Genomic DNA, 113,713 nt, shown 5'->3' with positions numbered 1-113,713 from the left:
CAGCACGATGATGCCGTGGTTGCCGTCGTCGCCCATGCCCAGCTCGTCGCTGGAGCAGATCATGCCGTGCGAGACCTTGCCGTAGGTCTTGCGGGCGGCGATGGAGAAGCCGCCGGGCAGCGTGGCGCCGGGCAGGACCACGACGACCTTGTCGCCGACTGCGAAGTTGCGGGCGCCGCAGACGATCTCCTGGGGCTCGCCGGTGCCGTTGGCCTGGCCGACGTCGACGGTGCAGAAGCGGATCGGCTTCTTGAACTCCGTCAGCTCCTCGATGGTCAGCACCCGGCCGACGACCAGCGGGCCCTTGAGGTCGGCGCCGAGCTGCTCGACGGTCTCGACCTCCAGGCCTGCGGAAATGAGCTTGGCCTGGACGTCGCGGCCGGTCTCCGTCGCCGGCAGGTCGACGTACTCCCGCAGCCAAGAAAGCGGGACCCGCATCAGATCTCCATCCCGAACGGCCGGGTGAACCGGACGTCACCCTCGACCATGTCTCGCATGTCTTCGACGTTGTGGCGGAACATCAGCATCCGCTCGATGCCGAACCCGAAGGCGAAGCCGCTGTACTTCTCCGGGTCGACGCCGCAGGCGGTGAGCACTCGCGGGTTGACCATGCCGCAGCCGCCTAGCTCGATCCAGCCCTCGCTGGAGCAGGTGCGGCAGGGCCGGTCCGGATTGCCGACGGACTCGCCCTTGCAGACGTAGCAGAGCATGTCCATCTCGGCGCTCGGCTCCGTGAAGGGGAAGAAGTTCGGCCGCAGCCGGGTCTTCATGCCCTCGCCGAACAGGGACTGGACCATGTGGTCCAGGGTGCCCTTGAGGTCGGCCATGGTCAGGCCCTCGTCCACGGCGAGCAGCTCGACCTGGTGGAAGACCGGGGTGTGCGTGGCGTCCAGCTCGTCGGTGCGGTACACGCGGCCGGGGCAGATCACGTAGACCGGCAGCTCGCGGTCGAGCAGGGAGCGGATCTGCACGGGCGAGGTGTGGGTGCGCAGCACGACACCGGACTCGGTGCCGCCGTTCGGCCCCTGCACGAAGAAGGTGTCGGCCTCGCCGCGGGCCGGGTGGTCCGGGCCGATGTTGAGCGCGTCGAAGTTGAACCACTCCGCCTCGACCTGCGGGCCCTCGGCGACCTCGTAGCCCATGGCCACGAAGACGTCCTCGATCCGCTCGGACAGCGTGGTCAGGGGGTGCCGGGCGCCGGCCGGGACGCGGTCGTAGGGCAGCGTGACGTCGACGTCCTCCTCGACGAGGACACGGGCGTCACGCTCGGCCTCCAGCTCGGTCTGGCGGGCGGCGAGCGCCTTGTTGACGGCGCCGCGGGCCATACCGACGCGCTTGCCCGCCTCGGCCTTGGCGTGCGGGGGCAGGGCGCCGATCTCGCGGTTGGCGAGGGCCAGCGGGGAGGCGGGGCCGGTGTGGGCGACCTTGGCCTCGTGGAGCGCGTCGAGGGAGTCCGCGGCGGCGAAGGCGGCGAGCGCCTCGTCCCGCATGCGCTCGATCTCTTCCGGTTTCAACGTCTCGACCTCGACAGGGTCGTACGACTTATTGGGTGCCGACATCTCTTCCCGTGCTTCCGATTGTCCCCCAGCTAACGCTGGGAGGTGCCCCCAGGCGGATGGTCCCCGTCACCGACTCGCGAGGGCCGCGTGAAGGACACAAAGGTGCCAAAGGCCGAGTCTAACGGGGTGAAGGAACGCGAATGCGCCCGCGGGCTGCCCAGGCGTTCTCAGGCGAGGTACGCCGGGGCCCCCACGGGCAACGTAAATCGGAACTCGGCGCCGCCGCCGGGGGCGCGACCGACCGTGATGGTGCCGCCGTGGGCTTCGACGATGCCCTTGACGATGTACAGCCCGAGGCCGGTGCCGCCGCGCTTGCTGCCCCGCCAGAAGCGGGTGAAGACGCGGTTCATGGATTCCTCCGGGATGCCGGGGCCCTCGTCGCTCACCGTGACCGATGTGCCGGTTTCCTCGCCCTCGCGCGGGGATGCGCAGGGTGTGACGTCCATGGTGACGGTTCCCTCGCCGTGCCGCACGGCATTTTCGATGAGGTTGCTGAGGACCTGGTCGATCTTGTCGGGGTCGGCCCACAGGGCGGGCAGGGGCTGCTCGATGCGCAGCAGGAAGCGGTCGGCGGGCTGGCCGGCGGCGACGTAGGCCTGGATGTGCCGGGAGACGGCGGCCCCGATGTCGACGAGCTGCCGGCGCACCTCCAGCCGTCCGCTGTCGATCCTGGAGATGTCCAGCAGCTCGGCGATGAGGCGGGTGACCCGGTCGGCGTCGGCGTCGACGGTCTCCAGCATCAGCCGCTTCTGGTCGTCGGTGAAGCGTTCCCACTTGGCGAGGAGCGTGGCGGTGAAGCCCTTCACGGAGGTGAGGGGCGAGCGCAGCTCATGGGCGACCGTCGCTATCAGCTCGGCGTGGCTGCGCTCGGTACGGCGGCGGGCCTCGGTGTCCCGCAGACAGACGACGACGCGCTGGACGGCCCCGAGGGGTTCGGCCCGGATGTACCGGGCGGAGACGAGCACCTCCCGCCCTCCCGGCAGCAGCAGATTCCGCTCCGGCTGCCGTACCCGGATCGCGAGCCCCCCATAGGGATCGGTGAGCTGCCACCACCGCCGCCCCTCCAGATCCTCCAGGGGCAGCGCCTTCTCCAGCGGCTGCCCGAGGGCGTCGGCGGCGCGTACGGCGGTGATCCGGCCGGCGGCGGCGTTGAAGCAGACGACCCGGCCGCGCTCGTCGGCGACGACGAGGCCGTCGGGCAGCTGGTCGGGGTCGAGCTCCGCATGATCGCCGCACCGGGACGCGGATACCCACCGCGCGTCCCGTCCCTCCGGTCCCCCCGGCGCGGTGCTCGTGCCGGCCACACTCATCCCCGTACCCCACCTCTCAGACGGCGCAGGGCCCCGAGCTGGTCACCCTACTAGCTCTGGGTGACGGTGCGGCACCCTCCGTTGGCGCGTTGTGCACGGGCCGATGCATAGAGACATACGGCGGCGGCCGTGGCCAGGTTCAGGCTCTCGGCCTTTCCGTGGATGGGCACGCGGACGACGGCGTCGGCGAGGGCGCGGGTCTCCTCCGGCAGCCCCCAGGCCTCGTTGCCGAACACCCAGGCGGTCGGCCCGCCCATGGTCCCCTTGTCGAGTTCGTCGTCGAGATCGTCGGTCCCGGCACCGTCGGCGGCGAGGATCCGCACACCGGCGTCCTTCAGCCCGGCCACGGCCCGCTCGACGGGGACACCGACGGCGACGGGCAGATGGAAGTGGGAGCCGACGGAGGCGCGCACGGCCTTGGGGTTGTACAGATCGACGGAGGCGTCGGTGAGTACGACGGCCTCGGCACCGGCGGCGTCGGCACAGCGCAGCACGGTCCCGGCGTTGCCGGGGTCCCGCACATGGGCGAGTACGGCGACCAGCTTCGGCCGGGCGGCAAGGATCTCCTCGAACGGCGTGTCCAGGAACCGGCACACCCCGACCAGCCCCTGCGGGGTGACGGTGGTGGAGATGTCGGCGATGACGTCCTCGGAGGCGAGATGCACCCGGGCGCCGGCGGTGCGGGCCTCGCCGATGATGTCGGCGTACCGCTCCGCGGCCTCGACCGTGGCGAACAGCTCGACCAGGGTGGGGATGCCGTCGGCCTGATGCCCGGCCGCCTCCCTGACGGCCTGCGGCCCCTCCGCGAGAAACAGCCGGTCCTTACCCCGGAAGTTCCGCTTGGCAAGCCGCCGGGCGGCGGCGACACGTGCGGACCGGGGGGAGATCAGCTCGGGGACGGGCATCCTCTACTTCACCTTCAGGAGAGTCTTCATTTTTCCGGCGTCGGAGGGCAGCGTCCCGAAGCGGACGGCACTGCGGTTCCCCAGGGGCGCGGGGAACTGCGCGAGCAACCACTACGGACCGGCAGCCGAACGCATCGCGCCACACGCCCCCCAACAACAGGACCCGCAAGCCGTAAAGCCTGCGGGTCCTACAGTCACGTCGGCCTAGAGCCAGCGCAGCGTCACGCGGCCTTCGGCGCGTTGACGTCCGACGGCAGCGCCTTCTGCGCGACCTCGACGAGCGCGGCGAACGCGTTCGCGTCGTTCACGGCCAGCTCGGCCAGGATCTTGCGGTCGACCTCGACGTTCGCGGCCTTCAGACCCTGGATGAAGCGGTTGTAGGTGATGCCGTTGGCGCGGGCAGCGGCGTTGATGCGCTGGATCCACAGCTGACGGAAGTCGCCCTTGCGCTTCTTGCGGTCGTTGTAGTTGTAGACCAGCGAGTGGGTGACCTGCTCCTTGGCCTTGCGGTACAGGCGCGAACGCTGACCGCGGTAGCCGGAGGCCTGCTCGAGGATCGCCCGGCGCTTCTTGTGGGCGTTGACTGCCCGCTTGACGCGTGCCACTTGTTAACTCCTTGTAGCGGGGTCGTGGTGGTCCTCACACGACCCGGAAACGACTTCGGTCCCGGTGTTGGCGTACGGCGCTCAGGGGTCGGCGAGCGCCGCGTACGTCACTTGCCGAGAAGCTTCTTGATCTTCGCGGCGTCGCCCGGGGCCATCTCGGCGTTGCCGGTGAGGCGACGCGTGACACGGGACGACTTGTGCTCAAGCAGGTGGCGCTTGCCGGCGCGCTCGCGGAGCACCTTGCCGGAGCCGGTGATCTTGAAGCGCTTGCTGGCACCGCTGTGCGACTTGTTCTTCGGCATAGCGCCGTTATCTCCTCGTCGGTGGCGCTCCGGTGCCCGGTCGCGAAACCGGGCACGGTGGAGCGTCGCTCTTGTATCGATTACATCCTTGGGGACCGTGGTCCCCCGGGATCACGCCTCGGCGGGCTCCTCGGCGGACGCCTCAGCCTCGGCAGCGTTCTGCGAACGACCGGGGTTGGCCTTCGCCTCCGCCTTGCGGGCTTCCTGCGCCTGACGGGCCTCGGCCATGGCCTCGGTCTTCTTCTTGTGCGGACCGAGGACCATGATCATGTTTCGGCCGTCCTGCTTCGGGTTCGACTCGACGAAACCGAGGTCCTGGACGTCCTCCGCGAGGCGCTGCAGCAGTCGGTAGCCCAGCTCGGGCCGGGACTGCTCGCGACCACGGAACATGATCGTGATCTTGACCTTGTCGCCCTGCTTGAGGAACCGTACGACGTGACCCTTCTTGGTGTCATAGTCGTGCGGGTCGATCTTCGGCCGGAGCTTCATCTCCTTGATGACCGTGTGCGCCTGGTTCTTGCGCGCCTCACGGGCCTTCATGGCCGACTCGTACTTGAACTTCCCGTAGTCCATGAGCTTGCACACGGGCGGACGGGCGTTCGCCGCGACCTCGACCAGGTCCAGGTCGTACTCCTGCGCAAGCTCCAGTGCCTTCGCGAGCGGCACAATGCCGACCTGCTCGCCACTGGGACCGACAAGTCGCACCTCGGGAACGCGAATCCGGTCGTTGATGCGGGGCTCGGCGCTGATGGATCCTCCTCGGTAGCACCACACGGTTGTCTGGCGGACAGCCGCGTATGTCTCTTTTCGTTAGACCTAACCGCGCCGAAGCACAAAAAATGCCCCGGACGATCACAGGCGGGGCTCCAGAACACTACCGGAGCACCGCCGCGATGCCGCGGGGCGCGCTTTCGGGCGACTCCATCGTCCGTACGGAACGATGGTGGCCGCCTGACCGGGTGACCCGCCGTCCCGAGGGACGGTCAGGTGGGAGATCGGAGCCTCCACTTGTGGGCCGGACGCTCTGTTGTTCACAGGGCATGTCCAGCCGGTCGTTACACAAGGTTAGCAGCACCGTCCAGGAAGGGCTAATCGGAGGACGTGAACCCGCACCGCTTATCGTGTGGGGCATGAGTCAGACCCCTCCTGAGAACCCCGCTGAGAATCCCGACTTCGACGCGATGACCCGGGACATCGCCGAGGTCCCCGCCGTCGAGGTGATCGTGACGGTCGCCGTCAACCTGATGAGCGCCGCCGCCGTGAAGCTCGGGCTGAGCGAGGAGGGCGAGAAGTACAAGGACCTGGACGAGGCCCGCAAGCTGATCACCGGGCTCGCCGGCCTGATGGACGCGAGCGCGACCGAGATCAGCTCCTTCCACGCGGCCCCGCTGCGCGACGGCCTGAAGTCGCTGCAGCTGGCGTTCCGCGAGGCGTCGATCGTCCCGGACGAGCCGGGCCAGGGGCCGGGCGAGAAGTACACCGGCCCGGTCTACGGCTGAGCTATCCCTTGACGTACAGGGGCTCGCCCGGAGGCGTGGTCCCGGCCGGCAGCAGTGCCAGGTCGAGGCCGCGCACCAGGCGGGCCCTCAGTGTTTCGTCGGCGGCGAGGCGCTCCGCGACCGCGCGGGCGGCCCGGGCAGGCTCCGCGGCCGGGTCGAGGACGAGGGCGAGGGTGCCATCGGCCTGGCCGGGTCCGAGGTGGGCGCGCAGCACGGCGGGCTCCGCCGCCACGGCCGTACGGACGGCCTCGGCCACGGCCGGGTCGGCGAGCGGGTCGGTACTGGTGCGGCCCTCGGCGAGGGCGCGCAGCGCCGGGCCGGTCAGCTCGAACGGCACCGGTCCGGCGAGGTCCAGGACGACCGTGTCGGCCTTCTCGTGGGCGGCGGCCTCCAGCGCCTGATGCAGCGGTACGGCGACCGGGCGGGCCGCGGGGTCCCAGCGGGCGAGGGAGTCGGTGGAGGTGAAGGCGGGCAGGGCGGTGCGCCGGCCGGCCTTCAGGGTGGGTACGGCCATGTCGCTGGTCTTCTCGCGGCGCAGCCCGTTCTCGTCCTCCTCGACCTCACCGAGCACGGCGACGACCGGGACGAGCAGGCGGGCGCCCTGCAGCGCCTCAAGGACCGGCCCGAGGGCGCCGCGGTCCTCGGCCCAGGCGGCGAGCGCGGCGCTCAGCCGGGGGTCGGCGGAGCCGTCGTCGTCGGAGAAGCCGGGGTCGGGAATGTTCTTGTTCGCCACGGTCACCGACCCTATAGGCACGTGACCGGACCTCCGCACGGAGCCTTCACCGGCCTCCGCGCCGAAGCCCTCACCGGAATCTCAGCGTTCCCCGGTCCCCGTCTCATGTCCGTCCGACGCGGCGCACAGTCCCCGCCCGAAGCATCGCGGGCATGGAGTCTTCCAGAGCCCGCCGTGGCCGTCGTGCGCGCCCGTCCCGGCACCGTCCGCTGCTGTACGCCGCGCTCGCGGTGGTCGCCGTGGGCGGGGTGACGGCCGGCGGCACCGCGTATGTGAAGGCGCGGGCGCACCCGGGGACCGCGGCCGTATCGTCGTCGGCGGTGCCCTCGGTCTCCGTCTCGGCCGGGGCGGGTGAGGAGGCCTCCGTGACGGAGCCGGTGGTGGACCGGGACGTGGTGCTGAGCAAGGCGATGACGGCGGTGAGGGTGCCGTCGGGGGCGCGGGTGTCGGCGGCTGTGCTGGCGGTGGACTCCGGGGAGAGCGCCGTGCACGGGGACACGGCGTTCGACACGGCGAGCATCGTCAAGGTCGACATCCTGGCCGCGCTGCTGCTCCAGGCGCAGGACGCGGACCGGTGGTTGACGGCGGCCGAGCAGGCGTATGCCACGAAGATGATCGAGAACAGCGACAACGCGTCCGCGACGGCGCTGTGGCACTCGATCGGCCGGGCGGACGGCCTGGACGCGGCGAACACACGCCTCGGGCTCACCGCGACCTCCGGGGGCGACGGCGAGCTGTGGGGGCTGACACAGACCACGGCCGCGGACCAACTCGTCCTGCTCCAGCAGGTGTTCGGTGCGGATTCCAGGCTGAGCGCGGCCTCCCGGACCTATGTGCAGGGTCTGATGAAGTCGGTCGAGGCGGACCAGCGGTGGGGGGTGTCGGCCGTCGCCGAGGGCAACTCCTGGGCGCTGAAGAACGGTTGGCTGGCGCGCAGCACGACGGGCCTGTGGGACGTGAACAGCATCGGCCGGGTGACGGTGGACGGCACCGGCTATCTGGTGGCGGTGCTCTCGAAGGGCACCGAGAGCCAGGCGCGGGGCATCGCACTGGTGGAGGCGGCGGCGAAGGCAGCGGTGTCGGTGTTCGCCGACGCGTGATCGGTCGTCCCTCAGGCCGATGTCCTGCGGCCCCGCCACAGCACCACGCCCGCCACCAGGAGGACCCCGCCGGTGCCGCCGGCCAGCGGGCCCGCCCAGTCGGCGGTCGAGGAGGTGGCCTTGGGGGCGTCCGGGCCGGCGCCGAAGTACTTCTTGTCGTACGACGAGATGCGCAGGCTCTGTGGCCGGATCCGGTCGGCCGCCTGCAGCGCGGCCGCCGGGTCGATCATGCCGAAGCCGCGGGAGTCGTCCCGGCCGCCGACCGGCGGATCATCGGCGGTGTCCTCCAGCAGTTTCTTGATCTGGACCGGGTTCAGGGTGGGGTGCGCGGCCTTGATCAGGGCCGCCGCGCCGGAGACGAAGGCGGAGGCTGCCGAGGTGCCCCAGCCCGAGTAGTACTTGTGGTCGGGATCGGCGATGACCACGTTGACACCGGGCGCGCTGACCGCCGCGTACCAGCGGCGGGTGGAGAAGGAGGCGCGGGTGTCGTAGCGGTCGACGGCGGTGGCGGCGATGACGCCGGGATAGGCGGCCGGATAGGAGATGTGGTCGCCCTTGTCGCCGCCGTTGCCCGCGGAGGCGACCACCACCACGCCCTTCTTCAGGGCGTACTGCACGGCCTCGTCCTCGCTCGGCTCCGGGTGCGCGGAGTTCGAGTCGTCGCCGAGCGAGAGGTTGATGACGTCGGCGCCGTGGTCGGCGGCCCAGCGGATGCCGTCGGCGAGGGCGTTGCCGCGGATGGTGCGGGCCTTGGTGCGGGCGGGGTCGTCGTCCTCCAGGATCACCCGGACGGGCAGGATCTTCGCCTCGGGGGCGACGCCCATGACCCCGGCGGAGTTGCCGGGGCCATGGCCGTGCCCGGCGATGATGCCGGCCATGGCGGTGCCGTGCCGGGCCCAGGTGCGGTCGCCCTGCGCGGCGCCGAAGCCGATCATGTCCTTGTCGGGCAGGACGTTTCCGGCGAGGTCGGGGTGGTCGGCCTCGACGCCGGTGTCCAGGACGGCGACGGTGACGCCCCGGCCCTTGGTGGTGCGCCAGGCCTCGTCCAGGTGCAGCGCGGACAGGGCCCACTGCTGGGCGCGGATCCCGTCGGCGTGGGCCGCGGTGGCCGGCAGCAGGGCGAGGGCGCCGGCGAGCAGCACGCTCAGCGCGGCTCCGGCGGGGGCCACGCGGCGGCGCCCGGGTATCGATCGCCTCATGAGGACTTCTCCGTGGCCGTTCCGATGCTCTGGCGCAGCCGTCGTTCGATGCGGTCGGCCAGCCCCTGGGCCTCGTTGCCGAGCCCGGCTTGTGCCGGTGCGGTGGTGGCCTCGGCGCTGATGGCGTCGGCGGCGGGCTGGGGCTCGTCGACGCTGCGGCCGTCGGCCCAGCCGGAGACGGCGTAGCCGACGACGGGGGCGTCGGTGAGGACGGAGATGGTCCAGGAGGCGCGCTGCCTGTCGCCGAAGTCGGCCGCGGGGGTGCCCTTGGCCGCGTAGGGACGGGGCATCAGGTCGGCCCGCCGGTCCAGGGCCTCGGTACGGAAGCGGTGGGCGAGCGCGGACATGGCGGCGGGGTCGGCCTTGGTGAACAGCAGCCCGACGGTGGTGACATAGCTCTGGGTGGCGTCGGTGTAGGTGGCGCGCAGCAGCCGCTGGCAGCCGACGGTGGCGAGAACCCTGGACAGCAGCGGGTCGAAGGCGCCGGCGCAGCCGCTGTCCGGGGCGACGGCGATCCGGGTCCAGGTGCGGTCGGCGCCGCCGGGTCCGGCACCCGTGCCCTGGACGGTGGGCGGGAACAGCTGGTCGACGGGCATGTTGTGCCAGAGCGTGCCGGCGGTGGCGAAGTGGTCGCCGGAGACGGCGTCCCCGTCGTCGTCGGTGATCCAACTCCCCGTCACGGCACCGCCGATGAGACCGAGACCGAGCACCAGACAGGCGGCCGCGGCGGCGGTGCGGGGCCCCACCAGGTGCCGGGCCCGCTCGTGGAAGGCCTCGGGCTGCCCCAGCGAGATGACGGGCCGCGCGGCGGCGGTGCTCCAGGACAGCTCGGGGTCCGGCGCGTGCGGGCTGACCGGGTGGGCGGGCGCCAGGGGGCTCCAGGCGGTCGTCTCCCGCGCGGGCACGGAGGAGGGGAGCCTGGGAGGAGCCGTTTTGGGAGAGTCGGACATCGGGCGGAGCCGGGTCGTCGTCTCCACGGCCGTGGGCTCCGCCGGGGGCACCGGGCGCAGCCGGGCGGTCGTTTCCGTCGCGGCCTCGGCAGGGGCTCCCGGCCGACGGCGTCCCGTGCGCGGCGGCGCGTCGGGAAACCGGGCCGATGCGGGCGGCGGAGGCGGACTTTCGGGGGCCGTGCCCTCGGGTACGACGGGCTTGGGCTCGGTACCGCTGCCCTGGCCGGCCCGCCCGGAGTCCGCGGCGGACGGCCGTGCGGCCCGCGGGACGAAGACGGAAGGCTCGTCGTCCGGGTCGTCGGCCGAGGGCGTGTCTGCCGGGCGCGCGGGGGCGGAGCCGGCCGACGTGGCGGCCGGACGCACCGGGGTCTGCGAACGCGCCGGGGCCGACGGCAGGGACGCTCCGGACGGCCCGGACGGACGCGGCGCAGTGGACGGACGCGGTGGGTGGAACTGGACCGGAGGCGCGGACGGTCCCGGCGAAGTCGACGGCCGTGGCGGCACGGACGGAGTCGACCGGCCCGGCTGGACCTGCGCGGGTGACGCGCCCTGCCCGGACGGCGGACCCGGCGGAGTCGATGGCCGTGGTGGGATCGGGGCGTGGCGCGCTTCCGTGCCCATGCACCCCCCGTTTCCTCGTGCCCGGTGCGTCTTCGCGTACGCGGGCCGCTGCGCTGCTCGGCCGCGCCCGGGGCGGAAGCTCCGTCCGGGCACGCATACCCGTACGGCCGGACCGGCATCCCGGTTCAGGCGAAGCGGCCGGGCGCGTTCCGCCGTACGTGCGCGTCACTCTACGGGTTGTCGGGGCCGGAATCAGAACCAGTCCGGGGCGGCGGGGCATCTGCCCGGAACGTCCCCCTACCCTGCGGTAATCCTGTCTGGCAGGCTTCCGTCATGACTGCGCGTGCCGCTGATCGGGCCCGTTACGACCGGGCCACCGCCCATCTCGACGCCCCTCTCGCGATCGTGGACCTGGACGCCTTCGACGCCAACGCGGCCGATCTCGTCCGCCGGGCCGCGGGCAAGCCGGTCCGGGTCGCCAGCAAGTCCGTGCGCTGCCGGGCCCTGCTGGAGCGGGCTCTGGCCAAGGACGGCTTCCGGGGCATCATGTCGTTCACCCTGGCCGAGTCGCTGTGGCTCGCCCGTTCCGGGTTCGACGACATCCTGCTGGCCTATCCGTCCGCCGACCGGAGCGGCTTCGCGGAGCTGGCCGCGGATCCCAAGCTCGCCGGTGCGGTGACCGTGATGGTGGACGATCCGGCGCACCTCGACCTCATCGACTCCGCCCGCGACGGCGGGCGTGAACTCATCCGTGTCTGCCTGGAGTTGGACACCTCGCTGAAGCTGCTGGGCGGCCGGGTCCGGGTCGGGGCCCTGCGCTCTCCGCTGCGCTCCCCCGCCCAACTCGCCGAGCTGGCCCGGTCGGTGGCCCGGCGTCCGGGCTTCCGGCTGGTGGGGATCATGGGGTACGAGGGTCACATCGCGGGTGTCGGGGACTCGCTGGCCGGGCGGCCGCTGCGGTCGCGGGCCATCCGGCTGATGCAGGCGGCCGCCCGCCGTGAACTGGCCGAGCGGCGGGCCGCGGCCGTGCGTGCGGTGCGGGCCGTCGTACCCGGCCTGGAGTTCGTCAACGGCGGTGGCACGGGCAGTGTGCAGCACACCGCCGCCGAGGACGCCGTGACCGAGATAGCGGCCGGTTCGGGGCTGTATGTGCCGCGGCTCTTCGACAACTACACGTCCTTCACCGGCCGCCCGGCGGCCCTGTTCGCCCAGCCCGTCGTACGACGGCCGGGCGTCGGGGTGGTCACCGTGCTCGGCGGCGGGTATCCGGCCTCCGGGGCCGCCGGTCCCGACCGGCTGCCGGTGCCGTATCTGCCCGAGGGCCTGACGTACGACCCGCAGGAAGGCCCCGGCGAGGTGCAGACCCCGCTGCTGGGCTCGCCCGCCGACGACCTCCTCATCGGCGACAAGGTGTGGTTCCGGCACGCCAAGGCGGGCGAACTGTGCGAGCGGTTCGAGAAGCTGCATCTCGTCGAGGGGGACGCGGTGACCGCGACCGTGCCGACCTACCGGGGTGAGGGGCACACCTTCCTCTGACGGGCTCTGGCTCTACAGCGGCGTGACGTACGCGCCCGCGATGCCGCCGTCCACCAGGAAGTCGGTGGCGTTGACGAAGGAGGAGTCGTCGCTGGCCAGGAAGGCGACGGCGGCGGCGATCTCCTCGGCCTCGGCGAACCGGCCGACCGGGATGTGCACGAGGCGGCGGGCGGCCCGCTCGGGGTCCTTGGCGAACAGCTCCTGGAGCAGGGGGGTGTTGACCGGCCCCGGGCACAGGGCGTTCACGCGGATGCCCTCGCGGGCGAACTGCACGCCCAGCTCGCGGGACATGGCCAGCACGCCGCCCTTCGAGGCGGTGTACGAGATCTGGCTCGTGGCCGCGCCCATCCGCGCCACGAAGGACGCGGTGTTGATGATGGAGCCCTTGCCCTGCCGGCGCATGTAGGGGATGGCGGCCTTGCAACACAGGTAGACGGAGGTGAGGTTGACCTCCTGGACGCGCTTCCAGGCCTCCAGGCCGGTCTCCAGGATGGAGTCGTCGTCGGGCGGGGAGATACCGGCGTTGTTGAAGGCGATGTCGACGCTGCCGTAGGTGTCGTACGCCGTCTTGAACAGCGCCTCGACCTGCTCGGGGTCGGTGACGTCGACCTTCACGAAGAGTCCGCCGACCTCGTCGGCGGCGGCCTTGCCGCGGGCCTCGTCCACGTCCGCGCAGACCACGTGGGCGCCCTCGGAGGCGAGCCGGCGGGTGGTGGCGAGGCCGATGCCGCTGCCGGCTCCGGTGACGACGGCGGTACGGCCGACCAGGCGGCGGCAAACAGATTCTGCGGTCACTGTGCGGGGCCCTCCGTGCTGTGGGAGACGTCGCTGATGAAGACGTTCTTGGTTTCGGTGAAGGCGGTCAGGGCGTCGGGGCCCAGTTCGCGGCCGAGGCCGGACTGCTTGAAGCCGCCGAACGGGGTCCAGTAGCGGACGCTGGAGTGGGAGTTGACGGACAGGTTGCCCGCGCGGACGGCCTGGGAGAGGCGCAGGGCGCGGCCGAGGTCCCGGGTCCACAGGGAGCCGGAGAGGCCGTACGGGGTGTCGTTGGCGAGGCGGATCGCGTCCTGCTCGTCGGTGAAGGGGAGGAGGACGGCAACCGGCCCGAAGATCTCCTCGTGGGCCGCCGCGCTGTCGTGGCGCTCCCCCGTGAGGACGGTCGGCGGGAACCAGAAGCCGGGGCCGTCGGGGGCGCTGCCGCGCAGGGCCGGGGCGTCTGCGGGGACGTAGGACCGTACGCGGTCGAGCTGCTGACGGGAGATCAGCGGGCCCATCTGGGTCTTCTCGTCGGCGGGGTCGCCCACGACGACGTCGGCCAGCGCGTCGGCGAGGAACTCGCGGGCCTCGTCGTAGACGGACTCCTGGACCAGGATGCGGGTGCGGGCGCAGCAGTCCTGGCCGGCATTGTCCAGGAAGGAGAACGGGTCGAGGGCTGCGGTGAGGTCGGCGTCGGCGAAGACGATGTTGGGGCTCTTGCCGCCGAGTTCCAGGGTGACCGGCTTGACCAGGCGGGCGCAGCGCTCCATGACCTCGCGGCCGGTGCGGGTGGAGCCGGTGAACACGATCTTGGCAACGTCCGGGTGGTCGACCAGGGCGCGTCCGGCGGTGTGGCCGTGGCCGGGCAGCACCTGGAAGACGTGCTCGGGCAGGCCCGCCTCCAGGGCGAGTTCGGCGAGGCGGAGCGCGGTGAGCGGGGTGGTCTCGGCGGGCTTGAGGACGACCGCGTTGCCGGCCGCGAGCGCCGGGAAGGAGCCCCAGGCGGCGATCGGCATGGGGAAGTTCCAGGGGGCGATCACTCCGACGACACCCAACGGCTCCTGGAAGGTGATGTTCCAGCCGCCGGGCACGGGGATCTGCTTGCCGAGGAGGCGTTCGGTGCCACCGGCCGCGTACAACAGCAGGTCGCGGGCGTTGCCGGCCTCCCAGCGGGCGTTGCCCACGGTGTGCCCGGCCTCGCGGACCTCCAGCTGGGCGAGTTCCTCGGTGTGGGCGTCGACCACGTCCGCGAAACGGCGCAGCAGCCGGGCCCGGTCGGCGGGGGCGAGGGTGGCCCATCCGCTCTGGGCCCGGGCGGCCCGTACGACGGCGGCGGCCACGTCCTCCTCGCTCGCGGCGGGGACGGTGGCGACGACCTCCTCCGTGGCGGGGTTGAGGACCTTCAACGCGTCTGAGTCGGACACGAATCGACCTTTCACGGGCTGGTTCACAGGCGTTCGAAGGAGCGGCGCAGCTCCCAGTCGGTGACCGCGGCGTCGAAGGCCTCCAGCTCGACGCGCGCCATGTTGCGGTAGTGCGCGACCACCTCGTCGCCGAAGGCCGCCTTGGCGATGGGGCTGTTCTCCCACAGCTCGGCGGCTTCGCGCAGGGTGGTCGGGACGTGCGCGAGGCCGGCGGTGTAGGCGTTGCCGGAGCAGGGATCGGGGAGTTCGAGTTTCTGCTCGACGCCGTACAGGCCGGCCGCGACGAGTCCGGCGACGGCGAGATGGGGGTTCACATCACCGCCGGGGAGGCGGTTCTCGAAGCGCAGGGAGCGGCCGTGGCCGACCACGCGCAGGGCGCAGGTGCGGTTGTCGTGGCCCCAGGCGACGGCGGTGGGGGCGAAGGAGCCCGGCTGGAACCGCTTGTAGGAGTTGATGTTCGGGGCGTACAGGAGCGAGAAGTCACGCAGGGCGGCGAGCTGTCCGGCGAGGAAGTGCCGCATGACGTCGGACATGCCGCCGGGGCCGTCCGAGGCCATGGCGTTGTTGCCGTCGGCGTCGGCGAGGGACAGGTGGATGTGACAGGAGTTGCCCTCGCGCTCGTTGTACTTGGCCATGAAGGTGATCGAGACGCCCTCCTGGGCGGCGATCTCCTTGGCGCCGGTCTTGTACAGCGCGTGCTGGTCACAGGTGACGAGGGCCTCGTCGTAGCGGAAGGCGATCTCGTGCTGGCCGGGGTTGCACTCGCCCTTGGCGGACTCGACGGTGAGGCCGGCGCCCGCCATGTCGTTGCGCAGCCGGCGCAGCAGGGGCTCGATGCGGCCGGTGCCGAGGATGGAGTAGTCGATGTTGTACTGGTTGGCGGGCGTGAGCCCCCGGTAGCCCGAATCCCAGGCCGCCTCGTAGCTGTCCTTGAAGACGATGAACTCCAGCTCGGTGCCGACCTGGGCGGTGTAGCCGAGGGCGGCGAGCCGCTCCAGCTGGCGGCGCAGGATCTGGCGGGGCGCGGCGACGACCGGGGAGCCGTCGTTCCAGGCGAGGTCCGCGACGAGCAGGGCGGTGCCGGGGTGCCAGGGGACACGGCGCAGGGTCGACAGGTCGGGACGCATGGCGAAGTCGCCGTAGCCACGGTCCCAGGAGGACATCGCATAGCCGTCGACGGTGTTCATCTCGGTGTCGACGGCGAGGAGGTAGTTGCAGCCCTCGGTGCCGTGGTGCAGGACCTCGTCGAGGAAGAAGCGGGCGGCGAACCGCTTGCCCTGGAGGCGCCCTTGCATATCGGGGAAGGCCAGGACGACAGTGTCGATCTCACCGCTCGCGACGAGGGCGTGCAGTTCCTCGACGCCGAGCGGGGGTGTGCGGTCTGCCACGGGAGAGCCTCCTTCGGCGCCTTCGCGCTTTTTCGGCCGGGCCGGGAGCCTTAAGGTATTGCTCAGAACCATTGTTTGGGAAGGGGGTACGGCGGATGTCGCGCGAGACGGAGTGGCACGGGGCGCATGCGCCGGGAGTCGCCGACGGGCTCGCTCCGGTGCTGCGCCCGGTGCGGGCGGGCAACGGCTTCGAGGAGGCGCTGGAGCAGATCCTCCAGGTCGTACGGCTCGGCCTGGTGCCTGGCGGTGAGCGGCTGCCGGCCGAGCGGGAGCTGGCGGAGCGGCTCGGGATCAGCCGCGTGACACTGCGCGAGGTGCTGAAGGTACTCCAGGACCAGGGGCTGGTGGAGGCGCGGCGCGGGCGCTACGGCGGAACGTTCGTCCTGCCGCGCACGGACGCCGGCGGCGAGGACGAGCTACGGCGACGGATCGCGTCGGTCGACATCGAGGACGTACTCCGGTTCCGCGAGGTCCTGGAGGTGGGCGCGGCCGGGCTGTGCGCGGCGCACGGACTGACGGCCGAGCAGGCGGACCGGCTGCGCGAGGCGCTGGACCGCACCCACGAGGCCCCGCTGGCGGACTACCGGCGGGCGGACACCCTGCTGCATCTGACCCTGGCCGAGCTGTGCGGCTCCCCCTCCCTGACCGCGCAGTACGCGGCGGTCCGGGCCACGGTGAACGACCTGCTGGACTGCATCCCGCTGCTGGTGCGCAACCTGGAGCACTCGCAGCGCCAGCACACCGCGCTGGTGGAGGCGGTGCTGGACGGGGACGCGGACGGCGCGCGGGAGATGATGCGCGAGCACTGCGCGGGCACGGCGGCGCTGCTGCGGGGCTTCCTGGCATAAGCACGCTCTGCAAAGGTGTGAGGGTGAACCTTTGACTGCCGGGGAGGGCAGCATGACGGTACGGCCACTGATCGGTGTGAGCACATATCTGGAGTCCGGCGCGCGCTGGGGCGTGTGGGAGCTGGACGCGGCGCTGCTGCCGGCCGGCTATCCACGGCTGGTGCAGCGGGCCGGCGGGCTGGCCTGCATGCTGCCGCCGGACGCGCCCGAACGCGCGGCGGAGACCGTGGCCCGGCTGGACGGGCTGGTCATCGCGGGCGGCCCGGACGTGGACCCGGCCCGGTACGGCGCCGAGCGCTCCCCGCGCACGGGGCCGCCCGCACGGGAGCGGGACGCGTGGGAGCTGGCGCTGATCGACGCGGCGCTGACGGCGCGGGTGCCGCTGCTCGGGATCTGCCGGGGCATGCAACTGCTGAACGTCGCTCTCGGCGGCGCGCTCGTCCAGCATCTCGACGGACATGCGGAGGTGGTCGGGGCCTTCGGGAGCCATCCGGTCAAGCCGGTGCCGGGGACGCTGTACGCCGGGCTCGTACCCGAGGAGACGGCCGTGCCCACGTACCACCACCAGGCGGTCGAGCGGCTCGGCCGAGGCTTGATCGCCTCGGCGTACGCGCCGGACGGCACGGTGGAGGCGGTGGAGCTGCCGGCGACGGAGGGCTGGGTCCTCGGAGTCCAGTGGCATCCGGAGATGGGCGAGGATCTGCGGGTGATGCGGGGGTTGGTCGCGGCGGCGGGCTGAGCGGTCAACGCCACAGGCGCTTTCTGAGCCAGTGCAGGGCCGTGTCACCCTGGGCGCGCTGGAAGGGGCGCAGGGTGGGCAGGCCCGGGGGTGCCGGGTTGAGGGAGCTGCGCAGGAAGTAACCCGTGAGGGCGGCCAGCGCGGCGGTCACGGCGTCCGGGTCTGCGTCCCGGCCCAGCGGGTGCGCGGCGAAGACCTCCTCGGGGTCGGGTCCGCCCTGCGCCCGTACGCACGGCAGCAGAACGAGCAGGTCGAACCAGGGCGCGGCGCGCAGGGCGTGCGGCCAGTCCACGAAGACGACACCTCCGTCGGCCGTGAGCAGCACGTTGTCCGCGCGCAGGTCGCAGTGGGCCAGGGTGTCCCCCGAGGCGCCCTCGGCCCACCGGGCCTCCAGCGCGGCGAGGTCGGGCAGATGGCCGGCGGCCCAGGCATCGAGCCGCCCCCGCACGTCACCGGCTTCGCCGTCGAGCAGCCGGCGCCAGCCGCTGAAGGCTTCCGCCAGGTCCTCGGCGACGGGCGGGACGTCCAGCGGGCACGGCGTGCCGGTGCGGCCGAGCACGGTCACGGCGTCGAGCACCCGGCCCAACTCGTCCGGCCGCCAGGGCACATACGGCTGGCGCCCGGCCACCTCCTCGAAGACCAGCGCCACCCAGGTGCCGTCGTCGTACGTCCCGAGCAGGCGGGGTGCGGGTACGGCGGGCGGGAGCGCGGCGGCGTTCCGCGCCTCCCGGCGGTGCAGTTCGGGGCTGTGCGGGTTGGCCTCGGCGCTCACCGCCTTGACGAAGCCGGTGCCGCCCGCGGCGGTGCGGACGCGGGCGGCCACGCCGGGTGAGAACCCGCCGTTCTGTGTCACGGCGCGTACGACCGGCGCGCCGAGCGTCTCGCCTACCGCGTGCCGGACGGCGGAGGGGAGGTCTTCCCAGGGGGTGCGGGCGCCTGCGGCGGGCGGGGCGGTGACGGTCATGCGGGCATGGTGCCGTGCCCTGCGGGCGATGGGCCACGGGATTTCGCCGTTGGGCCCGGGGCCGTCTGCCGGGTGGCGGCGCGTGGTGGGCTGGTCGCGCCCACGCGGCGGTAGCCGCATATCGATGCGGGCCCGCGCCCCTCGGGGGGTGCGGTGCGGCCGGTTGCGAGGCGCCGCCGCTGCGGGCAGGCGCCCCGTAGCGGAAGTACCCCTCACCCCCGGGTCAGTGACAGCAACTCCCGCGCGGGCCCCGTAGGCCGATGCCCCGTCGGCCAGACCGCTCGCAGGTCGCGACGCAGCGAGACGCCCTCCACCGGGATGCTGACCAGGCGCCGCATGGCGAGTTCCTCGCCCACCACCAGCTCGCTGAGGACCGAGGGGCCGGCGCCGCTGACCGCTGATGCCTTCACCGCCGTGGTGGAGGACAGCTCGATCAGGGGGCGGGCGAGGCCGCCGAGGGCCGCGTCCAGAACCTGGCGGGTACCGGAGCCGCGCTCACGGAGGATGAGGGGGGTGGAGGCCAGCTCCTCCGCCGTCAGGGGGCGCCGGCGCCGGGCCCAGGGATGGCCGGGCGCGGTGACGACGATCAGGTGGTCGCGGGCGATGACGGCGGAGTCCAGGCCCGTGGGGACCGACAGGCCCTCCACGAACCCCAGGTCCGCCTCGCCGGCCAGCAGGAGTTCCGCGACCTTCGCCGAGTTCCCGGCGAGGAGGGAGACCGCCGTGTCGGGGCGCTCGCCGTGCAGCGCGAGGAGCCAGCCGGGCAGCAGATACTCGGCGATGGTCATGCTCGCCGCCACCCGCAGCCGTGAGTCCCGGCGGTCGCGCAGGGCCCGCGCACCCGCGTCGAAGGCGGCCGCCGCCTCCACCACGCGGCGGGCCCAGTCCGTCACCAGCGCGCCCGCGTCCGTGAGCCGGGAACCGCGCGGCGAACGGTCGACCAGGGCCACCCCCAACTGCCGTTCCATGGACCGGATCCGGCTGCTCGCCGCGGGCTGGGTGATGCCGACCTCGCGCGCCGCCGCACCGAGACTGCCCAGCCGCGCCACCGCCAGCAGCAGCTCCAGTGCGGCCAGATCGGGCACCCGGTGTGCCAGTGGTCCGGTGTGCTCTCGCTGCCCCTCCGCCTCGCTCATAAGACCAGCTTATGCCCTCATAGTCGGGAACTCCCTGGTCAGGGGCGGACAGCGGCGGGACCGTGGAGTCATGGTCACCGTAGCCCACCCCCTGCCCACCGCCTCCGTCCCGCGCGCCTCCCGGGTCCGCCGGCTCGGCCCCAACTGGTACGCCTCCGTCATGGGCACCGCCATCCTCGGCTCCGCCGGTGTCGCGCTCCCCGCGCACCCGGCAGCCCTGCGCGCGGTGTTCGCGGGGGCCTGGGCACTGTCCCTGATCATGCTGGTGGCCCTGCTCGCGGCCCGGACCGTGCACTGGACCCGGCACGGCGACCAGGCCCGCGCCCATCTCCTCGACCCGGCCGTGGCGCCCTTCTACGGCTGCCTGTCGATGGCCCTGCTGGCGGTCGGCGGCGGCGCCCTGACCGCCGGGCGGGATCTGATCGGCACCGGCACGGCGGTCGTACTGGACGCCGTGCTGTTCACCGCCGGTACGGCGGTCGGGCTCGCGGCCGCCATGGCCGTGCCGTACCTGATGGCCGTACGGCACCGGGTCGAGCCCGCGCAGGCGACCCCGGTATGGCTGCTGCCGCTGGTCGCGCCCATGGTGTCGGCCGCGCTCGGCCCGCTGCTCGTGCCGTATCTGCCGGCGGGTCAGCCCCGCGAGACCCTCCTGCTGGCATGCCTGGCGATGTTCGGGCTGAGCCTGCTCGCGACGCTGCTGATGCTGCCGCTGGTCTTCGCCCGACTGATCAGCTCCACCCCGCTGCCGCTCGCGCTCACCCCGACCCTGTTCCTGGTCCTGGGTCCGCTCGGGCAGTCCACCAGCGCGCTCGGCAAGATCGCGGACGTGGCACCCGGAGTCGTACCGGCTCCGTACGACCGTGGCCTCGGCGTCTTCGCCGTGCTCTACGGGGTGCCGGTGATGGGGTTCGCGCTGATGTGGCTGGCGCTGGCGACCGCGCACGTGGTGCGGGCCCACCGGCAGGGCATGGGGTTCGCGATGACCTGGTGGGCCTTCACCTTCCCAGTGGGGACCTGTGTCACCGGCGCCATGGCTCTCGCCCGGCACACCGGTCTGGCGGTGTACGACGGGCTGGCCGTCGGGCTGTACGCCGTCCTCACCGCCGCCTGGCTGGCTGCCGCCGGCGGCACCCTACGCGGCCTGCTCAGCGGCGAGCTGCTCGCAGCGCCTCGGCCAGCACCCGTGGCGCTGTCCGCAGGGACGGGCCGTACCACGTCAGGTGCCGGCCACTGACCAGGGCGCAGGGCAGGCCGGGGAAGGCCTCGGGGCCGTCGTCGGCGGTGAAGCGGTAGGGCTCGTCGGGGAGGACCACCAGGTCCGGAGCGGCCGCGCGCAGCTCCTCCAGCGGGATGCGGGGGTAGCGCTCGGGGTGGCCGGCGTGCAGGTGGTCGACGCCCAGCCGGGCCAGGACGTCACCGGCGAAGGTGTCCCGGCCGAGGACCATCCAGGGGCGCCGCCAGATCGGCACGACCGCCGTCGCACGGCCCTCCGGCCGCGACAGTGCCGCCCAGACCTCCTCCGCCTCCACCAGCCAGCCCGGCCGTTCCCGTGCACCGCACGCACTGAGCACCCGCTCCAGCTCGGCGAACGCCTGCGGCACCCCGCGCACCTCGGTGACCAGCACCGAAAGCCCTGAGGCGCGCAGGGCATCGAGGTCGGGGGCGCGGTTCTCCTCCTCGTTGGCGATCACGAGATCGGGAGCGAGGGCACGGATCCGCCCGGTGTCCGGGTTCTTGGTGCCGCCGATCCGGGTGACGTCCAGGTCCGCCGGGTGCGCGCACCAGTCGGTGGCGCCGACGAGGACTCCGGGGAGCGTCTCGGCGACGGCCTCGGTGAGGGACGGTACGAGGGAGACGACCCGCACTAACGGGACCGGTCCTGGACCGCTTCGATGTGTTCGGCCACCGCCACCACGACGACCCGTGTGTCCGGCACAGTCGCCCGCCACCGGTGCCGGACGCCGCCGGTCAGATACAGGGTGTCGCCTCGGCCGAGGCGGTATGCGCGACCCTCGGCCTCGATCTCCACCGCACCGTCGGCGACGTACATCAGCTCGTCGTTGCGATGCTGGAACTCGCGGCCGGCGTCGTGGTCGCCGGTGAACTCGGAGGCGTGCAGCTGGTGGTGGCCACGCACCAGGGAGCGGGTGCGGGGCGCGAAGTCCTCCTCGGCGGCAGGGTCGGCGCGCACGACGTCGACGCTGGCCGCCGGGTCGGCGGCGGCGAGGAGTTCGACAGCCGTGGTGCGCAGGGCGTCGGCGAGCTTCTCCAGCGAGGTGCGGCTGGGGCGGGCCCGGTCGTTCTCGACCTGGCTGAGGAAGGGCACCGAGAGACCGGTGCGCTCGGCCACGACGGCGAGCGTCAGCTCCAGGGCGCGGCGCCGCCGCCGGACGGCCGCGCCCACCCGCACAGGCTGCTCTTTGTGGTCGCCCATCGCTCCGGCTCCCTCCCTCGCTCGTCGTGCCTCTGTCCGGGTGCCCCGGTCGGGGCAGCCGCCTTCTGATGACTTCTCTGCACCCTACGCATGTTCGGCAAACCGTTTCAGGCGCCTGTCACATCCCCGACATGCCGCCGAGCCCCGGACCTCACGGTTCGCGCCAGCGTGACGGGGGTCCGGGCACTCCCGGGACGCACTCCCGGACAGGGGTGAATATGCCGATCAGCTGGGCCGGGCCCCCAGGCGAGGGCCAACGGTCGTCACGGAACGTGGTTGGCCGGATTCTTGCCGTACAGACACGGACCTGGAGATGCCGCGAGGGGCGGGCGCCGCCGGGCGCTCGGTGGCGTCCGGTGGTGTCCGCCCCTCGGGTGGCGGTCCGGGCAGGTCAGGTCACCCGGCCGCCTGGCTCTGGGCGTCGGCCTTGGCGACCGGCGCCAACTTGTCGACCAGGCCGGGGTGCTTGCGCAGCCAGCCGCGGACGGCGTCCTGCTCCTTGCCCTTACCCGCCTTCTGGATCTGCGACTCCAGGTCCGTGAGCTGCTGCTCGGTCATGGAGAAGCTCTTCAGCCACTTGCCGACCTGCGGGTTGTCGCCGGCAAAGCCCTTGCGGGCGACGGTGTGCACGCCGTCGCCCTTGCCCCAGGCGCCCTTGGGGTCCTTGAGCTTCTTCAGGTCGTAGTCGCTGTAGGCCCAGTGCGGGGACCACAGGGTGACGACGACCGGCTCCTTCTTGGCGTAGGCGCGCTGGAGCTCGGCGAGCATGGCCGGGGTGGAACCGTCGATCACCTGGTACGTGCCGTCCAGGCCGTACGCCTTGAGGACCTTGCTCTTGAGCAGGCCCATCTCACCCGCGCTGGGCTCGATGCCGACGATCTTGCCGCCGAACTCGGAGGCGTGCGTCTGCAGATCCGCCAGGGAGTTGACGTCCTTCACATACGACGGGACGGTCAGCTCCAGGGAGGTGGGCCCGAACCACGAGCCGAGGTCGTCGAGCTGCTTGCCGTACTTCTTCCAGTACTCGGCGTGGGTGGTGGGCAGCCAGGAGTCGGTCTCGAAGTCGATCTGGCCGGTGGCGAGGCCGGTGTAGAGGGGGCCGGCCGCGTACTGGGTGGTGGTGACCTTGAAGCCGCGTTCCTCCAGGATCTCCTTCCAGAGGAAGGTCGAGGCGACGCCCTCGTCCCAGGGGATGTAGCCGATCTTGATCTCCTTGCCCTTGCCGACGTTGGTGCCGGAGGCCTCGGAGGTGCCGTCGGAGGAGCCGAAGATTCCCATTCCGCCCGCGACGAGCGCGAGGACGACCACGCCGATGACGGCGACGGCCGGGCGCGGCCGGTACGTCCACGCGCGCGTGGGCGCCTTGGCGGCGGCCCTGCGGCCCAGCGGGGAGAGCTGGGTGCCGAGCGCGCCGGTGATGCGGTCCAGGTAGATGGCGAGGACGACGATGCCGACGCCCGCCTCGAAGCCGTAGCCGATGTCGAGCTGGCCGATGGCCTCGTTCACGGCGCCGCCGAGGCCTCCGGTGCCGACCATGCCGGCGATGACGACCATGGACAGGCCGAGCATGATCACCTGGTTGACGCCGGCCATGATGGTCGGCAGGGCGAGCGGCAGCTGGACCCGCCACAGGATGTCCCGCGGGCTGGTGCCGAACGCCTCGGCGGCCTCGACCAGTTCGGCGTCGACCTGGCGGATGCCCAGCTCGGTCATGCGGACACCGGGGGCGAGCGCGAAGATCAGGGTGGCGACGACACCGGCGGCGGTGCCGAGGCCGAAGAAGAGCATGGCCGGGATCAGCAGGACCATCGACGGCATCGTCTGGAGCAGGTCCAGGAGAGGTCGTACGGCCGCACTCACGGCCTTGGAGCGGGCCGCCCAGATGCCCAGCGGGAGGGAGATCACCAGCGCGATCACGGTCGCCACCAGGACCAGGGCGAGCGTGGACATGGCCCGGTCCCACAGGGCGAGCGAGTCGACCAGCGCGAATCCGGCGAAGGCGAGGACACCGGCGAGCAGTCCGCGCAGCCACCAGGCGATGACGGCGAGGATGCCGGCCATCAGCAGCGGCGCGGGCGCGCCGAGCACGGCGTCGATGCCGTTGTACATGCCCTCCATGACGGTCTTGATGGCGTCGAAGAGCCAGGAGAGGTGGTCGACCAGCCAGTTGACGCCGGAGTCGACCCAGTCGCCGAGGTGGATCCTAGGCACGGGCGATCACCTTCCCGTCCGGGTTGTCACAGGGCGCGGGACCGGCCGTCTCGTCGCCGAGGAAGCCGATCACCCGCTGCCTGGGAACGACACCGATGACCCTGTTCGCCTCGTCCACGACCGAGACGCGGTGCGACAGCCGGGCGCTGATCGCGCACAGTTCCGTGAACGGTGTGTCGCGGGTCGCGGTCTCACAGCCGCAGAGGGGGGCGTCGCTGGTGACCGAGGTGTCCATGAGGGCGCCGGCCGTCAGCACGCGCGAGCGGTCGACGTCCTGGATGAAGGAGGCGACGTAGTCGTTGGCGGGGCGCAGCAGGATGTCCTCGGCGGTGCCGGTCTGCACGATGCGGCCGTCGCGCATGACGGCGATACGGTCGCCGAGCCGCATGGCCTCGTTGAGGTCGTGGGTGATGAAGACGATGGTCTTCTTCAGGGTCTTCTGCAGCTCCAGCAGCTGGTCCTGCATGTCGCGGCGGATCAGCGGGTCCAGGGCGCTGAAGGACTCGTCCATGAGGAGCAGGTCGGCGTCGGTGGCGAGGGCGCGTGCGAGGCCGACGCGCTGCTGCATGCCGCCGGACAGCTCGTCGGGCCAGGAGTCCTCCCAGCCCGCGAGTCCGCACAGGGCGAGCGCCTCGTCGGCGCGGCGCTCACGCTCGGCGCGGGGCACGCCCTGCACGGAGAGACCGTAGGCGGCGTTGTCGCGGACACTGCGGTGCGGGAACAGCGCGAAGTGCTGGAACACCATGCTGATCTTCCTTGAGCGCAGCTCGCGCAGTTCACGGGCGGTCAGCTCGGTCAGATCCTGGCCGTCGAAGCGGACGCTGCCCGCGGTCGGCTCCAGCAGGCCGTTGAGCGTGCGCAGCAGGGTGGACTTGCCGGAGCCCGACAGGCCCATGACGACGAAGATCTCACCGGCCTCGACGCGGAAGGAGGCGTCGATCACGGCGGCGGTGGTGCCGTCGGCGCGCAGCTCCTCCCGGTCGGCGCCCTGCCGCAGGCGCTGCACCGCTTCGTCCGGTCGTCTGCCGAACACCTTGAACAGGTGCTCGGTCTCAAGCCTCGGTTGCACGCGTGCCTCTCGTCTCGGGAACAGAACAGGAGACGAAGAGTCGCCGACAGTTGAAAAGAGCAACCTCCCTCGCTCCGTGGCGGCGCCTGCCCAGGTCAAACGGAGGCAAACCGCTCAGTGGCCGGGCTCACGGGGATGCGCATCGCGCAACGCGTTCCGGGCGGAAGGGCAGCTGTCAGTGCCGTGCGGCATGATGCGAGCGTGACCGGACGACTCATGCTTCTCGACACCGCATCGCTGTACTTCCGCGCCTATTTCGGCGTGCCGGACTCGGTGAAGGCACCGGACGGCACGCCGGTGAACGCCGTGCGCGGGCTGCTGGACTTCATCGACCGGCTGGTCAAGGACCACCGGCCGGAGCAGCTGGTGGCCTGTATGGACGCCGACTGGCGGCCGCAGTGGCGGGTGGACCTCATCCCCACCTACAAGGCGCACCGGGTCGCCGAGGAGCACGAGGGCGCCCCGGACGAGGAGGAGGTGCCCGACACCCTCTCCCCGCAGGTGCCCGTCATCGAGGCCGTCCTCGACGCACTCGGCATCGCGCGCGTGGGCGTCGAGCCGTACGAGGCGGACGACGTGATCGGCACCTTCACCGCGCGAGCCAAGGGCCCGGTGGACATCGTCACCGGCGACCGCGATCTGTACCAGCTGGTGGACGACGCCCGTGGGATCCGGGTGCTGTACCCGCTCAAGGGCGTCGGCACGCTCCAGCTGACCGACGAGGCGGTGCTGCGCGAGAAGTACGGGGTGGACGGGCGGGGGTACGCGGATCTGGCGCTGCTGCGCGGCGACCCGAGCGACGGTCTTCCGGGCGTGGCCGGGATCGGCGAGAAGACGGCCGCCAAGCTGCTCGCCGAGTTCGGTGACCTGGCCGGGATCATGGCGGCGGTGGACGACCCGACGGCGAAGCTCACGCCGTCACAGCGCAAGCGACTGGACGAGGCCCGGCCGTACGTGGCGGTCGCCCCGAAGGTGGTCCGGGTGGCCGACGACGTACCGCTGCCGGACGTCGACACGGCCCTGCCGCACACCCCGCGCGACGCGGCGGCGCTGGAGAAGCTGGCCGGACGATGGGGGCTCGGCGGCTCCCTGCAGCGGCTGCTGACCACGCTCGCCGCCTGACCTTGACCGGAATCTTCCGGCAAAAGACCTCATCCAGCTCTCAGGAAAGCGGTGTTGCACAGAGATGAGATGCTAACTTAGGTAAACCTAACCAATCTGCAGGAGGTCGTGATGGCAGAGCGTCCGGGACGAAAGCCGCGCCAGGCCCGCACCGCCCAGGTGGTCCGCACCGAGCGGCTGACCCCGCACATGCGGCGGGTGGTGCTCGGCGGCGAGGGCCTGGCCGGCTTCGCGGCGGACACCTGCACCGACCACTACGTGAAACTGCTCTTCGGCCCCGCGGGCGTGACCTACCCGAAGCCCTTCGACCTGGAGCGGATCCGCGCGGAGTTCCCGCGGGAGCAGTGGCCGGTGACCCGGACGTACACCGTGCGCGCCTGGGATCCCGAACAGCTGGAGCTGACCCTGGACTTCGTCGTCCACGGCGACGAGGGCCTGGCAGGCCCGTGGGCCGCCCGTGTGCAGCCGGGGGAGAGCGTGCGCTTCATGGGCCCCGGCGGCGCCTACGCCCCCGACCCGGCGGCCGACTGGCATCTGCTCGCCGGGGACGAGAGCGCGCTGCCCGCGATCGCGCGGTCCCTGGAGGCGCTGCCCGCCGGGGCCCGCGCCCATGTCTTCGTGGAGGTGTCCGGCCCCGAGGAGGAGCAGAAGATCGACTCCGATGCGGAGGTCGTCTGGCTGCACCGCGGGGACCGGCCGGTCGGCGAGGCACTGGTGGAGGCCGTCCGCACACTGGAGTTCCCCGAGGGCCGGGTGCACGCGTTCGTGCACGGCGAGGCGAGCTGGGTGAAGGAGCTGCGCCGGCTGCTGCGGATCGAGCGCGGCATCCCGCGCGAGGACCTGTCGATCTCCGGCTACTGGCGCCTGGGCCACGACGAGGACGGCTGGCAGGCCTCCAAGCGCGACTGGAACGCCCGGATCGAGGCCGAGCAGGAGGGCGGCACGGCGGCCGCGTGAGAGCGGTCCGCGCTCGGGGCGCCGGAGAGCTGTCCGCTCTCAGGGGGCCGTCTCGTTGATCTTGCCGAAGGGGATGTGCACGCTGGGCGTGGTCCGCGACGCACTCTCCAGGTGGGTCACCTGGTCGTCGAAGAAGATGTGCGGTCTGAGCACCCTCAGGACCGCGCCCTTCTCTATGCCGCCGAGGAAGAAGGCGCCGTTGACCCGCACGCCCCACTGCTTGAGGCTGCGCACGGCCCGTTCGTGGGCCGGCGCGTTGCGCGCGGTCACCAGCGAGACGTGCACGCGGCTCGGGTAGTCCGGATCGCTCGCGCGCCGCTCCTCCTCCCGCCGCTGTATCCGGTTCACCCCGGCGAGGAAGTCGCGCAACGGCCCCGGATCGTGCGGAGTCGCCGCGTTACGGGCCTCGTACGCGCGGAACTCCTCCAGACCGTCGGACTGGTACACCTGCTCGGCCTCGTCGCCGGCGAGCACCCCGTCGAAGTCGAACGCGATCCGCAGCTCGCGGTCGGCGGGGTCGTCCGCGTACGACGATCCCAGCACATGCCCGGCCGGCAGACCGGCGGCGACCGCCTCGCGGACGTCGTCGCCGTTCGCGGACAGGAACAGGGACATGTTCAGCGCGGTGATGAACGCGTACGGCGACCTGCCCTGCATGAACACGGCCCGGCTGATGGGCAGTTCATGAGCCTGGATCGACCGCATGACCCTCAGGCCGGTGTCGGGGTCGTTGCGGGAGAGGATGATGACCTCGACGAGCGGATCGCCCGGCTCGCCGAGGTCGTTCAGCGACAGCAGCCTGCGGATGAACGCGAACGCGACTCCGGGCCGGAGCGTGTCGTCCACGTGCTGCTCCTGGTAGGCCCGGTACGCCTCCTCGCCCTGCTCGCGGAAGACGCCGTCCGACTCCCGCAGATCGAACAGGGCACTGGAGGCGACACCGACGACGAGTCGGTTCGCGAGATCGTAGGCCGGCATGGACTACATCTTCACACCGACCGCTGGTAGGAGCGGAAGGTGCGGATCGACAGCCACACCGCCGCGATCGCCAGGGCGAGCAGCGCGCCGCCGCGGCTGAGGACGCCGCCCCAGTCGGGATGCTCGGACAGCGCCGAACGGCCGGACACCATCGCCCAGTCGAGCGGGTTGAAGTCGGCGATGTGCCGCATCCAGCCGGGCATCTGCGCGGGCGCCATGAAGGCGCTGGAGAGGAAGGTCAGCGGCAGCAGCAGGAAGGTGTTGATGCCGATGATCGACTCCCGTTCGCGGACGAGCACCCCGAGCGCGTTGGACAGGGCCCCGAAGACCGTGCCGAGGAGCACGGCGGCCAGCACGAGGATCGCGATGCCGCCGACGCCGCCCGGGTAGTCCGCGCCGCCGAGCAGGCCGAGCAGCACGATGACCACCGACTGGAAGGCGGTGACCAGGCCGTTGTTGACGACATTGCCGTTCATGAGCGCGGCACGGCTGACCGGGGTGGTCAGGAACCGGTCGAGGGTGCCGCGCTGGATCTCCTCCAACGTGCCCATGCCGGCCCACATGTTGGAACCGAGGGCGCTCATCACGACCACACCCGGCACCAGGTAGTCCAGGTAGGAGGTGGTGCCGAAGCCGCCCAGCCCGACGACCTTCTTGAACAGGTTGCCGAACAGGAACAGCCAGATCACCGGCTGGATCAGGGTGATGACCGCGTAGGCGGGCTGCCGGGCGAACACCCGCAGTTGACGCTGCGCCATGTACCAGGTCTGGACGACGGCACTGCTCATCACGCACCTCCCACGAGCACGGTCTCCGCCTCCGCCTCCGCGTACCGGCGGCCGGCGTGGCGGAGGTAGACGTCGTCCAGCGAGGGCCGGGCGACGGTGGCCGAGGCGACGGTGACCCCGGCCCGGTCCAGCGCGGCGAGCAGCGCGGGCACCGCGGCCGCTCCGTCATCGGCGCGGACGCTGATCCGGCGCCCTTCGCACAGCGCCTCGTGCACTCCGGGCAGTGCGGTCAGGGCGCCGGTGAGCAGCGTGCGGCCGGCCTCGCCGACCGGCTCGCGCAGTTCCATGTGCACGGCGTCGCCGCGCAGTTCGCCCTTGAGGGCGTCCGGGGTGCCCTCGACCACGATCCGGCCGCGGTCGACGATCGCGATACGCTCGGCGAGCCGGTCGGCCTCCTCCAGATAATGCGTGGTGAGCAGGATCGTCAGACCCTCCTCGCCGGCCAGCCGGCCGATCTCCTCCCACATCGCGGTGCGCGCCTCCGGGTCCAGTCCGGTGGTCGGCTCGTCCAGGAACAGCACCTCGGGCCGGTGCAGCAGTCCGAGGGCGACGTCGAGCCGGCGCCGCATGCCGCCCGAGTAGCCCTTGACCTGCCGGCGGGCGGCGTCGGCGAGGGTGAACCGCTCCAGCAGCTCGTCCACCCGGCGGTTCAGCGCGGTGCCGCCCAGTCCGTAGAGGCGGCCCTGGAGTTGCAGGTTCTCCCGGCCCGTGGCGACCGGGTCGGCGCCGGAGTGCTGGGCGACCACGCCGATCGCGCGGCGCACCCGGTCGGGGTGGCGCAGCACATCGTGCCCGGCGACGGTGGCGGTGCCGGAGTCGGGGCGGGCCAGGGTGGTGAGGATCTTGACGGTGGTGGACTTGCCGGCGCCGTTGGGGCCGAGGAGTCCGACGACGGTACCCGGTGCCACGGTGATGTCCATGCCGGTCAGGGCGGTGACGTCACCGGGATAGGTCTTGACGAGCTGGCGCGCCTCCACTGCGGGCGCACGGGTGTTCATGACGACTGCTCTCCTGAATGAGCGGATGACGAAAGATCCGCTGTGTGAGCGGATCGGGGAAGATCCGCGTGAAGAGCGCCGGGCTATCCTGGGTGTGCCGCACCTCGATCGCCCGGAGCCGCCGCACGGCGGATCCCTTTCGGGGTTCGCGACCCCGGCGGAGCTGCTGCAACAGCCCTGCCGGGGTCGGTCTTCTCAAGTGAACTCCGCGGGCAGCTCCCCCGTCTCATGGAGGTGCCGCCAGCCCTCGACGCCGGGCAGTGAGCCCTTCCCGATCTCTTCCAGGAAGCCGCGGACCCACTGCGCCTGCGCCAGGATCATGTGCAACTGGTACTCGGTCTCGACGAGGAAGAGCCGCGGTAGCGTCTCGTACAGCTTCTCCAACCCTCCCCGCACGCTCGCGGCCTGGACCTCCAGGGCCCTGAGCCGCTCCTGAAGCAGCCGCACCACCTCGTCCGGGTGCAGCGCGCCCATGAGGGACAGGGCAGTCTCGAAGATCGGGTACTCCTTCGCCGGGACCGCGATGAGGTCCGACAACCACTCGGTCATCTCCTCGCGACCCGCCGCAGTGAGCCCGTACACCGTGCGCTCGGGACGATTGCCCTGCCGCTCCACGTCGGTCACCTCGACGAAGCCGTGCTTTTCGAGGTTCTGCACCACCGTGTAGAGCGAACCATAGTTGATCTTCGTGCTGGTGTCCTTGCCCTGACGGCGCAGGGTCTGAGCGATCTCGTACGGGTGCATCGGCTTCTGCCAGAGGGTCACCAGCACGGCGAGCGCCAGCGGGTTGCTGAGCCTGCGGCGCTTACCCGCCATGACAGTCACCTCGATCTCGAATATCCGCAGCCGAACATATCGTGAGTAGCTCGCGATGGTCCAATACACACGATGTATCGCGTATGGGCGGCGAATCAGTCGCCCCGCACGCGGGCGTGGCGGTGCATGTCGTGCCGGGCGTCCGGATGGAGCAGGGCGCTGCGCTTGGTGCCCTCCGCAGCGAAGCCGGCCTTCTCGGCCACGCGGCAGGAGGCCTCGCTGGCGGTGGCGTGGGAGAGTTCGAGGCGGAGGAGGCCGATCTCGTCGAACGCCCAGCGGGTCAGGGTGGTGGTGGCCCGCACCGCGACACCCCGGCCGCGTGCCCGGGCGACCGTCCAGTACGCGACCTCGGCACAGCCGTCGCCGAGCATGATCTCGCGCAGCGCGACGCGGCCCCGCAGTTCGCCGGTGTCCGCGTCCACGACGGCCCACTGGGCCTGGCGCTCGTCCTTCCAGCCGCTCTGCCACCGGGTGATCCAGCCGGCGGCCTCCTCCTCGGAGCCGGCGGCCATGATGTGCCACTGGTGCATCAACGGGTCCTGGAAGGCGGCGTGCACGGCGGGCACGACCGGGCTGATGAGATACGGCGTGATCCGCATCCTGCCGACGGCCCGACCGGCACCGCAGCCGTTTCGCCCTCGTACCCTTGACCGATGAGACGCCGTACGCCGCCCCCGCCCGCCCCGCTCCCCCAGCGCGACGGTGTGGATCCTGTGCGGGTGCGGCTGCCGTACGGCGGCACGTGGGCCACCGTGCGGGAGCATCTGGTGGAACGGCTGACGGGGGCCGCACCCGGGATGGTCGCGTCGATGTTCGACGCGGGGTTGATCGTCGGCGCGGACGGGAGGTCGGTGGCCCCGGACGCGCCGTACGAGCCGGGGATGTTCGTGTGGTTCCACCGCGAGCTGCCGGCCGAGGTCACGGTGCCGTTCCCGGTGGAGGTCGTGTACCAGGACGCGCACATCGTCGTCGCCGACAAGCCGCACTTCCTCGCCACGACCCCGCGCGGCACGCATGTCACCCAGACCGCGCTGGCCCGGCTGCGGCATGAGCTGGGCATCCCGGCACTGTCCGCCGCGCATCGCCTGGACCGGCTGACGGCGGGGCTGGTGCTGTTCATCGTGCGGCCGCAGGAGCGTGGGGCGTATCAGACGCTGTTCCGGGACCGGCGGGTGCGCAAGGAGTACGAGGCGATCGCGCCGTACGACCCCACGCTGGTGCTCCCCCGGACCGTACGCAGCCGGATCGTGAAGGAGCGCGGGGTGCAGGCGGCCCGGGAGGTCGAGGGCGAGCCGAACGCCGAGACGTATGTGGAGCTTGCCGGGCATCGGGGCGGGCTGGGCCGGTACCGGCTCGTCCCGGCGACCGGGCAGACCCATCAGCTGCGGGTGCATCTGAACGCGCTCGGCGTGCCCATCCTCGGCGATCCGCTGTATCCGGAGGTGACCGGCCCGGTGCCGGCCGGTGACTTCCGGCGTCCGCTGCAACTGCTCGCGCGGAGGCTGGAGTTCACCGATCCGGTCACCGGCACGGAGCACGCGTTCACCGGCACACGCACGCTCCAGGCCTGGACGTCGTACGACACCTGGGCCTGCGGGAGCTAGGGCCTGTCCGGCGGATCCTGCCGCGGACGCCGGGGCCGCCGCGCCCTCCCCCATTGCCTGGAGGGCGTGGGGGCACCCAGCGGCGTTGGACGTACCGGCCCCCGCTCACCTGCGCTGATGAAGCGCCGCCGATGTCTGCGACCGGTCCGCCGGACGGGCTCTAGCCTCCGGTCACTCTCCGCGCCACCAGTGGAGCAGCCGCCGCAGGATGCCCCGTCGGCGGGCCGGCTGCGGTGCCGTGGGGCAGGGCTGCGGGGCGGCGGGGGGTGGGGGCGTGGGGCGGGGCTCGGCGGCCGGGGTCTGCTCAGCGGTCAGCGTGCCGGCCTGCCACGTGGAGCGCTGCGCGGGGACGGCCATGGGCCGCGGCGGGAGGGTGACGTCCTGCTGCGGCTTCGGTTCGAAGCGTACGGGCAGGGCCACCAGGTGCCGGGAGGCGATGGACGAACGCCAGCGCAACTCCTCTTCCAGGCAGTGGAGTTGGACATCGGACAGCCGCATCAGCAGCGCGTCGACGCCGACGTCGGCGATGGCGCGGCCGATGTCCTGTCCGGGGCATTCGTGCGGGCCGCCGCCGAAGGCGAGGTGGGAGCGGTTGCCCTGCATGCTCGCGGACAGGTCCGGGCGGATCCGCGGATCGAGGTTGCCCGGCGCGGGCGCGAAGAGCACGCCGTCGCCCTTGCGGATGCGCTGCCCGCCCAACTCGGTGTCCTGCTTGGCGTAGTAGCCGAGGACGGTGCTGAACGGCGGCTCGTCCCACAGGGACTGCTCGATCGCCTCCGGCACGGTCATCTGGCCGCCGCTGAGCCGGGCACGGAAGCCCGGCTCGGTGAGGACCATGCGCAGCGCGTTGGCGAGGAGGTTCGCGGTGGCCTCGTAAGCCGCGAAGAGGACGAGCCGCAGGTGTTCGCGGACCTCGTCGTCGCTGAGTCCGGCCGGGTGGGTGACGAGGTGGCTGGTGAAGTCCTCCTCGGGCCGGGCGCGGCGTCGGGTGGTGAGCCGGCTCAGCGCGTCCATGACGTAGGTGTGGCTCTGGATGGCGGTCTCGGTGCCCTTCAGGGCATCCCGGGCGGCCTGCACCATCCGGTCGTTGTACTCCTCGGGCATGCCGAGGATCTCGCACATGACGGCCATCGGCAGATGGTCGGCGAACTGGGACACCAGGTCGGCCCGGCCGCGTTCGCAGAACCTGTTGACCAGCGCCTGGGTGTGGAGGCCGATGTGACGGCGCAGGGTGCGGTGGTCGATGGTGGTCATGGCCGCGGTGACGGCCGCGCGCAGCCGCTGGTGCTCGTCGCCCTCGGCGTGCGAGCAGATCGGCTGCCAGGCGATGTGCGGCATGAGCGGGTGGTCGGGCTTGACCGTGCCGTCCGCCAGCGCGCTCCAGATCCGGCTGTCGCGGGTGTACAGGGAGGGGCTCCGCACCAGGTGCTGGTTCTCGGCGTGCCCGAGGACCACCCACATCGGCACGTCCTCGTGCAGCAGCACGGGCGCCACGGTGCCGTGCTGCTCCCGCAGCCGCTCGTAGAGGTCGCCCAGGTCCTGTGCATCGGGGCCGTAGAGCCGGTGCAGACCGCCGGGTCCGAGGTTGTGGGCGGGGCAGCCCGGCGGCGGGCCGGGGGTGGAGTCGGTGTCGGTCAGCGAGGAGGAATCAGACGTCACGGTGTCGCTCCGGAACGGGAAGGTTGTGGGGGTCGTACGACTGCGGTCGAATCAAGTTCGGATCAGGTTCGGATCATTCGGATCGGGTTCTCATCAGGTCCTGATCAGGTTCGGATCAGGTTCGGATCAGATGAGTGCGCGGGACATGGCGATCGAGTGCAGGAAGCGCGTCAGGGTCATCAGCACGTCCCTGCTGGAGGCCCGGCGCCGTACGTCGCACTCCATGATCGGGATCTCCGGGGTCAGGTCGAGCGCGGTACGCAGTTCCTCGACGGGGTAACGGGGCGCGTCGGGAAAGGTGTTGACGGCGACGACGAAGGGCACGCCGCATTCCTCCAGCCGGCCCATGACGTCGAAGCTGACTTCCAGACGCCGGGTGTCGACGAGGACGACGGCGCCGAGCGCGCCTTCGAACAGCCCGTTCCACAGGAACCAGAAGCGCTCCTGGCCGGGGGTGCCGAACAGGTAGAGCACCAGTTTGTCGGTGATGCTGATGCGGCCGAAGTCCATGGCCACGGTGGTGGCCGTCTTGGACTCGGAACCGTAGTTGTCGTCCACGCCGATACCGGCCTGGGTCATGGTCTCCTCGGTCGTCAGCGGTCTGATCTCGCTGACGGAACCGACCATGGTGGTCTTGCCGACGCCGAAACCGCCCACGATCACGATCTTCACCGCGGTCTCGGCCGAGTGCGGCAGATGATCCTCGGTGCGTGGGCCGGGGATGGTGTCAGAGCCTTTGAAGTCCATGCATCACCGCTTCGAGGATGGAACGGTCGGGAACCGCCTGACGGGCGATCGGGGCGCGCGCCTGCACCAGTTCGGCCGTGATCATCTCGGTGATCAGGACGGTCATCGCGCTGAACGGCAGATTCAGATAGGCCGAGAGCTCGGCCACGGACAGCGGGTTGGCACAGAGCCGTAGTACCGACGCCTGCTCCGGTGAGGCGGCCACCTGGGGCGCGTCGCGCGCCACGATCAACGTCACGAGGTCGAGTTCGGCGCGTGCTCCGTCCTCGGATCCGGCGACCGTGTACAGCCGCTCGGGGTTCCTGGGTGCGGGCTCGGCCTCGCCGTCCGCCGCTGTGGGCGCCGGCGGCTGCGGCGGGGGCTTCGGCTCGCGCCGTTTGCGTCGTGGAGGAGTCATACGGTCTGCCCGTTCCGCCGGGGCGGACTGGTGAGATGGGCGCCGATCCGGACGACGAGGTCGCGCATCATGCCGCTCATCCGGCCCGGCTCGCAGGTCACGTCGGCGAGTACGGCGAGATAGGCGTTGTCGCCGGCGTTCATGAGGTAGAAGTAGCCGCCCTCGATCTCGAAGACGACGACCTTCATGTCGCCGGCGCCCGGGAGTTCCTGGATGATGGCGCCGGCCAGGCTCTGCACGCCCGCGCAGGCGGCGGCCACGCGGTCGGCGGCGTCGGGGTCTCCGCCGTAGCGGGCGATGCGCAGTCCGTCCGCGGAGAGGACCACGATCATCTCGATGCCCGGCACGCCGTCGTTCAGCTGCTTGAGCATCCAGTCGATGTTGCCTCGCTGCTGGATCACTTGAGGTCCCCCTCGTCGTCGGCCCCGGTGGCGGCCTCGGTGGCGGTGTCCGAATCGTTGAGCAGGTGCACGTACTTTTCCGGGTGCCGGGTGAAGTCGGTCAGTTCGGGCCCGGTGGCGTCCTCGGGCATGCCCTTGCGCAGGCCGTTCCAGAAGTCCTCGATCCCCTGGCCGATCGGCCGCTCCCTGAGCTTCTTGATCTCGGGGTCCATCTCGGGCTCCGGTTCGGGCTTGGGCTGCGACCAGATGGTCGGCCTGCCCTCGCGCTCGGCCTGCTCGACCTCGGCCTTCTCGGCGAAGCGCTGGCTCAGCGGGGTCTTCATCCGGCTGCGGCGCTGCGGCAGTCCGCCCGCGGTCCACTCGGTGACCGCGGGGACGTCGTCCTCCATGGAGATCCCGGCGGGAATCTTGGGGCTGGTGGGGCGGCGCTTCTTCGGCGGACGCTTGGGGCCCTCCACGGCGCCCAACTGGGGCATCGGGGTGCCGGTGGCACCGATTCCGTGGGCCGCGCCGACTCCGGGCTCGGTGGTGGTCATGACGCGCGGCACGACGAGGATCGCGCGGCAGCCGCCGTAGGCGGAGGCCCGCAGCGAGACCTCCATGTCGAACATCTTGCACAGGCGGCCGACGACGGCCAGACCGAGACTCGGGTTCTCACCGAGGTTGTGGGCGTCGTCGAGGTTCTTGGCGTCCTCGATCATCTTCTCGATGCGGGCGCGGGACTCCTCGGTGAGGCTGACACCGGCGTCCTCGATCTCGATGACGATGCCGGTCTGCACCTCGGTGGCGGTGACATGCACCTTGGCCGTGGGCGGCGAGTAGCGGGTGGCGTTGTCGAGGAGTTCGGCGGCGGCGTGGATGACCGGCTCGACGGAGGTGCCCTTGATGTTGATGTTGACGATGGAGTTCAGCTGGATGCGGCGGTACTCCAGGATGCGCGACATGGCACCGCGCAGCGTGCTGTAGAGGGAGACCGGCAGGGGCCACTGGCGGCCGGGGCGGCCGCCGCCGAGGACGGAGATGGTGTCGGCGAGACGGCCGATCAGCGAGGTGCCGTGGTCGATGCGCAGCAGGTCGTCGAAGACCTCGGGGTTGCGGCCGTGGTCCTCCTCCATCTCGCGCAGTTCCTTGGACTGCTGGTGGACGATGGCCTGGACGCGACGGGCGATGCTCACGTACGAGCGCTCGGTGGCGTCGCGCATCGAGATCTCGCGGTCGGCGCCGCGCAGCGAGACGCGGAACATCTCGCGGTACATGTCCGGCAGGGCGCGCAGCTCGGGGTCGGCGTCGTAGATGTTGGTCAGGACGTCCCGCAGCGGTTCTCCGGCGCGCAGCCGCAGCAGACCGGTGGGGATGATGTCGGTGGCGAACTTCTCGATCAGCTCGTCCTGGGCGGCGATCCGGTGCTGCAGATACGCGGCGTGACGGGCGTGCTCGGCCTGTTCCTCGCGGAGCCTGCGGCCACGGCGGGCGGCCTCGGCGCCGGTGGCGAGGACCAGCAGCACGGCCAGGGCCCCGGTCACGCCGACGGCGATGCGGGCCGAGGACGGCGCCAGGGCGACGGCGGCCCCGGTCGCGGCCGCCATCAATATGGCGGGAGGCAACAGCACGCGCGCATAGGGACGTTCACGGCGACCGGGAGGCTTCTGAACACTCACCATGGATGCCTTCTGAGACGAATCGGCTGGGTGTCGGGGGAGCTTTTGTGGGGAAGGTTCATGGAACTGTCGGGATCTATCGCATGTTTGGGAACAGACGCACGAATTACCTCAACTCGGTGCGCCGCGGGCGAGCTTAGTCCGACCGGATCATCGCCGTGTCATATTCAGCAAGCACCTGAAATGACCCTTGCGGCAGGAGTACGCTCAGGCGTATTTACACACTCAGCTGCAATTCGAACACGTTCGGTAACGGCAGATGGGCATGCGAAAACTACTCACCGTAATAAGTGAAGGGGCCGCCGAAGCGGCCCCTCAAAGCGCCAGGCAGGTCATCCCACGGACGAGTAGGCGACCACACCCCGCAGCAACTGATCGACGGCCTTGCGCGCGGCCTTGGCCACGGTCGAGCCCTCCACGGGAGCAGCCGCGGAAATCTGGCCCAGCACGTCGATGACCTGCTTGCACCACCGGACGAAGTCCCCCGCTGGCATGTCCGCCTCGCGCAGCACCTCGTCGAGTCCCTTGCCCGAGGCCCACATGTACGCGGCCCAGGCGAAGCCGAGATCGGGCTCGCGCTGCCCGACGCCCTCGGTCTGGTTGATCCGGAACTCCTCCTCCAGACCGTCGAGCCGGCCCCAGATCCGGACCATCTCACCGAGCGCGGCCTTCGCCTTGCCCGAGGGCAGCTTGGGCGCCATCGCGTCGTCGCTGACCCGCGCCTCGTACACCAACGCCGAGACACACGCGGCGAGTTCGGCGGGGGCGAGGCCCTCCCAGACTCTCTCGCGCAGGCATTCACTGGCGAGCAGGTCGAGTTCGCCGTACAGCCGGGCGAGCCGCTTGCCGTGTTCGGTGACCTCGTCGCCGCGCAGATAGTCCAGTTCGGTCAGCAGGGCCACGATCCGGTCGAAGGTCCGCGCGATGGTGTTCGTACGGCCCTCGATGCGGCGCTCCAGCTGTGAGGTGTCGCGCAGCAGCCGGTGGTAGCGCTCGGCCCAACGGGCGTGGTCCTCACGGTCGTCGCAGCCGTGGCAGGGGTGCGCGCGGATGGCGGTGCGCAGCCGGGCGATCTCGCGGTCGTCGGCGGCCTGCGAGCGCTTCTTGCGGGCCCGCTCCGGCGGGATGTGCCCGGCCTTGGTGCGCAGCGCGGAGGCCAGGTCCCGGCGGGACTGCGGGGAGCGCGGGTTGAAGGACTTGGGGATCCGCATCCGGTCCAGCGGCTCGACCGGGACGGGGAAGTCCATCGACGCCAGCCGCTTGACCTGCCGCTCGGCGGTGAGCACCAGCGGGCGCGGGCCGTCGTGGTGGTCGAAGCCGCGGTGGCCGTTGGAGCGGCCGGCGGGCAGGCCCGGGTCCAGCACGAGGGCCAGACCGGCGTACTTGCCCGTGGGTACGTGGATGACGTCCCCCGGCTTGAGTTTCTCCAGGGCCACAGCCGCCTCGGCGCGCCGCTGGTTGGCGCCCTGCCGGGCCAGCTCGGTCTCGCGGTCCTTGAGCTCGCGGCGCAGTCGCGCGTAGTCCTCGAAGTCGCCGAGGTGGCAGGTCATGGAGGTCTTGTAGCCGGCCAGGCCCTCTTCGTTGCGCTGCACCTGGCGGGAGATCCCGACGACCGACTTGTCGGCCTGGAACTGCGCGAACGAGGTCTCCAGCAGTTCGCGCGAGCGATGCCGGCCGAACTGCTCGACCAGGTTGACCGCCATGTTGTACGACGGCTTGAAGCTGGAGCGCAGCGGGTACGTACGCGTGCCCGCGAGACCGGCCAGGTGCTCGGGGCTCATCCCGCGCTGCCACAGCACGACCGCGTGGCCCTCGATGTCGATGCCACGCCGGCCGGCGCGGCCGGTGAGCTGCGTGTACTCGCCGGGGGTGATGTCGGCATGCTGCTCGCCGTTCCACTTGACGAGCTTTTCCAGCACCACGGAACGGGCGGGCATGTTGATGCCGAGCGCGAGGGTCTCGGTGGCGAACACGGCCTTGACCAGGCCGCGTACGAACAGCTCCTCGACGACCTCCTTGAAGGTCGGCAGCATGCCCGCGTGATGGGCGGCGATGCCGCGCTCCAGGCCCTCCAGCCACTCGTAGTACCCGAGGACGTGCAGGTCCTCGGACGGGATGGTGGCGGTGCGCTCCTCGACCAGGGCACGGACCTGCTCCCGCGCCTCCTCGTCGTTGAGCCTGAGGCCCGCGTACAGGCACTGCTGGACGGCGGCCTCGCAGGCGGCGCGGCTGAAGATGAACGTGATGGCGGGGAGCAGGCCCTCGGAGTCGAGGCGCTCGATGACCTCGGGACGGCCCGGCGTCCACACGCGCGAGCGCTGTCTGCGCTCCCGCTCCCGGTCGGCCTCGCGCATCGCCCGGCCGCGCCTGCGGTCCTGGTACGACGGTCTGGTGGCCTCCATGCGGGCCAGGCGGACCAGGTCGGGGTTGACGGCCTTCTTGTGGCCCTCGCCCTCCTCGAACAGGTCGTACATCCGGCGTCCGGCGAGCACGTGCTGGAAGAGCGGCACGGGCCGGTGCTCGGAGACGATCACCTCGGTGTCGCCACGGACGGTGTCCAGCCAGTCACCGAACTCCTCGGCGTTGGACACGGTCGCCGACAGTGACACCAGGGTCACGGATTCGGGCAGGTGGATGATCACCTCTTCCCAGACGGCGCCGCGGAAGCGGTCGGAGAGGTAGTGCACCTCGTCCATGACCACGTAGCCGAGGCCGAGGAGGGTCTGGGAGCCGGCGTAGAGCATGTTCCGCAGGACCTCGGTGGTCATGATGACCACCGGGGCTTCGGAGTTGACGCTGTTGTCGCCGGTGAGGAGGCCGACCTTGTCCGTGCCGTAGCGGCGGCACAGGTCGGCGTACTTCTGGTTCGACAGTGCCTTGATGGGTGTCGTGTAGAAGCACTTCTTGCCCTGCTGGAGGGCGAGGTGGACGGCGAACTCGCCCACGATCGTCTTGCCCGAGCCGGTGGGGGCGGCCACCAGCACGCCCTTCCCCGTCTCAAGCGCCTCGCAGGCCTCGATCTGGAAGGGGTCGAGGCCGAAGTCGTACATCTCGCGGAAGGACGCGAGCGCGGTGGCCTGCTCGGCTGCCCGCCTGCGGGCTGCCGCGTACCGCTCGGCCGGTGAGAGGTCCTCTGTCATCGTGCTTTCGAGCGTACCGGGCCCCACTGACAACAGGACGATCATTATCCGAACGTGGGCTGATCGACGAAGACGGCTGATCGGCGGGACCGATGGCCAGCGAAGGCGAATGCCCCCGTCCCGGGAATCGTCCGGGGCGGGGGCATCGTGCGCGGTTCGGTGCGGTCTTGGCTCAGGTCACGTCGTCGTAGCCGTTGACCCGGTCCGTGCCTGACTGCTCGGGCAGCGCCCCGGCGGCCGGGACGGGCTCAACCTCGCCGATCCCCTCGGGCGTGAGGTCCAGCTCGGAGGCCTCGTCGTCGGCGGGTCCCTCGGCCGCCCGGCGCGCCTTGCGCCGGTCGTTGAGCAGCGCGATGGCCACGGCGATGAAGAACAGCGCCCAGATCGGCGCCGCCAGCGCCAGCATCGTGCCCGGGTCGGGGCTGGGCGTGGCCACGGCCGCGAAGGCGGCGATGCCGACGATCATGCCGCGCCACCAGCCGAGCATCCGCCGGCCGGACAGGACACCGGTGAGGTTCAGCATGACCAGCAGCAACGGCATCTCGAAGGCGAGACCGAAGACGACGATCATGCGGGTGACCAGGTCGACCAGGTCGACCGCCGGCAGCAGGTTCTCGGCGCCCTTGGGCGTGAGGTCGATCATCACCTTCGCCGTCATGGGCAGCACGTGGTACGCGATGTAGCCGCCGGCGAGGAAGAGCGGGAAGCCGAATCCGACGAACGCGTAGGCGTACTTCTTCTCGTGCCGGTGCAGGCCCGGTGCGACGAACGCCCACAACTGGTAGAGCCAGACCGGGGACGCCAGCACGATGCCCGCCGTCAGCGCGACCTTCAGGGCCAGTGTGAACGGCGCCAGCAGGCCGCTGACCGTGATGTGCGCGCAGTGGGCGTTCTTGGTCTTTGCCAGCTGCCCGAGGGACTGCGAGCAGCCGACCGAGTCGAGCACCGGCTTGGTGACGAAGTTGATGATGTCCTGGTAGAAGAAGGCGGACACGATCGTGACGACGACGATCGCCAGGACGGCCTTCGCGAGCCGGTTGCGCAGCTCGCGCAAGTGATCCGCGAGTGGCATGCGCCCCTCGGGATCCCTCTCCTTCTTGCGGGCAGACTTGGGCAACCCACATCCTCATCTCGTGCAGCGGACCGGATGCCCCGGTCCTCGCGTCAGCGCTGGGTCGTCGTGTCCGTCTGCTCGTTCACCGGCCGGGAGCTGGTCACGTCGCCGGGCGAGGCCTGGATCGTGCGCTGAGCCGGGGTCTGCTCCTCGGCGGGCTGGGCGGAGGTGGTGGACTGCTTGCCGTCGTCCTTCATCGCCTTGGCCTCGCTCTTCAGGATGCGAGCGGACTTGCCGAGCGAGCGCGCCATGTCCGGAAGCTTCTTGGAACCGAACACGAGGACAATCACCAGAACCAGGAGCACCAGGTGCCACGGCTCAAGTGCGTTGCGGAACATAAGTCTTCACCTTCTCACTGAGGCGGGGCGACGGGGCATGTCCGACGGGTCGGACAATTGTCTGACCATCGTGCTGGGAGCGATCGTATCGCCCGGGGATGAACGTCAAACAATCCCCGTGCGTACTCCCGCTCTGTCTGCGGACCGCGCCTCGTTTTTCCGGGCCGCGACCAGCAGCGTACCTGGCCGGACCGGCACGGTGACAGGGCGAAGTGCCCCAAAGCGCGTGGGCTGGGCAATCTACAACGCATCGACAGCGCGGGCCGTGCTGACGGCCGCCCGCTCCAGGTCCTCGGCCGCTCTGTTGATACGGCTCGCGGAGTCCGCGACCTGCTGCCCGAGGCGCCGCGCCTCCAGGAAGACCCGGACGGCGAGCACCCCCAGCACCGCGAGACCCAGGAAACCCACCGCTACCGCGCACATCGGCCAGAACATGACGTCGAGACTAGACCGTCCCCGGCCGTGCGACGCAGCCGCCTACACCGTGGAGTGCAGGCGCAGTGTGCTGACTCCGCCGTCGGTGAGCAGCTCGACGATGCGCTCCCCCGCGGGCTTGCGGACGGCGGCGCCGCACCCAGGGCAGGTGAACGAGTAGAACGTGGTCCGGCTGCTGGCGCCGATGGCGAGGCGCAGCGCGCTCGCGGCGAGTTCGAAGCGGCCCCGGCAGTCCGGGCAGCCCGCCTTGAACACCACGGGGACGACTCTCTTCATCCCGGCGAAGGCTGCCGCCACCGTCATCTCACCAGTACCGGATACCGGAGACTCGCTCACAGCCCTCGCTCCTCATTGTGTGGTCGTACGCCAAGCGCGCCACGGGAAGGTGCCGCGTTGTGCCGTCTCGCGTCTGCGGCGCCGTCGTGGCCGGTCGCGCAGCTCCCCGCGCCCCTTGGGGGCGCTCTCACTGCCCGGAGTTCGCCGACTGCACCGTGTCATACGCCTCCAAGGCCTCACGGGCCGCTCGGCGGGCGCTGTCGGCCAGGTCGGGCGGGGAGACGATCCGGCCGTCCCGGCCGAGCCGGAGCGCCAGCCGGCGCAGCGAGGCCGGATCGGGGGTGCGCAGAGTGATACGCAGCCCGCCGTCGGAAAGCTCATCCGCGCTGTCGTGCGGGTAGTACTCGGCGACCCAGCGGCCGCCCGGGCCGACCTCCACCACGACCTCCGGGTCCTCGGCGGCCGGCTGCACCAGCGCCTCGGAGAGGTCCCGCAGCTCTATCTCCGGAGGTGCGGACGGCTCGTCCAGGATTCTGATCTCGGCGACCCGGTCGAGCCGGAAGGTCCGCCGGGCCTCGGAGCGGCGGCACCAGGCCTCGACGTAGGTGTGTCCGACGCTGACCAGACGGATGGGGTCGATCTCCCGCTCGGTGACCTCGTCCCGGGCAGGCGAGTAGTAGCGGATCCACAGTCGGCGACGCTCGGAGATCGCCCGGTCGACGTCGGCGAAGACCCCGCCCTCGGACTCGAACGTCACCGACAGCCGGGCGCTGGCACCCGCGGCCTCACCGGCGGCGGCCTCCACCTTGGCGGTGGCCCGTAGCAGCGCCTGCCGGTCGCCCTCGCGCAGACCCGGCAGCGTCGAGACCGCGCGGGCGGCCACCAGCAGGGCGGTGGCCTCGTCGGCGGCGAGCCGCAGCGGCTCGGCGGCCTCCTCGCCGAGCGCGGCCGCATTGTGCCACCAGATGCGCTCACCGTCGGTGTCGATGTCCAGCAGATCACCGCCGCGGAAGCTGGTGCCGCACATGGGCAGCAGATCGAGGTCGGCGACCAGCTCGTCCTCGGTGATACCGAAGGCACGCGCCACGTCCGCGATCCGCGCGCCGGGCCGCTCCCTGAGATAGGTCACCAGGGAGAGCATCCGCCGGGTCTGGTCGATGGCGTTCACGGTCCTGACCGGTTTGCCTGCCACAGTCCTGCTCCCCCTTCAGCCCTTGGCCACGGCCCGCAGCCGGTCCACCACGTCCGCGCGCAGCTCGGCCGGCTCCAGAACGACCACGTCCGGCCCGAACTCCACCAGCCAGGCGTCCAGGCCGTGCCCGTACGGAATCTCCAACTCGTCCCAGCCGTCGCCGAGTTCCCGCACGCTGGTGGCCTTCGCCCGAAGGGGGTACCCGGCGCCGGAACGCAGCCGGATCAGGGCCGTACCGTCGGCGATCTCGCCCGCCCAGCTCGCGACGGTCTCCCGCACGGTGACGACGTCGGGCAGGGGAGCGGTGAAGCCCGTACCGCGCGAGCGCACCCGGCCGGTGATCCGGGAGAGCCGGAAGACTCGCTCGGCACCCCGGTCCCGGTCGAAACCGGCCAGGTACCAGTGCCCGCGCCAGCACTCCAGCGCCCACGGCTCCACATGCCTGGGCTCGGGGTGGGCGGCGGAGGCCTTGCGGTAGTCGAAGACGACCGGGCGGCGGTCGCGGCAGGCCAGCATCAGCGGTTCGAAGGCGGCCTCGTGCACCGGGATCCGCGGTTCCAGGGCCCCGTGCGCCTCGTACGGGTCGACGTCCTCCGGCAGCCCCGCGGCGCGCAGCTTCTGCAGGGCGCCGCTGGCCGCGCCGGCCAGCCGGGCCTGCTGCCAGACCTTCGCGGCGAGGCCCAGCGCCGCGGCCTCCTCGGCGTCCAGGGTGATGGGCGGCAGTCGGTTGCTGTCACGGCGGGCGAGATAGCCGACCTCGCCGTCCAGGTTCTCGACCGTCTCGATGACCAGGCCCAGCTCGCGCAGGTCGTCCTTGTCCCGCTCGAACATCCGGTTGAAGGAGTCGTCACTGCCCGCTTCGAGGTAGGCCTCGATGGACGCACGCAGCTCACGCTTGCTGAGTGGCCGCCGTGTGCCGAGCAGACACAGCGCGAGGTTCATCAGCCGCTCTGCCTTGGCAATGGCCATCGACGCCCTTCGCCTTTCCTTCGGTGCTTCCGAGCGATGACCGTACCGCTCCTCAGCGCGGTGACAAAAGCCGAGGGCCCATGCCCGGACAGGCATGGGCCCCAGATGATCGGATCCGGTCGGACCCGGCCGGACGGCATGGCACGGCCCGGCCGGATCCGACAGACGATCACGCGTGGATCGGGCCGGGATCAGACGGCGAGCAGGTCCACCACGAAGATCAGCGTCTCGCCCGGCTGGATCGCCGGAGTCGGGCTCTGGTTGCCGTAGGCAAGGTGAGCGGGGATGGTCAGCTGGCGACGGCCACCGACCTTCATGCCCTGCACGCCGAGGTCCCATCCCTTGATGACACGGCCCCCGCCGAGCGGGAAGCGGAACGGGGTGCCCCGGTTCCAGCTGGCGTCAAACTCCTCGCCGGTACTGAAGGCCACACCCACGTAGTGCACCGTGACGGTCTGCCCCTCCTTCGCGACCTCGCCGTTGCCCTCCCAGATGTCCTTGATCTCCAGGTCGGCCGGGGGCTCGCCACCAGGGAAGTCGATCTCGGGCTTGTCGATGCTCACGTCAAAAGCTCCTGCTTGTGTACGACACGAAACGCGGACAGTCTTTCACCTCCGCGGCTCCGCCGCCCGCCACGGGCACACCGGCTACATCGCCGCGAGGATGTCCACCGTGAACACGAGCGTCGCGCCCTTCTTGATGATGCCGCCGCTCGGCGGGGTGTCGCCGTAACCCAGCTCCGGCGGCACCACGATCAGCACCCGGCTGCCCACCTTCTTACCGGTCAGCCCCTGCGCCAGGCCCTTGACCGCCTGCTGCATCTGCTCCAGCACGAACTGGCTGAGCCGGCCCGAGCCATACGTGCGCTGAAACGTCCTGCCGCCGTCCCAGACCAGCCCCTGGAACTGGCACAGGACCGCCTGGTCGGCCTTCAGCTCCGGCCCGTTGCCCTCCAGGACATACGTCGACACCAGCTTCTTCGGCGGAGCCGTCTTCGGAACCGTGACCTTGGGGACACTGCCGTCGGTGTTGGTGGCCACCTTGGGCAGCGAGGCGTCGCTCTGCGCCACCGGCTTGCCCTTGACCGAACTCTTCGAGTTGAAGACATCGATCACGTCGATCACGAACACCAGCGTGTCCGTGCCCTTGATACCCGCCTGCGGCTCGCCGTCCTTGCCGTAACCCCAGGTGGGCGGCACCGCAATCTGCACACGGCTACCGCTCTTCCTGCCCGCCAGCCCATACCGCCAGCCATCGATCACGCTGCCCTCGGCGAGCTGCAGCAACAGAGGACGCTTCTTGTCGTACGAGTTGTCGAAGACCTTGGCCGTGTTCCAGATCTGACCCAGATAGTTCGCCTGGATGAAGTCGTTCTCCGCGACCGTGGCGCCACTGCCCGCGATCACCGTCTTCACCGCCAGGTTCTTCGACGGCTCCCCCGGACCCTTGGCAACCGTCGGCTTCTCACCGAACTTCGTACCCGCCGTGATCGCCGGCAACGGCCCTTCCACGATCTTCGGCGGCGGCGCCGCCGGCACCGAGGACGACGGAGAGGCACTGGCCTTGCTGGAGGCGGACTTACCGTCACCACACGCGGCGAGCGTGGCCAGACCTGCGGGAACAGCGGCGAGGAGGAGTGAACGTCGGCGCACGGAAGAGCCTCGTAATCGGTCGATCTTGCGGATGCGTGCGCGCAACTCTACGGCGTGAGAAGGGCGCCGTACGGGAAACGTACGACGCCCGTGTGGCGTTCCGGCATTTCACAGCCGAAACACTTGACTCACCCGGTTCCCGCTACATTCCGGCGATCAGCTTCTCCACCCGGTCGTCCACCGAACGGAACGGGTCCTTGCACAACACGGTGCGCTGCGCCTGGTCGTTGAGCTTCAGATGCACCCAGTCGACCGTGAAGTCCCTGCGCTGCTCCTGCGCCCGCCGGATGAAGTCACCCCGCAGCCGCGCCCGAGTCGTCTGCGGCGGCACCGACTTGCCCTCGAAGATCTTCAAGTCGTTGCACACCCGGGCCGCTTGGCCCTTCTTCTCCAGCAGGTAGTACAGACCACGACGGCGATGGATGTCGTGGTACGCGAGGTCTATCTGAGCGACCCGCGGATGCGACATCGTCATGTTGTGCTTGGCCCGGTACCGCTCGATGAGCTTGTACTTCATCACCCAGTCGATCTCGGTCGCGATCCGGTCCAGTTCCTCGGACTCGATCGCGTCCAGCGTACGACCCCAAAGCTCCAGGACCTGCGCCACCGTACCCGTACGAATCCCCCGGCGGTCGCAGAAGTCCACGGCCTTGTCGAAGTACTCCCGCTGCACCTCCAGCGCCGACGCCTCCCGGCCACTGGCCAGCCGCACCTTGCGCCGGCCCGTGATGTCATGACTGACCTCACGGATCGCCCGGATCGGGTTCTCCAGCGTCAGATCACGCATCACCGTGCCCGCCTCGATCATGCGCAGCACCAGATCCGTGGCACCGACCTTCAGCAGCATCGTGGTCTCGGACATGTTCGAGTCACCGACGATGACATGCAGCCGGCGATACCGCTCCGCATCCGCGTGCGGCTCGTCGCGCGTGTTGATGATCGGCCTCGAACGCGTCGTCGCCGAGGACACGCCCTCCCAGATGTGCTCCGCGCGCTGACTGACGCAGTACACCGCACCACGCGGCGTCTGCAGCACCTTCCCCGCCCCGCACAACAGCTGCCGGGTCACCAGGAACGGGATCAGGATGTCCGCGAGCCGGGAGAACTCCCCGTGCCTGGCCACCAGATAGTTCTCATGGCAGCCGTACGAGTTGCCCGCCGAGTCGGTGTTGTTCTTGAACAGGTAGACGTCGCCCGCGATTCCCTCCTCGTGCAGGCGTCGTTCCGCGTCCACCAGGAGTCCTTCGAGAATGCGCTCGCCGGCCTTGTCGTGAGTGACCAGTTCGATCACATTGTCACACTCGGGTGTCGCGTATTCCGGATGTGAGCCCACGTCGAGATACAGCCGGGCGCCGTTTCGCAGAAAGACATTGCTGCTGCGGCCCCATGACACGACACGGCGGAAGAGGTACCGCGCCACCTCGTCAGGAGACAGGCGCCGCTGTCCCCTGAACGTGCACGTGACGCCGTACTCGTTCTCCAGCCCGAAAATGCGGCGGTCCATGACTGAACATTACGCCCGATCCCCTGAGCTGAAACGGGGTTCGACAGCACGATTTGGATCATTTTCCGATGAAGCCGCAACCACCGCGCCCCGCGCGGGAGCTGCGAGGACCCGCCCCGTGGCAAGCAGGACCAGCAGCGACACGGCCCCCGCCGCACCCGGCACCGCGAACCCCCACACCGTGCCACCGGCCTGGACCACAGGCCCCGCCACACCCGTCCCCACCGAGGCACCCACTGTGAACGTCGTCACAAGCCAGGAGAACGCCTCGGTGACCGTCCCGCTCGGCGCATGCCGGTCCACGATGATGAACGCACAGGCGATACAAGGCGCCAGGAACACCCCGGAAACCACCGCGAGCAGCACCATGGCCACCGCACCCGGCGTCAGCGTCAACGGCAGGTAACACACCGCCAGGAGAGCCACCAGCATCCGCAGTCGCCGCTCCGGCGAACCAGCCCACTGACGGGCGCCGTACACCGTTCCACCCACCAGAGCCCCCAGCCCCAGCCCCGCCATCATCCAGCCGTACACCGCGTCACCACCATGCCCGTCGGCGTACGACACCGACGCGACCGTGATCGAACCCAGCGCGATACCCACGAACAGGAAAGCCCCCAGCAGCGCCAGCAGACCCGGCGAACGCAGAGCACCCAGCCAGTGCGCCTCACGCGGAGCCGACCGCCACGCGCGCGAAGGCGGCGAAACCACCACCGAGAGCGCCCCCAGCACACCCAGCAGGTTCAGCGCCAGCAGCGCGGCACGCTCGTCCCACAGGGACACGCACAGCGTCACCAGCAGTGGCCCGACCGTGAACATGACCTCCTGTGCGATCGCATCCATGGCGTATGCGGTGTGCACCTGCTCCTCACGCCGCAGCACCGACGGCCACAGCGCCCGCAAGCCCCCCTCCAACGGCGGCGTGAACAGACCCGCGGCCGCCACGGACGCATACGCGAGCGGCAGCGGATCGGTGCCGGAGAACGCGAACAGCGTCATGGACAGGGCCGCGAGAACAGCCGCGGGCAGCTGCACCCGCGGCTGCCCGTACAAGTCCACCAGCCGGCCCAGCACCGGCTGACCGAAGGCATTGGCGACGCCGTACACGGCCGCCAGGGCACCCGCGAGGCTGTACGTGCCGCCCTCGGCGCGGACGAACAGCACCAGGGCGATCGCGGCCGTCGCATTGGGCAACCGCCCCACCAGCGTGCCGGTCAGCAGCCGCAGCGCATGCCTGGCGCGGAGTATCTCCAGATAGCCCGTCGCCATGTGCTGCCCTCCAGCTGCTCGACCGGGCCGCCGCGACGGCCACGTTTTACGTATAACTCCCGCTCCCATACGTACCATGTGCGCTGTTCACACGTCCAGACGAACGACCCCGCACAGAGGAGCAGGCCCACGGTGGCACGCAGCAGCACGCGCCCGACCAGCCGGGACGTCGCCCAGGCGGCCGGAGTCTCCCAAGCCGCCGTCTCCCTCGTCCTCGGCGACAAATGGCGCGGCCGGGTATCCGAAGCGACCGCCGAACGCGTCCGCCACGCCGCACGCGAACTCGGCTACCGCCCCAACCTCGCCGCCCGCAACCTCCGCCTCGGCCGCACCCGCACCGTCCTGCTCGTCGTACCCGCCCTCACCACGGAGTTCTTCGCCGGCGTCTACACCGGCGCCGCACGCGTGGCCGCCCAGAACGGCTTCGGCGTCGTCCTCTACCCCTCCCCCGAAGGCATCGGACCCGCCCGCGACCCCTTCGCCTCCGCCCAAGCCGCCCTCGACGGGGTGATCGCCTCTTCCATGGCCGCCGACGCACTGACCGCCATCCGCGGAGACCAGCTGCCCCTGGTGATGCTCGACAGCGACCCCACCGGCAACCTCGGCGCCGCCACCGTCAACCTCGACATCGCCGACGGCGTCCGACAGATCACCGAACACCTCCTCGGCCTCGGCCACCGCCGCATCCTGCACCTTGCCGCCGACGTCCCCTCATGGACCTTCGACATCCGCGCGAAAGAACTGGCGACACGCATGGCGGCCGTACCCGGAACAGAAGTGCGCACGGCCCGGGCCCCCATCTCCGTCGAAGGCGCCCGCACCGCCACCGAGAAGGCCCTCACCACACCCGGCCCCCGACCCACCGCCGTCATCTGCGACGACGACAAACTCGCCGTAGGCGCCTACAAAGCCCTACGCCGCCTCGACCTGCGCATCCCCGACGACATCTCCGTCACCGGATTCGACGACCTCGGCCTCGCCAACGCCATCGACCCCGAACTGACCACCGTACGGCTCGACGCCGAACTCTTCGGCGAACGCGGCATGCAGGCCCTCCTGGCCGTCCTGGAGGGCCAGGAACCCCAGAGCGGAGACATCCCGGTCCATCTGGTCGTCCGAGGCTCCACAGCCCCGCCACGGGCCGCCTAGGCATTCCCGGCCCCCATGCCGCACCCAAACGCCGTGTGCCCCGGCCAGAAAAACGGCCGGGGCACACAGAGCAGGCGAACGGGGCGACAGGTCACTCCTCCTCGGAGCCGTCCTCCTCGGCACTCTCCGCCTCCGTGGCGGCACCGTCCGCAGCCAGCACACGCGACAACTGACGGCCCACAATCCGCTTGAACTTACGCTTCTGCGGACGCGTACGATCCAGCACAGCCACCTCAAGACGCTCCGCGGGAATCTCCCGCTCACTCCCATTGGTGTCACGCGACAGCGCCTGCACCGCCAGCTTCAGCGCCTCGGCGAGACTCATACCGTCACGATGACGCTGGTCCAGGAAGCTACTGATCTGCTCGGCGTTACCACCCACCGCGACCGAACCGTGCTCATCCACGATCGAACCGTCATGCGGCAGCCGATAGATCTGATCGCCCTCCGGGGTCTCCCCCACCTCCGCCACGACCAGCTCCACCTCATACGGCTTCTCAGCGGCGGAGGAGAAGATCGTGCCGAGCGTCTGGGCATAGACGTTCGCCAGACCACGGGCCGTCACATCATCACGGTCATAGGTGTAACCCCGCAGGTCGGCGTAGCGGACACCACCGATGCGCAGGTTCTCGTACTCGTTGTACTTACCGGCGGCCGCAAAACCGATCCGGTCATAGATCTCGCTGAACTTGTGCAGCGCACGGGACGGGTTCTCACCGACGAACACGATCCCGTCGGCATACTGCATGACCACCAGACTGCGGCCACGCGCGATGCCCTTCCGGGCGTACTCCGCCCGGTCCGCCATCGCCTGCTGGGGTGAGACATAGAACGGCGTCGACACCGGTTATCCGTCCCTTTCTGTCCTGGTCACTGGATCACCTTCACAAGAAACCGGGGCCCGCGCGCTCAGAGAAGGGCGGCCTTCGGGCCGTCCGGCTCCTCCAGACGCCGCTGGAGCACCGCACGCGCAAGCTCGGAGGACTCCTCCCCCGTGAGCCGGCGGAAACCGTCCTCGGTGATCACCGTGATGATCGGGTAGATCCGGCGGGCGACATCGGGACCACCGGTCGCCGAGTCATCGTCAGCCGCGTCATACAGAGCCTGCACCACCAACGTGGTCGCCTGCTCCTCGGTCAGGTCGCCACGGAACAACTTCTTCATCGCACCACGCGCGAAGATCGAGCCGGAACCCGTCGCCGCGAAGTTGTGCTCCTCGGAACGGCCACCCGTCACGTCGTAGGAGAAGATGCGCCCCTTCTCCCGGTCCACGTCGTAACCGGCGAACAGCGGCACCACGGCCAGCCCCTGCATCGCCATGCCGAGATTGGATCGGATCATCGTCGACAGCCGGTTCGCCTTGCCCTCCAGCGACAGCTGCGCACCCTCGACCTTCTCGAAGTGCTCCAGCTCCAGCTGGAAGAGCTTGACCATCTCCACGGCGAGACCGGCGGTGCCGGCGATACCGACAGCCGAGTACTCGTCCGCCGGGAAGACCTTCTCGATGTCCCGCTGGGCGATCACGTTGCCCATCGTCGCCCGCCGGTCACCGGCAAGCACCACGCCCCCGGGGAACGTCACGGCCACGATGGTCGTCCCATGCGGCGCCTCGATCACACCCTGCGTGGGCGGCAGCTGGCGCTTCCCGGGCAGCAGCTCCGGCTGATGCTCGGAGAGAAAGTCCATGAAGGAGGAGGACCCAGGCGTCAGGAAGGCAGCTGGTAGACGCCCTGTGCTACGAGTGTTGGCTTCCACAAGTTTCCTTCCAGATAGGCGGCTGCCCGGCGTACGGCATCGGGGTTGTCACCCAACTTGCCGATGGCCGAGTTGCAGTTGAAGCACGGTACGCCTCGGACCCTACCCGTCTTGTGGCAGTGATCCACATGCACGGGCAGGGCGGCCAGGCAGATCACGCAGAGGCCGAGCCGGGAGGCGATCAGCGCGTCGCGCTCGGCTTCGGTGAGGCCGTAGTCGCGCTTCAGGTGGTTGGCCCGTCCCTCGACAGCCCGGCACGCTTTGCAGCGTGTCGACAACCCGTCCGAAGCCGTGGCATTGCGATGCCACTCGCTCCAGGGCTTGGCCTCCCCACACTTCAGGCGGTGTTTGTGTCCATCGGGCACTTCCACCTTGGGCCTGACCTTCTTGCCGAGGCTCTCCTGACGCGTCCGGTGGTAGCCCGGTGCGCACTCCCGGCAATGTCGCTGCAGACCGTCGAGGTTCGATCGCCGCTTAGTGAAGGCTGCGTGCGGCTTCGACTCGCCACACCGCACGCAGCGCTTCAAACTTTCTCCGCTTGCCAACTTCCCTGCCCCCGTAACCTTCGATTCGAAGGCTACTGGCCGCCTTTCTGAACGAATGACCTCACGAAATCCTCGGCGTTCTCCTCCAGGACATCATCAATCTCGTCCAGCACGGAGTCCACGTCATCGCTCAGCTTCTCGTGCCGCTCCTTGAGGTCCTCCGAAGCCTGCGCGTCCTGCGCCTGCTCCTCGACCTCTTCGGTCGCGCGCGTGGCCTTCTGCTGGCCGCCGCCGGTGTCCTTGGTTGCCATAACCCTCACCCCGCTCAGTTCGCCTGCCGATCGGTGATGATCAGACCCTACAAGCCGGGTCCGACATCGGCCCCGCAGTTTCTCCAACGTACGGGGGCCACCTCGATGATTCCCGGGCGGTGGGATTTCCACCCTGTCCGCTCGGGGTGGGCCGGGTGCCCGCCTGGTCCGCTCAGCCGCCTGACAGGACCCTGACCAGGTCTTCCGCGGTGCGGCAGCGGTCCAGCAGTTCCTTGACGTGATTTCGCGTTCCGCGTAGCGGTTCCAGGGTTGGGACGCGCTGGAGGGAGTCGCGGCCGGGGAGATCGAAGATGACCGAGTCCCAGCTGGCCGCGGCGACGTCGTCGGCGTACTGCTCCAGGCAGCGGCCGCGGAAGTAGGCGCGGGTGTCCTCCGGTGGCGTCGTCATGGCCTGCTCGACGTCCGTCTCGCCCAGGAGGCGCTTCATGCGGCCGCGGGCGACGAGGCGGTTGTAGAGGCCCTTCTCGGCGCGTACGTCGGCGTACTGGAGGTCGACGAGGTGGAGGCGGGCCGCGTCCCAGTCGAGGCCGTCGCGGCGGCGGTAGCCCTCCATGAGTTCACGTTTGGCTACCCAGTCGAGTTCGCCGGCGAGGCTCATGGGGTCGTTCTCAAGCCGGGTGAGGGTGTCCTCCCAGCGGGTCAGGATGTCCTTGGTCTGTTCGTCGGCGTCGACGCCGTAGCGCTCTTCGACGTACTTGCGTGACAGCTCGAAGTACTCCATCTGCAGTTGGACCGCAGTCAGGGTCCGACCGCTACGCAGAGTGACCAGGCGCTTGAGTGAGGGGTCGTGGGAGACCTGGTGCAGGGTCCGTACGGGCTGGTCGACGGCCAGGTCGACCGCGATGAAGCCGTCCTCGATCATGGACAGGACCAGGGAGGTCGTGCCGAGTTTGAGGTAGGTCGAGATCTCGGAGAGGTTGGCGTCGCCGATGATCACGTGGAGGCGGCGGTATTTCTCGGCGTCGGCGTGGGGTTCGTCGCGGGTGTTGATGATGGGGCGCTTGAGAGTCGTCTCGAGGCCTACTTCGACTTCGAAGTAGTCGGCGCGCTGGCTGATCTGGAAGCCGTGTTCGTGGCCGTCCTGGCCGATGCCGACGCGGCCGGCTCCGGCGAAGACCTGGCGGGAGACGAAGAAGGGGGTGAGGTGGCGCACGATGTCGGAGAAGGGGGTTTCCCGCTTCATCAGGTAGTTTTCGTGCGTGCCGTAGCTGGCGCCCTTGTTGTCGGTGTTGTTCTTGTAGAGGTGGATGGGCTGGGCGCCGGGGAGCTGGGCGGCTCGTTCTGCGGCTTCTGCCATGATGCGTTCGCCGGCCTTGTCCCAGAGGACGGCGTCGCGCGGGTTGGTGACCTCCGGGGCGCTGTATTCGGGGTGGGCGTGGTCCACGTACAGTCGCGCGCCGTTGGTGAGGATCACGTTGGCGAGGCCGATGTCCTCGTCGGTGAGCTGGCTGGCGTCGGCGGCCTCGCGGGCGAGGTCGAAGCCTCGCGCGTCCCGTAGCGGGTTCTCTTCCTCGAAGTCCCAGCGGGCCCGGCGGGCCCGGTGCATCGCCGCGGCGTAGGCGTTGACGATCTGGGACGAGGTGAGCATGGCATTGGCGTTGGGGTGGCCGGGGACGGAGATCCCGTACTCCGTCTCGATGCCCATTACTCGCCGTACGGTCATGCGGCCCTCCTTGCCGGGCGGCACCCTCGGTCGTGGGCGCCGCTCAAGTACCGCTGGCGCTCCGGTGCGTGTGCGGTGCCCGTCCCCGCACTGCGCGACTCGGCGGTAGGAACGAGCCTAGAACGCCTTTGCGCTGGTGGGGAGATCATTTGCGTCATTGCCTGCTCCGGTCGTGGCCGGAAAAGCAGTCGGCTGCGGGTACCCGGTGAGGGGACCCGCAGCCGCCCTGCTTTTACAGGTACTGGCCGGTGTTCGCCACCGTGTCGATGGAGCGTCCGGTGTCTGCGCCCTGTTTTCCGGTGATGAGGGTGCGGATGTAGACGATCCGTTCGCCCTTCTTTCCGGAGATTCGGGCCCAGTCGTCGGGGTTGGTGGTGTTGGGCAGGTCTTCGTTCTCCTTGAACTCGTCCACGCAGGCCTGGAGGAGGTGGGAGACGCGGAGGCCCTTCTGGGTTTTTTCGAGGAAGTCCTTGATCGCCATCTTTTTGGCGCGGCCGACGATGTTTTCGATCATGGCGCCGGAGTTGAAGTCCTTGAAGTACAGGACTTCCTTGTCGCCGTTGGCGTAGGTGACTTCCAGGAAGCGGTTTTCCTCGGATTCGGCGTACATCTGCTCGACCGCCGTCTGGATCATGCTCTGGACGGTGGTGGCCTTGTCGCCGCCGTGTTCGCCGAGGTCGTCAGCGTGCAGCGGGAGGCGTTCGGTGAGGTATTTGCCGAAGATGTCCTTGGCGGCTTCGGCGTCGGGGCGCTCGATCTTGATCTTTACGTCGAGTCGGCCGGGGCGGAGGATGGCGGGGTCGATCATGTCCTCGCGGTTGGAGGCGCCGATGACGACCACGTTCTGCAGGCCTTCCACGCCGTCGATCTCGGCGAGCAGCTGGGGGACGATGGTGTTTTCCACGTCGGAGCTGACGCCGGAGCCTCGGGTGCGGAAGAGGGATTCCATCTCGTCGAAGAAGACGATGACGGGGGTGCCTTCGCTGGCCTTCTCGCGTGCACGCTGGAAGACGAGGCGGATCTGCCGCTCGGTCTCGCCGACGTACTTGTTGAGGAGCTCGGGGCCCTTGATGTTGAGGAAGAAGCTCTTGCCGGCGGCTTGGCCGGTGACCTCGGCGACCTTCTTGGCGAGTGAGTTGGCGACGGCTTTGGCGATGAGTGTCTTGCCGCAGCCGGGGGGGCCGTAGAGCAGGACGCCCTTGGGCGGGCGCAGCTCGTGCTCCTTGAAGAGGTCCGGGTAGAGGTACGGCAGCTCGACCGCGTCGCGGATGGCCTCGATCTGGTTGCCGAGTCCGCCGATCTGGTCGTAGCCGATGTCGGGGACCTCTTCGAGGACGAGTTCTTCGACTTCGCTCTTGGGGACGACTTCGTAGACGTAGCCGGAGCGGGGTTCGAGCAGGAGGGCATCGCCTGGTCGGATGGTGACGTCCAGCAGGGGCTCGGCGAGCCGTACCACCCGTTCCTCGTCGGTGTGGCCCAGTACGAGGGCGCGCTCGCCGTCCTCAAGGATTTCCTTGAGGGTGACGATGTCGCCGACGCGCTCGAATTCCATGGCTTCGACCACGTTGAGCGCTTCGTTGAGCATGACTTCCTGGCCGCGCCGCAGGTCGTCGAGGTCGACGCTTGGGCTGACGTTCACCCGGAGTTTGCGGCCGCCGGTGAAGATGTCGGCGGTGGCGTCTTCGTTGGCTTGCAGGAAGACTCCGAAGCCGGCCGGTGGCTGGGCGAGCCGGTCGACTTCTTCCTTGAGGGCCACGATCTGGTCGCGGGCCTCGCGGAGGGTGTTGGCCAGCCGTTCGTTCTGGGCGGACACGCCGGCCAGGTTGGTCTGCAGCTCGACGATCCGCTCTTCGAGAATCCTCGTGTGTCGCGGAGAGTCGGCGAGCTTGCGTCGCAGGACGGCGATCTCCTGCTCAAGGTAGGCGATCTGCCCGGCCGGGTCGTCGGACCCTCGTCCCGGGCGGATGCCGCGGTTCATGTCGTCGTCGTGGGCTGCCACGGTCCTCACCTCCTCCAAGGGGAGCTGGACGCTTCCAGACCCTACCTGGGTGGGTGTCGATTGAAACCCCTAGATCACCAAGACTGTCAAGGTGTGTCGTCGGTCACCCGGTGCGCTCTCCCTCGCACGGAGGGGATACCCACTCAACGTGATGTGGAAGCAGCTTGTTCCGGGCATCGCATGGTCGAAACCCTTCAGGAGTGGGCGGAGTTGTCCGGTGCGGGCTGTTGGGCCCGGTTGCGGGCAGCGGGCGGTGCGCTCGTACGGTCGTTACGCAGAGCGACGGTGCGGGCGGGGGGTGTCACTGTGGGCCCGGCTTGAAGTGGTCGTCCCCCGGGTGGGGCTCCGGTGTGCTGGTCGGGCGCTGCTACCCGGGCGGGCGGGGGTGGAAACCCGGTTGCGGTGGAGGTCTGCCGGATTGTGGGCGGAGGTAGGGTCGGGGGTGTTCAACAACCGCTGGAGCGGACCCGGCTGGCCCTGGTGGTGCCGGTGTCGCCCGGCGCATCCATGACAGGAGAGGTGACCGTGCAGCAGGAGGCCCCGGGCGGGGAGGCGCTGGAGGTCTGGATCGACCAGGATCTGTGTACCGGCGACGGGATCTGCGCCCAGTACGCCCCTGAGGTGTTCGAGCTGGACATCGATGGGCTGGCCTATGTGAAGGGCGCGGACGACGAGCTGCTGCAGGCGGTGGGGGCGACGGCGCCGGTGCCGTTGCCATTGCTGGTGGATGTGGTGGATTCGGCGCGGGAGTGTCCTGGCGAGTGCATTCATGTGCGCCGGGTTTCGGACAGGGTCGAGGTGTACGGGCCCGACGCGGAGTGAGTCCGGGTCGGGCCCTGGCTCGGGCGCCGGGTGGGGGCGGGGGTCAGACGCTGTGGGCGTCCGAGGGTGCGGAGCGGATGAACGCGTTGCCGCTCCACTGCCAGGTGACGGGGGTCTTCAGGTCGGGGCAGCAGTTGGGGACGGCCGTGGAGGAGTAGCCGAGGAGGGTGGCGCCGACGGTGCCGGCGTGCAGGGTGAAGTCTGTGACGGTGAGCCGGTCCTTGGGGTCGACCAGGGTGGCGACAATGCGTGGCGTGCTGTTGTCGGCGGTGCGGGTGAGGACGTAGACGCCGTCGGGCGGTGTGCCCATGGCGGAGTCGCAGTGGACGACTGCGACGGTTTCCGGTCTGCCGTCGCCGTCGAGGTCTCCGGTGGCTTTCTTGGCGACCACGGCTTTGACGCGTCCGCACTGGAGGGGGAAGTCGACGCCGGTGGTGCCGGGCGGCTGGGCGGCCGCGTGGGCGGACTTGTTCTGGGTGCCGGTGGCGGTCTGGGCGGCCGTGGCCGATCCGGGCTGTACGAAGGACGAGAGGGCCACGACGCCGGCGACGGCTGTGGCGGTGGCGACCCAGTGGATGGGCCGGGTCTGGGTGTGGGCGAGCTCCGGAACGGCGGATTGCTGCACTAGGAGTGTCTCCTGTGAGGGCTGTGCCGGTGGGGGTGGCCAGCATGGTGCCACACGTCACGGTGCGGGGGAACGGCGGGGTCCTGGATTCCCGCAGGCGGGAGCCCGCGTGTGGGGCGGGTGTTGGGGGCGTGGAGGGCGGCGGGGTTCCTGGTGTCCTTTCAACGGGCGGGCGCCGTGCCCGGGTTCCCGTGGATCGGTGGGAACTCGGGCACGGCGCCCTTGCGTTGTGCTGTGTGCGGGGTGGGTCAGCGGCCGGTGCCGCCGTCGGCGTTGGGTCCGGCGTAGTCGTCGCCGTAGGCACCCTTGGCGGGGCGGCGGCGGCGCATGGGCGGCTCGACGCCGTCGGCGAGGCGGCGGGCGGTGAGCAGGAAGCCGGTGTGGCCGATCATGCGGTGGTCGGGGCGGACGGCGAGGCCTTCGATGTGCCAGTTGCGGATCATGGTTTCCCAGGCGGTCGGCTCGTTGAAGCAGCCGATCTCGCGGATGGATTCCACGGTCCGGGCGAGCTGGGTGGTGGTGGCCACGTAGCAGCACAGGATGCCGCCGGGGACGAGGGCCTTGGAGACGGCCTCAAGGCATTCCCAGGGGGCGAGCATGTCGAGGATGACGCGGTCGACGTCGGTGTCGGACAGGTTGTCCTGGAGGTCGCCGACGGTGAGCTGCCAGGCGGGGTGGGGGCCGCCGAAGTAGCGCTCCACGTTCTGCTGGGCGATCTCGGCGAAGTCCTCGCGGCGCTCGTAGGAGTGCAGCATGCCCTGGTCGCCGATGGCGCGCAGCAGGAAGCTGCTGAGCGAGCCGGAGCCGACGCCGGCTTCCACGACGCGGGCGCCGGGGAAGATGTCGGCGAAGGCGAGGATCTGCCCCGCGTCCTTGGGGTAGACGACGGCTGCCCCGCGGGGCATGGACAGGACGTAGTCGGGGAGCAGGGGGCGCAGCGCGAGGTAGGCGACGTTGCCGGTGGTGCGGACAACGCTGCCCTCGGGAGCGCCGATCAGTTCGTCGTGCGGGAAGGAGCCCTTGTGGGTGTGGAAGTTCTTCCCGGCTTCGAGCGTGAACGTGTAGTGGCGGCCCTTGGGGTCGGTCAGCTGTACCTGGTCCCCGACCTTGAAGGGCCCGCGCCTGCGGGCGGCACCGGTCGGTTCGGACATGTGACCAGCGTACCGGCAGCCGCGGGGGTCGCCGACCACTAGGCGGAGGGGCGGGCCATGGCCTGGACGAAGGCTCGCTCGACGTCTGCCGCGGACAGGACGCCGTAGATCTCGCCGCTTTCCTCGACGACGAGGTACTCGGTGGCCGGGGTGGCCCGCAGGACGTCGAGGAGTTCTTCTCCGGCCAGCTCGGCGGAGACGCGCATGCCGTCGGTGAGGTCCTGGGCGAGGCCGCTGACGGCGACCCAGGGGCGGCGGTGTTCGGGAACGCCGACGATGGCGGACTCGCGGACGAGGGAGAGGGGGTTGCCGTGGGCGTCCACGACGACGAGGGCGCGGGCTCCGGCGGCGTTGGCGCGGCGCAGGGCCTCGGAGAGGGGGGTGTCGGTCTGGACCGGTACGGCGCGACGGGTGAGGTTGCGGGCGCGTAGTTCGGGGAGGTGTTCGCGCAGGCGGGCCATGCGCAGGCTGTTGCCGGCGCCGGTCCAGATGATCGCGGCGAGGATGGCGGCGAGCAGGGCGTCGGTGACGGTGTCCATGCCGCCGGCGTCGGTGTTGTCGCCGCCGAGGGCGCCGGACTGGTTGAGCAGGGGCAGGCCGATGAGGACGGCGACGGCGAGGGCGCGGCCGACCCAGGCGGCGGCGACGGTGCCGCTCATGGGTCTGCCGGTGATTTTCCAGACGACGGCGCGGAGCATTCGGCCGCCGTCGAGGGGCAGGCCGGGGAGGAGGTTGAAGATCGCCACGATGAGGTTGGAGATCATCAGGCCGGCCAGCAGGACGCCGGGGACGGTGCCGGGTTCGACGGGCCTCATGGCGACGTAGAACAGCCCGGCGAGGACGAGGGAGAGCAGGGGGCCGACGAAGGCCAGGACGAACTCGCGGCCCGGGGTCTCTGCCTCCTTCTCGATCTCGGAGACGCCGCCGAAGAACTGCAGCTGGATGCGGCGGACGGGGAGTTTGAAGCGGATCGCGGCGACCGTGTGGGCCAGCTCGTGGACCAGGACGGAGGCGTAGAAGGCGACGGCGAAGAACAGGGAGACCAGGTAGCGGGCGGCGCCGAGTTCGGGCAGCACGCGGTCGAGCTGGCCGCCGAAGACCCAGGTGATGAGTGCGGCGACGAGGAACCAGCTGGGCGCGACGTACACCGGCACGCCGAAGGGCCGGCCCATGAGGATGCCGCCGCCGGGCTCCTTGGGACGCGGCCGCGGCGGCTCCCCCTTGGCGATCCCGGAGTGCGCGAGGGAGCGATGCTCGCTGTGCGGGTCGGGGGGCCGGGGGCCGGGGGCCGGGGTGTCGTTGGCGGGAGTGTCGTCCTTCGTGGCGTCGGGGGCGTTGGCCTCTGTGCCGCCGGCGGGGCTCTCGGCGGCCGAGCCGGTGCCGATGCCAGTTCCGGTGTTGTCGGTGTCTTCGGGGGCGCTGGTCGTGTCCGGGCCAGTGCCGGTTGCGGCCTGGGCAGGGGGTGCTGCGGCCGGTCGGCCGGTCGGCTCCCCGGTGTCGGCCGTGTCAGGCGTGTGGGGCCGGGGCTCAGGGCCGGGATCGTGGGTGGGGCCGGTCGTCGGGGCCGTTGGACCTGCGGGGTGCTCGGCCGGCTCGTCTTTGCCGGACCGCGGCTGCCCGCTCCCGCCGCTCACGTCCACGGTGTCCCCTCGTTCGAAGCGTCTTCCGTACCTGCCGGACGGAAGGGTCTCTGGTCGATGGTATGCGGCCGTGGTGACGCGTTTCGCCCCGGCACCCCTTGTGTTTGCCCCGCTGTCGCGCGGTCGAACGCGGTCGGCGGCTGGGTCACTGTCAGTGGTGGGCCGTAAGGTCTGTGGTCATGGACAGCAGCATCGAGGACACGGGAGCCCCGGCGGGCGGCGCCGAGCAGACGGATCCGGCCGAGACGCGTCCCGCTTCCGCGGCACCCGCCGCGTCCGGTGCCGAGCGGGTCGCCGTCCCGCCCACCTCGCTCTCTCCTTCCCGGGCCGGCGATTTCATGCAGTGCCCGTTGCTGTACCGGTTCCGGGTGATCGACCGGCTGCCGGAGAAGCCGAGTGCGGCGGCGACCCGGGGCACGCTGGTGCACGCGGTGCTGGAGCGGTTGTTCGACGCGCCCGCCGCGGAGCGGACCGCGCCGCGGGCCAAGTCGCTGATCCCGGGCCAGTGGGACCGGCTGCGGGAGAGCCGGCCGGAGGTCACGGAGCTGTTCGCGGACGACCCGGACGGGGAGCGGCTGGCGGGGTGGCTGGCGGAGGCCGAGCGGCTCGTGGAGCGCTGGTTCACGCTGGAGGATCCGACGCGGCTGGAGCCGGCCGAGCGGGAGCTGTTCGTGGAGGCCGAGCTGGAGTCGGGACTGCGGCTGCGCGGGATCATCGACCGGGTGGACGTGGCGCCGACCGGTGAGGTGCGGATCGTCGACTACAAGACGGGCAAGGCGCCGAGAGCGGAGTACTCCGAGGGCGCGCTGTTCCAGATGAAGTTCTACGCCCTGGTCGTGTGGCGGTTGAAGCGGGTGGTCCCGCGCCGGCTCCAGCTGGTGTATCTGGGCAGCGGGGATGTGCTGACGTACGACCCGGTGCTCGCCGATCTCGAGCGGGTCGAGCGCAAGCTGCACGCGCTGTGGGAGGCCATCGAGCGGGCCACGCAGACGGGTGAGTGGCGGCCTCGCCCGACCAAGCTGTGCGGCTGGTGCGACCATCAGGCGCACTGCCCGGAGTTCGGCGGCACTCCCCCGCCGTATCCGCTGCCGGTGCGGGCGGCCGAGGGTCACGCGGCGGAGGGTGCGGCCGACGGCGCAGCCGCAGTCGAACAGGGCGGCTCTCGGGAAGCACGGTGGTCGCCGGTGAGGGCGGCCGAGTCCGGGGGCGTGGAGCAGGGCAGAATGGGCCCGGACTAGCGAAGGAGTGTCACGTGGCCATCCGTGTCCTACTGGTCGACGACCAGCCCCTGCTGCGTACGGGTTTCCGGATGATCCTGGAGGCCGAGCAGGACATCGCGGTCGTGGGCGAGGCAGGTGACGGTCTGCAGGCCCTCGATCAGGTGCGGGCCCTGCAGCCGGACGTGGTGTTGATGGACATCCGTATGCCGCGGATGGACGGGGTGGAGGCGACCCGGCAGATCACCGGTCCCGACCGGTCCGGCCCGGCGAAGGTGCTGGTGCTGACCACGTTCGATCTGGACGAGTATGTGGTGGAGGCGCTGCGCGCCGGTGCGAGCGGTTTTCTGCTCAAGGACGCGCCCGCCAATGAACTGGTGCAGGCCATCCGGGTGGTGGCGGGGGGTGAGGCGATGCTGGCGCCGAGCATCACGCGGAGGCTGCTGGACAAGTACGCCACGCATCTGCCCTCCGGCGACGAGCCGGTTCCGGACACGCTGAACACCCTCACCGACCGTGAGGTGGAGGTGCTGAAGCTGGTGGCGCGCGGCCTGTCGAACGCGGAGATCGCGGCCGATCTGTTCGTCAGTGAGACGACGGTGAAGACGCATGTGGGGCATGTGCTGACCAAGCTGGGCCTCAGGGACCGGGTGCAGGCTGCGGTGTACGCGTACGAGAGCGGTCTGGTGCGCCCCGGCGCCCAGTGAGCGGACGATCCGGTACGACGCCGAAGGTTACGACGCCGAAGGGCGCCCCTCTCGTTCGGAGAGGGGCGCCCTTGTGCGTCGACGGCGTCAACAGGTGTCAGCTCTTGCTGAGTTCCCAGAACCGGAACACCGTGGAGGCGTCCAGGCAGTACTCCAGGCCGTAGACGCCGTCGCGGACGACGGCGTACTGCTTGGCCTGCCAGACCGGCAGGACGGGCAGTTCGGTGGCGACGATGTTCTGCAGCCGGCTGAAGTCCTTGTCGGTGGCGGCGCGGTCGCTCTGGGCGGCCGTGCTGGGGATGAGCGAGCCGCTGATGGTGCTGTTGCTGTAGTTGTTGTCGAGCACGTTGCCCCTGCCGAAGAAGGGCGCGGTGAAGTTGTCGGCGTCCGGGTAGTCGGGCACCCAGCCCTTGACGTAGACGCCGTACTTGCCGGCGGTGATGTCCTTCTCGTACTGGTCGAAGGCGACGGACTTGACGTCGGCGTCGAACAGGCCGCTGGCGTTGAGCTGGCCGGCGATGGCCTTCAGTTCCTCGTCGGTGGCGGGGCCGTAGCGCGACGGTGTGGACCACAGGGTCAGCTTGACCTTGCCGGTGATGCCGTCGGAGCGCAGCGCGGCGGCGGCCTTGGCCTGGGAGGGGCGGGCGCCGTAGGTGTCGAAGAAGGCGGTGTTGTGCCCGACGATGCCTGCCGGGATGATCGAGTACAGCGGGGTGGCGGTGCCCTGGTAGACGTGCTGGATGAGGGCGTCGCGGTCGATGAGGTAGGCCATGGCCTTGCGGACGCCGAGCTTTCCGGCGACGGGGTCCTTCATGTTGAAGACCAGGTGCTGGACTTCGGCGCTGGTGCCCTCGATGACGTCGACGCCCTTGCGGCCGTCCTGTTTGTCGAGGCCGGCGATGTCGGAGGCGGACAGGCCTCGGTAGGTGATGTCGATCTTGCCGTCGAGGAGGGCCTGCTTCAGGGCGGTGCGGTCGCCGTGGAAGAACTTCAGGGTGACGCCGGAGTTCTTGACCTTGGCGGTGCCCTTGTAGTTGTCGTTGACGGAGAAGACCGCTTTGTCGTTGTCGAAGGAGTCCAGCTTGTAGGGGCCGGAGCCGACGGCCTTGTGGTCGGTGCGCAGGCCGTTCGCGTCGTACTGGCTGTGGTCCACGACGGAGCCGGCGCCGGAGGCGATCTTGCTCGGGAAGGTGGCGTCGGAGGACTTCAGGTGGAAGACCACCGTCTTCGCGTCGGGTGTGTCGATGCTGCCGAGCATCGGGAACATGATCGCGGGCCCGGCCGAGTCGTTGATCTTCAGCATGCGGTCGAAGGAGAACTTCACGTCCTTCGAGGTGAGGGCGTCACCGTTGCTGAATTTGAGGCCGTCCTTCAGCTCGCACCTGTAGACGGTGGCCCGGGAGTCGGTGAAGGAGCACTCCTTGGCCAGTTCGGGCTGGGGTTCGGTCGCGCCCTTGGGGAAGCTGAGCAGCGACTGGAAGACGTTGTCGAACAACAGCCAGGAACCGGGGTCGTAGCCGGATGCCGGGTCCGTGGCGAGGACGTCGTCGGACATCCCCATCACCACGGAGGAGCCGGTCCCCCCGGAAGCACCGCTCCCCGAGCCGCAGCCGGTCAACAGGCCGGAGGCCAGTCCCGCCACGACGGGCAGGACTGGCCACTGGTTGCGCAGATTCACTCGCATGTGCCTTATTCGTCGGTTCGTCACCCCGGGGCCCGGTCCTGGCCCCGGTTCACCGGGGCAGCCGTCCCTGGCCCCCGGCAGAGAGCCGTCAGCCGCTCACACCGCGGCCGAGCTCCCACAGCTGAAGCGTCGAGGAGGAGTTGAGGGCGTACGCGACACCCGTGATGTCACTGCGTGCGGCGACGTACTGCTTGCCCTGCCACAGGGGCAGGATCGGGACGTCGTCGGCGACGGTGTCCTGGATCGCGGTGAGGCTCTTGGCGGCGGCGAGCCGGTCGGCCTCGCGGCGGGAGTCCGGGATCAGCGTGCGCTGGATGGTGGTGTTGGAGTACGGCGAGCCGAGGAAGTTGTCCTTGTCGAGGAAGGGCGCCAGGAAGTTGTCGGCGTCGGGGAAGTCGGGGAACCAGCCCATGCCGTAGACGTCGTACTGGCCCTTCTGCTCGGCGGGCCGGAAGGTGTCCCAGGTGTGGCCCTGGAGGGAGACGTCGAACAGGCCGCTGTCGTTCAGCTGCTGCTGCAGGACCTCGAACTCCTTCTTGGTGGCGGAGCCGTAGTGGTCGGTCGTGTAGTGCAGGGTCAGCTTCACCGGGGTGGTGATGCCGGCCTTGGAGAGCAGGGCCTTGGCCTTGTCGACGCTGGGGTTGCCGTACTTGTTGAAGAACGAGTTGGAGTGGCCGGTGATGGTGGCCGGGACCAGCGAGTACAGCGGTTCTGCCTGGGTGCCGTAGACCTTGGAGACGAGTGCCGCGCGGTCGACGATCTGGGCCATGGCCTGGCGTACGGCCTTGGACTTCACGCTGGGCGCGTTGGTGTTGAAGGCCAGGTAGCGGATTTCCAGGCCGGGCATGTCGACGAGGTCGGCCTTGTTGTCGCCGCCGGCGTCCAGCTTCTGGATCTGGGCGGGCGACATGGTGCGGGTCATGACGTCGATGTCACCCTTGTCGATGGCGGCGCCCATGGCGTCGGCGTCGTCGAAGGAGCGCAGTTCGACCTTGCTGTTGTTCACCTTCACGGCACCCTTGTAGTTGGGGTTCTTGGTGAAGGTGGCGGTGGTGAACCCGTTGCCGCTGACGTCGGCCTGGAAGGTGTAGGGGCCGGAGCCGTCGACCTGGAAGCCGTCGCGCAGCTTGTCCTTCTGGTAGTCGTTCGGGTTGATGATGCCCGCGACCGGGGTGGACAGCTTGTACGGGAAGGTGGCGTCGGCCGTCTTGAGGTGGAAGATGACCTCGCGGTCGCCCTGCGTCTCGATGGTGTCGATGGTGTTCAGCAGGGAGGACACACCGCTGCTGGCCTTGATGCGCAGGGCGCGCTCGATGGAGTACTTGACGTCCTTGGCGGTGACCGGGTCGCCGCTGGCGAACTTGAGGCCGTCGCGGAGCTTGCAGGCGTAGCGTTCGCTGCCGCTGTCGGTGAACGAGCAGCTCTCGGCCGCGTCCGGGACGGGGTCGCCCTCACCCTTGGGCTGGGCCATCAGGGTCTGCACGGTCTGGCGCAGGATGTTCCAGGTGCCGACGTCGTAGGCGTAGGCCGGGTCGAGGGGTGCCGGGGCGTCGTTGGTTGCGGTGAACCGGTCCGTGGTGCCGACGACGATGGCGTCGCCGCTCTTGCTCCCGCTGCTGGACCCGCCGCATGCGGCGAGAACCGGGGTGAGCAGGCCGGCTACCGCCGGCAGCACCAAAGTCTTGCGGTTCATGCGGGGGTTTCTCCAGAGCTGTTCGGGTCCGTGTATCCGGCATGCATGGGTGGTGCGGCGGATCACGGGGGTTGCGGCGATGTTCTCGCGACGAGATTAGTCGGCGCCCGCAGGACGGTTCACGGTCGCGCGAGTTGACCCCCCATCACGCAGGGGAACCGGGTGCGGACACACCGAAAACCCGACAGCGGCAGGATTAGTGCAGCTTCCCATCAATCGGGACACAAAGACCCGTGGATCAGGCCCGAACAGGGTCGTTCAGCACACTTGATCCGGACTGTCGAGGGCCGCCAAAGTGGCGAACGTCACACGTCCAACTGTGCGGTGAGTCAGTGGAATTCGGCCGGACGGCCGGGCTGGAATTCCCCGTGGGTGTACTTCCCCGGAAATGTGTCCAGCCGGAGCAATGGAGTTTTCACGCTGGGTGAACAGCTAGGGCATTTCCGTCATCAGGCCACGCAGAAATGCCAGGTCGACCTCTTCCAGGGAGGTGACCACGGTGCGCCCCTCGGACGGGGTGATGGGCGCCACGGAGGGCACGGCGACCACCCGGCAGCCCGCGGCCTCGGCGGCGGCGACTCCGGTCGCGGTGTCCTCGACCACCGCGCACCGGTCGGGCCGTGCGCCGAGCCCGGCGGCGGCGAGCAGATAGGGGTCGGGGAAGGGCTTGGTACGTGAGACCTCGTCACCCGCGATGGACAGGTCGAAGTGGTGCGGGCCGAGCGCCTTCAGCACACGGTCGATGATGCGCCGGTGAGAGGCCGAGACGAGGGCGGTCGGGATGGCGTGCTCGTGGAGTTCGGCGAGCAGGCGGGCGGCGCCCGGCATCAGCGGCAGGGCATGGTCGATGCGGTCCTCGAAGCCCTCGTTGAGCAGCGTGGTGAGTTCGGTGAGCGGGATGTCGGCGCCGGTGGCCTCGATGAGGAAACCGGCGCTGCGGGTCATGGGTCCGCCGACCACGACATGCCGCCAGGATTCGTCCAGGGTGTGGCCGAGGCGGGCGAAGATCTCGACCTCGACGTCCCACCAGAAGCCCTCGGTGTCCACCAAGGTGCCGTCCATGTCGAGAAGCACCGCCTGCAGGGCGGAGCCTTCGGCCGTACGGGTTCCGAGCGCGGGGACCGTGCTGGTCATCCGGGCGCACCTCCTTGAGGGACGATCAGGCCGGTTCCCGGACAGGGAACCGGCCTGCAGTGGACCGACCAGTGTACGACTCCGACGCCCGAAGCGCCTCGTTTATCACTCGCGCACGGGGGTACCCCTCAAAACACCCCCGGCGCAGGCCAGAGGGCCATCGGCATGCCGGCCAACGGCACTGCGGCCCCGGAGGGCCAGTCACCTGGCGTTGAAGTACTTCGCCTCAGGGTGGTGGATCACGATCGCGTCCGTGGACTGCTCGGGGTGCAGTTGGAACTCCTCGGACAGGTGGACGCCGATGCGTTCGGGCTGCAGCAGGTCGGCGATCTTGGCGCGGTCCTCCAGGTTCGGGCAGGCGCCGTAGCCGAGGGAGAAGCGGGCGCCCCGGTACTTCAGGGCGAACATGTCCTCGATGTCGGCCGGGTCCTCGCCGCCGAAGCCCAGCTCCGTACGCACGCGCGCGTGCCAGTACTCGGCGAGTGCCTCGGCCAACTGGACGGACAGGCCGTGCAGTTCGAGGTAGTCGCGGTAGGAGTTGGACTCGAAGAGCTTGGCGGTCTCCTCGCCGATGCGCGAGCCGACGGTGACGACCTGGAGGCCGACGACGTCGGTCTCGCCGGACTCCTCCGGGCGGAAGAAGTCGGCCAGGCACAGCCGGCGGCCGCGGCGCTGGCGCGGGAAGGTGAAGCGGGTGCGCTCGTTGCCCCGGTCGTCCAGGATGATCAGGTCGTCGTCCTTGGAGACACAGGGGAAGTAGCCGTAGACGACGGCCGCTTCGAGCAGGTTCTCCGTCTGGAGCCGGTCCAGGAGGCCACGTAGCCGGGGGCGGCCCTCGGTCTCCGCCAGTTCCTCGTACGACGGTCCCTCGCCGGTGCGGGCCTGCTTCAGCCCCCACTGGCCCTTGAACAGCGCGCCCTCGTCGAGCCAGCTCGCGTACTCCTTGAGCTGGATGCCCTTGACGATCCGGGTGTCCCAGAACGGCGGGGCCGGCACCGGGTTGTCGATGGCGACGTCGGAACGGACGTGCCCCTCCTCCGGACGCTCCTCGACCTCGACGGCGGCGGTGGCGCGGACCCTGCGCTGCTTGAGTTCGGGCAGCTTGGCGCCGGGCACGCCGCGCTTGACGCCGATGAGGGCGTCCATCAGGTGCAGTCCCTCGAAGGCGTCGCGGGCGTAGCGGACCTCGCCCTCGTAGACCTCGTGCAGGTCCTGCTCGACGTAGGCGCGGGTGAGGGCGGCGCCGCCGAGGATCACCGGGAAGCGGGCGGCCAGGCCGCGCTGGTTGAGCTCCTCCAGGTTCTCCTTCATGATCACCGTGGACTTCACCAGGAGCCCTGACATGCCGATGACGTCGGCCCGGTGTTCCTCGGCGGCTTCCAGGATCGCGGAGACCGGCTGCTTGATGCCCAGGTTGACGACGTTGTAGCCGTTGTTGGACAGGATGATGTCGACGAGGTTCTTGCCGATGTCGTGCACATCGCCGCGCACGGTCGCGAGGACGATGGTGCCCTTGCCCTCGGAGTCCGACTTCTCCATGTGCGGTTCGAGGTAGGCGACGGCGGCCTTCATGACCTCGGCGGACTGCAGGACGAACGGCAGCTGCATCTGGCCGGACCCGAACAGCTCGCCGACGACCTTCATGCCGTCCAGCAGGGTCTCGTTGACGATGTCGAGGGCCGGGCGGTCCTCAAGGGCGGCGTCCAGGTCGGCCTCCAGGCCGTTCTTCTCGCCGTCGATGATCCGCCGCTTCAGGCGCTCCTCCAGCGGCAGCGCGGCCAGTTCCTCGGCCTTGCCGGCCTTCAGCGACTTCGCCGTGGCGCCCTCGAAGAGGGCCATGAGCTTCTGCAGCGGGTCGTAGCCCTCGGCGCGGCGGTCGTAGATCAGGTCCAGCGCGGTCGTGACCTGCTCCTCGTCGAACCGGGCGATCGGCAGGATCTTCGAGGCGTGCACGATCGCCGAGTCCAGACCCGCCTTGACGCATTCGTCGAGGAAGACGGAGTTCAGCAGGATGCGCGCGGCCGGGTTCAGGCCGAAGGAGATGTTGGAGAGGCCGAGGGTGGTCTGCACGGCCGGGTGGCGGCGCTTGAGCTCGCGGATCGCCTCGATGGTGGCGATACCGTCCTTGCGGGACTCCTCCTGACCGGTGCAGATGGTGAAGGTCAGGGTGTCGATGAGGATGTCGTCCTCGCGGATGCCCCAGTTCCCGGTCAGGTCGGCGATCAGCCGTTCGGCGATCTCGACCTTCTTCTCCGGGGTGCGGGCCTGGCCCTCCTCGTCGATGGTGAGCGCGATCAGCGCGGCGCCGTGCTCCCGCGCGAGCTTCGTCACACGCGCGAACCGCGACTCGGGGCCGTCGCCGTCCTCGTAGTTCACGGAGTTGATCACCGCGCGGCCGCCGAGCTTCTCCAGACCGGCCTGGATGACGTCGACCTCGGTGGAGTCCAGCACGATCGGCAGGGTGGAGGCGGTGGCGAAACGGCCGGCGAGTTCCTCCATGTCGGCGACACCGTCGCGGCCGACGTAGTCCACGCACAGGTCGAGCATGTGCGCGCCCTCGCGGATCTGCTCGCGCGCCATCTCCACGCAGTCGTCCCAGCGGGCCTCCAGCATGGCCTCACGGAACTTCTTGGAGCCGTTGGCGTTCGTACGCTCGCCGATGGCCAGGTAGGAGGTGTCCTGCCGGAACGGCACCGTCTGGTAGAGGGAGGCGGCGCCGGGCTCGGGGCGCGGGTCACGCTCGGACGGGGTGAGGCCCTGGACGCGCTCGACGACCTGGCGCAGATGCTCGGGGGTCGTACCGCAGCAGCCGCCGACGAGGGAGAGGCCGTACTCGCGGACGAAGGTCTCCTGGGCGTCGGCCAGCTCGGGCGCGGTCAGCGGGTAGTGGGCACCGTCCTTGCCGAGGACGGGCAGGCCCGCGTTGGGCATGCAGGACAGCGGGACGCGGGCGTTGCGGGCGAGGTAGCGCAGGTGCTCGCTCATCTCGGCCGGGCCGGTGGCGCAGTTCAGGCCGATCATGTCGATGCCGAGCGGTTCCAGCGCGGTGAGCGCGGCGCCGATCTCGGAGCCGAGGAGCATGGTGCCGGTGGTCTCGACGGTCACCGAGACGATGACCGGCAGGTCCAGGCCGAGGGCTTCGAGGCCGCGGCGGGCGCCGAGGACGGCCGCCTTGGTCTGCAGCAGGTCCTGGGTGGTCTCCACGAGCAGCGCGTCGGCGCCACCGGCGACCAGGCCCTCGGCGTTGCGCTGGTAGGCGTCGCGCAGGGTGGTGTAGGGGGCGTGGCCGAGGGTGGGCAGCTTGGTGCCGGGGCCCATGGAGCCGAGGACCCAGCGGGGGCGGCCGTCCTGCGCGGTGAAGGCGTCGGCGGCCTCGCGGGCCACGCGGGCGCCGGCCTCGGACAGCTCGTGCACGCGCTCGGGGATGTCGTACTCGCCGAGGGCAGAATGGTTGGCCCCGAAGGTGTTGGTCTCGACGCAGTCGACGCCCACGGAGAAGTACGCCTCGTGGACGGAGCGGACGATGTCGGGGCGGGTGAGGTTGAGGATCTCGTTGCAGCCCTCTAGCTGCTGGAAGTCCTCCAGGGTGGGTTCCTGGGCCTGGAGCATGGTGCCCATGGCTCCGTCGGCGACCACCACACGGGTGGCGAGCGCCTCGCGGAGCGCGGACGCACGGGTCCGGCTGTCGGCGGAGGGGGACGGTGGCAACGAGGCCATGAAGGGGCTCCCTATATGCGACGGCTGTCGGCTATGTGGCTCTCCCGGGCGGGCCGGGATGCCACACGGCGCCAGAGTAACCGGGAGTCGGCTTGGATGGGCAGCGGCGTCCACGAGGCGGACTCGGGTGGCTTCGCCGCCACGGGCAGGTCACGTGTGATGTAACAGGTGCCGACCGGCCGTTAGCGGTTGGTCGGCATGGACCGGTAGTGTTCGACATTGCCGAACGGTGGGTAACACGACGTTACGACGGTGTATGACAGCAGTCGCGGTATACGACAGCGGTCGGCACCGGTGGACGGCGCGATCGGCCGTTCGACGGCGGTCGAAGGGGACGGAGGCAGGACGGCGATGGCACGGAACATCCAGTCGCTCGAACGGGCGGCCGCGATGCTGCGGCTGCTCGCGGGCGGCGAGCGACGGCTCGGCCTGTCGGACATCGCCTCGTCACTGAGTCTCGCCAAGGGCACCGCCCACGGCATCCTGCGCACCCTCCAGCAGGAGGGGTTCGTGGAGCAGGACGACTCCTCCGGCCGCTATCAGCTGGGCGCGGAGCTGCTGCGCCTCGGCACCACGTACCTGGACGTGCACGAGTTGCGGGCCAGGGCCCTGGTGTGGACCGACGACCTGGCCCGTTCCAGCGGCGAGAGCGTCCACCTGGGAGTCCTGCACCAGCAGGGCGTACTGATCGTGCACCACGTCTTCCGGCCGGACGACAGCCGGCAGGTGCTGGAGATCGGCGCCATGCAGCCGCTGCACTCCACCGCGCTCGGCAAGGTGCTCTCGGCGTACGACCCGGTGGCGCACAGCGAGTCGCTGGAGGCCGAGCGGAAGGCCTTCACCGACCGCACGGTGTGTGACGCCGGGGACTTCGAGCACCTGCTGGACCTCACGCGCGCGCGTGGTTACGCGGCGGACGTGGAGGAGACCTGGGAGGGCGTGGCGTCCATCGCCGCGCCCATCCACGACCGGCGCCGTATGCCCGTGGGCGCGGTCGGCATCACCGGCGCCGTGGAACGGCTGCGCCGGGACGGCGAGCTGCGCCCCGAGCTGATCGCGGCGGTGCGCGACTGCGCCCGCGCGGTGTCCAGGGACCTGGGCGCGGGCCGGTTCTGAGCGGGCACGGGACGTTTCTGAGCGCTGTGCGCTCGCCCCAGGGCGCATCTGGGGAATCTCCCCGGGTGGCGACCGGGGCGCCGGGCGGCGTTCCGGTTCTCGCCCTACCCTGAAATGGACATATCCGGCCAAACCCTACGTCTGGGCGCGAAGAGTGATAACCGGCAGCGATCAATAACGATCCTGTTTTCAATAACAGAACCCTTGACGCATGCGTAACGCCGAAGCAGACTCCCGTCCATCGGTCGGCATTGTCGAACACCTACCGGCAATACGCGCTAGAGTGTGACAACGCCAAGGGCCGGCATCGCTCTCACCCCCGAGGGCGCCAGAACCCCGGCGGGACCCGGGGTTCGGCTATCCCTGGACGAAGGACAAAGGAGTCGCGGGTGTCCAGCTCCGACATCTTCATCGGCGAGACCATCGGTACCGCCATACTCATCCTGCTCGGCGGCGGCGTCTGCGCGGCCGTCACGCTGAAGGCCTCCAAGGCCCGTAACGCCGGTTGGCTCGCCATCGCCTTCGGGTGGGGCTTCGCCGTGCTGACGGCCGTCTACATCTCCGGACCGCTCTCCGGTGCGCACCTCAACCCGGCCGTCACCGTCGCCCTGGCCATCAAGAGCGGCGACTGGACCAACGTTCCGACCTATTTCGCCGGCCAGCTGCTCGGCGCGATGATCGGCGCGACCCTGGTGTGGGTCACCTACTACGGCCAGTTCCACGCGCATCTCACCGACAAGGAGATCGTCGGTGGTCCGGGTGCGCAGGCCACCACGGCCAAGGCGGTCGAGGCCCAGGAGAAGGGCGCCGGCCCGGTCCTCGGCATCTTCTCCACCGGTCCGGAGATCCGGAACGCGGCACAGAACCTCGCCACGGAGATCATCGGCACCGTCGTGCTGATCCTCGCGGTCCTCACGCAGGGCCTGAACGACAAGGGCAACGGCCTCGGCATCCTCGGCGGTCTGATCACCGCGTTCGTGGTGGTGTCGATCGGTCTCTCCCTGGGCGGCCCGACGGGCTACGCGATCAACCCGGCCCGTGACCTGGGCCCGCGCATCGTGCACGCCCTGCTGCCGCTGCCCAACAAGGGCGGTTCCGACTGGGCTTACGCCTGGATCCCGATCGTCGGTCCGCTGATCGGCGGCGCGATCGCTGCAGGCATCTACAACGTCGCATTCGCTTAATACGTATAAGCACGCGCGTACGTAAAGCCCCTCACCACGGATCTTTCAGGAGCACACAGTGACCGACGCCCACACCGCAGGCCCGTTCATCGCCGCCATCGACCAGGGCACGACCTCCTCGCGCTGCATCGTCTTCGACAAGGACGGCCGGATCGTCTCCGTCGACCAGAAGGAGCACGAGCAGATCTTCCCGAAGCCGGGCTGGGTCGAGCACGACGCCAACGAGATCTGGACCAACGTCCAGGAAGTCGTCGCCGGAGCCATCCAGAAGGCCGGCATCACCCGTGCCGACATCAAGGCCATCGGCATCACCAACCAGCGCGAGACCACCGTGCTGTGGGACAAGAACACCGGTGAACCCGTCTACAACGCCCTCGTCTGGCAGGACACCCGCACCGACGCCCTGTGCCGGGAGCTGGCCCGCAACGTCGGCCAGGACCGCTTCCGCCGCGAGACCGGCCTGCCGCTGGCCTCGTACTTCTCCGGTCCCAAGGCCCGCTGGCTGCTGGACAACGTCGGGGGCCTGAAGGAGCGCGCCGAGGCCGGCGACATCCTCTTCGGCACCATGGACACCTGGGTGATCTGGAACCTGACCGGTGGTGTCAACGGCGGCAAGCACGTCACCGACGTCACCAACGCCTCCCGCACCCTTCTCATGAACCTGCACACGATGCAGTGGGACGAGAAGATCGCCGAGTCGATCGGTGTGCCGCTGCAGATCCTGCCCGAGATCCGCTCCTCCGCCGAGGTCTACGGCGAGGTCACCGGCGGCAAGCTGGGCGACCTGCTCGGCGGCATCCCGGTCGCCTCGGCGCTCGGCGACCAGCAGGCGGCCCTGTTCGGCCAGTGCTGCTTCGCCGAGGGCGAGACCAAGTCCACCTACGGCACCGGCACCTTCATGGTGATGAACACCGGTGACAAGATCATCAACTCCTACGCCGGTCTGCTGACCACGGTCGGTTACAAGATCGGCGACCAGGCGACGGTCTACGCCCTGGAGGGCTCGATCGCCGTCACCGGCTCGCTGGTGCAGTGGATGCGCGACCAGATGGGTCTCATCTCCACCGCCGCCGAGATCGAGACGCTCGCGCTCTCGGTCGAGGACAACGGCGGTGCCTACTTCGTGCCGGCCTTCTCCGGTCTGTTCGCCCCGCACTGGCGTTCCGACGCCCGCGGTGTGATCGCCGGTCTGACCCGGTACGTCACCAAGGCGCACCTCGCGCGCGCCGTCCTGGAGGCCACCGCCTGGCAGACCCGGGAAATCGCCGACGCCATGGTGAAGGACTCCGGCGACGAGCTGGTGGCCCTCAAGGTCGACGGTGGCATGACCGCCAACAACCTGCTGATGCAGACGCTCTCCGACGTCCTGGACGCGCCCGTGGTGCGCCCGATGGTCGCCGAGACCACCTGCCTCGGCGCCGCCTACGCCGCCGGCCTCGCCGTCGGCTTCTGGTCCAGCACCGACGAACTGCGCGCCAACTGGCGCCGGGCCGCCGAGTGGACCCCCCGCATGGACGCGGAGACCCGCGACCGTGAGTACAAGAACTGGCTCAAGGCCGTCGACCGGACCATGGGCTGGATCGAGGACGAGAGCTGAGCTGCCCCACAGATCGGCTCTGACGAGGAGTAAGTACCCGACATGACCAGTCAGTCCACCCTGCAGTCCGTGCCTGCCCTCGGGACGCACCCGGCCTCCGGCTCCAACCCGAGCCGCGCCGAGACCCGGGAGCAGCTCTCCAAGGCGTCGTACGACCTTCTGGTGATCGGCGGCGGCATCCTGGGCATCTCCACCGCCTGGCACGCCGCGCAGTCCGGCCTGAGGGTGGCTCTGGTCGACGCCGGCGACTTCGCCGGCGCCACCTCCTCCGCCTCCTCCAAGCTGCTCCACGGCGGTCTGCGCTATCTGCAGACCGGCGCGGTGAAGCTGGTGGCGGAGAACCACTTCGAGCGCCGTGCGGTCTCCCGCCAGGTGGCCCCCCACCTGGCGAACCCGCTCACCTTCTACCTCCCCGTGTACAAGGGCGGGCCGCACGGCGCGGCGAAGCTCGGCGCGGGCGTCTTCGCCTACTCCGCGCTCTCCGCGTTCGGCGACGGCGTCGGCCACCTGCTCTCCCCCGCCCGGGCGGCGCAGGACGTGCCCGAGCTGCGCACCGAGAACCTCAAGGCCGTGGCCGTGTACGGCGACGACCAGATGAACGACGCGCGCATGGCGCTGATGACGGTCCGTGCGGCCGTCGAGGCGGGCGCCGTCGTCCTCAACCATGCCGAGGTCACCGGCCTGCGCTTCACCAAGGGCCGGGTCACCGGCGCCGAGCTCAAGGACCGGCTCTCCGGTGCGGAGTTCGGGGTCAACGCCCGTCTGGTGCTGAACGCGACCGGCCCCTGGGTGGACCACCTGCGCAAGCTGGAGGACCCGAACGCGGCGCCGTCGATCCGCCTGTCCAAGGGCGCGCACCTGGTCCTGAAGCGGACCTCCCCGTGGAAGGCCGCGCTGGCGACCCCCATCGACAAGTACCGGATCACCTTCGCCCTCCCCTGGGAGGACATGCTCCTGCTCGGTACGACCGACGAGGAGTACGAGGGCGACCCGGCGGACGTCGACGTCAACGAGAAGGACATAGCCCAGATCCTGGACGAGGCCGCGTTCTCCGTGCGCGACCAGCAGCTCAAGCGTGACCTCATCACCTACGCGTTCGCCGGTCTGCGGGTGCTGCCGGGCGGCCCCGGCGACACCGCCAAGGCCAAGCGCGAGACCGTGGTGACCGAGGGCAAGGGCGGCATGCTGTCCGTCGCGGGCGGCAAGTGGACGACGTTCCGGCACATCGGCCGTACCGTGATGCAGAAGCTGGAGGCGCTGCCGGGCCACCCGCTGGGCGACGACTTCGAACCGATCTCCTCGCTGCCGAAGAAGCTGCCGCTGCCCGGTGTCGCCAACCCGCGCGCGGTCGCGCACCGGCTGCTGGTGGACCACCCGGCTCCGGGTCCGCGCATGGCCGCCGACACCGCCAAGCACCTCGCGACGCACTACGGTTCGCTGGCCTTCGACATCGCCCGCCTGGCGAACGAGAACCCTGACCTGGCCGAGCGCGTCCACCCCGACGCCCCGGAGATCTGGGCGCAGGTCGTCTGGGCCCGCGACCACGAGTGGGCCGAGACGCCGGACGACGTGCTGCGCCGCCGGACGACGCTGACCATCCGGGGCCTGGCCACGGACGAGGTCCGCGCCAAGGTGCAGGACATGCTCGGCAAGAAGTAACCGGGCACGGCACAGGGGCTGTTCCACCGCGGTGGGGCGGCCCCTTTCGCCTGCTCGGGGGCGTTGTCAGTGCCGGGTGCTTCCATGGGGGCATGAACAACGATCACGTGGATCCGTCGGAACTCGCGGCCCTGCGCGAGGCGTTCGGTGTCGACGACGGGGGCGAATCGGCGCTGGGCTGGGAGGCGGTGCGGGCCTTCGAGGCGGAGCACGGGGTGATACTGCCGGAGCCGTACCGGACGTGCGTGGCGGAGGTGACGGACGGATCGCTCCAGGGGCCGCCGGAGTACGGTCTGGTGGCACTGGCCGAGGGCGGCGGCAAGCAGCGGCTGACCGAGCCGTTCCCCCTCACCCGGATGTGGCTGTGGGAGGAGGACGACGGGGGGTACGAGGATCCGGAGGCCGTCATAGAGCAGGTCGCCGGCAACGGTTCGATCGTGCTGGGCACGGACGGCTGCGGCATGGACTGGCATCTGATCGTGAGCGGTCCCCACCGGGGTCACATATGGCAGATCACCGGTGAGGGCGCGGTTCCGTTCGGCGCGGAGTTCGGACACACCACGGCCGGGCCGGGCTTCGCCGGCTGGGTGCGGCACTGGGCGGACGGCAAGGAGTGGTTCGACGGCCCGGCCATATGAGGGCCGGCCGCATAATGTGCTGAGACATCCGATGTCTGAGGCATGGGGCGGGCGACAGGAGGCCGGGCATGGCAGTCACCGACGAGGCGATCGAGAAGATCAAGGACATGATCGTCTCCGGTGCGCTGCGCCCCGGCGACCGGCTGCCCAAGGAGAGCGAGCTGGCGGCGGAGCTGGGCCTGTCCCGCAACTCGCTGCGGGAAGCCGTACGGGCCCTGTCGCTGATCCGGATCCTGGACGTGCGCCAGGGCGACGGCACCTATGTCACCAGCCTCGATCCGCAGCTGCTGCTGGAGGCGATGAGTTTCGTCGTGGACTTCCACCGCGACGACACCGTGCTGGAGTTCCTGGCGGTGCGCCGGATCCTGGAGCCGGCCGCGACGGCGACGGCGGCCCTGCGGATCAGCGAGCAGCAACTGGACGCCCTGGACGCCCAGTTGGACGCGCTGGGCGAGGAACCCTCGGTGGAGCAGCTGGTCGCCGCCGACCTGGAGTTCCACCGCGGGATCGTGCGCGGCGCGGGCAACTCGGTGCTGTGCTCCCTGCTGGACGGCCTGTCGGGGCCGACCACACGGGCCCGGATCTGGCGGGGTCTGACCCAGGAGGACGCGGTGGGCCGCACCCTGCGCGAACACCGGGCGATCCTGGCCGCGCTGCGCGACCGGGACGCGGAGGCGGCCCGCTCCTGGGCGACCGTGCACATCGCGAGTGTGGAGCAGTGGCTGCGGTCCACTCTGTGAGTCCGGCCGACGGCGCAGTAGGAGTGCCGGTCGTCCCGCGGGTTCCGCTTCGTGGTGTCCGGTCACGCCCGCGCGGCGGTAGCCGCATGTCAGATGCGGCCCGCGTCCCCCGGATCGGCCACTCGCCCGAGTGTGAATGCCGGGTGTCCGAGGGGGGTGATCGGGGCAGTGATCCGGTCACTCCCCCACGCAAGGGGGCTGCGGGCGCCCCCGCCGGACGCCGTAAGGTTGGTGAGTCAAGCGAGGGCACGTCGGAAGGAGGCACTGGGTGATCGAGCTGGAGGGGGTTCCCGAGCTGATCGACCCAGTCATGGTGGCCGCGTTCGAGGGCTGGAACGATGCCGGCGACGCCGCCTCCACGGCGGTCGCGCATCTGGAACGCGAATGGAAGGGCGAGGTGTTCGCGGCGCTGGACGCCGAGGACTACTACGACTTCCAGGTGAACCGCCCCACGGTGTTCATGGACGGCGGTGTGCGCAAGATCACCTGGCCGACGACAAGGCTGTCGGTGGTGCGGGTCGGCGGCGAGAAGCCGCGTGACCTGGTGCTGGTCCGCGGCATCGAACCGTCCATGCGCTGGCGCTCGTTCTGCAACGAGCTGCTCGGCTTCGCGCACGAGCTGGGCGTGGAGCTGGTGGTCATTCTGGGCGCGCTGCTCGGTGACACCCCGCACACGCGTCCGGTGCCGGTCAGCGGGGTCACGTCCGACCCGGACCTGGCCCAGCGGATGGATCTGGAGGAGACCAAGTACGAGGGCCCGACGGGCATCGTCGGCGTCCTGCAGGAGGCGTGTGCGCACGCCGGCGTCCCGGCGGTGTCGCTGTGGGCGGCCGTACCGCACTACGTCTCCCAGCCGCCCAACCCCAAGGCCACGCTGGCGCTGCTCAACCGCCTGGAGGATCTGCTGGACCTGCGCATCCCGCAGGGCGAACTGCCCGAGGACGCGCGGGCCTGGCAGGTCGGTGTGGACCAGCTGGCCGCCGAGGACAGCGAGGTCGCCGAGTACGTCCAGACGCTGGAGGAGGCCCGGGACACCGCGGAGCTGCCGGAGGCGTCGGGTGAGGCGATCGCCCGCGAGTTCGAGCGGTATCTGCGGCGCCGGGACGTCAGCCCGCCCCCTCCGGGCGGGCATGCGACGGCGGACGGCGGGGACAGCGGCTCCTGGCTGCGGGACAACCCGAGCGGGAAGACGCGTCCGCCGAATGCCCCCGGCGGTTCCGGCGGTTCGAAGGGCAACGACCTCAAGGGCGACGACGAGGACGACCCGGAGGACTGAGGGTACGGAGAAGGGGCGGTTCCCGTGTCGGGAACCGCCCCTTCTCCGTGGTGCCGCGATGGGGGACCGGGGCGCGGCCCTGCGCGGCGGCTTAGAGAGCCACTCCCAGCAGCGCGTCCACCGCCCGCGTCACCACGCCCGGTGCGCCCGTGTCGGTGCCGCCCTCCGTCTCCTGCCGCTGTGCCCAGCGGTCCACCGCGGCCAGCGCGGCGGGCGCGTCGAGGTCATTCGCCAGGGCCCCGCGGATTTCCTCGACGAGAGCGTCGGCGGACGGGCCGTCGGGGCGGGAGACGGCGGCGCGCCAGCGGTCCAGGCGGGCCATGGCGTCCCGCAGGACCTCGTCGGTCCACTCCCAGTCGGCGCGGTAGTGGTGGGACAGCAGGGCGAGGCGGATGGCGGCCGGGTCGACGCCGTCGCGGCGCAGCTGCGAGACGAAGACCAGGTTGCCCTTGGACTTGGACATCTTCTGGCCGTGCAGGGCGACCATGCCGGCGTGCACGTACGTCTTGGCCATGGGGAACTCGCCGGTGAGCACCTGGGCGTGCGAGGCGCCCATCTCGTGGTGCGGGAAGGCGAGGTCGGAGCCGCCGCCCTGGACGTCGAAGCCCATGCCGAAGTGGTCGAGGGCGATGGCCACGCACTCGATGTGCCAGCCGGGCCGGCCGCGGCCGAGGGAGCCGCCGTCCCAGCTGGGCTCGCCCTCGCGGGCGGCCATCCACAGCATCGGGTCGAGGGGGTTCTTCTTGCCCGGGCGGTCCGGGTCGCCGCCGCGCTCGGCGGACAGCAGCCGCATGGCGGCCGCGTCGAGGTTAGAGACCGAGCCGAAATGGCTGTCGGACTCGACGGAGAAGTAGATGTCGCCCTCCAGCTCGTAGGCCGCGCCGAGTTCGCGCAGCCGCTCCACGAGCGGGACGATGCCGGGTATCGCCTCTACGGCGCCTATGTAGTGCTGGGGCGGGAGCATGCGCAGGGCGGTCATGTCCTCGCGGAAGAGGGCCGTCTCCTTCTCGGCGAGGGCGACCCAGTCGACGCCGTCCCGCTCCGCGCGCTCCAGCAGCGGATCGTCGACATCGGTGACGTTCTGGACGTAGTGGACCTGCCGCTTGGTGTCGAGCCACACGCGCTGCACGAGGTCGAACGCGTTGTAGGTCGCCGCGTGCCCCATGTGGGTCGCGTCGTACGGCGTGATGCCGCAGACATAGATACGGGCGACGGGACCGGGGTCGAGGGTGACGAGTCCGCCGGTCGCGGTGTCGTGGATCCTCAGGTCGCGGCCCTGACCAGGCAGGGCGGGGACCTCGGAAGCGGGCCAGGCATGCATGTACATGAGCCTAACCGGCCGTCGGCTGCGTATACGAACGGGATCGCGCCGGATGGCCTGTTAGGCGTTCTTGCATGTCGGCGGCCGATGTGCTGACCGGCTCGGCCGGGACCGCCGACCGTCCTCACACCCGGGGGTTCACGCCGGGTGGGTTCACACCGGTGGCCAGGGGATGGCCGGCCATTCCCCGCTCGGCTCGGGGTGGACTCCCGCGGTGAGCAGGGCGTCGACACGCGCGCGTGTGGCGTCGATCTCAGCCGGGGTGATCAAGCCGGTCAGCCGCTCGCCCAGCGGCCCGCCGAGGGCTCCCCGCAGTCCCCCGAGGACGTCGACGGCCTCGGCGGTCAGCGGCTCCCCGGCCCAGCCCCACAGCAGCGTGCGGAGCTTGTCGTCGACGTTGAAGGTGACGCCGTGGTCGATGCCGTAGAGCCGGCCGTCGGGGGTGGGCAGCAGATGGCCGCCCTTGCGGTCGGCGTTGTTGATCACCGCGTCGAGGACGGCGAGCCGGCGCAGCCGCTCGTCGTCGGCGTGCACGAGGAGCGCGGTGCGGCCCCCGCCGACCTCGGCCAGGCCGATCGCCTTCCAGCCCGGCTCCGGTTCCTCGGCCTCGACCAGGGCGAGCAGCTCCGCCTCGGCCTGGACGTCGATCCACAGCTGGCACATGCCCTCGCCGTAGGGCCCGTCGCGCAGCACGGTCGGCGGGACCAGCCCCCAGCCGGCGGCCTCGGAGACCTCGTAGGCGGCCACCTCGCGGCCGGCCAGGGTGCCGTCGGGGAAGTCCCACAGCGGGCGCTCCCCGGCCACCGGCTTGTAGATGCAGGAGGCTTCCCGGCCGTCCAGGGCGATCGTGCAGAACAGCGCCGCGTTGGAGGCCTCGCGGATCCGGCCGCGCACGGTCAGCTCACCGCGCGCGAGCAACTCGGCGGCGGCCGTGTCGGCCCCGGTGTCGGCGGCGGTCACGCTCCGCGGCGGTATCCGTTCTGGCGCGGACATACGTGTCCTTCCGGATCGAGCGGGAGGCTGCACAGCGGACACGGCGGCCGCCCGGCGTTGACGACGTCGAGGGCGCGCTTGGCGAAGGCCCTGGCCTGCGCGCCGGTCAGCCGGACCCGCAGCATCGGGGGCCCGTTCTCCTCGTCCTGGAGCAGCCGCTCCTCGGCCTCGGCGAGGTCCTCCTCGGTGTCGGCGTCCAGCTCGACCAGGGCCTGCGCCTCGACGATCATGCGCTGTTCCTCGCCGTCCCAGGCCAGCGCCATGGTGCCGACGCGGAACTCCTCCTCGATCGGGGTCTCCAGCGGGGCGGTGTCGGCGACCTCGGTGGGCGCCACGGCGGGGACGGAGGCGCTGCCGCCGCTACGCCGTACGACCTCGTCGAGCAGTTCGTCCATGCGTTCGGCGAGCGCGGCCACCTGGGTCTTCTCCAGAGCCACGCTGGTCACCCGGGAGCCTGCGATGGCCTGGAGGAAGAACGTACGGCGTCCGGGCAGTCCGACCGTGCCGGCCACGAAGCGGTCCGGCGGGTCGTAGAGGAACACCTGACGGGACACGTCCTGTCTCCATTGGATTCGAGAGTTTCAGCGGTGCGGAAGTCTCAGCGGGCGGATGCGCGACGGTGCGGACCGGTGCGGACCGCTTCACCCTACTGCGGCAGACGATCACGGTGCGCCCGCACCACCCCCGACCGGTGCGTCGCCCTCACCGGCTTCCTCGCGCGGGGCGAGTGAGGCGAAATCCCCGGTGTCGCCGAGGCGAACGAGAAACGGCCGGAGGCGGGTGTAGCGGATCGCGGTGACGGAACACGGTTCCACGGAGATTCGCTGGAACAGGTCGAGGTGGAGGCCGAGGGCGTCGGCGACCAGGGATTTGATGATGTCACCGTGGGAGCACATCAGGTAGACGGCGTCGGTGCCGTGATCGCGCTCCACGCGCGCGTTCCACTCGCGTACGGCCTCGGCGGCGCGGGTCTGCATGGCGCGCAGGGACTCGCCGCCGGGGAACGCGGCGGCCGACGGGTGGGCCTGGACGATCTCCATCAGCGGTTCGTCCATCAGCTCGGCGAGCTTGCGGCCGGACCAGTCGCCGTAGTGGCACTCCCCGATCCGTTCGTCGGTGTGGGCGCGCAGTTCCGGGCGGGCCTCGAGGAGCGGCCGCAGGGTCTCCTGGCAGCGCTGCAGGGGGCTCGTGACGACCTCGGAGATCGGCAGCCCGGCGAGCCGTGCGGGCAGCGCGGCGGCCTGTGCGGCGCCACGCTCGTCGAGGGCGACGCCGGGCGTCCAGCCGGCGAGCACCCCGGAGGTGTTGGCGGTGGAACGTCCGTGCCTGACGAGGATCAGCGTGGGCATGCGGCCCAGGGTAGGCGCATCATCACATGCATGGGTGACCGGGCGAGGGGAGAATGCGCTCCGTGATCGTCGACTGCGCCATCTACCGGCACGGGCACCGCACCGAGGGCCCGGAGGACCTGTCCGACGCGCTCGCCGAGGCGCGGGCGGCGGGCGGGTTCGTGTGGATCGGCCTGTACGAGCCGTCCGAGCGCGAGTTCGACCTGGTCACCCAGGAGTTCGCGCTGCATCCGCTGGCGGTCGAGGACGCCCTCAACGCGCATCAGCGGCCCAAGCTGGAGGTCTACGACGACTCGCTGTTCATGGTGCTGAAGCCGGTCGCGTACGACGCGGACAGTGACACCGTCTCGGCCGGCGAGATCATGGTCTTCATCGGCGACTGCTTCGTGGTCACCGTCCGCCACGGCGAGATTTCGCCCCTGGCCGCCGTACGGCACCGCCTGGAGGAGGAGCCGGAGATGCTCGACAAGGGCCCGACCGCCGTGCTGTACGCGATCTCCGACGCGATTGTCGACCACTATCTGGAGGTGGCGACGGAGCTGGGGAACGATCTGGAGGAGCTGGAGGCGGAGGTGTTCCGGCCGGAGGGCGGCGGCTCGCGGCACACCGCGTCCCGGATCTACGGCTTCAAACGGCAGATCCTGGAGTTCCGCCGGGCCACCGGCCCGCTGGCGCTGCCGCTGACCCGGCTGGCGGGCACCGGACCGTTCGGCGCCACGGTGCCCTTCGTGCACGACAAGGCGCGCCCGTTCTTCCGGGACGTCGGCGACCATCTGATGCGGGTGAACGAGTCCGTGGAGGCCCTGGACCGGCTGGTGTCGGACGTCCTGGCGGCGCATCTGGCGCAGATGAGCGTGCGGCAGAACGACGACATGCGGAAGATCTCCTCGTGGGCGGCGATGGCCGCGGTCCCCACGATGATCGCGGGTATCTACGGCATGAACTTCGACAACATGCCGGAGCTGCACTGGCTGTGGTCGTACCCGGCGGTGATCCTGCTGATGGCGGCCCTGGAGGTGCTGCTGTACCGGCTGTTGAAGGGGCGCGGCTGGCTGTGAGGGCCCCGCTGCGGCTCAGGCGAACTCGTGGGCGGGGGCTGCGGGGCCGCCGAGGGCGTCGCGGCGCTCGGTCAGGCGGAGGACGGGCATGCGGCGCCGGCCGACGAGGCGCTCATAGCCGTACACCACGTGGATGCCGGCCGAGAGTACGACGGACTTCGCCTTCGGCCAGCCGAGGATGCGGCCCATGTGGGCCATGACGGCGAGGCTGACGTCCCGGTGGACGCGGGTCTCGGCGAGCGCGCAGGCGCGCAGGCTGCGCTGGATCAGCCGGCCGTGCCCGGCGGCGAACCGCAGCAGTTCCTCGTGGGTGCAGGCGAGGTGGTTGTCCTCGTCGTCCGAGATCATGCGGACGGCCTTGCCGACCTCGGGATGGTCGCCGAAGTACCGGCGGAGCTTGTCGTGGGCGAGGCCGACGCCGTGCCGCTCCAGGAGCATCGTGTAGTCGGTCTCAGGCGGTACGGCGACCGGGGTGAGCCCGCGCTTCTTCAGCAGGGCGTGGAAGATGCGTCCGTGATTCTCCCAGCCGCCCTGCGACTCCCCGCTGGCGGCGATGGAGCAGAAGGGCCGGAGCGACTCGTCATGGTCGAGGATCTCCTGGCACAGACTCCTGGCCGACAGCATGGACGCCACCCCTCCGGACGGTTCCTCAGCATTCCGCGACATTCAGCGCCCTTCGCGGCATTCCGCAAAGAACGAGTCAAATGCGGGCAGTTGGAAGCAGCAACACGGATGTCTGATGACTCGGCCGAAAGAAGGAACGCGGGCGTCGTAACCGCGCGATGCCCGGCGCGTTGTTCCCAGTGACGGCCGTGGCGGGGAAGACCCCCGAGCCCCCACCACGGCCGCTGATGCTGTCCCTAGGCGAGTCCGGCGCGTTCCAGGGCCTCGCTGCCGGCGCGCAGGGAGGCGAGCCGCTCCTCCAGTGTGAAGCCGGCGGGCGACAGGCTGAGGGTGGTGACACCGGCCGCGGCGTAGGCCTTCATCCGGTCGGCGATCCGGTCGACGGAGCCCAGCAGCGTCGTGTTGTCGATGAGGGCCTGCGGGATCGCGGCCGCGGCGCCCTGCTTGTCGCCGGACAGGTACTTCTGCTGGATCTCGGCGGCCTCCTTCTCGTATCCCATGCGCTGGGCGAGCTGGTTGTAGAAGTTCTGCTTGGCGCTGCCCATGCCGCCGACGTACAGCGCCGTGTAGGGACGGAAGGTGTCGGCGAGGCGGGCCACGTCCTTGTCGTCCCCGACGGCCAGCGGCAGGGTCGGGCACACGTCGAACCCTTCGAGCGTCTTGCCTGCCTTCTCGCGGCCGGCGCGCAGGTACTTGAGCGTGGTGTCCTCCAGGTGGTCGGCGGAGGGGAAGATCAGCAGGGCGCCGTCGGCGATCTCGCCGGTCTGCTCCAGGTTCTTCGGGCCGATCGCGGCGATGTAGAGCGGGATGTGCTCGCGCTGCGGGTGCACGGTCAGCTTGATCGGCTTGCCCGGACCGCCCGGCAGCGGCAGCGTCCAGTGCTCGCCCTCGTACGTCAGGCGCTCCCGGGTCATCGCCTTGCGCACGATCTCCACGTACTCGCGGGTGCGGGCCAGCGGCTTGTCGAACTTGACGCCGTACCAGCCCTCGGAGACCTGCGGGCCGGAGACGCCGAGGCCGAGCCGGAAGCGGCCGCCGGACAGCGAGTCGAGGGTGGCCGCCGTCATCGCCGTCATCGCGGGCTGGCGGGCCGGGATCTGGAAGATGGCCGAGCCGACGTCGATGCGCTCGGTCTGCGCGGCGACCCAGGACAGGACCGTCGCCGCGTCGGAGCCGTATGCCTCGGCGGCCCAGCACACCGAGAAGCCCAGCCGGTCGGCCTCCTGCGCGACCGCCAGATTGTCCCCGTCCATCCCGGCACCCCAGTAGCCGAGGTTGATCCCGAGCCGCATGCCTTCCCCTTACCGATCAGTAACGTCCCTGTGGGGCCGACCATAGCGCGGGGGTGGGCGTCAGGGCAGTACCTGGGCCACGGCACCGGGCGCCCCGCAACCAACTTGGTTATCCACAGGCCATCCACCGCGCGCGTTCTGGCCAGTAATCTCGCCCGCATGGAGCAGAGGCATCTCGGCCGTACCGGCCTGCGCGTGTCCCGGATCGGACTCGGCACCCTCACCTGGGGCCGGGACACCGACGAGCACGACGCCGCGGACATGCTGAAGGCGTTCTGGGAAGCCGGCGGCACACTGGTCGACACCGCGGACGTGTACGGCGACGGCGAGGCGGAGTATCTGCTCGGACAGCTGATGGACGGCCTGGTGCCGCGCCGGGACCTGGTGATCTCCACCAAGGCGGGCAGCGTCCCCGACCCCGACCGCCGCTTCGACGGCTCCCGCGGCCATCTGCTCGCCGCGCTCGACGCCTCCCTGACCCGCCTGGGCACGGAGTACGTCGACCTGTGGCACGTCCATGCCTACGACCCCGACACCCCGTTGGAGGAGACGCTCCAGGCCCTCGACATAGCGGTGAGCAGCGGCCGCGCCCGCTACGCCGGGGTCTCCAACTTCTGCGGCTGGCAGCTCGCCAAGGCGGCCACCTGGCAGCTCGCGGCGCCCGGCGTCCGGACCCGGCTGGCCAGCACGCAGCTGGAGTACTCGCTGCTGCAGCGGGGCGTGGAGCGTGAGGTGCTGCCCGCCGCGCTGGACCTCGGCGTCGGCCTGCTGCCCTCCTCGCCGCTCGGCCGGGGCGTCCTGACCGGGAAGTACCGGCACACCACTCCGCCGGACTCGCGCGGCGCCTCCGAGCACCTGGCCCCGTTCGTGGAGCCGTATCTGGACGACACGGCCTCCCGCATCGTGGACGCGGTGACGACGGCCGCCGACGGGCTCGCCGTCACCCCGCTCCAGGTGGCCCTCGCCTGGGTCCGGGACCGGCCCGGCGTGGCCGCGCCGATTCTCGGCGCGCGCAACGCGCAGCAGCTCACGGCTGCGTTGTCAGTGGAGGCCCTTAGTCTTCCTGACGAGATCTGCCGGGCGCTGGACGATGTGTCGGCGCCCGTGCACCGCTATCCCGATCACGACTGGAGCACGCTGTGAGCACGGAGCCGGAGACCACGGAGGAAGCCGGGCCGGGGACACCGGACACACCCGAGGCCTCGCGCGGGGTCACCCCGCCCACGCCCGAGGGGAGCCGTGCGGACGGCACCGAGAAGGACGGTGCCGAAGGCGAGGGCAGCACAGGCGCCGGCGCACACGGGGCCGAGAACATCGGCGCGGGCGAGGACGGCGCGGACGGAGCCGAGGGCCAGGGCGGTTCGGACGGCGGTGAGGGTTCGGGCGGCGACCGCAGGGGCGAGGGCGCAGGCGGAGCCGGCGGTGGTGACGGCGCCGGGGCCCAGGTGTCCGACACGGACGGGGCCGACGGCGAGGACACCGGCGCGGGCGCGAGTGCGGACGACGGCGTGGGTACTGGCGCGAGCGCGGACGGGGCCGAGGGCCAGGGCGGTTCGGACGGCGACCGCGGTGGCGAGGGCGCAGGTGGGGCCCAGGTGTCCGAGGCGGAGGCCGAGTTGGCGGCGCAGCGGGTCGAGCGGGAGCGGATCGAGCGGCGCAAGGCGGAGAAGAAGAGCCCGATCGAGAGCGGCGCCAAGCTCAGCGGCACGGCGGCCGACCTGCTCGCGGCGGTGCGGGCGGTGGAGAGCGGCGAGAAGCCGGTGGCCACGGCGTTCGCCGAGCCTGCTCCGGCGCCACGCCGCCCGGCCCCGGAGCCCGTACGCCGGCCGCAGCCCGCGCCCGCCCCGGCCGCCGTCACCCCCGGCGCCCCCGCACCGGAGACGGTGGAGAGCATCCGCCGGGTGCTGGCCGAGGGCGGCGCGCCCGAGGCCCTGGCTCCCCAGGTGGCCACGGCTCTCGGCGAGGGCGCCGATGCGGCGCTGCGCGAGGACCCCTGGCACCTGCTGCGGATCAGTGGCGTACGACCCGACCAGGCCGACGGGTTCGCACGGGCGCTGCTCGGCGCCGCCTGCGGTCCGGGCGACGAGCGGCGGGGCCGCGCCCTCACCGTCTGGCTGCTGGAGCAGGCGGCCCTGGCCGGGCACACCGCGCTGGAGCTGCCCACGCTCGCCGCGGCGCTCGGCCGGCAGAACGTGCCGGACCCGGACACTGCGGTGCAGAGCACGCTTGCGGAGGGCGAGGCTCTGGCCTTCCAGGACGCCCTGGAGGAACCGGGAGCCGCTGCCCCGCAGCAGACGGAAGAGGGCGAGGAGGAGCGCCCGGTCCGGGTCCTCGTCGGCCTGGAACGGTACGCGCTGGCCGAGGAGAGCCTCGCCGACGGCCTGGCCCGGCTGGTCAACTCGCTGTCCAAGGAGACCGACCAGGCCTGGCGGACGGCCGCCGACGCCGTCTCCGGCGGGGCGGCCGAGCTGGTCCGGGCGGTGGCCGGACACGGCCTGGTGCTGCACACCGGCGGGGAGGCGGCCCGGACCGAGCCGGCCGCGCTGCTCGGCGCCGCGCGCACCGCGGGCCTGCGGGCGTTCGCCGTCTGCCACACGCCCGACGGACGCCACCGCCTCACCCCGCAGCCAGGGGCGGACCCGGCGGAGCACAGCGTGGGTACGATCGCCGGTCTGCTGTCCGGCACCGAGGGACCGGGGCGGGACACGGACGGCGCGCTGGAACTGGACCTGCTGATCGTGCTGGACGCCCCGCAGCTCGACGTGGAGAGCGCCGCGATGCTGGTGGAGTCGCTGCCCGACGGGGCCCGGCTGGTGCTCAGCGGTGACCCGGCGGTGCTGTGGTCGGCCGGTCCCGGGCGGGTCTTCGCCGATCTGCTCGCCGCCCGCGCCTGCCCGCAGATCGCCTCGCGTATCCCCGACCCGGGCCCGATCGGCGAGCTGGTCTCCGGTATCGGCGCCGGCGAGCTGAACCAGGTCGCCGCACCGGGCAAGGAGATCGTCATCGTCCCGGTGCGGGACGCCGGCGAGGCCGTGCACCGGACGGTCCAGCTGGTCGCGGACTCGGTGCCACGGGCGATCGGGATCCCGGCCGACCAGACCGTGGTGATCGCCCCGGGACACGGCGGCGCCGCGGGCACCCGTGCCCTCAACTCCGCGCTGAAGGAACGCCTCAACCCCGGCCCCGGCCGCTTCGGCGGCTTCGACCCCGGCGACCGGATCGCCTACTCCCCCGCCCCGGGCCGTACGGTGCCGGGCGTGGTGGTCAAGGCCGACGCGGACGGGCTGCATCTGATGTGCGCGGGCGCCCCGGTGGTCGTACCGCGCGAGCGGGTGGAGGGCGCCGTGCGGCACGGCTGGGCACTGACCGCGCACCAGGCGGTGGGCGCCCGCTGGCCGGCGGCGGTCGTGGTGCTGCCCGGCGACGCGGCGCAGGCGCTCAGCAGACCCTGGGTGTACACGGCGTTCGGCCGGGCGGAGCGGCATCTGTCCGTGGTCCACGGGGTGGAACAGGCCCTGCCGAAGGCGGTGGCGGAGACACCGGCCAAGCCACGCACGACCCGCTTGCAGACCCTGCTGCGCACCCAGGTCCCGAACGACTGACTCTCTGTCCGCCCGCCCTCTCCGCCATCGCGGCGCTCAGCCACGACGGCGGAGTCCGGCGGTGCCGAACCGGCCCCAGGCCACCCGGCACCGCCGGACCTGGCACTGCCGGACTCGGCACCGCCGTCACCGCACTACTTCTCGGTGTCCAGCGGCTCCAGTTCCTCGTCCTCGACGAACTCGAGATCGTCCTCCTCGTCGGAGACGTCGTCGTCGAACACCGCGCTCACGTCGAACCGGCACACCACACTCTGCGAGTCGATGTGGTCGAACGGCGCATCCAGCCACTCGCCCGCCTCGGGTGCCTCGTCCGCCGCGGTGACCCAGAGCGTGGAGTCGCCCTCCTCCAGGCCGAACTCCTTGTGCCGGGAGGCGATCTCGTCCGGTTCGAACTCGCCGAACAGGATCCCGAGCGCCCCAGGAACCGTACTGGCGGCATCCTCGGTCAGGCCGCCGGCGGCCTCGTACTCCGCCGCCTCGACCCGCTGGGCCTGCGCCAGCAGCCGCTGCGGTTCCGCCACGGCGTAGTCACGGCGGATCAGCACACTGATCGCGTTCGGTTCCTCGGGGCCGGCATACGGCGGCAGCTCCTCCGACCCGGGGATCTCGAAGGGCGTGACCTCGTCATAGCGGTCGTAGAGCAGCTCGTCGTACACCTCGGCGGCCGCGGCCAGCTGGTTGAACGCCTCAAAGACAGCCGGGTCGTCCTCCCCCGACCTGCGTTCGACGGCCGCCAGATGACGATCGAGGGCGGTCTTGACCGCCTCGGCGGCGGCGCGTACCTCGGCAGCGGTGGGCTGCGCAGCATCAGACATAGTGCAGACGCTATCCGTACCGGGCCCCAGCCCGCACAATAGATGCGATGCCGGAATACGAATTTGTCGACGTGTATGTGCCGCGCGGGGTGTCCCGCAAGGAGGCCACACGTCTACTGACGGACCATGCCGAGTACGGACACTGGGAGTTGGACCGACTGAGCCTGCTGCGTGACGGCAGCCGCAGGGTGCGGTTGCGCCGACGGATCATCCGCCAGGTGCGCGCCACGTGGTGAGCCTGGACACAGCTGAACGGAGCGGGCCCCGCCGGGATGGCGGGGCCCGCTCCGTTTGCCGTACCTACGCCGTGGCCCGCGCCTTGCGGTAGAGCACCGCGCCCGCGAGGAGCGCGCCCGCGCCGACGGGCAGCACGAGGCCCACCGGCACATCGCTGCCGGTGTGTGCGAGCTGGCCGTTGGTCAGGGGCTGGGTGGAGCGGCCGCCCTGCTGGTTGACCGGCGTGGACCCGTGGGACCCCTGGGGACCGTGGGGTGTGTGACCGCCCTTGCCGGGCGGGGTCGTCGGGTTACCCGGGTGACCGGGGTGGCCCGGGTGACCCGGGTGGCCAGGATGACCCGGGTGACCGGGATGGCCCGGGTGCCCCGGGTGCCCGGGGTGACCAGGGTGGCCCGGCTGGCCGGGCGGGTTTCCCTGGCCGCCGCCCGGAGGCTGCCCCTGGTGGCCGCCGCCTCCGTTGGCGCAGTCGTTGTCCGTGGTGGCGTTGCCGACCCCGATGGCGTTCACGCTGTTGCCGCAGACGTTCACCGGTGCGTCGATCGGTACCTGCACGGTGTTGCCGGAGCCGACGCCGGGCGAGCCCGAGGTGCGGCCGCCCGCGTGCGAGCCGCCCGAACCGCCGGAACCGCCGGAGCCGCCGTGTCCCTGCGAAGTACCGCCGTCGTTGGCGCACTTGTTCCCCACGGCCGGGTTGAGCAGCCCGACGACGTTCACGGTGTTGCCGCACACGTTCACCGGCGCATGCACCGGCACCTGCACGGTGTTGCCGGACAGTACGCCGGGCGAGCCGGCGGCGCTGCCGAACGCGCCCGCGTCTGCGTGGGCATAGCCGCTCGCGGCGGCGATCACACCGGTGGCCGCCGCCATCGTCATCAGGCCCTTGCGGGTGCCCTGTCGCATTTTCTGATTTCCCCTGCCTTCGATCCTGCTGTGCCTCGCGATTGCGTCGCATTGCATTGCGTTGCGCTGCGAACCTCGCGGATCATGTATCCGCGCATGAGACCGGTCGGCCCCGGAGCACATGACACGCGCTCCGAGGCCGACGGCTCGAAAAAGACGCCCCCCTCAGGAGGTAGTCGTCACTTGTTGATGCAGGTGTTGCCCCAGGCGGGGTTCAGGAGCCCGATCACGTTGACCGTGTTGCCGCAGACGTTCACCGGGACGTGCACGGGGGCCTGAACGACGTTGCCGGAGACAACGCCCGGGGAGTGCACAGCGGCACCCTGGGCTCCGGAGTCTGCGACGGCGAGGCCCGCGCCCGCGAGAACCAGCCCACCGGTGGCAGCCGCAGCAGCGACGACCTTCTTGATCATTATTCCTCCTTGTTGGCAATGCGACCCCAAGGTGCGGAGTCACATCACCTGTAACGAGGAGGAACTAATGAAGCTACGAACCGATCGTCGCATTCACCCGTTCCAGTCGTCCCCGTACGCGCGCCCGAATATCCGGGCCCAGAACCTCACGACGCGTCGATGAACCGGTCCAGCACGCGCACCCCGAACCGCAGCCCGTCGACCGGCACCCGCTCGTCCACGCCGTGGAACATGCCGGCGAAGTCCAGCTCCGGCGGCAGCTTCAGCGGGGCGAAGCCGAAGCCGCGAATGCCGAGGTCGTCGAAGGACTTGGCGTCGGTGCCGCCGGAGAGCATGTAGGGGATCGCCTTGGCGGTGGGGTCCTCGGCCAGCAGCGCGGACTGCATGGCCTCCACCAGTGCCCCGTCGAAGCCGGTCTCGACCGCCTTGTCGGCATGCACGTCCTCGCGCCGGACGTTGGGGCCGAGAAGCCGGTCGAGGTCTCCGAGGAACTCCTCCTCGTAGCCGGGCAGGAACCGTCCGTCGATGTGCGCGGTGGCCTCGCCCGGGATGACGTTGACCTTGTAGCCGGCGTTCAGCTGGGTCGGGTTGGCGGTGTTGCTGAGGGTCGCGCCGATCAGCTTGGCGATGCCGCCGAGCTTGGCGAGGGTGGCCTCCATGTTCTCCGGGTCCAGCTCGGTGCCGAGCGCGTCGCCCAGCTCGTCGAGGAAGGCCCGGGTGGTCTTGGTGACCCGCACCGGGAACTTGTGCCGGCCGACCCGGGCGACGGCCTCGGACAGCTCGGTGATGGCGTTGTCCCGGTGGATCATCGAGCCGTGCCCGGCGGTGCCGGCCACGGTCAGCTTCATCCAGTGCATGCCCTTCTCGGCCGTCTGGACCAGATAGAGCCGGCGCTGCTCGTCCACCGTGAAGGAGAACCCGCCGACCTCGCTGATGGCCTCGGTGACGCCCTCGAACAGCTCGGGGTGGTTGTCGACCAGGTGGCGGGCGCCATAGGTGCCGCCGGCCTCCTCGTCGGCGAGAAAGGCGACCACGATGTCGCGAGGGGGCCGCCGGCCGCTGCGCAGCCGGTCACGCACGACCGCGAGAGTCATGGCGTCCATGTCCTTCATGTCGACGGCCCCACGCCCCCACACGCACCCGTCGGCGACCTCGCCGGAGAACGGGTGGTGAGTCCAGTCGTCGGCGTTGGCCGGTACGACGTCCAGGTGGCCGTGGATCAGCAGCGCGGGCCGGGACGGGTCCTCGCCCTCGATACGGGCCACGGTCGAGGCGCGGCCCGGGTGCGACTCGTAGATCTTCGGCTCCAGCCCGACCTCGGCGAGCTTCTCGGCAGTCCACTCGGCGGCCCGGCGCTCGCCGGGGCCGGAGTGGTCGCCGTAGTTGCTGGTGTCGAACCTGATCAGCTCGCGGCAGAGGTCCACGACCTCGTCCTCGCCGGTGACGCTCCTGGCCGTGTCCGTCTCGCTCACGTGCTTCCTCCCGCGCTGTCGCTGCTGGTGGTCCTCCTCATCCTCCCTCTCCCCCGTCCCCGGCCCAAGACGGGTCCCGGCCCGTCACACACCGTTCACGCGCGACCGTCCGCCGGGGCGGGGGGTGTGATCAGCCACCCCCGAAAGCCTGGTAATGTTTCCTTCGTCGCCGCGAGGGAAACGCCCGCCGAAAGGGTTCCCCCGCACGACAGACACCTTGTCCGGGTGGCGGAATGGCAGACGCGCTAGCTTGAGGTGCTAGTGCCCTTTATCGGGCGTGGGGGTTCAAGTCCCCCCTCGGACACCAGCGAAGGCCCCTGCTCACGCAGGGGCCTTCTGCGTTCCCTCTTCGCCTCCTGCGCATGGGCCCGCCCGAGGCCCCGCTCCCCGCGAACTGCCCCTGAATGTCCGGTCCTTGGCGGTGTGTGGGGCATGTCTCGTACCGCGCGAAGAACGGCAGCTCAGGGGCGTCGGGCCGGGTGCCGCAGGTCGGCCGGGACGGCCGTCTCAAGTGGCTGGACACCGGGCCGGCACCTAGCGTCGTACTAAAATATTCGGTTTGTGACTTCAGCCGGACCGACGTGAGGACCTGATGGCAGCCATAGACGAGAGCAGCGCTCTCGGCCTGCTCGACGAAGAGATCCGCACGCAGTTCGGCGACCGGGCGCGGTTCTCCGCGGGGCCCGCGGCCTCGCCGCGCACCCTGGTCGACCTCTTCGACGCGACCGTGCGGTCCCATCCGGACGAGCCCGCCCTGGACGACGGTACGACGTGTCTCACCTACCGTGCGCTGGCCGTCGAGGTGGAGCGGCTGCGCCGGCGGCTCGCGGGCGCAGGGGTCCGGCTCGGGGACAGGGTCGGGGTGCGCGTTCCCTCGGGGACCAATGAGCTGTACGTCGCGATCCTCGCCGTCCTCGCCGCCGGTGCCGCCTATGTCCCCGTCGACGCCGAGGACCCGGACGAGCGGGCCGAGCTGGTCTTCGGGGAGGCCTGCGTGCGGGCCGTCATCGGGGCCGGGCACGCCGTCACCGTCACCGGGGACGCCGTTGCCGACCACGCCGTCACCGCGCAGGGCCTCTCCGGCTCCCCCTTGCGGGGTGCCCCCGGCTCTACCGCCGCGCGTCCCGGTGCCGAGCACGACGCCTGGATCATCTTCACCTCCGGGTCCACCGGCAAGCCCAAGGGCGTCGCCGTCACGCACCGCAGTGCCGCCGCCTTCGTGGACGCCGAGGCGGCCCTGTTCCTCAGGGAAGAGCCGATCGGGCCCGGCGACCGGGTCATGGCGGGGCTGTCCGTCGCCTTCGACGCGTCCTGCGAGGAGATGTGGCTGGCCTGGCGGTACGGCGCCTGTCTGGTGCCGGTGCCGCGGTCACAGGTCAGGAGCGGTGCCGATCTCGGGCCCTGGCTGGTCGAGCAGGAGATCACCGTCGTGTCGACGGTGCCGACGCTGGCCGCGCTGTGGGAGCCCGAGACCCTCAACGACGTACGACTGCTGATCTTCGGCGGCGAGGCCTGCCCGCCCGAGCTGGCGCAGCGGCTGGTCACCGAGGGGCGCGAGGTGTGGAACACCTACGGGCCGACCGAGGCGACCGTGGTGGCCTGTGCGGCGCTGCTGACCGGCGAGGAGCCCATCAGGATCGGGCTGCCGCTGAACGGGTGGGAGCTGGCCGTCGTCGATGACGCCGGTGAGCCCGTTGCCATGGGCGGCAGCGGGCAGCTGGTGATCGGCGGGGTCGGGCTCGCACGGTATCTCGACGCCGAGAAGGACGCGGAGAAATACGCGCCGCTGGAGTCCCTCGGCTGGGAGCGGGCGTATCGGAGCGGTGACCTGGTCAAGGCCGACCCCGAAGGGCTGATCTTCCTGGGGCGGGCCGACGAGCAGATCAAGCTCGGCGGGCGGCGGATCGAGCTGGGCGAGGTGGACACCGCGCTGCAGGCCCTGCCCGGTGTGGCGGGGGCCGCGGCCGCCGTGCGCACCGCCCGCAGCGGCAATCAGCTGCTCGTCGGCTATGTCGTCACGCAGGGCGGCTGGGATCACGCGGCCGCCGTCGAGAAGCTGCGGGCCGCGCTGCCGGCCGCGCTGGTGCCGCTGCTCGCGCCGGTCGCCGAGCTGCCGACCCGGACGTCCGGGAAGGTGGACCGCAATGCCCTGCCCTGGCCACTGGAGGGCGTGCAGACTCCCAAGGCCGATCTGTACGGCACCGAGGCCTGGCTCGCCGAGCAGTGGGCGGAGGTCCTGGGCATCCCGGTGACCAACGCCTCCGACGACTTCTTCGCGATCGGCGGCGGCAGTCTGGCGGCCGCCCAGCTCACCACCCGGCTGCGCACCCGCTATCCGAGCGCCGCCGTCCTCGACATCTATCAGCAGCCGGTGCTGCGCAAGCTGGCCCGGCGGCTGGAGGCGTCCGCGCAGGACGACGGTGCGCGGCGGACGGTCGCGCCGGTCCCGGTCCGCGCCCAGGCCCTGCAGCTCCTGCTGCTCCTCCCCCTGGTCACACTGCTCGGGCTGCGCTGGACGCTGGTCCTGGCCGCCGCGGGGAACCTGCTGCCCGGCTACGCCTGGCTGCCGACCGCTCCCTGGTGGCTGCTCGCGGCCGGCGCGCTGCTGTTGTTCAGCCCGCCCGGCCGGATCGCCGTGGCGGCGGGCGGGGCGCGGCTGCTGCTGCGAGGCCTCGTTCCCGGGCGGTATCCACGGGGCGGGAGCGTGCATCTGCGGCTGTGGACGGCCGAGCGGCTGGCCGAGTTCAGCGGGGCCACCACGCTGACCGGATCCTGGCTGGAGCGGTACGCGCGGGCGCTGGGCGCCAAGATCGGGCCCGAGGTGGACCTGCACTCGCTGCCGCCGGTCACCGGCATGCTCAAGGCGGGCCGGGGCGCGGCCGTCGAGTCCGAGGTCGATCTGTCCGGATACTGGCTGGACGGCGACCGGCTGGAGATCGGCACGGTCAAGGTCGGCGCGCACGCCGTCGTCGGCACCCGCAGCATGCTCTTCCCGGGCGCCCGGGTCGGCAAGCGCGCCGAGGTGGCCCCCGGCTCCGCGGTGAGCGGGCAGATCCCGACCGGTCAGCGCTGGGCGGGCGCGCCCGCGGTCAAGCTGGGCAAGGCCAAGCGCAACTGGCCCAAGGAGCGCCCCCAGCGGGGCACGTACTGGCGGGTCATGTACGGCATCACCGGTCTCGCGCTGAGCGCGCTGCCGCTGCTCGCGGGCGGGGCCGCGCTGCTGGTCGCCCGGGGCTTCGTGGTGCCCGGAGCCTCCCTCGGCCAGGCCCTGCGCGGGGCCGCGCTCGGGCTGGTCCCGGCCACACTGGCCTACGGGCTGGCGTACGCGCTGCTGATCCTGGTCGGCGTTCGCGTGCTCAGCCTGGGGCTGCGCGAGGGCACGCATCCGACGCACAGCCGGGTCGGCTGGCAGGCGTGGACCGTGACCCAGTTGATGGACCGGTCCCGCGAGACCCTGTTCCCGCTGTACGCCGGGCTGGTCACGCCGGTGTGGCTGCGGCTGCTGGGGATGCGGATCGGGCGGGGCGCGGAGGTGTCGACCGTGCTCGCGCTGCCGAGCCTGACCACGGTCGGCGAGGGGGCGTTCCTCGCGGACGACACGCTGACGGCGCCGTACGAGCTGGGCGGCGGCTGGGTGCGGATCGGGCGTGCGCAGATCGGGCGGCGGGCGTTCCTCGGGAACTCGGGGATGACCGCGCCGGGGCGGCGGGTGCCGGACGGCGGTCTGGTCGGTGTGCTGTCGGCGACGCCGAAGAAGGCGAAGAAGGGCACCTCCTATCTGGGTCTGCCGCCGGTGAAGCTGCCGCGCAGTGCCGCCGACGGGGACCAGAGCCGTACGTACGACCCGCCGGCCCGGCTGCTGTGGGCGCGCGGGCTGGTGGAGCTGTGCCGGATCGTGCCGGTGCTGTGCTCGGCCGCGCTGGCCGTGGCGACGGTGGCGACGCTGTGTGCGCTGGGCCCGTGGGCCTGGGCGCTGTCCGGTGTGGTGCTGCTCGGGGCGGGTGTGGCCGCGGCGGTCGTCTCGGTCCTTGCGAAGTGGATGCTGGTGGGGCGGCACCGGGCCGGGGAGCATCCGCTGTGGAGTTCCTTCGTGTGGCGCAATGAGCTGGCGGACACGTTCGTCGAGGTGCTGGCGGTGCCGTGGCTGGCCGGAGCCGTGCCGGGGACACCGGTGATGACGGCGTGGCTGCGCGGGCTCGGTGCGCGCATCGGCAAGGGCGTGTGGGTGGAGAGCTACTGGCTGCCGGAGACGGACCTGGTGACCCTGGAGGACGCCGCGACCGTGAACCGTGGCTGCGTCCTGCAGACACACCTCTTCCACGACCGGATCTTGCGGACGGATACTGTGGTCCTCCGTGCGGGCGCCACGCTGGGCCCTGGCGGGATCGTGCTGCCCGGCAGCACGGTCGGGGCCCGTGCGACCCTGGGTCCCGCGTCGCTCGTCATGGCCGCGGAGTCCGTCCCGGACGACACCCGCTGGCTCGGCAACCCGATCGAGGCGTGGCGTTCCTGAACGTGCCGCCCGGGTCGGCCCGCCGAAGGGACGCGCCGGAGGCGGAAAATGTCTCGGGTGGGGCACCGGCACGGAGTGGTGGCACAGCGCAGGGAGCAGACACAGCAGTGGCAGTTCAGCAGTCGGCCGGCCCGGACCCGTACTTCCCGGACAACGGCGATCCCCGGTACCGGGTGCATCGCTATGAGCTCACGCTGGACTACCGGCCCGGCCCGAACCGGCTGTCCGGGAGCGCCCGGATCAACGCCATCGCCGGGCGGGCGCCGCTCACCGAATTCCAGCTCGATCTGGCCGACTTCAAGATCGGCCGGATCCGGGTGGACGGCCGCCAGCCGCACTACACGCACCGGGGCGGCAGGCTGCGGGTGAAGCCGGCGAAGCCGCTGCGGGCCGGGGCCGCCTTCACCGTGGAGGTGCACTGGTCCGGGAATCCGAAGCCGGTGGCCAGCCCCTGGGGCGGGATCGGCTGGGAGGAGCTGGCGGACGGGGCGCTGGTGGCGAGCCAGCCGATCGGGGCGCCGTCCTGGTACCCGTGCAACGACCGGCCCGCCGACAAGGCGTCGTATCTGATCTCGGTCACCACGCCGTCGGCGTACGCGGTGGTCTCGGGCGGGCGGCTGCTGACCCGGACGACGAAGGCGTCGACGACCACCTGGGTGTACGAGCAGTCCGCGCCGACATCCAGCTATCTCGTCGGGCTGGCGATCGGCAAGTTCCAGACGGTACTGCTGGGCGACCCGGGGCCGGGCGGAGTGCCGCAGCACGGGCACATCCCGGCGCACCTGCTGCCCGAGTTCTCCCGGGACTTCGCGCGGCAGCCGGCGATGATGGAGCTGTTCCAGGAGCTGTTCGGGCCGTACCCGTTCGAGGAGTACGCGGTCGCGGTGACCGAGGAGGAGCTGGATGTGCCGGTCGAGGCACAGGGGTTGTCGCTGTTCGGCTCCAACCATGTGGACGGCGCCCGGGGTTCGGAGCGGCTGGTGGCGCACGAGCTGGCGCACCAGTGGTTCGGCAACAGTGTGTCCATAGCCGACTGGCGGCAGATCTGGCTGAACGAGGGCTTCGCCAAGTACGCGGAATGGCTGTGGTCCGAGCACTCGGGCGGCCGCAGCACCCAGCAACTCGCCGCGGCCGCACACCGGTTGCTGGCCGGGCTGCCGCAGGATCTGCGGCTGGCCGACCCGGGGCGCCGGTCGATGTTCGACGACCGGCTCTACGAGCGCGGCGGCCTGACCGTGCACGCGGTGCGCTGCGCGCTGGGCGACGACGCGTTCTTCCGCATGCTGCGCGGCTGGGTGCGGCTGCACCGGAACGGGTCGGTGACGACGGCGGCGTTCACCGAGCATGTGGCCCGTTTCGCGGACGAGCCGGTGCACGGGCTGTTCGAGGCGTGGGTGTACGGGGCGAAACTGCCGCCGCTGCCGATGCGGCTGGAAGTTCCCTAGACTTGAAGGGTGGCCCGGCCCAATGACGAGGTCGAGGCGCTCCTGCAGGAGTACGCGGACCTCATCGCCATCACGGGAGGCGACGCCTTCAAGGCGCGCGCCTACGAGAAGGCGGCGCGTGCCATCGGCGGGTATCCGGCCGACATCGCCAAGCTGGACGAGGACGGCCTGAAGGAGATCCCGAACGTGGGCCGGTCGATCGCCGACAAGGTGATCGAGTACCTGCGCACGGGCAGGATGGCGGTGGTCGAGGAGCGCCGGGCGAAGATCCCGGCCGGGGTCCGGGAACTGATCGCCATCCCCGGTCTGGGCCCGAAGAAGGCCCTGCGGCTCTACGAGGACCTGCACATCTCCTCGGTCAGCGAGCTGGCCGCGGCGATCGAGGCGGACACGCTGGCCGATCTGAAGGGCTTCGGCGAGAAGACGCAGGACAACATCCGGCACGGCATCGAGCTGCTGCAGCGGTCGGGCGCCCGGGTGCCGCTGTCGCTGGCCCTGGACACGGCCGAGGAGATCGTCGCCGAGCTGTCCGGGGTGACCGGCTGCACGCGCTGTGCCTACGCCGGCTCGCTGCGCCGGATGCGGGAGACCGTCGGGGATCTGGACGTCCTGGTCGCGGCGAAGCGGTCGGATCCGTTCATGGCGGCGCTGTGCGAGCTGCCCGCCACCGCGGAGGTCATCGCGCGGGGCACGAAGAAGACGTCGGTGCGCACCGCGAAGGGGCTCCAGGTGGACCTGCGGGTGGTGCCGCCGGAGTCGTGGGGTGCCGCGATGCAGTACTTCACCGGCTCCAAGGCGCACAACATCCGTACCCGCACCATCGCGGTGCACCAGGGGCTGAAGCTCTCCGAGTACGGCGTGTTCGACACCGAGAGCGGGGACTCGCTGGCCTCCCGTACCGAGGAGGAGGTGTACGCCCGGCTCGGGCTGCCGTGGATCGCGCCGACGCTGCGGGAGGACCGCGGCGAGATCGAGGCGGCCCTGCACGGGGAGCTGCCGGAGGTGGTGACCGAGCGGGACATCCGCGGTGACCTGCACACCCACACCGATCTCACGGACGGCCTCGCCCCGCTGGAGGAGATGGTGGCGGCGGCCGCCGAGCGTGGCTACAAGTACTACGCGGTGACGGACCACGCGCCCAATTTGTACATGCAGCGCATGACCGACGAGAAGATCCTCGCCCAGCGGGAGCGGCTGCGGGAGCTGGACGGCACGCAGCACAGGATGCGGCTGCTGCACGGCACGGAGCTCAACATCGACCCGGACGGCGGGGTGGACTGGCCGGAGGAGTTCCTGGCCGGCTTCGACCTGTGCGTGGCCTCCCTGCACTCCCACTTCGACCTGGGCCGCAAGGCGATGACCCGGCGGCTGGTGCGGGCCTGCGAGAACCCGTACGTCACCATCCTCGGGCACCCGACGACCCGGCTGATCGGCAAGCGGGCGGGCGTCGACGCCGACTGGGACGAGGTGTTCGCGGTGTGCGCGCGCACCGGCACCGCACTGGAGGTCAACGCCCAGCCGGACCGCCTGGACCTGTGCGACGAGGACATCCTGCGGGCCAGGGAGCACGGTGTGAAGTTCGCCGTGAACACCGACGCCCATGCCGTACGGCACCTGGCGCAGTTGCGCTACGGCGTCGGCACGGCACAGCGCGGCTGGCTCACCCGGGACGACGTGATCAACACCTGGCCGCTGACCCGGCTGCGCGAGTTCCTGCGCAAGGGAAGGTGAGGGGCGTCATTCCCGGCCGGGGTCATTCGTCTCCGGTCAGGGTCATTCCTCCGTCGGCCACAGCGGCGACGGGCCGTCCGTCTCGTTCGACCCCACCGCCTTCATGTCCCCGTCGGCGGCGCGCAACAGGATCCGGCCCATGGCGATGAGCGCCCGCCCGGCCGCGAGTTCGTCGCCGATCTCCGGTACGTCGGGGTCGTACGGGCTGCGGCGGGCCTCGGCGCAGCTCTCCAGCACGTTGTCCCCGGTGTCCAGGACGATCCGGGCCGTGGTGTCCGGGTCGTGCTCGGAGAGATACAGGTTCAGCCGCCACTCCTTGACGGCAGGAGGACGGCTCCTCACGGGTCGGGTCATGGCCGTTCCTCCTCACTGTGCCGCGCTGCCCTTCCACTGTGCATCCGGCCCGAGGCCGACGCCTCTCCTGCCGCGGGCAGAATGGGCCCATGACCTCGCGCGCCTGCCCCTGCGGACTCCCCCAGCCCTACGACGCCTGTTGTGGCCGTCTCCATGCCGGATCCGTGAGCGCGCCTACCGCCGAGCTGCTGATGCGGTCCCGGTACAGCGCGTTCGTGACGGGGGACGCGGGGTATCTGCTGCGCACCTGGCATCCACGGACCCGGCCCGAAAGCCTGGACCTCGACGCGCGGATGAAATGGACGGGGCTGGAGATCCTGGACACCACCGACGGGTCCGCCTTCCACACCACGGGCACGGTGACCTTCCGCGCCTCCTACCGGGGCGGTTCGCTGCACGAGCGCAGCCGCTTCGAGCGGGTGGACGGGGCGTGGGTGTACGTGGACGGGGACTTCCTCGACTGACATACGTCGGTCAGGGCGCCAGGATGTCCAGCTCCTGGAGTGCGCCCTCGGTGATCTCCCTGGTCAGCTGTTCGGCGCGGGTCGCGTCGCCCGCGCGGACCGCCTCCGCGACCCGCACATGCAAGGTGACCGCCGCCGGGTCGGGGTCCTCGAACATCACCTCGTGATGGGTGCGGCCGGCCAGGACCTCCGCGACGACGTCGCCGAGCCTGGCGAACATCTCGTTGCCCGACGCGTTCAGGATGACGCGGTGGAAGGCGATGTCGTGGATCAGGTACGCCTCCAGCCTGTGGCCACGTGAGTTGGCCACCATGCCGAGCGCGCACTCGGTGAGTTCGGCGCACTGCTCGGCCGTGGCGTGCTTGGCGGCGAGGCCGGCCGCGACCGGTTCGACCGCCGAGCGCAGCACGGTCAGTGAGCGCAGCTGGTGGGGGCGGTCGGCGCCCGCGAGACGCCAGCGGATGACCTGTGGGTCGTAGACGTTCCACTCGGCCTTGGGACGCACCGTCACGCCCACCCGGCGGCGGGACTCGACCAGATGCATGGACTCCAGCACACGGACCGCCTCGCGCATCACGGAGCGTGACACCTCGAAGTGCTGGGCGAGTTCGTCGGTGCGCAGCACGCTGCCCGGCGGGTACTCGCCCGCGGTGATCGCGGGGCCGAGGGTGTCCAGTACACGGCCGTGCAGCCCCCGGCCCGGTGTGGTCATGCACTCAGCCTACGGCGTGGATCACTGACGCAAAAAGTCAGACTTATATGTCATAGACTCTTGAATTCGTCGTACCTAATGGGTTTCAGTGTGGCGACGCCGATGCGGCGTCGGATGTCGAGGAAGACAGCGAGGCAGTTCATGCGAACCCCCCAGGTCGTCGTCGTGATGGGCGTCGCGGGGACGGGCAAGACCACGATCGGTCCCCTGCTCGCCGCGCGGCTGGGCGTCCCGTACGCCGAGGGCGACGACTTCCACCCGCAGGCCAGCATCGACAAGATGTCGGCCGGGATCCCGCTCGACGACAGCGACCGCCGGCCCTGGCTGGACGCCATAGGTCACTGGGCGCACGGTCGGGCCGGGCTGGGCGGGGTGGTCAGCAGCTCGGCGCTGAAGCGGTCGTACCGCGACCGGCTCAGGGCCACCGCCCCCGGAATCGTGTTCGTGCACCTCACCGGCGACCGGAAGCTCATCGAGGACCGGATGTCCCACCGGCAGGGGCACTTCATGCCGACCGCGCTGCTGGACTCCCAGTTCGCCACGTTGCAGCCCCTTCAGGCGGACGAGGCGGGAGTCGCCGTGGACGTCGGCGGCAGCCCCGAGGAGATCACCGAACGCGCCGTGAAGGCACTCAAGGCGCTTCCCGACACCACCGAGTAGCACCCCCTCCCCTCATCCCCGTAACCGCAAGGGAACCCCCGTGACCAGACTCAGCGTCGAGATGCTGGCAGCGGACGCGCCTGCGCCGATCACCTCCGCCGGACACGCCCAGCTGGGCATCGCCGTCCTGGTGGGCATCGCCCTGATCGTCCTGCTCATCACCCAGTTCAAGCTCCATGCCTTCCTGGCGCTGACCATCGGGTCACTGGCGCTCGGGGCGGCCGCCGGGGCACCGCTCGACAAGGCGATCACCAGCTTCACCACCGGACTCGGCTCCACGGTGGCCGGCGTCGGCGTCCTGATCGCGCTCGGGGCGATCCTGGGCAAGCTGCTCGCCGACTCCGGCGGCGCCGACCAGATCGTCGACACGATCCTCGCCAAGGCCGGCGGGCGCGCGATGCCCTGGGCGATGGTGCTGATCGCCTCGGTGATCGGTCTGCCGCTGTTCTTCGAGGTCGGCATCGTGCTGCTGATCCCGGTCGTGCTGATGGTCGCCAAGCGCGGCAACTACTCCCTGATGCGCATCGGCATCCCGGCCCTCGCCGGTCTGTCCGTGATGCACGGCCTGATCCCCCCGCACCCCGGCCCGCTGGTCGCGATCGACGCGCTCAAGGCCAACCTGGGCGTGACCCTGGCGCTCGGCATCCTGGTCGCGATCCCGACGGTGATCGTCGCCGGTCCGCTGTTCTCGAAGGTCGCGGCCCGCTGGGTGGACGTCCCGGCCCCCGAGCGGATGCTGCCGCAGCGCTCCTCCGAGGAGCTGCGGAGCCGTCCGGGCTTCGGCGCGACGCTCGCCACCGTGCTGCTGCCGGTGGTGCTGATGCTGGCCAAGGCGCTGGTGGACATAGTCGTCGACGACCCGGCGAACCGCACCCAGCGGGTCTTCGACGTCATCGGCTCCCCGCTGATCGCGCTGCTCGCCGCGGTGCTCGTCGGCTTCTTCACGCTGGGCCGGCCCGCCGGGTTCAGCAAGGAACGGCTCCAGCAGACCGTCGAGAAGGGCCTGATGCCGATCGCCGGCATCCTGCTGATCGTCGGCGCGGGCGGCGGCTTCAAGCAGACCCTGATCGACTCCGGGGTGGGCCGGATGATCCTGGACATCTCCAAGAACTGGTCGATCCCGGCGGTGCTGCTCGCCTGGCTGATCGCCGTGGTGATCCGGCTGGCGACCGGCTCGGCGACGGTGGCGACGGTCTCGGCGGCCGGTCTGGTCGCGCCGCTCGCGGCAGGCACATCGACCACCCACACCGCCCTGCTCGTCCTGGCCATCGGCGCCGGCTCGCTCTTCTTCAGCTTCGTCAACGACGCCGGCTTCTGGCTCGTGAAGGAGTACTTCGGGCTGAGCGTCGGGCAGACCGTCAAGACCTGGTCGATCATGGAGACGATCCTCTCGGTGGTCGCCGGCGGCCTGGTCCTGCTCCTCTCACTGATCCTCTAGGGGTACGGCGATGAGTCACCCGCTCTTCGACATCAGCGGCCGTACGGCCCTGGTCACCGGCTCCAGCCGGGGCATCGGCCACGCGCTGGCCCGGGGCCTGGCCGAGGCCGGCTGCACGGTGGTCCTCAACGGACGTGACGGCGGCCGGCTGGCCGGCGCGGCCGCGGCACTCCCCGGGGACCGGATCCACACGGCGGTGTTCGACGTGACCGACGGCGCCTCGGTGGCCGCCGGGATCGCCGACGTCGAGGAGCGGGTGGGCCCGCTCGACATCCTGGTGAACAACGCGGGCATGCAACTGCGTGCGCCTTTGCTGGAGTTCGCCGACGCCGACTGGCACCGGATCCTGGACACCAACCTCACCAGCGCGTTCCTCGTCGGCCGGGAGGCGGCCCGGCGGATGACCGGGCGGGGACACGGCAAGATCGTCAACATCTGCTCGCTGCAGAGCGAGGTCGTCCGGCCGGGCATCGCGCCCTACGCCGCCACCAAGGGCGCGCTGAAGATGCTCACCAAGGGCATGTGCGCGGACTGGGGTCCGTACGGCGTCCAGGTCAACGGGCTCGGCCCCGGTTACATCGAGACCGAGCTGACCCGGCCGCTCGTGGCGGACGAGGAGTTCAGCGCCTGGGTCCGCCGGCGCACCCCGGCCGGCCGCTGGGGCCGCACCGAGGACCTGGTCGGCGCCCTGCTCTTCCTCGCCTCGCCCGCGGCGGACTTCGTGGGCGGGCAGATCCTGTACGTCGACGGCGGCATGACGAGCGTGCTCTGAAAGGAGCTACGGGAATGCTGGGCTGTGTGATCCACGGCGCGGGCGATCTGCGCGTGACGGAGCTGCCGGTACCCGAACCCGGGCCGGGCGAGGCCCTGGTGGCCGTCCGCTACGGCGGGATCTGCGGGTCGGATCTGCACTACTGGCGGCTCGGCGAGGTCGGGGACTTCCGGCTCCGGGAGCCGATGGTGCTCGGGCACGAGGTGGTGGGCACGGTGGTGTCCTACGGCGCGGGGGCCGCGGGTCCCGTGCCGGGCACGCCGGTCGCCGTGCACCCCGCCACCCCGTGCGGGCGCTGCCCGGAGTGCGCCGACGGGCGGGCGAACGTGTGCCGGGACAGCCGCTATCTGGGCAGCGCGGCCCGCTTTCCGCATGTCCAGGGCGGGTTCGCGTCCCATGTCGCCGTACCGGCCGGGCAGCTGCGGGCGCTGCCCGACGGGCTCGGGCTGCGGCGGGCCGCGCTCACCGAGCCGCTGTCGGTGGCACTGCACGCGGTGCGGCGGGCCGGGGACGTCTCCGGCCGGCATGTACTGGTGACCGGGGCGGGGCCGATCGGGTGTCTGGTGGTCGCGGCGGCGAAGGCGGCCGGCGCGGCACGGGTGACGGCGACCGACCTGGTGCCCGAGGCTCTCGGGTACGCGGCCGTCACCGGGGCCGACACGCTCGTACGGGCCGATGATCCGGGTGATGCCGGGTGGCCCGAGGAGGTCGATGTGGCCGTCGAGGCGTCGGGGGTCGCGGCCGGGCTGGACACGTGTTTGCGGCATGTGCGGCGCGGTGGTGTGGTCGTCCAGCTCGGGATGCTCCCGCCAGGGCATTCGCCGTTCGCCGGAAATCTCGTGGTGAGCCGGGAGATCGAGCTGCGCGGGGCGTTCCGGTTCGACGCGGAGTTCGACGACGCACTGGAACTGCTCGCCGCGCGGGGCGAGTTCGACGGGCTGATCAGTGCGGTCGTTCCCGTGCGGGAGGCCGAGTCGGGGTTCGAGCTGGCCGCTGACCGGGGGCGGTCCTGCAAGGTGCTGCTGGAGTTCTGACCGGGATCAGGGACGCCACAAGGGGTGTTCCTGATCCGCCCACTCCCTGCTCACCTTCCCCGTGCGCAGGCCCCGTCTCGCCTCCGGGTCGCCGAGTGCCATGCCGATGTGACCCGCCAGGACCACGCCGATCGTCAGGGCGAGCCAGTCGTGGACGAAGGTCGCCGAGGTGCGCCACACCAGCGGGGCGAGATGGGTGAACCACATCAGCAGGCCGGTGCCGAGCATGACCAGCGTGGCGCCGGCGATCCAGGCGGCGTAGATCTTCTGTCCGGCGTTGAACTTGCCCGCCGGACGGGACGAGCGCCGCTTGTCGCGGACCAGTGCGGCGCGCAGCCAGAGCCGGTCGTGCGGGCCGAAGCGGTTGAGGAAGCGCAGATCGGCGCGGAAGGCGCGGGAGGCGAGGCCGAGCAGGACCGGGACGGGGAGCGCGAGCCCGGCGCACTCGTGGATGCGGACGACCAGTTCCCGGCGGCCGACCATGACCGCCAGCTGGGGGATGTACAGGACGGCCGCCGTGGCCACGCAGACGCCCATCAGCGCGGCCGTGGTGCGGTGGACCCAGCGTTCGGCCCGGCTGAAGCGGTGGACACGGGCGCTGGGCGGGGCCGGGGTGTCAGCTCGTAGGGACATCGGTGCGTCCATTCGACTTGCCGACCCAGGCGTCGACGTCGTAACCGAGGTTCTCCCAGTAGCCGGGCTCGACCCGGTCGGTGACCGTGATCCCGGAGAGCCACTTGGCCGACTTGTAGAAGTACATGGGGGCGACATAGAGGCGGACCGGGCCGCCGTGTTCGTAGGAGATGTCCTTGTCCTGCATGCGCAGGGCCACCAGGATGTCCGGACGGCGGGCCTGGTCGAGGGTGAGGCTCTCGGAGTAGGTGCCGTCGAAGCAGGTGAAGCGGATCGCCTTCGCGGTGCCGCGAACCCCGGCCAGGTCCAGCAGGTGGGAGAGGCGCACACCCTGGAAAGGGGTGCCGGGGACGCGCCAGCCGGTCACGCACTGGACGTCCTTGACCAGCCGGGTCTGCGGGAGGGCTCGCAGGTCGGCGAGGGTGTAGGTACGCGGGCGGTCGACCAGGCCGTCGATCTTCAGCTGGTAGTCCGTGGCGTTCTTGCGGGGCACCGACGCGGCGACGGAGTAGTAGCGGAAGCCGCCGCCGTTGGGCAGCAGGCCGGTCAGACCCGTGGGGTCCTTGCCGGCGACGGTACCGAGGAAGCCCTCCAGGCCGCGTTGCAGCGTGGGCGCGGCGACGACGCCGAGCGCGCCCAGGCCGAGCGTGCCGAGGAAGACACGGCGGCCGACGGGCTTGCCGTCCTGCTCCCCGGATTGTTCAGAGTTCACGTATTCATTCGAGCACTCGGGGCCCGGTGGGACCAGGGGATCGGGCCGGCGGTCAGACTTCCGTAATCACTTCTTACGCGCATCTCGGAAAGCAGTACGGCTCAGTGGGCTGTGCCGTTCAGCGCGCGAGTGCGAGCCGCCTGGAAGGCCGCCCGGGGGTCGCGGTGTGCGTAGGACCAGGGTGCCGGGGTGGCGTGCCGGCCGATGCGCCGGAACAGGGCCGCCGCCTCGGCCGGGCGGCCGGCGCAGGACAGCGCGAAGGCGAGGTGGTTGAGGTCGAGGTGGTGGCGGGGGTGCTCGTCGTGCTCCCACTCCAGCCACCAGTCGAAGGCGGCGCTCAGGATCCGGCGGGCCCTGGGGCCGGACCAGTGTCCGCAGGCGGCGGGATCGGCGGGGGCGAGACCGGTGGCGGCGAGGACCCGGTAGCGCTCGGCGTAGGCGACGACCGGCAGCACGGCCAGCGGGGAGTCGGCCGGAGCCTCGGCGGCGGCCAGCTCGGCGAGGTCGTACACCTCGTGATCCCCGGCCGCCCGGCCGGCGGCGGGCCGTTCGGCGAGACGGGCGACCAGCAGATGGTGGGCGTGATGGTGCTCGGCGTGGCGGCCGCGCAGCTCGGCGAAGGCGCCGAGGACCTCGTGCTCGGGGCCGAGCGTGCGGGCCAGCCGGAGCAGTCCCAGCCAGGGGGTGGGGTCGGCGGGGGCACGCGCCGCGGCACTGGCGCAGGCCTCGCGGGCCAGGTCGGGGTCCTCCTTGCCGCGCAGGGCGCGCTGGACCTGGGCGAGGGCGTACAGCGTGGCGGCGTCGGCGGAGCCGGGTTCGGCCTGCAGCCAGTCGCTCGCCCAGGCCGCGGCGTACGGCTCCTGGGCGAGCACGGTCAGGCGGTGGCCGCGGCGGTCCCAGTCGTCACCCGTGTGCAGCAGCAGGGAGCGGGCGGCCTGTCGCCGGCCCTGCGCCAACGCGGCGCGTGCGGTGCGCAGTTCGGCGTCGTCGAGGGCGCCGTCGAAGGCGCCGGAGTCGTCCGGGGCGGTGTCGCCGGACGGGGCCGTGACGGCCAGGCGTGCGCCGAGCAGGGGTGGGAGAGGGGGCACCGCGGGACTTCCTGTTTCTCGGGCTGCCATCGGCCGATCACGCACAGCAAACCCTCAGCCATGGATCGCGTCAAGCGGAACGGTGCTGATTCCGGGTTCAACTACCGCTTCCCACAGGGAACTTGGGGAACTCCGCGCAGGTGGGCCGGTGCCCGGACAGGGCGCCCGGTGGGCGGCTGTGGCCTACGCCATGGCGCCGGGCGGCCCGGCCACGGAGCATGGCGGGTCAACTGCCCTGTTCCGCGTACTTCCGGGTCAACGGTGTCCCGGGAGCGCTACAGTCGGCCACTACGCGCCCGTGGTCCGGCCGGATGATCGAGGTACGCAGCGTGTCCGTTCTGGTTCTCCTTCTCGCCGTGAGTGCGGCCTGCTGTCTGGGTTTCGGGTTCGTGCTCCAGCAGAACGCCGCGCAGAAGGCACCGCTCAGCGACTTCCTGTCCTTCCGGCTGCTGCTGGACCTGATGCGCGTGCCGCGCTGGCTGGGCGGGCTCGGCCTGATGGTGGCCGGCATGGTGCTCGGCGCGATCGCTCTCGGCAAGGGCGAGATCTCCCTGGTCGAGCCGCTGCTCGCGACCAACCTGCTGTTCGCGCTCGCCCTCTCCCGCCACCAGACCAGGCAGCCCCTGGGCCGCCAGGGCTGGGCGGGGCTGCTGCTGCTCGCGGGCGGGGTGAGCGCGTTCATCACGGCGGGCGAACCGCGCGCCGGCCACGCCGTGTCCGATCCACTGCGGCACTGGCTGATCATCGGCGCGATGGTCGGCGCGGCCCTGGTGCTCACGACGTACGGCAAGCGCTCCCGGCTGAGCTGGGGCCCGGTGTTACTGGCCACGGCGGCCGGGCTGCTGTACGGCGTGCAGGACGCGCTGACCCGGGTGAGCGGCACCCGGTTCTCCGAAGGCGGCTTCAGCGAGCTGTTCACCGGCTGGCAGCCGTACGGCGTGCTGGTGTGCGGGGCCACCGGGCTGCTTCTGGTGCAGAGCGCGTTCGAGACGGCCCCGCTGCGCATGTCGCTGCCCGCGCTGACCGCCGCCGAGCCGCTCGCCGGGATCCTGTGCGGTGTCGGCTTCCTCGGCGACCGGCTGCGCACCGACACCGGGGCGCTGGCCTGGGAGGCGGCCGGGCTCGCGGCCGTGGTCGCGGGCATCATGCTGCTCGGGCTGCACCCGGCGATGCCGTGCGGCACGGCCGAGGCGGAGCCGTCGGCCCGGGACCTCCAGCGCCGCTGAGCCCGCCGCCGGGGTTCCTGCTTGGATACCGGCATGAATCCTGCTGACGAGATCCTCGACGTCGTCGACGAGAACGACCAGGTCGTCGCCCAGTACCCGCGCGGCGAGGTGTACGCCCGCGGACTGCGCCACCGCTGCGTGTTCATCCAGGCCCGGGACGAGGCCGGCCGGCTCTTCGTGCACCGGCGCACGGCCACCAAGCTGGTCTTCCCCGCCCTGTACGACATGTTCGTCGGCGGGGTCGTCGGGGCGGGCGAGTCCTACGACGAGGCCGCGCTGCGGGAGGCCGAGGAGGAGCTGGGGGTGACGGGCCTGCCCCGGCCGACGTACCTGTTCAAGTTCCTGTACGCCGACGGGGCCGGGAACAGCTGGTGGTCGGCGGTGTACGAGGTGCGCTGCGAGCTGCCCGTACGGCCTCAGGTGGAGGAGGTCCAGTGGCACGACTTCCTGGCCGACGAGGAGGTCGAGCGACGGCTCGGCACTTGGGAGTGGGTGCCGGACGGGCTGGCGGCGTACGAGCGGCTGAAGGCGTTCCGGGACGGCCGGTGAGACGCCGGTAGGGTCGGCCACGTGAGCGAATTCGTACGGAACATCCGGCTGTGGTTCGCACCGGAGCTGGTGCGGAACGAGGGCGGTACGCCCGACTACCGGTTCTCGCTGGCCAACGAGCGCACCTTTCTGGCCTGGCTGCGCACCGCGCTCGCGTTGATCGGCGGCGGATTCGCGGTGGATCAGTTCCTGCCGGCCCTGCCCTGGGCCTGGAGGGTCGGGCTTGCGTTGGCGCTCCTGGGCGCCGGTGTGCTGTGCTCGCTGCGCGCGGTGAACCACTGGGTGCGCTGCGAGCGGGCGATGCGGCGCGGCGACGATCTGCCTGCGTCCCGGTTCCCGGCGCTGCTGAGCCTGGTCATCGCGGTGGTGGCCGTGGTGATGGTCGTGGTGGTGCTGGCCGGATGGGCGGGGTGAGCGCGGCCGGGCGCGATCCGGGGCTGCAACCGGAGCGCACCCGGCTGGCCTGGCGGCGTACGACCCTCTCGGCCGCCGTGGCCGCCGTACTCGCCGTCCGGGCCGCTGTGCACGGTGGCGCGTCGGCCACCGGAGTGACCGTCTGCGCCCTGTGCTGTGCGCTCTTCCTGGGGTTCCTGTGGGTGGCCCACCACCGGATACACGCCCTGGCCGCCGAGGTCCGGCCGCCCGCGCTCGCTCCCCGGCACGCGACGGCGGCGGTGCTGTACGCGGTGGCACTGGCGATGTGCGCGACCCTTCTGATCGTCTGACTCTCACTCAGGTCACTCGGACGCCACGCTGGCGGTATGCACCGATATGTCACGGTTCGCGCGTAGCCTGTCCGCCGTCAGACCCCCCGTACCCCCGAAGGTGAGCACCATGACCACCCTTCACCAGGAACACACCGCACACGGCACGCACAGCCACGGTCCGGGCTGCGGGCACGACGCCGTGCGGCACGGCGACCATCTGGACTACGCCCACGACGGACATCTGCACCGCGAGCACGACGGCCACTGGGACGAGTGCGAACCCGCCGGGCACACCGTCCACGAGGGCCATGACCATGTGCACTACGACGAGTGCGGGCACGCCCAGGTGCGGCACGGCGACCACGTCGACTATCTGCACGACGGACACCGGCACGCCGAGCACGACGGCCACTGGGACGACCACTGACCGCGCACGGAACACGGGCCGCGGCTCCCCGGGCAGCGCTCCGGGGAGCCGTCGGCCTATCGTGGCTCCGGTCACGTTCGGCCTGATGTTGGCCCCGCGCACTGGACGACATACCGACCGGTCGGCATCATGAACGGGTCCTGTTCACCCGTTCGTAGGAGTCATGTATGAGCGCCGACCACCCGCCCGGACTCGACCTGGACCGGCTGCGCGCCCTGCTCGACCGCGAGCGCCCCGGTCTGGTGACCGGCCCCCTCACCGGCCGGCTGATCGAGGGCGGACGGTCGAACCTCACCTACGCGGTCTCCGACGGCACCGCGCAGTGGGTCGTACGACGGCCCCCGCTCGGCCATGTGCTGGCCACCGCGCACGACATGAAGCGCGAGCACCGTGTGATCAGCGCGCTGCACCCGACCCAGGTGCCGGTCCCGCGTCCAGTCCTGCTGTGCGACGACGAGGAGGTGCTCGGGGCTCCGTTCTACGTCATGGAGTTCGTCGAGGGCACCCCGTACCGCACCGCCCAGCAGCTCGCCCCGCTCGGTGCGGAGCGCACCCGGAACGCGGTGCTGTCCCTGGTGGACACGCTGGTCGAGCTGCACGCGGTGGACCCCGCCGCGGTGGGCCTCGCGGACTTCGGCCGGCCCGAGGGCTTCCTGGACCGGCAGCTGCGCCGCTGGGGCAAGCAGCTGGACGCCTCCCGCAACCGTGAGCTGGCCGGCATCGACGAGTTGCACGCGGCTCTCGGACGCGCCCTGCCCACCTCCCCCGCGCCCGCCGTGGTCCACGGCGACTACCGGCTCGACAACGTGCTGATCGGTGACGACGACCGGATCAAGGCGATCCTCGACTGGGAGATGTCGACTCTCGGCGATCCGCTCACCGACCTGGGCCTGCTGGTGATGTACAGCCAGCCGCTGGGCATGGCCCACTCCCCCGTCTCCACCACCGCCGAGGCCCCGGGCCACCCCTCCCCGCAGGAGCTGATCGAGCGGTACGCCGCGCGCTCGGGGCGCGACGTGTCCGCCGTCTCCTGGTACACGGCGTTCGCCTGGTTCAAGCTCGCCGTGATCCTGGAGGGCATCCACTACCGGTACACGCTGGGCCAGACGGTCGGGCGCGGCTTCGACCGGATCGGCGATCTCGTACCCGTCTTCATCGACCACGGACTGACCACTCTTCAGGAAGGCTGACCGGTCATGGACTTCGCGTTCGACGCGCGCACCGAGGAGCTGCGCGCCAAGCTGCTCGCCTTCATGGACGAGTACGTCCACCCGGCCGAGCCGGTCGCCGAGGAGCAGCGGGCCGCGCTGGCCTCCCCGTGGGACACCCCGGCGGTGGTCGAGGAGCTGAAGGCCGAGGCCCGCAGGCAGGGCCTGTGGAACCTCTTCCTGCCCGACGCCGAGTACGGCGCCGGGCTGACGAACCTGCAGTACGCGCCGCTGGCCGAGATCACCGGCCGCTCCCCGCATCTCGCGCCCACCGCGACGAACTGCGCCGCGCCCGACACCGGGAACATGGAGGTGCTGGCGCAGTTCGGCAACGAGCAGCAGAAGAAGCAGTGGCTGGAGCCGCTGCTGGCCGGCGAGATCCGCTCGGCGTTCGCGATGACCGAGCCGGAGGTGGCCTCCTCGGACGCCACCAACATCACCACGCACATCCAGCGGGACGGCGACGAGTACGTCATCACCGGCCGCAAGTGGTACATCTCCGGCGCGATGAACCCCGACTGCAGGATCTTCATCGTGATGGGCAAGACGGACCCGGACGGCGCCGACATCCGCCGGCAGCAGTCGATGGTCCTGGTGCCGCGCGACACGCCGGGTGTGACCGTCAAGCGCGCGATGCAGGTCTTCGGGTACGAGGACCACTCGCACGGCGGCCACGCCGAGGTGGTCTTCGACCACGCGCGCGTGCCGGTGGCGAACCTGATCGGCGAGGAGGGCG

107 protein-coding genes and 1 tRNA gene (2 of these 108 running past the window's edge) are annotated in these 113,713 nt (G+C 70.8%); 40 read left to right on the top strand and 68 right to left on the bottom strand.

Going from position 1 to position 113,713, the window contains the following annotated elements; translation table 11 throughout:
* From pheT to infC, 7 genes are all read right to left on the bottom strand, one after another.
* Positions 1-438 carry the beginning of a phenylalanine--tRNA ligase subunit beta gene (gene pheT, locus AV521_RS07485; RefSeq protein ID WP_076085302.1) on the bottom strand. Its footprint begins 2,091 nt before the window's first position, so the window shows 438 of its 2,529 coding nt (coding positions 1-438); its start codon is at positions 436-438; its stop codon lies beyond the left edge, outside the window.
* Positions 438-1,559: a phenylalanine--tRNA ligase subunit alpha gene (gene pheS, locus AV521_RS07480; protein ID WP_076085299.1), complete on the bottom strand. Its 1,122-nt coding sequence runs from the start codon at positions 1,557-1,559 to the stop codon at positions 438-440. Before pheS ends, pheT begins: the two co-directional genes overlap by 1 nt.
* Before the next feature lie 167 nt (positions 1,560-1,726).
* Entirely contained in the window at positions 1,727-2,869 is a 1,143-nt protein-coding gene (locus tag AV521_RS07475) for an ATP-binding protein (protein WP_076085296.1), read from the bottom strand.
* 50 nt (positions 2,870-2,919) lie between these two features.
* Entirely contained in the window at positions 2,920-3,774 is an 855-nt protein-coding gene (locus AV521_RS07470) for an RNA methyltransferase (protein WP_076085293.1), read from the bottom strand.
* A gap of 221 nt (positions 3,775-3,995) precedes the next feature.
* Positions 3,996-4,379, bottom strand: a complete 384-nt coding sequence (gene rplT / locus AV521_RS07465; protein WP_006141703.1) for a 50S ribosomal protein L20 — start codon at positions 4,377-4,379, stop codon at positions 3,996-3,998.
* A gap of 107 nt (positions 4,380-4,486) precedes the next feature.
* Positions 4,487-4,681, bottom strand: a complete 195-nt coding sequence (gene rpmI / locus AV521_RS07460) for a 50S ribosomal protein L35 (RefSeq protein ID WP_003977225.1) — start codon at positions 4,679-4,681, stop codon at positions 4,487-4,489.
* Positions 4,682-4,792: 111 nt separating this feature from the next.
* On the bottom strand, positions 4,793-5,455 hold the full coding sequence (gene infC / locus AV521_RS07455) for a translation initiation factor IF-3 (protein WP_076085290.1): 663 nt from the start codon (positions 5,453-5,455) through the stop codon (positions 4,793-4,795).
* Between the two features lie 356 nt (positions 5,456-5,811).
* Between infC and AV521_RS07450 the strand changes: the two genes are divergently transcribed.
* The gene (locus AV521_RS07450) at positions 5,812-6,180 is read left to right on the top strand and encodes a DUF1844 domain-containing protein (RefSeq protein ID WP_076085287.1); all 369 of its coding nucleotides are present in this window, start codon (positions 5,812-5,814) and stop codon (positions 6,178-6,180) included.
* A gap of 1 nt (position 6,181) precedes the next feature.
* On the opposite strand, the gene AV521_RS07445 is transcribed toward AV521_RS07450, so the two are convergent.
* On the bottom strand, positions 6,182-6,913 hold the full coding sequence (locus tag AV521_RS07445) for an SseB family protein (RefSeq protein ID WP_076085814.1): 732 nt from the start codon (positions 6,911-6,913) through the stop codon (positions 6,182-6,184).
* A gap of 152 nt (positions 6,914-7,065) precedes the next feature.
* Between AV521_RS07445 and AV521_RS07440 the strand changes: the two genes are divergently transcribed.
* Positions 7,066-8,013, top strand: coding sequence for a serine hydrolase (locus AV521_RS07440; RefSeq protein ID WP_076085284.1), 948 nt, complete (start codon positions 7,066-7,068; stop codon positions 8,011-8,013).
* An 11-nt stretch (positions 8,014-8,024) separates the two neighbouring features.
* On the opposite strand, the gene mycP is transcribed toward AV521_RS07440, so the two are convergent.
* A complete protein-coding gene (mycP, locus tag AV521_RS07435; protein ID WP_076085281.1) occupies positions 8,025-9,212 on the bottom strand; it encodes a type VII secretion-associated serine protease mycosin in 1,188 nt (395 codons plus the stop codon).
* The gene (locus tag AV521_RS50540) at positions 9,209-10,525 is read right to left on the bottom strand and encodes a hypothetical protein (RefSeq protein WP_256725460.1); all 1,317 of its coding nucleotides are present in this window, start codon (positions 10,523-10,525) and stop codon (positions 9,209-9,211) included. Before AV521_RS50540 ends, mycP begins: the two co-directional genes overlap by 4 nt.
* Before the next feature lie 531 nt (positions 10,526-11,056).
* Here AV521_RS50540 and AV521_RS07425 point away from each other — a divergent pair.
* Complete coding sequence (locus tag AV521_RS07425; RefSeq protein ID WP_076085278.1) at positions 11,057-12,259, top strand: amino acid deaminase/aldolase; 1,203 nt, start codon at positions 11,057-11,059, stop codon at positions 12,257-12,259.
* A 12-nt stretch (positions 12,260-12,271) separates the two neighbouring features.
* On the opposite strand, the gene AV521_RS07420 is transcribed toward AV521_RS07425, so the two are convergent.
* The 3 genes from AV521_RS07420 to AV521_RS07410 are packed head-to-tail and all read right to left on the bottom strand — an operon-like array spanning position 12,272 to position 15,827.
* The gene (locus AV521_RS07420) at positions 12,272-13,054 is read right to left on the bottom strand and encodes a 3-oxoacyl-ACP reductase (protein ID WP_076085275.1); all 783 of its coding nucleotides are present in this window, start codon (positions 13,052-13,054) and stop codon (positions 12,272-12,274) included.
* Positions 13,051-14,439: an aldehyde dehydrogenase gene (locus AV521_RS07415; protein WP_076085272.1), complete on the bottom strand. Its 1,389-nt coding sequence runs from the start codon at positions 14,437-14,439 to the stop codon at positions 13,051-13,053. The genes AV521_RS07420 and AV521_RS07415 overlap by 4 nt, the downstream gene beginning before the upstream one ends.
* A gap of 23 nt (positions 14,440-14,462) precedes the next feature.
* A complete protein-coding gene (locus AV521_RS07410; RefSeq protein ID WP_076085269.1) occupies positions 14,463-15,827 on the bottom strand; it encodes a glutamine synthetase family protein in 1,365 nt (454 codons plus the stop codon).
* 95 nt (positions 15,828-15,922) lie between these two features.
* On the opposite strand from AV521_RS07410, the gene AV521_RS07405 reads away from it, so the two are divergent.
* Positions 15,923-16,675 (top strand): FadR/GntR family transcriptional regulator, encoded by a 753-nt coding sequence (locus tag AV521_RS07405; protein ID WP_076085266.1) that lies wholly within the window; start codon positions 15,923-15,925, stop codon positions 16,673-16,675.
* Positions 16,676-16,727: 52 nt separating this feature from the next.
* Positions 16,728-17,414: a gamma-glutamyl-gamma-aminobutyrate hydrolase family protein gene (locus AV521_RS07400; protein WP_076085263.1), complete on the top strand. Its 687-nt coding sequence runs from the start codon at positions 16,728-16,730 to the stop codon at positions 17,412-17,414.
* Between the two features lie 4 nt (positions 17,415-17,418).
* Here AV521_RS07400 and AV521_RS07395 read toward each other — a convergent pair whose 3' ends face one another.
* A complete protein-coding gene (locus tag AV521_RS07395) occupies positions 17,419-18,378 on the bottom strand; it encodes a phosphotransferase (RefSeq protein WP_076085260.1) in 960 nt (319 codons plus the stop codon).
* Positions 18,379-18,590: 212 nt separating this feature from the next.
* Complete coding sequence (locus AV521_RS07390; RefSeq protein WP_076085257.1) at positions 18,591-19,514, bottom strand: LysR family transcriptional regulator; 924 nt, start codon at positions 19,512-19,514, stop codon at positions 18,591-18,593.
* Between the two features lie 70 nt (positions 19,515-19,584).
* Here AV521_RS07390 and AV521_RS07385 point away from each other — a divergent pair, with 70 nt between their 5' ends.
* Entirely contained in the window at positions 19,585-20,751 is a 1,167-nt protein-coding gene (locus tag AV521_RS07385; RefSeq protein WP_076085254.1) for a TDT family transporter, read from the top strand.
* Here the strand turns inward: AV521_RS07385 and AV521_RS07380 are convergent.
* The 4 genes from AV521_RS07380 to AV521_RS07365 all read right to left on the bottom strand — a co-directional run bounded on the left by AV521_RS07380 (position 20,663) and on the right by AV521_RS07365 (position 25,231).
* Positions 20,663-21,382, bottom strand: coding sequence for a helical backbone metal receptor (locus tag AV521_RS07380; protein WP_076085251.1), 720 nt, complete (start codon positions 21,380-21,382; stop codon positions 20,663-20,665). The genes AV521_RS07385 and AV521_RS07380 overlap by 89 nt on opposite strands.
* On the bottom strand, positions 21,382-21,951 hold the full coding sequence (locus AV521_RS07375) for a helix-turn-helix domain-containing protein (RefSeq protein WP_076085248.1): 570 nt from the start codon (positions 21,949-21,951) through the stop codon (positions 21,382-21,384). The genes AV521_RS07380 and AV521_RS07375 overlap by 1 nt, the downstream gene beginning before the upstream one ends.
* Positions 21,952-22,347: 396 nt before the next feature.
* Positions 22,348-24,162, bottom strand: a complete 1,815-nt coding sequence (locus tag AV521_RS07370; RefSeq protein ID WP_076085245.1) for an ABC transporter permease/substrate binding protein — start codon at positions 24,160-24,162, stop codon at positions 22,348-22,350.
* Positions 24,155-25,231, bottom strand: coding sequence for a glycine betaine/L-proline ABC transporter ATP-binding protein (locus AV521_RS07365; RefSeq protein WP_076085242.1), 1,077 nt, complete (start codon positions 25,229-25,231; stop codon positions 24,155-24,157). Before AV521_RS07365 ends, AV521_RS07370 begins: the two co-directional genes overlap by 8 nt.
* A gap of 201 nt (positions 25,232-25,432) precedes the next feature.
* Between AV521_RS07365 and AV521_RS07360 the strand changes: the two genes are divergently transcribed.
* Positions 25,433-26,353 (top strand): 5'-3' exonuclease, encoded by a 921-nt coding sequence (locus AV521_RS07360; RefSeq protein ID WP_076085239.1) that lies wholly within the window; start codon positions 25,433-25,435, stop codon positions 26,351-26,353.
* A 111-nt stretch (positions 26,354-26,464) separates the two neighbouring features.
* Positions 26,465-27,310: a siderophore-interacting protein gene (locus tag AV521_RS07355; RefSeq protein ID WP_076085235.1), complete on the top strand. Its 846-nt coding sequence runs from the start codon at positions 26,465-26,467 to the stop codon at positions 27,308-27,310.
* 39 nt (positions 27,311-27,349) lie between these two features.
* Here the strand turns inward: AV521_RS07355 and AV521_RS07350 are convergent, their stop codons facing one another.
* The 5 genes from AV521_RS07350 to AV521_RS07330 all read right to left on the bottom strand — a co-directional run bounded on the left by AV521_RS07350 (position 27,350) and on the right by AV521_RS07330 (position 31,489).
* Entirely contained in the window at positions 27,350-28,288 is a 939-nt protein-coding gene (locus tag AV521_RS07350) for a 5'-nucleotidase (RefSeq protein WP_076085232.1), read from the bottom strand.
* A gap of 11 nt (positions 28,289-28,299) precedes the next feature.
* Complete coding sequence (locus AV521_RS07345) at positions 28,300-29,076, bottom strand: ABC transporter permease (protein WP_076085228.1); 777 nt, start codon at positions 29,074-29,076, stop codon at positions 28,300-28,302.
* Positions 29,076-30,074, bottom strand: coding sequence for an ABC transporter ATP-binding protein (locus AV521_RS07340; RefSeq protein ID WP_076085225.1), 999 nt, complete (start codon positions 30,072-30,074; stop codon positions 29,076-29,078). Before AV521_RS07340 ends, AV521_RS07345 begins: the two co-directional genes overlap by 1 nt.
* Positions 30,075-30,269: 195 nt before the next feature.
* Entirely contained in the window at positions 30,270-30,890 is a 621-nt protein-coding gene (locus AV521_RS07335) for a PadR family transcriptional regulator (RefSeq protein ID WP_076085222.1), read from the bottom strand.
* A 95-nt stretch (positions 30,891-30,985) separates the two neighbouring features.
* Positions 30,986-31,489, bottom strand: coding sequence for a GNAT family N-acetyltransferase (locus AV521_RS07330; RefSeq protein WP_076085219.1), 504 nt, complete (start codon positions 31,487-31,489; stop codon positions 30,986-30,988).
* Between the two features lie 54 nt (positions 31,490-31,543).
* Here AV521_RS07330 and AV521_RS07325 point away from each other — a divergent pair, with 54 nt between their 5' ends.
* On the top strand, positions 31,544-32,494 hold the full coding sequence (locus AV521_RS07325) for an RluA family pseudouridine synthase (protein WP_076085216.1): 951 nt from the start codon (positions 31,544-31,546) through the stop codon (positions 32,492-32,494).
* Between the two features lie 171 nt (positions 32,495-32,665).
* On the opposite strand, the gene AV521_RS07320 is transcribed toward AV521_RS07325, so the two are convergent.
* The 16 genes from AV521_RS07320 to AV521_RS07245 form a co-directional block, all read right to left on the bottom strand.
* Positions 32,666-34,153 carry a cytochrome P450 gene (locus AV521_RS07320; protein WP_076085213.1) on the bottom strand — a complete coding sequence of 496 codons (1,488 nt, stop codon included), beginning with the start codon at positions 34,151-34,153 and terminating at the stop codon, positions 32,666-32,668.
* 126 nt (positions 34,154-34,279) lie between these two features.
* On the bottom strand, positions 34,280-34,900 hold the full coding sequence (locus AV521_RS07315; RefSeq protein WP_076085210.1) for an ATP/GTP-binding protein: 621 nt from the start codon (positions 34,898-34,900) through the stop codon (positions 34,280-34,282).
* Positions 34,881-35,297, bottom strand: coding sequence for a DUF742 domain-containing protein (locus AV521_RS07310; RefSeq protein ID WP_076085207.1), 417 nt, complete (start codon positions 35,295-35,297; stop codon positions 34,881-34,883). Before AV521_RS07310 ends, AV521_RS07315 begins: the two co-directional genes overlap by 20 nt.
* Positions 35,294-35,698 (bottom strand): roadblock/LC7 domain-containing protein, encoded by a 405-nt coding sequence (locus AV521_RS07305; protein WP_067046090.1) that lies wholly within the window; start codon positions 35,696-35,698, stop codon positions 35,294-35,296. Before AV521_RS07305 ends, AV521_RS07310 begins: the two co-directional genes overlap by 4 nt.
* On the bottom strand, positions 35,695-37,359 hold the full coding sequence (locus AV521_RS07300) for an ATP-binding protein (RefSeq protein ID WP_179022892.1): 1,665 nt from the start codon (positions 37,357-37,359) through the stop codon (positions 35,695-35,697). The genes AV521_RS07305 and AV521_RS07300 overlap by 4 nt, the downstream gene beginning before the upstream one ends.
* A gap of 329 nt (positions 37,360-37,688) precedes the next feature.
* Positions 37,689-40,541: an RNA helicase gene (locus tag AV521_RS07295; protein ID WP_076085201.1), complete on the bottom strand. Its 2,853-nt coding sequence runs from the start codon at positions 40,539-40,541 to the stop codon at positions 37,689-37,691.
* A gap of 127 nt (positions 40,542-40,668) precedes the next feature.
* Positions 40,669-41,613, bottom strand: a complete 945-nt coding sequence (gene tatC / locus AV521_RS07290; RefSeq protein WP_179022890.1) for a twin-arginine translocase subunit TatC — start codon at positions 41,611-41,613, stop codon at positions 40,669-40,671.
* 47 nt (positions 41,614-41,660) lie between these two features.
* Positions 41,661-41,948, bottom strand: coding sequence for a Sec-independent protein translocase subunit TatA (gene tatA, locus AV521_RS07285; protein WP_076085195.1), 288 nt, complete (start codon positions 41,946-41,948; stop codon positions 41,661-41,663).
* A 240-nt stretch (positions 41,949-42,188) separates the two neighbouring features.
* Entirely contained in the window at positions 42,189-42,383 is a 195-nt protein-coding gene (locus AV521_RS07280) for a hypothetical protein (RefSeq protein WP_076085192.1), read from the bottom strand.
* A 42-nt stretch (positions 42,384-42,425) separates the two neighbouring features.
* The gene (locus AV521_RS07275; RefSeq protein ID WP_076085189.1) at positions 42,426-42,686 is read right to left on the bottom strand and encodes a hypothetical protein; all 261 of its coding nucleotides are present in this window, start codon (positions 42,684-42,686) and stop codon (positions 42,426-42,428) included.
* A 160-nt stretch (positions 42,687-42,846) separates the two neighbouring features.
* A complete protein-coding gene (locus AV521_RS07270; protein ID WP_076085186.1) occupies positions 42,847-43,851 on the bottom strand; it encodes a YafY family protein in 1,005 nt (334 codons plus the stop codon).
* Positions 43,852-43,866: 15 nt separating this feature from the next.
* The gene (locus tag AV521_RS07265) at positions 43,867-44,820 is read right to left on the bottom strand and encodes a YafY family protein (protein ID WP_076085183.1); all 954 of its coding nucleotides are present in this window, start codon (positions 44,818-44,820) and stop codon (positions 43,867-43,869) included.
* A gap of 191 nt (positions 44,821-45,011) precedes the next feature.
* Complete coding sequence (locus AV521_RS07260) at positions 45,012-45,383, bottom strand: FKBP-type peptidyl-prolyl cis-trans isomerase (protein ID WP_076085180.1); 372 nt, start codon at positions 45,381-45,383, stop codon at positions 45,012-45,014.
* 84 nt (positions 45,384-45,467) lie between these two features.
* Positions 45,468-46,472, bottom strand: coding sequence for an FKBP-type peptidyl-prolyl cis-trans isomerase (locus tag AV521_RS07255; protein ID WP_076085177.1), 1,005 nt, complete (start codon positions 46,470-46,472; stop codon positions 45,468-45,470).
* A 142-nt stretch (positions 46,473-46,614) separates the two neighbouring features.
* Positions 46,615-47,976, bottom strand: a complete 1,362-nt coding sequence (pafA, locus tag AV521_RS07250; protein WP_023551939.1) for a Pup--protein ligase — start codon at positions 47,974-47,976, stop codon at positions 46,615-46,617.
* 9 nt (positions 47,977-47,985) lie between these two features.
* The gene (locus AV521_RS07245; protein ID WP_076085174.1) at positions 47,986-49,245 is read right to left on the bottom strand and encodes an MFS transporter; all 1,260 of its coding nucleotides are present in this window, start codon (positions 49,243-49,245) and stop codon (positions 47,986-47,988) included.
* Positions 49,246-49,377: 132 nt separating this feature from the next.
* Here AV521_RS07245 and AV521_RS07240 point away from each other — a divergent pair, with 132 nt between their 5' ends.
* The gene (locus tag AV521_RS07240) at positions 49,378-50,394 is read left to right on the top strand and encodes a LacI family DNA-binding transcriptional regulator (protein ID WP_076085171.1); all 1,017 of its coding nucleotides are present in this window, start codon (positions 49,378-49,380) and stop codon (positions 50,392-50,394) included.
* A 91-nt stretch (positions 50,395-50,485) separates the two neighbouring features.
* Here AV521_RS07240 and prcA read toward each other — a convergent pair whose 3' ends face one another.
* From prcA to arc, 6 genes are all read right to left on the bottom strand, one after another.
* Positions 50,486-51,238: a proteasome subunit alpha gene (prcA, locus tag AV521_RS07235; RefSeq protein WP_076085168.1), complete on the bottom strand. Its 753-nt coding sequence runs from the start codon at positions 51,236-51,238 to the stop codon at positions 50,486-50,488.
* A gap of 65 nt (positions 51,239-51,303) precedes the next feature.
* Positions 51,304-52,149: a proteasome subunit beta gene (gene prcB, locus AV521_RS07230; RefSeq protein ID WP_076085165.1), complete on the bottom strand. Its 846-nt coding sequence runs from the start codon at positions 52,147-52,149 to the stop codon at positions 51,304-51,306.
* Positions 52,101-52,676, bottom strand: a complete 576-nt coding sequence (locus AV521_RS07225; protein ID WP_107480847.1) for an endonuclease VII domain-containing protein — start codon at positions 52,674-52,676, stop codon at positions 52,101-52,103. The genes prcB and AV521_RS07225 overlap by 49 nt, the downstream gene beginning before the upstream one ends.
* Before the next feature lie 50 nt (positions 52,677-52,726).
* On the bottom strand, positions 52,727-52,945 hold the full coding sequence (locus AV521_RS07220; protein WP_023551933.1) for a ubiquitin-like protein Pup: 219 nt from the start codon (positions 52,943-52,945) through the stop codon (positions 52,727-52,729).
* A gap of 172 nt (positions 52,946-53,117) precedes the next feature.
* Complete coding sequence (dop, locus tag AV521_RS07215) at positions 53,118-54,629, bottom strand: depupylase/deamidase Dop (RefSeq protein WP_371917004.1); 1,512 nt, start codon at positions 54,627-54,629, stop codon at positions 53,118-53,120.
* A 232-nt stretch (positions 54,630-54,861) separates the two neighbouring features.
* Positions 54,862-56,628, bottom strand: coding sequence for a proteasome ATPase (arc, locus tag AV521_RS07210; protein ID WP_076085160.1), 1,767 nt, complete (start codon positions 56,626-56,628; stop codon positions 54,862-54,864).
* 519 nt (positions 56,629-57,147) lie between these two features.
* Between arc and AV521_RS07200 the strand changes: the two genes are divergently transcribed.
* Positions 57,148-57,450, top strand: coding sequence for a ferredoxin (locus AV521_RS07200; RefSeq protein ID WP_076085157.1), 303 nt, complete (start codon positions 57,148-57,150; stop codon positions 57,448-57,450).
* A 43-nt stretch (positions 57,451-57,493) separates the two neighbouring features.
* Here the strand turns inward: AV521_RS07200 and AV521_RS07195 are convergent, their stop codons facing one another.
* The 3 genes from AV521_RS07195 to AV521_RS07185 all read right to left on the bottom strand — a co-directional run bounded on the left by AV521_RS07195 (position 57,494) and on the right by AV521_RS07185 (position 60,866).
* A complete protein-coding gene (locus tag AV521_RS07195) occupies positions 57,494-58,075 on the bottom strand; it encodes a hypothetical protein (RefSeq protein WP_076085154.1) in 582 nt (193 codons plus the stop codon).
* Between the two features lie 248 nt (positions 58,076-58,323).
* Positions 58,324-59,226: a tRNA (adenine-N1)-methyltransferase gene (locus AV521_RS07190; RefSeq protein WP_076085151.1), complete on the bottom strand. Its 903-nt coding sequence runs from the start codon at positions 59,224-59,226 to the stop codon at positions 58,324-58,326.
* Between the two features lie 38 nt (positions 59,227-59,264).
* Positions 59,265-60,866: a site-2 protease family protein gene (locus tag AV521_RS07185; RefSeq protein ID WP_076085148.1), complete on the bottom strand. Its 1,602-nt coding sequence runs from the start codon at positions 60,864-60,866 to the stop codon at positions 59,265-59,267.
* Between the two features lie 179 nt (positions 60,867-61,045).
* Here AV521_RS07185 and AV521_RS07180 point away from each other — a divergent pair, with 179 nt between their 5' ends.
* Both AV521_RS07180 and AV521_RS07175 read left to right on the top strand, forming a co-directional pair.
* Positions 61,046-62,104 (top strand): RecB family exonuclease, encoded by a 1,059-nt coding sequence (locus AV521_RS07180; RefSeq protein ID WP_076085145.1) that lies wholly within the window; start codon positions 61,046-61,048, stop codon positions 62,102-62,104.
* A 14-nt stretch (positions 62,105-62,118) separates the two neighbouring features.
* Positions 62,119-62,790 carry a response regulator transcription factor gene (locus AV521_RS07175; RefSeq protein WP_076085142.1) on the top strand — a complete coding sequence of 224 codons (672 nt, stop codon included), beginning with the start codon at positions 62,119-62,121 and terminating at the stop codon, positions 62,788-62,790.
* 97 nt (positions 62,791-62,887) lie between these two features.
* On the opposite strand, the gene AV521_RS07170 is transcribed toward AV521_RS07175, so the two are convergent.
* The 4 genes from AV521_RS07170 to metH form a co-directional block, all read right to left on the bottom strand.
* Positions 62,888-64,468 (bottom strand): ABC transporter substrate-binding protein, encoded by a 1,581-nt coding sequence (locus AV521_RS07170; RefSeq protein ID WP_076085805.1) that lies wholly within the window; start codon positions 64,466-64,468, stop codon positions 62,888-62,890.
* Between the two features lie 94 nt (positions 64,469-64,562).
* Positions 64,563-66,167 carry an ABC transporter substrate-binding protein gene (locus AV521_RS07165; RefSeq protein ID WP_076085139.1) on the bottom strand — a complete coding sequence of 535 codons (1,605 nt, stop codon included), beginning with the start codon at positions 66,165-66,167 and terminating at the stop codon, positions 64,563-64,565.
* A gap of 432 nt (positions 66,168-66,599) precedes the next feature.
* The gene (locus tag AV521_RS07160; protein WP_076085136.1) at positions 66,600-67,301 is read right to left on the bottom strand and encodes an HAD family phosphatase; all 702 of its coding nucleotides are present in this window, start codon (positions 67,299-67,301) and stop codon (positions 66,600-66,602) included.
* A 201-nt stretch (positions 67,302-67,502) separates the two neighbouring features.
* Positions 67,503-71,018 carry a methionine synthase gene (gene metH, locus AV521_RS07155; RefSeq protein WP_076085134.1) on the bottom strand — a complete coding sequence of 1,172 codons (3,516 nt, stop codon included), beginning with the start codon at positions 71,016-71,018 and terminating at the stop codon, positions 67,503-67,505.
* Positions 71,019-71,369: 351 nt separating this feature from the next.
* Here metH and AV521_RS07150 point away from each other — a divergent pair, with 351 nt between their 5' ends.
* From AV521_RS07150 to AV521_RS07120, 7 genes are all read left to right on the top strand, one after another.
* The gene (locus AV521_RS07150) at positions 71,370-72,134 is read left to right on the top strand and encodes an IclR family transcriptional regulator (protein WP_076085131.1); all 765 of its coding nucleotides are present in this window, start codon (positions 71,370-71,372) and stop codon (positions 72,132-72,134) included.
* Between the two features lie 389 nt (positions 72,135-72,523).
* Positions 72,524-73,318: an MIP/aquaporin family protein gene (locus AV521_RS07145; RefSeq protein WP_076085128.1), complete on the top strand. Its 795-nt coding sequence runs from the start codon at positions 72,524-72,526 to the stop codon at positions 73,316-73,318.
* A 58-nt stretch (positions 73,319-73,376) separates the two neighbouring features.
* The gene (glpK, locus tag AV521_RS07140) at positions 73,377-74,915 is read left to right on the top strand and encodes a glycerol kinase GlpK (RefSeq protein WP_076085125.1); all 1,539 of its coding nucleotides are present in this window, start codon (positions 73,377-73,379) and stop codon (positions 74,913-74,915) included.
* Positions 74,916-74,957: 42 nt separating this feature from the next.
* Positions 74,958-76,574 (top strand): glycerol-3-phosphate dehydrogenase/oxidase, encoded by a 1,617-nt coding sequence (locus AV521_RS07135; RefSeq protein WP_076085122.1) that lies wholly within the window; start codon positions 74,958-74,960, stop codon positions 76,572-76,574.
* Between the two features lie 92 nt (positions 76,575-76,666).
* Complete coding sequence (locus tag AV521_RS07130; RefSeq protein WP_076085119.1) at positions 76,667-77,212, top strand: SMI1/KNR4 family protein; 546 nt, start codon at positions 76,667-76,669, stop codon at positions 77,210-77,212.
* 68 nt (positions 77,213-77,280) lie between these two features.
* Positions 77,281-77,952 (top strand): FadR/GntR family transcriptional regulator, encoded by a 672-nt coding sequence (locus AV521_RS07125; RefSeq protein ID WP_076085116.1) that lies wholly within the window; start codon positions 77,281-77,283, stop codon positions 77,950-77,952.
* 268 nt (positions 77,953-78,220) lie between these two features.
* Positions 78,221-79,228, top strand: coding sequence for a PAC2 family protein (locus AV521_RS07120; protein ID WP_076085113.1), 1,008 nt, complete (start codon positions 78,221-78,223; stop codon positions 79,226-79,228).
* A 91-nt stretch (positions 79,229-79,319) separates the two neighbouring features.
* Here AV521_RS07120 and mshC read toward each other — a convergent pair whose 3' ends face one another.
* The 4 genes from mshC to AV521_RS07100 all read right to left on the bottom strand — a co-directional run bounded on the left by mshC (position 79,320) and on the right by AV521_RS07100 (position 82,891).
* A complete protein-coding gene (gene mshC / locus AV521_RS07115) occupies positions 79,320-80,549 on the bottom strand; it encodes a cysteine--1-D-myo-inosityl 2-amino-2-deoxy-alpha-D-glucopyranoside ligase (protein WP_076085802.1) in 1,230 nt (409 codons plus the stop codon).
* Positions 80,550-80,702: 153 nt separating this feature from the next.
* On the bottom strand, positions 80,703-81,542 hold the full coding sequence (locus AV521_RS07110) for an SCO1664 family protein (RefSeq protein ID WP_076085109.1): 840 nt from the start codon (positions 81,540-81,542) through the stop codon (positions 80,703-80,705).
* Positions 81,506-82,096, bottom strand: coding sequence for a DUF3090 domain-containing protein (locus tag AV521_RS07105; RefSeq protein ID WP_076085106.1), 591 nt, complete (start codon positions 82,094-82,096; stop codon positions 81,506-81,508). Before AV521_RS07105 ends, AV521_RS07110 begins: the two co-directional genes overlap by 37 nt.
* A gap of 108 nt (positions 82,097-82,204) precedes the next feature.
* Positions 82,205-82,891 (bottom strand): histidine phosphatase family protein, encoded by a 687-nt coding sequence (locus AV521_RS07100; protein ID WP_076085103.1) that lies wholly within the window; start codon positions 82,889-82,891, stop codon positions 82,205-82,207.
* 62 nt (positions 82,892-82,953) lie between these two features.
* Here AV521_RS07100 and corA point away from each other — a divergent pair, with 62 nt between their 5' ends.
* Positions 82,954-83,949 (top strand): magnesium/cobalt transporter CorA, encoded by a 996-nt coding sequence (gene corA, locus AV521_RS07095; RefSeq protein ID WP_076085800.1) that lies wholly within the window; start codon positions 82,954-82,956, stop codon positions 83,947-83,949.
* Between the two features lie 15 nt (positions 83,950-83,964).
* On the opposite strand, the gene AV521_RS07090 is transcribed toward corA, so the two are convergent.
* Both AV521_RS07090 and AV521_RS07085 read right to left on the bottom strand, forming a co-directional pair.
* Positions 83,965-84,573: a hypothetical protein gene (locus tag AV521_RS07090; RefSeq protein ID WP_076085797.1), complete on the bottom strand. Its 609-nt coding sequence runs from the start codon at positions 84,571-84,573 to the stop codon at positions 83,965-83,967.
* A 236-nt stretch (positions 84,574-84,809) separates the two neighbouring features.
* Positions 84,810-85,865: an LLM class F420-dependent oxidoreductase gene (locus tag AV521_RS07085; protein WP_076085100.1), complete on the bottom strand. Its 1,056-nt coding sequence runs from the start codon at positions 85,863-85,865 to the stop codon at positions 84,810-84,812.
* A 159-nt stretch (positions 85,866-86,024) separates the two neighbouring features.
* Between AV521_RS07085 and AV521_RS07080 the strand changes: the two genes are divergently transcribed.
* Together AV521_RS07080 and AV521_RS07075 are read left to right on the top strand one after the other, a co-directional pair.
* A complete protein-coding gene (locus AV521_RS07080) occupies positions 86,025-87,008 on the top strand; it encodes an aldo/keto reductase (protein WP_076085097.1) in 984 nt (327 codons plus the stop codon).
* Positions 87,005-89,467 (top strand): helix-hairpin-helix domain-containing protein, encoded by a 2,463-nt coding sequence (locus AV521_RS07075; RefSeq protein WP_076085094.1) that lies wholly within the window; start codon positions 87,005-87,007, stop codon positions 89,465-89,467. The genes AV521_RS07080 and AV521_RS07075 overlap by 4 nt, the downstream gene beginning before the upstream one ends.
* Before the next feature lie 134 nt (positions 89,468-89,601).
* Here AV521_RS07075 and AV521_RS07070 read toward each other — a convergent pair whose 3' ends face one another.
* Entirely contained in the window at positions 89,602-90,282 is a 681-nt protein-coding gene (locus tag AV521_RS07070) for a hypothetical protein (protein ID WP_076085091.1), read from the bottom strand.
* 47 nt (positions 90,283-90,329) lie between these two features.
* Between AV521_RS07070 and AV521_RS07065 the strand changes: the two genes are divergently transcribed.
* Positions 90,330-90,518, top strand: coding sequence for a DUF5703 family protein (locus AV521_RS07065; protein ID WP_014671721.1), 189 nt, complete (start codon positions 90,330-90,332; stop codon positions 90,516-90,518).
* A gap of 64 nt (positions 90,519-90,582) precedes the next feature.
* On the opposite strand, the gene AV521_RS07060 is transcribed toward AV521_RS07065, so the two are convergent.
* The 3 genes from AV521_RS07060 to AV521_RS07050 all read right to left on the bottom strand — a co-directional run bounded on the left by AV521_RS07060 (position 90,583) and on the right by AV521_RS07050 (position 93,304).
* Positions 90,583-91,419 (bottom strand): chaplin, encoded by an 837-nt coding sequence (locus AV521_RS07060; RefSeq protein ID WP_076085088.1) that lies wholly within the window; start codon positions 91,417-91,419, stop codon positions 90,583-90,585.
* A 179-nt stretch (positions 91,420-91,598) separates the two neighbouring features.
* Complete coding sequence (gene chpH, locus AV521_RS07055) at positions 91,599-91,832, bottom strand: chaplin ChpH (protein WP_076085085.1); 234 nt, start codon at positions 91,830-91,832, stop codon at positions 91,599-91,601.
* A 146-nt stretch (positions 91,833-91,978) separates the two neighbouring features.
* Positions 91,979-93,304, bottom strand: coding sequence for a M20/M25/M40 family metallo-hydrolase (locus tag AV521_RS07050; RefSeq protein WP_076085082.1), 1,326 nt, complete (start codon positions 93,302-93,304; stop codon positions 91,979-91,981).
* A gap of 219 nt (positions 93,305-93,523) precedes the next feature.
* Between AV521_RS07050 and AV521_RS07045 the strand changes: the two genes are divergently transcribed.
* The 4 genes from AV521_RS07045 (at position 93,524) to polX (ending at position 100,993) form a co-directional block, all read left to right on the top strand.
* A tRNA-Leu gene (locus AV521_RS07045) sits at positions 93,524-93,611 on the top strand.
* Between the two features lie 285 nt (positions 93,612-93,896).
* Positions 93,897-97,817, top strand: a complete 3,921-nt coding sequence (locus tag AV521_RS07040) for a Pls/PosA family non-ribosomal peptide synthetase (protein WP_076085079.1) — start codon at positions 93,897-93,899, stop codon at positions 97,815-97,817.
* 107 nt (positions 97,818-97,924) lie between these two features.
* On the top strand, positions 97,925-99,262 hold the full coding sequence (locus AV521_RS07035) for a M1 family metallopeptidase (protein WP_076085076.1): 1,338 nt from the start codon (positions 97,925-97,927) through the stop codon (positions 99,260-99,262).
* Positions 99,263-99,271: 9 nt separating this feature from the next.
* The gene (gene polX, locus AV521_RS07030) at positions 99,272-100,993 is read left to right on the top strand and encodes a DNA polymerase/3'-5' exonuclease PolX (protein ID WP_076085072.1); all 1,722 of its coding nucleotides are present in this window, start codon (positions 99,272-99,274) and stop codon (positions 100,991-100,993) included.
* Positions 100,994-101,035: 42 nt separating this feature from the next.
* On the opposite strand, the gene AV521_RS07025 is transcribed toward polX, so the two are convergent.
* Entirely contained in the window at positions 101,036-101,347 is a 312-nt protein-coding gene (locus AV521_RS07025; RefSeq protein ID WP_076085069.1) for a dsRBD fold-containing protein, read from the bottom strand.
* A gap of 89 nt (positions 101,348-101,436) precedes the next feature.
* Between AV521_RS07025 and AV521_RS07020 the strand changes: the two genes are divergently transcribed.
* Complete coding sequence (locus AV521_RS07020; protein ID WP_076085066.1) at positions 101,437-101,811, top strand: YchJ family protein; 375 nt, start codon at positions 101,437-101,439, stop codon at positions 101,809-101,811.
* A gap of 10 nt (positions 101,812-101,821) precedes the next feature.
* On the opposite strand, the gene AV521_RS07015 is transcribed toward AV521_RS07020, so the two are convergent.
* Positions 101,822-102,523, bottom strand: a complete 702-nt coding sequence (locus AV521_RS07015) for a FadR/GntR family transcriptional regulator (RefSeq protein ID WP_076085063.1) — start codon at positions 102,521-102,523, stop codon at positions 101,822-101,824.
* A 141-nt stretch (positions 102,524-102,664) separates the two neighbouring features.
* Here AV521_RS07015 and AV521_RS07010 point away from each other — a divergent pair, with 141 nt between their 5' ends.
* From AV521_RS07010 to AV521_RS06995, 4 genes are read left to right on the top strand one after another with little or no spacing between them, the layout of a single operon-like run.
* Complete coding sequence (locus AV521_RS07010) at positions 102,665-103,183, top strand: gluconokinase (RefSeq protein ID WP_076085060.1); 519 nt, start codon at positions 102,665-102,667, stop codon at positions 103,181-103,183.
* 40 nt (positions 103,184-103,223) lie between these two features.
* Positions 103,224-104,621: a gluconate:H+ symporter gene (locus tag AV521_RS07005; protein ID WP_076085057.1), complete on the top strand. Its 1,398-nt coding sequence runs from the start codon at positions 103,224-103,226 to the stop codon at positions 104,619-104,621.
* Between the two features lie 10 nt (positions 104,622-104,631).
* Entirely contained in the window at positions 104,632-105,393 is a 762-nt protein-coding gene (locus tag AV521_RS07000) for an SDR family oxidoreductase (RefSeq protein WP_076085054.1), read from the top strand.
* 14 nt (positions 105,394-105,407) lie between these two features.
* Entirely contained in the window at positions 105,408-106,427 is a 1,020-nt protein-coding gene (locus AV521_RS06995; RefSeq protein WP_076085051.1) for an L-idonate 5-dehydrogenase, read from the top strand.
* Positions 106,428-106,433: 6 nt separating this feature from the next.
* On the opposite strand, the gene AV521_RS06990 is transcribed toward AV521_RS06995, so the two are convergent.
* The 3 genes from AV521_RS06990 to AV521_RS06980 all read right to left on the bottom strand — a co-directional run bounded on the left by AV521_RS06990 (position 106,434) and on the right by AV521_RS06980 (position 108,860).
* Positions 106,434-107,060, bottom strand: a complete 627-nt coding sequence (locus AV521_RS06990; RefSeq protein ID WP_076085048.1) for a cytochrome b/b6 domain-containing protein — start codon at positions 107,058-107,060, stop codon at positions 106,434-106,436.
* The gene (locus tag AV521_RS06985; protein WP_076085045.1) at positions 107,044-107,772 is read right to left on the bottom strand and encodes a molybdopterin-dependent oxidoreductase; all 729 of its coding nucleotides are present in this window, start codon (positions 107,770-107,772) and stop codon (positions 107,044-107,046) included. The genes AV521_RS06990 and AV521_RS06985 overlap by 17 nt, the downstream gene beginning before the upstream one ends.
* A 101-nt stretch (positions 107,773-107,873) precedes the next feature.
* Entirely contained in the window at positions 107,874-108,860 is a 987-nt protein-coding gene (locus tag AV521_RS06980) for a hypothetical protein (protein ID WP_076085042.1), read from the bottom strand.
* Positions 108,861-109,189: 329 nt separating this feature from the next.
* Between AV521_RS06980 and AV521_RS06975 the strand changes: the two genes are divergently transcribed.
* From AV521_RS06975 to AV521_RS06945, 7 genes are all read left to right on the top strand, one after another.
* A complete protein-coding gene (locus AV521_RS06975; RefSeq protein WP_076085795.1) occupies positions 109,190-110,086 on the top strand; it encodes a DMT family transporter in 897 nt (298 codons plus the stop codon).
* Positions 110,087-110,119: 33 nt separating this feature from the next.
* Entirely contained in the window at positions 110,120-110,635 is a 516-nt protein-coding gene (locus AV521_RS06970) for an NUDIX domain-containing protein (RefSeq protein ID WP_076085038.1), read from the top strand.
* Between the two features lie 21 nt (positions 110,636-110,656).
* Entirely contained in the window at positions 110,657-111,049 is a 393-nt protein-coding gene (locus tag AV521_RS06965) for a YidH family protein (RefSeq protein WP_076085036.1), read from the top strand.
* On the top strand, positions 111,037-111,360 hold the full coding sequence (locus AV521_RS06960) for a DUF202 domain-containing protein (RefSeq protein ID WP_076085033.1): 324 nt from the start codon (positions 111,037-111,039) through the stop codon (positions 111,358-111,360). Before AV521_RS06965 ends, AV521_RS06960 begins: the two co-directional genes overlap by 13 nt.
* 109 nt (positions 111,361-111,469) lie before the next feature.
* A complete protein-coding gene (locus tag AV521_RS06955; RefSeq protein ID WP_076085030.1) occupies positions 111,470-111,769 on the top strand; it encodes a hypothetical protein in 300 nt (99 codons plus the stop codon).
* Positions 111,770-111,936: 167 nt separating this feature from the next.
* Positions 111,937-112,959: a phosphotransferase family protein gene (locus AV521_RS06950; protein ID WP_076085027.1), complete on the top strand. Its 1,023-nt coding sequence runs from the start codon at positions 111,937-111,939 to the stop codon at positions 112,957-112,959.
* 6 nt (positions 112,960-112,965) lie between these two features.
* Positions 112,966-113,713 carry the 5' portion of an acyl-CoA dehydrogenase family protein gene (locus AV521_RS06945; protein WP_076085024.1) on the top strand. The gene runs 467 nt beyond the window's last position, so the window shows 748 of its 1,215 coding nt (coding positions 1-748); the start codon lies at positions 112,966-112,968; the stop codon falls past the right edge of the window.

The sequence above is a fragment of the Streptomyces sp. IMTB 2501 genome (assembly GCF_001953885.1).
Lineage (GTDB): Bacteria > Actinomycetota > Actinomycetes > Streptomycetales > Streptomycetaceae > Streptomyces.
This window is presented reverse-complemented; position numbering and strand designations above follow the sequence as displayed.

Bases quoted from the DNA above. Each gene is read 5' to 3' on its own strand.
- pheS (WP_076085299.1), bottom strand. From the start codon at position 1,559: ATGTCGGCACCCAATAAGTCGTACGACCCTGTCGAGGTCGAGACGTTG.
- AV521_RS07475 (WP_076085296.1), bottom strand. From the start codon at position 2,869: ATGAGTGTGGCCGGCACGAGCACCGCGCCGGGGGGACCGGAGGGACGG.
- AV521_RS07470 (WP_076085293.1), bottom strand. From the start codon at position 3,774: ATGCCCGTCCCCGAGCTGATCTCCCCCCGGTCCGCACGTGTCGCCGCC.
- rpmI (WP_003977225.1), bottom strand. From the start codon at position 4,681: ATGCCGAAGAACAAGTCGCACAGCGGTGCCAGCAAGCGCTTCAAGATC.
- AV521_RS07450 (WP_076085287.1), top strand. From the start codon at position 5,812: ATGAGTCAGACCCCTCCTGAGAACCCCGCTGAGAATCCCGACTTCGAC.
- AV521_RS07440 (WP_076085284.1), top strand. From the start codon at position 7,066: ATGGAGTCTTCCAGAGCCCGCCGTGGCCGTCGTGCGCGCCCGTCCCGG.
- mycP (WP_076085281.1), bottom strand. From the start codon at position 9,212: ATGAGGCGATCGATACCCGGGCGCCGCCGCGTGGCCCCCGCCGGAGCC.
- AV521_RS07425 (WP_076085278.1), top strand. From the start codon at position 11,057: ATGACTGCGCGTGCCGCTGATCGGGCCCGTTACGACCGGGCCACCGCC.
- AV521_RS07405 (WP_076085266.1), top strand. From the start codon at position 15,923: ATGTCGCGCGAGACGGAGTGGCACGGGGCGCATGCGCCGGGAGTCGCC.
- AV521_RS07400 (WP_076085263.1), top strand. From the start codon at position 16,728: ATGACGGTACGGCCACTGATCGGTGTGAGCACATATCTGGAGTCCGGC.
- AV521_RS07395 (WP_076085260.1), bottom strand. From the start codon at position 18,378: ATGACCGTCACCGCCCCGCCCGCCGCAGGCGCCCGCACCCCCTGGGAA.
- AV521_RS07390 (WP_076085257.1), bottom strand. From the start codon at position 19,514: ATGAGCGAGGCGGAGGGGCAGCGAGAGCACACCGGACCACTGGCACAC.
- AV521_RS07385 (WP_076085254.1), top strand. From the start codon at position 19,585: ATGGTCACCGTAGCCCACCCCCTGCCCACCGCCTCCGTCCCGCGCGCC.
- AV521_RS07375 (WP_076085248.1), bottom strand. From the start codon at position 21,951: ATGGGCGACCACAAAGAGCAGCCTGTGCGGGTGGGCGCGGCCGTCCGG.
- AV521_RS07355 (WP_076085235.1), top strand. From the start codon at position 26,465: ATGGCAGAGCGTCCGGGACGAAAGCCGCGCCAGGCCCGCACCGCCCAG.
- AV521_RS07350 (WP_076085232.1), bottom strand. From the start codon at position 28,288: ATGCCGGCCTACGATCTCGCGAACCGACTCGTCGTCGGTGTCGCCTCC.
- AV521_RS07345 (WP_076085228.1), bottom strand. From the start codon at position 29,076: ATGAGCAGTGCCGTCGTCCAGACCTGGTACATGGCGCAGCGTCAACTG.
- AV521_RS07340 (WP_076085225.1), bottom strand. From the start codon at position 30,074: ATGAACACCCGTGCGCCCGCAGTGGAGGCGCGCCAGCTCGTCAAGACC.
- AV521_RS07335 (WP_076085222.1), bottom strand. From the start codon at position 30,890: ATGGCGGGTAAGCGCCGCAGGCTCAGCAACCCGCTGGCGCTCGCCGTG.
- AV521_RS07330 (WP_076085219.1), bottom strand. From the start codon at position 31,489: ATGCGGATCACGCCGTATCTCATCAGCCCGGTCGTGCCCGCCGTGCAC.
- AV521_RS07325 (WP_076085216.1), top strand. From the start codon at position 31,544: ATGAGACGCCGTACGCCGCCCCCGCCCGCCCCGCTCCCCCAGCGCGAC.
- AV521_RS07315 (WP_076085210.1), bottom strand. From the start codon at position 34,900: ATGGACTTCAAAGGCTCTGACACCATCCCCGGCCCACGCACCGAGGAT.
- AV521_RS07310 (WP_076085207.1), bottom strand. From the start codon at position 35,297: ATGACTCCTCCACGACGCAAACGGCGCGAGCCGAAGCCCCCGCCGCAG.
- AV521_RS07300 (WP_179022892.1), bottom strand. From the start codon at position 37,359: ATGGTGAGTGTTCAGAAGCCTCCCGGTCGCCGTGAACGTCCCTATGCG.
- AV521_RS07295 (WP_076085201.1), bottom strand. From the start codon at position 40,541: ATGATCGTCCTGTTGTCAGTGGGGCCCGGTACGCTCGAAAGCACGATG.
- tatA (WP_076085195.1), bottom strand. From the start codon at position 41,948: ATGTTCCGCAACGCACTTGAGCCGTGGCACCTGGTGCTCCTGGTTCTG.
- AV521_RS07280 (WP_076085192.1), bottom strand. From the start codon at position 42,383: ATGTTCTGGCCGATGTGCGCGGTAGCGGTGGGTTTCCTGGGTCTCGCG.
- AV521_RS07275 (WP_076085189.1), bottom strand. From the start codon at position 42,686: ATGACGGTGGCGGCAGCCTTCGCCGGGATGAAGAGAGTCGTCCCCGTG.
- AV521_RS07265 (WP_076085183.1), bottom strand. From the start codon at position 44,820: ATGGCCATTGCCAAGGCAGAGCGGCTGATGAACCTCGCGCTGTGTCTG.
- pafA (WP_023551939.1), bottom strand. From the start codon at position 47,976: ATGGACCGCCGCATTTTCGGGCTGGAGAACGAGTACGGCGTCACGTGC.
- AV521_RS07245 (WP_076085174.1), bottom strand. From the start codon at position 49,245: ATGGCGACGGGCTATCTGGAGATACTCCGCGCCAGGCATGCGCTGCGG.
- AV521_RS07220 (WP_023551933.1), bottom strand. From the start codon at position 52,945: ATGGCAACCAAGGACACCGGCGGCGGCCAGCAGAAGGCCACGCGCGCG.
- dop (WP_371917004.1), bottom strand. From the start codon at position 54,629: ATGACCGTACGGCGAGTAATGGGCATCGAGACGGAGTACGGGATCTCC.
- AV521_RS07190 (WP_076085151.1), bottom strand. From the start codon at position 59,226: ATGTCCGAACCGACCGGTGCCGCCCGCAGGCGCGGGCCCTTCAAGGTC.
- AV521_RS07180 (WP_076085145.1), top strand. From the start codon at position 61,046: ATGGACAGCAGCATCGAGGACACGGGAGCCCCGGCGGGCGGCGCCGAG.
- AV521_RS07165 (WP_076085139.1), bottom strand. From the start codon at position 66,167: ATGAACCGCAAGACTTTGGTGCTGCCGGCGGTAGCCGGCCTGCTCACC.
- AV521_RS07160 (WP_076085136.1), bottom strand. From the start codon at position 67,301: ATGACCAGCACGGTCCCCGCGCTCGGAACCCGTACGGCCGAAGGCTCC.
- metH (WP_076085134.1), bottom strand. From the start codon at position 71,018: ATGGCCTCGTTGCCACCGTCCCCCTCCGCCGACAGCCGGACCCGTGCG.
- AV521_RS07150 (WP_076085131.1), top strand. From the start codon at position 71,370: ATGGCACGGAACATCCAGTCGCTCGAACGGGCGGCCGCGATGCTGCGG.
- AV521_RS07135 (WP_076085122.1), top strand. From the start codon at position 74,958: ATGACCAGTCAGTCCACCCTGCAGTCCGTGCCTGCCCTCGGGACGCAC.
- AV521_RS07130 (WP_076085119.1), top strand. From the start codon at position 76,667: ATGAACAACGATCACGTGGATCCGTCGGAACTCGCGGCCCTGCGCGAG.
- AV521_RS07125 (WP_076085116.1), top strand. From the start codon at position 77,281: ATGGCAGTCACCGACGAGGCGATCGAGAAGATCAAGGACATGATCGTC.
- mshC (WP_076085802.1), bottom strand. From the start codon at position 80,549: ATGCATGCCTGGCCCGCTTCCGAGGTCCCCGCCCTGCCTGGTCAGGGC.
- AV521_RS07110 (WP_076085109.1), bottom strand. From the start codon at position 81,542: ATGTCCGCGCCAGAACGGATACCGCCGCGGAGCGTGACCGCCGCCGAC.
- AV521_RS07100 (WP_076085103.1), bottom strand. From the start codon at position 82,891: ATGCCCACGCTGATCCTCGTCAGGCACGGACGTTCCACCGCCAACACC.
- AV521_RS07090 (WP_076085797.1), bottom strand. From the start codon at position 84,573: ATGCTGTCGGCCAGGAGTCTGTGCCAGGAGATCCTCGACCATGACGAG.
- AV521_RS07085 (WP_076085100.1), bottom strand. From the start codon at position 85,865: ATGCGGCTCGGGATCAACCTCGGCTACTGGGGTGCCGGGATGGACGGG.
- AV521_RS07080 (WP_076085097.1), top strand. From the start codon at position 86,025: ATGGAGCAGAGGCATCTCGGCCGTACCGGCCTGCGCGTGTCCCGGATC.
- AV521_RS07070 (WP_076085091.1), bottom strand. From the start codon at position 90,282: ATGTCTGATGCTGCGCAGCCCACCGCTGCCGAGGTACGCGCCGCCGCC.
- AV521_RS07065 (WP_014671721.1), top strand. From the start codon at position 90,330: ATGCCGGAATACGAATTTGTCGACGTGTATGTGCCGCGCGGGGTGTCC.
- AV521_RS07060 (WP_076085088.1), bottom strand. From the start codon at position 91,419: ATGCGACAGGGCACCCGCAAGGGCCTGATGACGATGGCGGCGGCCACC.
- chpH (WP_076085085.1), bottom strand. From the start codon at position 91,832: ATGATCAAGAAGGTCGTCGCTGCTGCGGCTGCCACCGGTGGGCTGGTT.
- AV521_RS07040 (WP_076085079.1), top strand. From the start codon at position 93,897: ATGGCAGCCATAGACGAGAGCAGCGCTCTCGGCCTGCTCGACGAAGAG.
- AV521_RS07025 (WP_076085069.1), bottom strand. From the start codon at position 101,347: ATGACCCGACCCGTGAGGAGCCGTCCTCCTGCCGTCAAGGAGTGGCGG.
- AV521_RS07020 (WP_076085066.1), top strand. From the start codon at position 101,437: ATGACCTCGCGCGCCTGCCCCTGCGGACTCCCCCAGCCCTACGACGCC.
- AV521_RS07015 (WP_076085063.1), bottom strand. From the start codon at position 102,523: ATGACCACACCGGGCCGGGGGCTGCACGGCCGTGTACTGGACACCCTC.
- AV521_RS07010 (WP_076085060.1), top strand. From the start codon at position 102,665: ATGCGAACCCCCCAGGTCGTCGTCGTGATGGGCGTCGCGGGGACGGGC.
- AV521_RS07000 (WP_076085054.1), top strand. From the start codon at position 104,632: ATGAGTCACCCGCTCTTCGACATCAGCGGCCGTACGGCCCTGGTCACC.
- AV521_RS06995 (WP_076085051.1), top strand. From the start codon at position 105,408: ATGCTGGGCTGTGTGATCCACGGCGCGGGCGATCTGCGCGTGACGGAG.
- AV521_RS06990 (WP_076085048.1), bottom strand. From the start codon at position 107,060: ATGTCCCTACGAGCTGACACCCCGGCCCCGCCCAGCGCCCGTGTCCAC.
- AV521_RS06970 (WP_076085038.1), top strand. From the start codon at position 110,120: ATGAATCCTGCTGACGAGATCCTCGACGTCGTCGACGAGAACGACCAG.
- AV521_RS06960 (WP_076085033.1), top strand. From the start codon at position 111,037: ATGGGCGGGGTGAGCGCGGCCGGGCGCGATCCGGGGCTGCAACCGGAG.
- AV521_RS06955 (WP_076085030.1), top strand. From the start codon at position 111,470: ATGACCACCCTTCACCAGGAACACACCGCACACGGCACGCACAGCCAC.
- AV521_RS06950 (WP_076085027.1), top strand. From the start codon at position 111,937: ATGAGCGCCGACCACCCGCCCGGACTCGACCTGGACCGGCTGCGCGCC.